We start from the raw sequence: 113185 nt of genomic DNA on the forward strand, positions 1-113185 counted from the left end.
CTCCGCGAGAGCGCAAGCCGGTCCCTGCGTGCCCGGCTTCAACGCGGTTGCTGCGCAACCGTGTTGGGTGTGAGCCGCTGCGCGGCCCACACCCAAGGCTTCCGCTGCGCTCCAGCCTCCAAAGCGCAGCGAAGGGGGCGGTGTCAGAGGGGGCTGTCGATGCCGGTCACTGCGGGCGGACCGAGAGGGGCTTCCCCTTCCGGGACGCCTGCCTCCTTGAGGGTTGCGGACAGGAACTGCACTGCTTCCATCTCGGCCTCATACCTGTCTGCTGCATCAACCTCGATCCGTGCAGAGAACGTACGGTCCTCGTTCACGGTGAGCAGTTGAAGGCCTTCACCCTCACTCACGCTGGTATGCCGGGAGGACAGTCTGCGTTCCAGTACGGCATGCGCGCCGGCCGCCTTGTCCGTGATGAACGTACCGGGGACAGTGATGACGAACGTGCTCACTCCAGCCTCCTCCTGGTGACTCTTCAAAAACCCGTGATCCCTTTCGGCTTCCCCCACTCCTGCCCGCCAATCACGATCACGTGAGAGCCCTGTGGCAAGCAGTGCTTCATTATGAGAAGGAGATCGAGACTGGACCATGCAGTCTTGTACGCTGACGCGGCAAAACGCCCGCCCTCACCACAGAGAGCGAGAAGAGGGCAACTCGCCGGATACTTGCTCCTCGACTCGGAGCCGGCCATGGCGCCGGGCTTGGCCAGCAGAACTTCGAGGAAGTGGTCCAGGACAACCCGCTCGGCGCCCTTCGCACCTGGTGTGGTCCCGTCGACGCAAGGGGGTTGGCGTCCGGCCCCAGGGGTGAGCAGCCGCTGCGTGAATTTTCTGTACGACAGGGACCAGGCGTCTGTCTCTACTGGTCTCTGGCCGTGAAGGTGACCGTCAGCCGGCAGTCCAGCGCCACGGCGATCCGCTCCAGCAGCGCCAGGGTCGGCAGGTCCGTTCCGGACTCGATCCGAGAGATCGCGGCCTGCCCGGTCCCGGCCAGCTCGGCCAGCCGGGGCTGCGATATGCCGCGCTGGCTGCGCCAGGACCGCACCAGTCGCGCCGTGTCGTTCACTGACCGCCACCCTCCCCGTAGCGGCGCAGGACAGCCGTGTCGATCTTCCATCCGGCAACCGTGACCGTGTCTCCGAATACGTAGTGCTGCCGGTTGTCGTACGAGGCTTCGCCGCTGCGACGGGCGGGCGCCCAGTAGTGCACGGCGCTGCCGTCCCGGGGGTCGACGATCAGATAGTGCGGAACGCCCATCGCGGGATAGTCGCGCAGCTTGCCCTCGTAGTCGTTGGCCGGATTGGACCGCGAGACGATCTCGACGAAATCGTCATACTTTTCTGGGCCTTGCCGCGGCCCTGTGCTGCTACGAGCGACTCGTTCGCCTCACCCCATAGGACACGGTCTTGGCAGGCCCTTAGCCGCGGACCGTGACCGACGGAGTGTTGTAGCCCTCCGCGCGCAGCCTCGGACGGCCCAAGGGCAGTGCGGCGGCGGGCCACGACAGAGGGACCGTGCGGGTCTCGCCGGGCAGCAGCCACAGGTAATTGTCGTCGTAGAGCGTCGGCAGGACCCGGGCGCCGTCCTCGTCCAGGAGCGACAGCCGGACCATCGCGGCGGCCACGGAGCCCCGGTTGCGGACCGTGGCGGTGGCCGTACGGCGGTCCCCGGCGCGCGAGACCTTCGTGAGGGACACGGACAGCGCGGCCCGTCCGGCCCGGTCGAGGCCGCGCAGCGCCTCGGGGGTCCGGCACCGCCAGTAGGTGTTGCGGGACAGCGTCCGGCCCCGGTCGTCGCTGAGGGTCAGCCGCAGCAGGTGCAGGTCCGGCAGACCGTCCGTGAAGGCCGCGGTGAACGCCGGTGCCGAGCCCGCCGCCGACACGTCCACGCGTGCCGTGCGGGTGGACGCGATCCGGCGGCCGGAGAGGTCGTACGTCTCCGCGGTGACCGTCGCGCCCTTGAGCGCCTCGCGGCTGTGGTTGACGGCGATGACCTGCCACTTCACCGGGTCGGCCTGGACGTGCAGGGGTTCGCAGGCGGTGCGGCAGCCGAAGTAGGCGCCGTTGACGTCGAAGTCGTAGTCGTAGGTCTGCCAGACCGTGCTGTGCCAGGCCGGGTGGGACATCCACAGCATCAACCCGCTGGCGTTGTCCCAGAGGTTGGCGTTCCACGCCTCGAACATGGCGCGGAAGTTCTCGTAGTTGACGAACTGCGCCTTGCGCGTGAAGTCGTCGAGGTCGCGGGCGGTGCCGAGGCGGGTCTCGATGGCCGCCTTGTAGTGCTGCGGGGCCTGGTTGCCGCGTTCGCTCCAGTCGTGGTGGTACCAGGCGCCACGGATGGGCCACTCGGGGCCGTCGTCGCCGATCATCGCGCGGGTGCTCTCGGCCGTGGAGACGACTGGCATGCCGATCTCGGTGTGGAAGCCGAAGTCCTTGCTGCCGAAGGTGGCGGGGTCGAAGTACCGCTCCGGCTCCACATAGCCGTACGGGCCGCCGCCGTTGACGATGCCGCCCGCGGAGTTGTTCTGGTAGAGGATGCCCGGCGCCTGGCTCCGTACCGCCTCGCGCATGCCGTCGTCGATCGCGGCGGGCGGGTTGCCCTCGTTGGCGCCGCACCACACGGCCACGCTCGGGTGGATGCGGTAGCGCAGCACGGTGTCCCTGGCCAGGGAGTTGTAGGCGTCGTGGTCCGGCGGGTCCATGGCCCAGGCGTTGGGGAAGTCGTTCCACACCAGGATGCCGTGCTCGTCGCAACTGGCGTAGAACTCCTCGCGGTTGCTGCTGGCGACCCAGTTGCGGATCATCGTGAAGTTCATCGCCCGGTGCATCCGGACGGCCGCGTCCATCCGGTCGGCGGGCATGCGGCGCAGCAGTTCGTCCCAGCCCCAGTTGCCGCCGCGCACCAGCACCCGTACGCCGTTGACGCTAATCTTCAGCGGGTCGGGGGCGTTGGAGACGGTCGTGACGTCTCTCCAGGTTTCGCCGTCGTCGGAGACCTGGAGCGTGTACGTCTTCGGGTACGCCTGTTCCCACAGGACCGCGATCCGGTCGAAGCGCCGGGCGGTCCCGAGGTCGACCTGGATCCACTGGTGGTCCTCGTAGGAGGAGGACCAGCGGGTGCCGGGGTTGCCGTCGGTGGCGTGCCCGGCCGGGTGGCCGTCCCCGTCGTCGCTGGAGGCGGTGGCCGGTGCGCGCAGCGCGAGGTCGGTGCCCGGGTGGGCGCTGTCGACGACCGCGAGGGACCACAGGGAGGTGCCCCAGCTGGTGTTGCGGACACCGCAGGCCAGGCGGACGTAACGGGCCGTGCGGGCCTCGAAGTCGGTCACCCGCAGACTGGCGTCGCCGCTGTTGAACGGCAGCGGGACGGCCGTGTTGTCGACGGACGCGGCGTCCGTCCACTCCTCGCCGTCCGCCGACACCTGCACGACGAAGGTCAGCGCGTAGGCCTGCTCCCACACCAGGTCGATCCGGTCGAAGGACTGCGCGGAGCCCAGGTCGACGCGGATCCACTGGTCGTCGGCGAAGGCGGAGGACCAGCGGGTGCGCGGGTCGCCGTCGGTGGCGTTGGCCGGTCCGTGGCCGTCCTCGTCGGAGCTGGAGGCGGTGGCGGGCGCGTGCAGCGCGAGGTCGGTGCCGGGGCGGGCGGTGTCGAGCACGGACAGGGCCCACAGGGAGCTGCCCCAGTCGGTGGCCCGGGTCAGACAGCGCACGCGGACGAACCGGGCCTGCCGGGCGCCCAGTTCGACGGTCTGCGTGTACGCGTCGGAGGACGGCGTGAACTTCAGCGGGGTGTCGTACTCGTAGCCGAACTGCCGTATGCCGAAGCGGGTGGTGCGGCGGTCGCTCTCGGTGCCGCCTGCGCGGACGGTCAAGGTCAGTTCGTGCAGGGCCGGTTCGCCCAGGCCGTTGGGCCACCACAGGTCGGGGCTGTGCACCCGGAGGGCGGCGTACGCGTCCGGTGTGAAGGTGACATCGATGTCGGAGCCCGCCGGGACGGTGACCGTGCGCGAGACGCGGACGTCGCCGAACCGCGCGGTGACGGTGGCCTCGTGGGCGGCGGAGTCGGCGTTGCGCACCGGGACGGTCACGGTCAGCTCGGCCACCGACAGGTCCGGCAGCTTCGGCAGCACGGTGTCCACGCGCGGATCGCCGATCACCAGGTGCCCGGTCGCTCTCAGCCGTACGTGGTTCCAGATGCCCGCCGAGCGGTCACGGACGGCCGGCATCCAGTCCCAGCCCGAAGAGGCCAGATACGTGGGTGAGTTGCGGTTCATCGTGTTGGCGCCCGCGTCCACCCAGGCCTCGCCCGCCGGGCCCTTGTCGCCGGGGCTGCCGGGCACGGGCATGGGGGAGACGCGTACGGCGAGCGCGTTGCCGCCCTTCGTGGCGAGGAGCCCGGTGATGTCGTGGGCGGAGCGGGCGAAGGGGAACGTCACCTCGCCCACTCCGTGTCCGTTGAGCCAGATCTCGGCCCGGTGGTTGACGCCGTCGAACTCCAGCCAGACGTGCCGTCCCTCGCCGGTGCGCAGGCCGCGCGGCAGCTCGAAGTCCCGCTTGTACCACCAGGAGTGGCGGGACAGGGCCTCCGGGATCCGCAGGTTGTTCAGGCCCGCCACGGGGTCGGGCAGTCTGCCCTGCTCGACGAGGGAGCCCAGCACGGTGCCGGGCACGGTCGCGGGGAGCCAGCGGCTGGTGTCCACGCCGGTCCGTGACAGGGCCGGGCCGTCGCCGTCCGCCCGGTCGTCCATGGTCAGCGTCCAGCCCGACTCCAGCGGCACGGTGCCGTCGTCGGCGAGGGCCAGGCGCGGGGTGTCGTGGTGGTGCGTGCCCCAGTCGGTCCAGCCGGTGGCCGCCGGACGGTGACCGGGCGCGGTGCCGTACACCTCGAAGCCGTTGAGGCCCAACGGGTTGGCGTCCGAGCGCTTGTGCGCCGTCATCCGCACCCAGCGGGCCGTGACCGGCTTCGGCAGGGCGATGTCCACCGTGCCGCCGGTGCCGGCCGTGGTCCGGTGGACGCTGCTCCAGCTTCTGCCGTCGCGGGACGTCTCGACGACGAACTCGGTGGCGTAGCTGGACAGCAGCTCCTCGCCGGTGGTGCCCTGGCGCGGGTTGCCGTCGGCCGGCGGGGTGAAGACCGGGTCCCCGGCCGCCGCTTCGAAGGTCAGCCGGATCCGGTCGACGCGGCAGTCCGCCTGGAGGTCGACCGAGATCCACTGCGGGTCGCCCGCCTCGGCGCGCCAGCCGGTGCCGCGGACGCCCCGGACGGGGAGGCCGTCGACCGCGAACTCGGCGGGGGTCGGCGCGTAGGCCTGCGAGGAGACGTGGACCGGGCGGTGGGCGGCGAGTTCACCGAGGGCGGTGGAGGAGCTGGTGCCGGTCGGGCCGGTGGCGCGTTCGACGGCATCTGCCCCATGAGCGAACACCGTGCCGAAGCCGAGTCCGGCCAACAGGGTCGAGCCGGTGGCGACGACGGAACGCCGGGTGGGCGAGGGCGGACACGGCTGATCGGCCATGGTGAATCGTCCAATCACGCAGGTGGGCGGGAATCGCTCGTTCCCGGGGGTGCGCTCGGGACATCCAGGAGGATGCCTTCGATTTGACAACGTTGCCATAGGCTGTGGTGGCGGACACACCTGTGTCAAGACCCGCGACATGGGCAGATGCTGCACACGCGGTTACATGCCACATGCCACATGCGCAGAAGGGCGGCAAGTGTGTGCCGACGCCCCTTCCCGCTTCGACGCTTTTCGCACGGAGTCGGTGAAGCTGAGGGAGCTGCTGGGTGAGCCGTCCTGGCGGGGACGGCGTCGTTGCCGGCGTTCGCGTATGCGGGGACGGAGGACGCCGAGCGTACCAACGGGACCAACGGGGTCAGGCCCCCGTCGCGAACCCGGTGTTGATCGTTCCTGTCGGTTCCAGCAGGAGGATCGCGGTCTCCTCGTCCGCGCGTGGGCAGTGTTCGACTCCGCGGGGTACGACGAACAGCTGGCCGGGCTCCAGGACCACGTCACCGTCGCGGAGCTGGATGGTCAGTCGGCCGCTGATGACCAGGAACACCCTGCCGCACGGGTCTTGTACGTTCTTCGCATGAGGGCCTAACAGGCCCTGCGCGCGCTGGGGGGGGCGTGCGGCTCGGTTGCGGTCGGTTCGCGAGTGTCACAGTGGTGTCCGGATTGTTTCTGTCCGGCCCTCACGCTGCGCATTTAGTGATCGTCGCCGTATTCATCATACTGACGGCGGCAGTTGGCGGAGTTAGGGAGTTGACCCTCATGCAGAACCAGGACGAGGCCTCGTCGGAGGTCAGTGGGGAACGGCTGGTCGCCGGTCGGTACCGGCTGCTGTCCGTACTGGGCGAGGGCGGTATGGGCACAGTGTGGCGGGCCACCGACGAGGTGCTGCACCGTGAGGTCGCGGTGAAGGAGGTCCGTGCCTCCATCGAGCTGCCGGCCGAGCGCAGCAAGCAGATGCACGTGCGGCTGGAGCGGGAGGCGTGGGCGGCGGCGCGGGTCAATGCCCGTGGGGTCGTGACCGTCCATGACGTGGTGACCTTCGACGACCGGCCGTGGATCGTCATGGAACTGGTCCGTGGCCGTTCCCTCGCCGACGTGATCGTTGCCGAGGGCGCCCTGGAGCCGAAGGAGGTCGCGCGCATCGGTGTCGAGGTGCTCGCGGCTCTGCGCGCGGCCCACGGTGTCGGCGTGCTGCACCGTGATGTGAAGCCGGCCAATGTGCTGCTCGGCGACGAGGGCCGGGTCGTGCTGACCGACTTCGGCATAGCCAGCGTGGAGGGGAGCACCGCGCTGACGATGACGGGTGAGGTCGTCGGGTCGCCCGAATACCTGGCTCCTGAGCGGGCATTGGGTCGGACGCCGGGTACCGCTTCCGATCTGTGGTCGCTCGGGGCGATGCTCTACACGGCCGTGCAGGGGCGTTCGCCGTTCCGCCGGACGAGTGCGCTGTCGACGCTGCGTGCCGTCGTGGACGACGAGTTGCCGCCGCCGCACCGGGCCGGTCCGCTGACGGCGGTCGTCGAGGGGCTGATGCGCAAGGACCCCGAGGAGCGGATGGGGGCCGAGGAGGCCATGGGTGAACTCACCCGGGCCGCGCGGGCGTTGGCGGCGACGGACGGGGCGGGGGCCGCTGATGCGGCGGTGACCGGGGCTTCGACGGTGCCCACGACGTCGGTGACGGGCGGTGTCACTGCCGCTGTCACCTCGGCGGTGACGGCTGCCGAGGAGACCGTGGCTGCGACTGCTCCGGCCACGCCGGCCGTCCCAGCCGCCGCGGCTGAGGCGATGGCGGCTCAGGCCCCGGCCACGCCCGCCCCGCTGGGCACGTTCGGGCCTCCGCCGAACAGCACGGCGTTCGGGTCCGGAGCGGCCACGCCCGTCCCGGCGGCCGGCTTCGGGCAGGACGCCGGGCACGCGCCCGTCCCCGCCCGGCGCGGTCGTCGTAGGACGTATCTGGTGTGGGCGGCGGTGGTCGTCCTGGTCCTGTCCGGTGGGGGCATCGCCTACACGGTCATGGACAAGGACGACGACAAGGGCGCCGAGAAGGCCGAAACCACCAGCACCGGCAGCGCGTCCCAACCGGTGTCGGTGGCTGTCACCGGCAACGCCACCACGTTCGACGGGGTCTGTCCGGGCGGGGACGGTGAGGCGCCCTGGTTCACCGCTACGTTCAAGACGGATCAGGCGCCGGTGCAGTTCTCGTACCGGTGGGTGTCGGACAACGGGGCCGTGGTGGACAAGGAGTGGCGGACGCTGGCGTTCCGCGAGGGGGATCCGACCAGCAAGACGGAGACGGTGCGTCTGTCCACGTGGGCGCAGGAGGGGACGCTGAAGAGCGCGATGGCCGTCGAGATCAAGTCGCCGTTCGACACGAAGTCCAACTCCGTCCCGTTTTCCATCACTTGCCGGGCGAACGGCGAGTGACAGGGCCGCATGTCGTTCATAATTGGACCAATTCGTTTCCCTTAAGGAGTTTCCGTGCTGTCGGTCATCGTGGGACGCACCGGTCCATTCACCGGTCAGAGCGTGGTTCTCGGAGAAGCTCCGGTGACGTTCGGGCGTAAGAGTGACAACGACGTCATCATCGTCAGCGTCAGCGCTTCCCGCTTCCACGCCGAGATCGTCGCCGAGAACGGCACGTACGTCCTGCACGACCGTGGCAGCAGGAACGGCACCTTCGTCAACGAACAGCGCGTCGAGCGGCATGAGTTGGCGCCCGGCGACACCATACGCATCGGCGACGAGACGTTCCTGTTCGAGACCCAGGAGGCCGTGGAGACGGTCATGGACCTCTCCCAGATGGACCTGCCGCGCGCCAACGCGGCCGTGGACCCGGGTGTCCTGCGGGTCACGGTGTCCGGTGGCGGCCCGGTCGGTCTCGCCTTCGCGCTGCTGCTGGAGGAGGCGCTGTCCGGGCGGGTCGCGGTCACCGTCTACGACGGCCGGTGGGTGCGCAGCGGTACGTCGGTGGTCTGGAAGGACGCCGCTCAGGGCAACGTCCGCCGGCAGCAGGTCGTCACCGTGCAGAGCCGGCAGTATCTGGCGCTGACGGACGAGATGCAGACGGCGATGTTCGGCGACGGCGGCCAGTTCTCCGAGATGTGGCCGCTGGGCCCCGACTCCGTGGACGGCCGGCCGCCGCGCAACATCCGTATCGCCTACATCGAGGACCAGCTGCTGGAACTGGCCAACCGCAAGTCCGCCATCCGGCTCGTGCCCAAGCGGTTCGATCTGACCGAGCAGGAACACCTCATCGCCCGCGACCATGTGCTGGTCATCAGCGAGGGTGGCCGTTCGCGTACGCGTGAGCACTTCGCCGACCGGTTCGGGATGGCCGACGCCTCCATCTACTCCCTGGACGGCGAGCACATCCAGGACATCGTGCTCGGGCTCAAGGTCAAGTCCCGGTTGTCGGACCCGATGAGCGTGCTGCTGACCGTGGCGCAGAACCGGTTCCTGCTCAACTCGCTGCGCGGCGAGGGCTTCTTGAACATGCGCCTCACCCGTGAGGAGGCCCGCAACGTCATCGGCATCGACCCGGTGCGGCAGGTCTTCGAGGAGTGCATCGCGGCCCGTCCGTGTCTGATGAGCCGGCACGAGGACAACGAGTTCGCCTGCCCGACCCACGGCACGCTCTTCCTCCCGGCGCTGCTGCGCAGTTCCCCGCTGTGGAAGCGCATCCTGGAGGGGCTGCGGCTGTTCGACGTGCCCGAGGAGGACCTCAGCGCGATCACGTCGTTCCGCCTCGACATGGTGCAGCGCCCGCGGTTCACCGCCCAGCTCACCCGCCCGACCGGGGACCGTCCGGGGACGTACGGGTTCCTGCTCGGGGACGCGGCCAACGCCATCCACTTCTGGCCCGGACGCGGCCTCAACAGCGGTCTCGCCTCGGCCGTGTCGCTGGCTCGCTCCCTCAGCCGGGCCTGGCGCGGACGGCCGCTGCGTGACGCGGACTTCATCCGGCACGAGGCGGCGATGTCGATGCTCCAGTACCGGCACAAGAGCCGCGCCTGGAACGCCATGGTCACGACGGACGAGCGGGGTGCGACCCGGGCGATCAAGGACATCATCGACGGCAGCATGGGCGGTACGGCGGCAAAGGGGGCGGGATCGGCCCAGGGGGCCGGGACGGCGGACGCCGACCTGGACATCCTCCTGGACCGTATGGGGGCCATACGTGAGCGGCTGGCGCCCCGCATGCCCGGTCTGCCCGACGACGACACGCTGCGGGCCCACCTCTCCACCCTGGCGCCCGCGACCCTGCGTACGCTCCAGGAGAGCGGCGCCTGGGACACGCTGATCGTCAGCGGCGAGGAAGCCGACATCGACATCTTCTACCAGCAGGACGCCCCGGTCTTCGTCCCGGCCACGCCGCCTCCGCCGCAGCCGCTGCCCGACCCCCGCAACTCCGCCCTTCTGGGCCCGGCCTGACGGCTCGTCGGTTCGCTGGCTCGAACGCCGCCGGTTCCCGCGTCGCAGCACTCGACGCGGGAACCAGGGACGAGGCGAACGAGGGACCGAAGGGACTCTGAGCCGAAGCCGACCCCTCCGGCTGTCGACACACCTGGCACACATACACATCTCAACCTTGACGCGCGGCTGATGGCCGGTCGGCCGGGCATTTGGCTGGGCATGTGGCCGGCCGGGCGGCCGGGCGGTTCCCCGTGTCGGGGTCGGCGGAGGGTCACACCTCTGCCGGCCCCGGCACTGCGGTTTCAGGAGCGCGCCGCCGCGAAGGGGCCGTCGCCGGTGAAGGTCGCTTCGGCGAAGCGGTCGGCGATGCGGGTGTGGGTGGCGGCGTCGGGGTGGAGGTCGTCGGGGAGGGGGTGGGTGAGGGTGTCCTGGTCGCCGTAGAGGGTGCGGCCGTCGAGGTAGTGGAGGTGGGGGTCCTCGGGGGATCGCTGGGTGACCAGGCGGGACAGTTCGGTCCTGATGGTGGTCAGGGTGAGTTTGCCGGTGGCCGCCTCCGCGGGGTCGCCCATGGCGCGGAAGCGGAGTTGTCCCTTGTCGAGGTCGGTGAAGTCGGGGGCGCTCGGGCCCGGGGTGTCCTCGTGGATGGGGCAGAGGATCGGGGAGATCACCAGGAGCGGGGTGGTGGGGTGGCCCTCCCTGATGGTGTCGAGGAAGCCGTGCACGGCCGGGGTGAAGGCGCGCAGGCGCATCACGTCGGTGTTCACCAGGTTGATGCCGATCTTGACGCTGATCAGGTCGGCCGGGGTGTCGCGCAGGGTGCGGGCTGTGAAGGGGTCCAGGAGGGCGCTGCCGGACAGGCCGAGATTGACGAGGTCGACGCCCGCGAGGGCTGCGGCGCGGGCGGGCCAGGTGGCGGTGGGGCCGGCGGCGTCGGAGCCGTGGCTGATGGAGCTGCCGTGGTGGAGCCAGCGTCGGCGGCCCTGGTCGGGGGCGGGTTCCACGGGGGCGTCGGTGCGCAGGGCGACGAGTTCCGTCGTCTCGTTGTGCGGGAGCCAGATCTCGATGGTCTTGGCGTGGGCGGGGAGGCCGGTGAAGCGGACCGTGGTGGGGGTGCCGGGGCGGTGGTCGGTCGTACCCGCCGTCATGTCGATGGTCAGGACGTGGCCGCCGGGGGCGGTGGCGCGGGCGGTGAACCGGCCGTCGACGAGGAGGTCGTAGGGGCCGTCGGGGCGGGGCGGGGCGCCGATGTAGACGCGCTTGGTGGGGAGTGTGTCCAGTTCGACGGTGGTGGCGGTGGTGCGGAAGGCCAGGCGTACGCCGGAGGGCTGGGACTCCGCCATGAGGAGCTGCGGGTCGGCGCACTGGGCGCGGGCCCGCGCGGGGAGGCGGTGCGGGAGCACGCCGTGCGCGGTGGGTTCGAGGTCGAGGGCGCCGTGGAGGAGATCCTCGGTGATGGGGGTGGTCGTCCAGCGGGTGCTCATGGAGGATCCTCGTGACGGATGTTCAGGGGGTTTTCGGGGCGGGCCAGTTGCGCAGGAGGGCGTCGAGGGCGTCCAGGACGCGGGTCCAGGTCTCCTGGGTGTCGGGGGCGCTGTGGCTGAAGCCGCCGCCCATCTCCAGGCTGATGTAGCCGTGGAAGGTGCTGCCCAGGAGGCGGACCGCGTGGGTCTGGTCGGGCTCGGTCAGGTCGTAGCCGCGCAGCACGGCCCGGGTCATCTGGGCGTGCCGGGGGCCCGCGCCGGCGGCTGCCGCCTCGGGGGTGAGGCGGAGCTGGGCGGCGGTGTAGCGGCCGGGGTGTTCGCGGGCGTAGTCGCGGTAGACGTCGGCCAGGGCGGTCAGGGCGTCCTTGCCCGCGCGGCCGGCGAGGGCGGTGGCGCCGCGGTCGGCGAGTTCCTCCAGGGCGAGGAGGGCGATCCTGGTCTTGAGGTCGTGGGAGTTCTTCACGTGCGAGTACAGGCTCGCGACCTTGACGTCGAAGCGGCGGGCGAGTTCGGAGACGGTGACCTGGTCGAAGCCGATCTCGTCGGCGAGGTCGGCGCCGGCCTGGGTGAGGCGTTGTGCGGTCAGTCCTGCGCGGGCCATGGAGGGGCGACCTTCCGGTGCCGGGTGCTGGGCGAGTGACTAATGGGATTATGCGTGTGCCTAATAGGTTTAGGCAAATTCCGTGATGATGTAGGCCGGCTTCGACGTCAGTGTCGGCCCGTTCATGCGCGTCCGCCCTTGAGGTGGTCGATGAGGATGTCCACGGCCGCTTCGAGGTGGGTGCTGTCGCCGGTCGACCTGAGGATCTGTACGCCGCCCTGGATCGCGGCGAGGAAGGCCGCCGCGGCGCGGTCGGCGTCCAGGGACGGGCGAATGAGGCCGTCGGCCTGCATGGCGGTGATGCCCTCGCGGATGAGCCGCTGCCAGCGGGTGAGCAGGGACGCGGCGACGTCGGCCGCTCCCGGCGTGGTGCCGACCTGGTCCATGAGGGTGCCGAGCGGGCAGTGCGCCCCTTGAGCCCGGTAGCGCGCGATCACGGCGTCCCGCCAGCGGGTCCAGGCCGCCCAGGAGGTGAGCGCGCCGATGTGCGGCTGCTGGTCGGCGATGACCCGGTCGGCCTCGAACCGGGCGACGGCGAGCAGGAGTTCCTCCTTGCCGCCGGGGAAGTAGTGGAAGAGCTGGCCTTTGCTGGTGCCGGTGATCGCCCTGATGTCGTCCAGCGTCACGGTTCCCGGGGCGTCGCTGCGCAGGTGTGCCGAGGCTCCCTCGATGATGCGCTGCCGGGTGGCGCGGCCTTTCGCGGTCAATGACATGTGTCCAGGCTAGCGCCGCGCGGGTGCGTATTTTTTGGCCCGGCAGGTTCTGGAAAGTTGCACCTTTATATTCCGTTTTGCGACGTATCAATGGCCTGTTTTCTGGACTTGCTGGTCCAAAAATTGCGTCCTACTGTCGCTTGCGTTCACTCCGAACGACGCGCCGGTCCGCCGGCGTCCCGTCGAACCAGAAGAGGTATGTGTCATGCGCGCAGTGGTGGTGGAGGAGCCGGGCGGCCCGGAGGTGCTGAGGTTGAGGGAGTGGCCTGATCCCGAGCCGGGGCCGGGTGAGCTGGTCGTCGACATCGACTTCTCCGGCGTCAACTTCATGGACACCGGCACACGTGTGGGATTCGGTCTCGCGGGCGGCATGCCCCTCGTGCCCGGGGTCGAGGGCGCCGGGCGGGTCACCGCCGTCGGTGAGGGGGTCGACGGGTTCGCGGTCGGCGACCGGGTGGCCTGGGTCCATGTGTACGGCAGTTACGCCGAGCGGATCGCGGTCCCCGCCGACCGGGTCGTACCGGTTCCGGACGACATCCCGAGCGACATCGCCGCCGCGACGATGATGCAGGGGCTGACCGCGCATCACTTCGTCACGGAGTCGGCGCCGCTGGCCGAGGGCGAGAGCGCGCTCGTGCACTCCGCCGCCGGGGGTGTGGGACGGATGGTCACCCAGTTGCTGAAGCTGCGCGGGGTGCGGGTGATCGGCCTGGTCTCGCGGGAGGAGAAGGTCCCGCTCGCGAAGGCGGCCGGTGCGGACGAGGTGCTGGTCTCCTCCGGTGGGGACTTCGTGGACCGGGTGCGGGACCTGACCGGGGGCGAGGGGGTGCACGCGGTGTTCGACGGCGGTGGCGCCAGCACCTTCTGGGCATCCGCCGAGGTGCTGCGGCGGGTCGGCACGCTGGTCTACTACGGCCCGCTCATCGGTGACATCCCGACCGTGCGGATGTTCGACCTGCCGAAGAGCATCAAGGTCACCTATGCCGTGTTCGCGGACCACATCCACAGCCGGGAACTGCTGCTGCGGCACTCCGCGGACCTGTTCGACAAGATCCGCGAGGGTGCGCTGCACATCGACGTCACCGCGCGTTATCCGCTCGGGGAGGCCGAGCGGGCGCACCGCGACATCGAGTCGCGGCGCACCTCCGGCAAGCTGCTCATCGATCCCCGGCGGTGAGCGTGCGCCCCGCACGGGCTCACCTGTTGCGCGGCGTGCGGCTCAGACACTGCTCTGACACACCTGTGCGCGTTTTGACACACCTGTGCGCGTGCGGAATGAAGGCGAATCAAAAGACAAGGGTGCGTGATCGTGTTCGCCGTTGAACTCCTTCAGCTGGGCATTCTGGGCATCGGAGTCGGCGAGGGGGCGGGCACCACCCGTGCGGTGCCGCTCAGTAGTGGATCGGCCCCTTGTGGCCGCCGCTCGGGAAGACCGGGTCGCCGTTGAGGGCCACGCTGAGGGGGCTGGCCAGGAAGGCGACGACGGCCGCGACCTCGTGCGGCTCGACGATCCTGCCGATCGAGACGGCCGAGGCCATCTGCCGTTCCAGCTCGTCCTGTTCGCGGCCCAGGGCCTCGGCGCGGCGGCCGAGGATGCCGGAGAAGGTCTCTGTCCGGGTGGCGCCCGGGTGCACGGAGACGGCGTTGACCCCGCTCGGCCCCAGTTCGTCGGCCAGGTTCTTCGTCAGGGCGGTCACCGCGGCGTTGCGGATCGAGCCGGTCACCGAGCCGCTCTGCCGGGCCGCCAGCCCGCCGATGCTGATGATCCGGCCCCAGCCGCGTTCCGCCATCTCCGGGGCGAAGGCGCGGGCGCACCGCAGGTAGCCGCGGACCTTGACGTTGATCTCGGCTTCCAGGTCGTCCTCCGGGATGGTCCCCGGGTTGGTGGCGGCGGCGTTGTTGACCAGGATGTCCACGCCGCCGAGGCGTTCCCTGACCGTGCGGGCCATCTCCGTCACCGCGGCGTCGTCCCCGGTGTCGGCGGCGACGCCGATGACGTCGCCGCCGGTCTCCGCGCTGAGCAGCGCCGCCTGTTCCTCGACGGACGAGGCGGTCCGGGACACCAGGGCGACGGACACGCCTTCCGCCGCCAGCGCGCGGCCCACGGCGAGGCCGATGCCCCGGCTGCCGCCGGTGACGACGGCCCGTCGGCCCTTGAGCAGGAGATCCATGACACCCTCACATGTTCGCGGCACACTTGCGGTCAGAAGCGAGCTTACCCGGCGGACGGAGGCCACACGTGTGAGGTGTCCGCCGTGGTCTCCGGACCCCCGGCACATGTCCGCCGATGACCGGTGCTGTACAAAGGATTCCGGCCAATCCGGCCATGAACATGACTCACGTGGGGGAACAGAGCGAATGGCGCGCCGAAGCATCGGGATCACCTACCGGACCCTGGCGTCGATCGCGCGCCCTCTGGTGATGCTGCTCTTCCGGCGGGACTGGTCGGGTGCGCAGCACATTCCCGCCGAGGGCGGGTTCATCGCGGCGGTCAACCACAACTCGTACATCGACCCTGTGGCGTACGGCTGCTTTCAGTACGGCACCGGTCGTCCGCCGCGCTTCTTCGCCAAGGAGGGCCTGTTCAAGGGGGCGTTCGGGCGGCTGATGCGGGCGATGAAGCACGTTCCGGTGGCCCGGGGCGGGGCGGAGGCGCTCCAGGCCCTGGACGCGGCGGCGGAGGCGATACGGGCGGGCGAGGGCGTCGTCTTCTACCCGGAGGGCACCCTCACCCGTGATCCGGACCTGTGGCCGATGACCGGCAGGACGGGGATCGCGCGGGTCGCGCTGGAGACGGGGTGCCCGGTGATACCCGTGGCGCAGTGGGGCGCCAACCTGCTGCTGCCGCCGTACGGGCGGATGGGCCGGATCTTCCCGCGCCGCACGCATCTCGTCCTGGCCGGGCCGCCGGTGGACCTCTCCCGGTTCGAGAGCCGGGAGCCGGGTCCGGAGCTGTGGCGGGAGGTCACGGACGTGATCATGGCGGCGGTGACGGCTCAGTTGGCGGATCTACGGGACCTGCCGGTGCCGGAGAGGGAGGCAGTACCCGGGCCGTGAGGCCTCCGGCGCCGAGTCCCGGGATCGGGCGAGGGGTGTCAGGCGAGAGGTTCGGAGAGTTTCGCGAGCTGGTCGAGCCACAGCTGGTGCAGGCGCTCGGCCCACGCCTTCGACACGGTGTCCAGCGACTTGGGGACACCGGCCCGTACGACGTTCTCGACCACGACCTCCGTGCCGCCCTCGACCTCCGTGAGCAGCCACGCCTGGTAGAGCTGGACGCCGGCGCCGATGCCCAGCCAGCCGATCCGGCGGGGCGGCACGGACTCCCCCACGAAGACCTCGAAGTGGTGCCCGGCCCAGTGCACGTCGAAGGTCTGGGTGAGGCTCATCGCGCTCACCTCCCGGCACTCGGGGACCCACGTCGGCCACTCCGCCACGTCGGTGAGCACCTGGAAGGACCGCTCCGGCGGGCCGGGTACGACCGCCTGCGCCCGGTGGAAGCTGTGGGCGTCGGCGGGCGAGAACCCGGACGGCCAGTGGATGTCCGGGTGGCTCTGCGAGGTGTCGTACATGCGTTCTCTCTCGGGCTGCTGCTCTTCCGGCGGGACGGGGCGGTCCGGTCGGGGGGCGGGGGCACGGCCGTGACCGGGCGTTCCCCCGACCAGTGTGCGGGTGGGCGGGTCCTCGCGTATACGTCATCTGACCGGCGGCCGGCTCAGCCGACCCCCTCCAGGTCGAGGACGGCCAGGGCGTCCCGCAGGGCGGCCCGGGAGCTGATGCCCAGTTTGGGATAGATCTGGTACAGGTGGGTGCCGATCGTGCGGTGCGAGAGGAAGAGGCGTTCGGCGATCTGCTTGTTGGTCAGTCCGGTCGCGGCCAGGGTGGCGATCTCGAGTTCCTGGGCGGTGAGCGCGCCCTTGCGCCGGCCCTCGGCCGCCGCGCTGTGGCCGCTCGCCCGCAGTTCGGCCGCGGCGCGTTCCGCCCAGGGCTTCGCGCCGAGCCGCTCGAACGCCTCGGCCGCCGGGACGAGCTGTTCGCGGGCCTCCTTGGTGGCGCGCCGTCGCCTGAGGCGTTCGCCGTAGAAGAGGCGGACGCGGGCGACGTCGAAGACCCAGTCCTCGGGGTCGACCTGGGCCAGGGCCCGTTCGAACAGGTCGAGGGCGTCGTCGCCGGGTGTCGTCAGGGCCTCGCAGGCCAGGACGAGCATGTGCAGGCGCGGGGAGAGGCGTGCCATCGCGGTCTCCCGCAGGGCCGCCGCGTGGGTGGCGGCCTCGGCGGGGCGTCCTGATCGGACGGCGGCCTCGACCAGGTCCAGGGCGCCGGTCATGGAGTGCGGCCGGTAGGGGGCGAGGGGGGTGAGCGGGTTGATGGCGGTGGCGTGCCGGTAGGCGGTGTCGAAGTCGCCGGTGCCGAGGGCGGCCAGGCTCCTGGCGTGGAAGGCGAGGGCGCGGGCGCCCTGGGCGCCGCGGGGCACGGCCCAGCCGACGATCTCCTCGCACAGCGCGTCGCTGGTGGCCGCGTCGCCGCGGGAGGCGGCCACCAGCGCCTGCACGAACTGGAACTTGCAGGCGAAGAACGGGTAGCCGTAGTCCTCGCACAGGCCGAGCCCTTCGGCGGCCAGGCGTACGGAGTCGTCCCAGCGGCCCTTGTAGAAGTCGTCGAGGCACAGGTGGATGAGGGCGGAGAGGTGCCGGCGGACGGGTGCGGTGCCCGCGCGGCCCTGTTCGACCAGCCGCAGGGACGCCTCCCGTACGTCCGCCAGCCGGTCGGGATAGACCGAGCAGGTGCTGACGCGGACGGTGTGGGTGGCGTCGCCCATGTCGGCGAGGAGGGTGTCGAGGCGGTCCAGCGCGAGGTGTCCGGTGCGGGCGGGGTCGGCGAAGGTGTGCGCGCACACCCACAGCAGGTCGGGCGGTGCGGGGGTCATGCGGTCCAGGGCCCGGAACATCGGTTCCCACTTCCGCGGGTCGCCGCTGTACCAGCACAGGGTGATGAGGGTGAACATGGCTTCGACGAGCGAGTCGTCGCCGGCGTCGTAGCCGTGTCCGCCCGCCTCGATCGCGCCGACGAGGAGCCGGTGGGCGGTGTCGATGTCGCCCTCCTCGTTGATGAGGAGGAGGGCGGAGGCGGCTGCCGCGTGCAGGGACTCCGCGCGGGTGGCGGGGTCGGCGCGACGGGCACCGACCAGGAGGCTGGAGGCGTCGGCCATGCCGCCGCCGGCGTCGGTGCCGATGTAGGCGGCCTCGGCCAGGCGGCGGCTCTCGTCGGCCGGGGACGGACTGAGTCCGGCGGCGCGGGTGAGGGCGGCCATCGCGCCGAGCGCGTCGCCGCGGTCCAGGCGCAGCCGGGCGGCCTGTTCGAGCAGGGCGGCGACGGTTTCGTCCGGTCCGGTGGCCGCCTCACCGAGGTGGTGGGCGCGGCGCTCGGGCTGGCCGGTGAGGACGGCGGCGAGGGCCCGGTGCGCCCGGCGGCGGTCGGCGGCCGATGCCTGGGCTACCACCGCGGAGCCGATCAGGGGGTGCCGGAAGGACAGTTTCCGGGAGGTCGCCGAGATCGCCACGAGCCGGTCGCGCTCGGCGGCTTCCAGGGCCTCGACCGCCGCGCCGCCGCCCGCCGCCGCCTCGACGACGGTCAGGTTGCCGAGCCCTTCGAGGGCGGCGACGAGCAGCACGTCGCGGCCGGTGGCGGGGAGGTCGGCGACGCGGGCGGCGAACAGGGCCTGGAGGCGTTCGCTGAGCGGCAGGACGGAGGGCACCGCGGAGGGCGCGGTGCGCTGCTCGCGGTCGAGGGCGGTGGGCAGTTCGACCAGGGCGAGGGGGTTGCCGTGCGCCTCGGCGGTGATCCGCCGTCGGATCGCGTGGGACATGCCCGGGTGGGCCTCGGCGAGCAGGGCGGCCGAGGACGCCTCGTCCAGGGGCTGGAGGCGGTGCTCGGTGAGGCCGCCGGCGGCGAAGAAGCCGTCGGAGGTGACGCGGGAGGCGGCCAGGAAGCTGATGCGGCTGCCGACGAGCCGCCGGGCGACGAATCCGAGGACCGAGCTGGTGGGCCGGTCCAGCCACGGCAGGTCGTCGACAACGATGAGCAGCGGGGTGTCCTGGGCGATGCGGCGGAGCAGCAGCAGGGCCGCGGTGGAGGTGAGCAGCCGGTTGGGCGGGGGGCCGCCGCCGATGCCGACGGCGACCTTGAGCGCGTCGCGGTGGCCGGGGTCGAGCAGGTCGAAGGTGTCGAAGAGGGGGACGAGGAGCTGGTTGAGGCCGGCGTAGCTGATGTCGGCCTCGAACTCCACGCCGCTGGCCCGCAGGACGCGGGTGCCCTCCGCTCGGGCACGGCTCACCACGGCGTCGAGGATGGCGGTCTTGCCGATGCCGGCCTCGCCGGTCAGGAGCAGGGCGGCGCCGTGGACGGAGGCGCCGAAGTGGGAGCGTACGAACTCCAGGTCCTTGTCCCGCCCGATCAGCCGCGTCGAGGCGGGACGGGAGGGGTGGTCCAGGCCGTTCATCGAGCTGCTGTCTCCAAGTGCCGCGGTGCGGTGCGAGAGGGCTCGCGCCGTGTCGGGGCACCGTGGGGCCCGTGGGGCCGTGTGGCCCGTGGGGGCCGTGTGGCCCGTGGGGGCCGTGGTGCCTGTGGGGGACACCGTGATGCCCGTATGCCGATCCGATCGTCTCAGGATACGACCGGTGCCGGGCAGGTCAGGCAGGGGTACCGGCGCGTTGATGTCCCGGTCCGGAACGGCCCCGCAAGCCTTGCAGGTCCACGTGCGGACGCGTAGGGCTCGGGGCCGTCCTGGACGCCGTACGCGGAGCACACCTGGGACGTGGGCTCGAAGCGGCCGACGCGGATGGAGGTCCGCCCCGTAGTGAGGCCGGTCCGGGGCGCCCTGCCGACGTTGCCGTCGGTGGGTTTCCCCGAACCGCCTCCCGAACCCGCCGTACGCCTCTCAAAAGGCCTTTAGTAGTGGGCCCACCACAGGTTCGTCTGGTTCGCATTGACCCAGGAGCAGTAGTATTTTTCAGCACCCGAAGGGTCAGGAGTACCGTAAGCAGCTCTGTTCTTGCTGTCCTCTGCTGACTGGCACTGGGACCAAGCGCTCAAGTTCAAGCGGACATTCAAGTAATAGGACTTCTGGAAATCGTTCTGAATACTTGCCGCCGAAGCCGAGCCGGCACTTCCTGTCAACAGACCGACGATCGCACCGCTCGCCAGCAGGATTGTCGTGGATGTTCGCTTCAGAGCCTTGATCATGCGTTCAGTAAACCCGCTTTTACGATTTCCCCGCAAGGGGATCGGGCCTCTACGATCTTCAGCACCGCGCGGTTCACGGGCGGGATATTGTTTTGCCACGTCGTGACAAGAACGGTTGCACGCCGGTGTATTGCCCTGCCTTGAGGAAAGGCGCCCATTCGGACAGTTCCCAAGTGAAGTGAACCGGTGATTCGCTTAAATGATATCATCGATTCATGACTGAAGAGGCGGCAGCGTCGGACAGGACAGCGCCCACACTCCGACAGAAGATCGTGCTCGCCGCCGCCGGCCTGCTGGAGGAAGGCGGCCTGGAGGCCGTGTCGACCCGAGCTGTGGCCGCACGGGCGGGAGTGCCGGCGCCATCGATCTTCCGGATCTTCGGGGACAAGGACGGACTGCTCGAAGCGGTGGCGGAGCATGGCTTTCGGCGCTATCTGGAGATCAAGTCGGAACTGTTCACCGGTGACGACCCTGTGCAGGCGCTGCGCGACGCATGGGACCTCCACATCAACTTCGGCCTCGAACACCCGGCCTACTACACGCTCGTCTATGGGCAGGTCCGCCCCGGACACGTGCCGCCGACCGGCCGACGCGCCGCCGACGACCTCCGCCGCATGATCACGAGGGTCGGCGCCGCCGGGCGGCTGCGGATGAGCGTCGAGCGCGCGACCGAGGTCATGCACTCCACCGGGGTGGGGACGATCCTCACGCTGATCGGCCACCCGGAGCAGGACCGCGATCTGCGCAACGCCTGGGAGGCCCGCGAGATGGTGATCAGCGCCCTCACGCTGCCGTCCGCAGATCCGGACGGACAGGGCCTTCTCGCCACGGGCGCGTCCGTGGCGAGCCCCGCCATGGCCCTGCTCACCACTCTCGACGAGAACGGGACCGCGCTGCTCAGTACCGGTGAGCGGATTCTGCTTCGAGAGTGGCTCAACCGGCTGGCGGACGGGGCGGACACGGACGCCTGATCGGAAGCGCCTGATCCGAAGCGCCTGATCCGAAGCGCCTGATCTGGACTGTGGCCCTGCGTGGCCGCCGTACACATCCGGTCCTGCCAAGAGCGTCATCGGTGTCACCGGCTTCTCTGCGGGTGCTCAGTTCCGGGCTTCGGTGTCGAGTCGAGTCGAGTCGAGAGAGGCCGGCGGCCCGCAGCTCGGCAGCGGTTCGCATCGTCGCTGTGGGCGTAGTGGGCCCTCTCGGGCGAGCATGAGCAGCTCCAGCCGTGGCGGCTGCCCAGCCGCCTCGCTCGCGTGGTCCGTAGCGGTCGGATCAGGGGCGGCGTAGCAGGTCGGCGGCTCGCTCGGCGATCGCGTACACGGTCGCGTTGGTGTTGTTGGACGGGATCGACGGGATCACTGAGCCGTCGGCGATCCGCAGGCCCTCCAGCCCGTGCACGCGCAGTTCGGAGTCGACGACCGACACCTCGTCCTCGCCCATGAGGCAGGTTCCGACGGGGTGGCAGTAGGAGCCGAAGTACTTCCGGGCGTGATGTGCGAGCGACTCCTCGTCCAGCGCGGCGAGCCCCGGGCTGATCTCCTCGATCCCCCACGGGGCGAGCGCGCCCGAAGACGCGATCTGACGGGCCGTGTTCATGCCTGACACCACCGCTCGGACGTCCTCCTCGGCTGTGAAGTAGCGAGGGTCGATCACTGGCGGCGCACAGGGGTCCGCCGAGCTGATCCTGAGCGAGCCCCGGCTGGCCGGCCGCATCGGCGAGATGCCGATGGTGAAGCCGTTCTGCACGGGGGCGACGGCGTTGGGCAGAGGGATGTCGATGAAGATGATCTGTATGTCGGGACCGTCGGCGTCCGGTGTGCTGCGCAGCAGACCCAGGATCTCTCCGTGGTTGTTGCGCGGTGTGGGCACTGGTCGCTGGGCCTGGTACACGAGGTTGGCGCGGGGGTGATCGTGCAGGTTGCGGCCTACACCGGGCAGCCGGTGAAAGACGTTCACCTCTGCCTGCCGCAGATCGTCCTCGGATCCGATGCCGGACCGCTGCAGGAGCAGCGCGGATCCGATCGCCCCCGCTGTCAGGACCACTTCGCCGGCCGTCTTCGCGGTGTGGGTCAGGCCATTCACGCCGTACTCCACGCCGACGCAGCGCGTGCCCTCGAAAAGCAGCCGGTGTGCGGTCGCCCCGGTGACCACGACCAGGTTCGGGCGGCTCAGGGCCGGGGCGAGATAGGCGTCGGCCGCGCTCTGCCGGCGTCCGGCGACGATGTTGAGGTCCACGGGGGCGAAGCCTTCCTCCAGCCCGCCGCTGATGTCGACGGCCCGGCGGTGCCCGGTCTGAACGGCACCGTCGAGGCAGGCCAACAGGATCTCGTTGGGTTCGCCGACAGGTCCGACGGTGAGGGGACCGCTGGTGCCCCGGCCGGGTGCGCCGCTTGTGGCGGTCTCGGTGCGCTGGAAATAGGGGAGCAGATCGTCGTAGGTCCAGCCTTTGGCGCCGTGGGCGCTCCAGCTGTCGTAACTGGTGTGGTGGCCACGGGCGAAGACCATCGCGTTGATGGCGGAGGAGCCGCCCAGCCCCTTGCCGCGCGGGAGCGCCACCGGGGCGCCGGAGGCTTGTTGGACGACGGTGGTGTCGCCCCAGCCGGCTTCTGAGGCCGCGAGCGAGGGCCAGGCGGGCGGAGAGGACACCGCCTCCGGCAGCGTGGCCGATCCGGCTTCCAGCAGCAGTACGTGGGTGTTGGGGTCCTCGGTCAGACGAGCGGCGAGTGCACACCCGGCCGAGCCGCCGCCGACGATGACGACGTCAGGTCGCTGAGGAGACATGGGGTGATCCGTTCTGCATGGTTTCGCGTGAATCATTGGTTCACTTCGAAGAGTACCAGTGATTCGAATCAACGATCCGTAAAAACTGATATCGGTGAATCACTGTGGTGGGGGTGACGACTTGACTCATCGATCCGCTGCGCCCGACGCCCGCGAAGGTGGCTACGCGCTCCCCCGACACGTATCTCCAGGGTGTGCTTCTCCGCGGGCGACGAGGGCGCGTCGAAGCTGGTGCGGCCTCGTCATGCCGCAGGGCGCCGACCAGTTCCTCCGGGCGGCTGCCGTCGCGGGCGCGCAGGCGTCGCCGTCCTGCTGCCCGCCGGATCCGAGGCTGTCGCGGATGCGGTGGTCGAGGTGATCCACGGCGCGGAGTTCCGGACCGACGCGCAGAAAGCCGCCGAACAGATCGCGGCGATGCCCTCGCCACGCAAGGTGGCCGACCACCTGGCCGCGCTCGCGGGCTGAGGCATATGAAGCATCCACCAGTGGCCTCGGCATCGAACGCCGAGGCCACTGGTGGTGCCTTGTCGGCCCGTCTCCGGGCCTCGGAGCCGCAGGCGTGTGCCGGCCCGGCCCGTCAGACGCCGTCCGGGTCGGCGATCAGCGCGGCGGTCGCCTGCCGCGCGAGCCACTGCTCGGTCTCGTCCCAGGACCAGCCGAGTTCGGCGACGAACAGGGTCCAGGAGGGCAGGCCGAGCAGGAACCAGAGCATGTCGGTGGCGCGTTCCTGGCTCAGACCGGGACGCAGGGCACCGAGTTCCGCAATGCGTTCGCTGAGCACGCCGAGGGCCTGCCGGTAGGCGGCGGCGACCTGGGTGAGCGTCTCCTCGACGTGCCGCTCCACGGCGGCGGCCGTAATCATGACCTGAACGACGTCGAGATGGCGTTCGTTGTCCAGGCGTACGCCGCGGGTCATGCGCGCCACGGCCTCATGGGCGTCGGGTGCGGTGCGGACGCCGTCCAGGGTCCGTTCGACGACCGGGTCGTCCACGCCGCGGTTCATCAGGACGGTCAGGATCGCCGACTTGCCGCCGGTGCTCGCGTACACGGTGGGTACGGCGATTCCGGCCTCGCGGGCGATGTCGCTGATGGTGACTTTGGCGTACCCGTGCTCGACGAAGAGCCGCAGGGCGGCGTCGAGAATCGCCGCCCGGGTGACCGCGGCGGCTTCCGCGCGACGGTCGTTACGGTACGGGCGCCGGGGGCCGTCGGCCTGTGCGGTCACGCGGTGCCCGCCGCGTGCGGGCGGGTGCGTCCTGTGCTGTCCATCCGTCCATGATGCACTGCCAGGCGATCACGAGCGCCGGGATCCATCCTTTCCCACGCAGGTCAGGGGTGTGACCGCAGTCCCAGGTCGAGGGCGAGGCAGGAGCAGTGCTTCCGCGAGCCCTCGGGGTCGTGGTGGCGGGCCCCGCCGCCTCGGACGGAGTCGACCTCTTCGGTCATGTCCTCCATGTCCTCGGAGCGGATGCGGTCGGGGGCGCGCCGAGGCGTGATTGCTGCCGCCGCGGCGTCGGTGTCGAGTTGCCGGGTCGTGGCCGTTCCTCACTTCGTCGAGCGTGGCGGCGTGCTGTTCGTGCCGTCGGCAGGAGCCGGCACGCATCGTGGTCGACTCGGTGATGCCCGACGGCCTCGGCATGTCCAAGAGCGCGAGCGCCGCACGGGTGAGATCCGCCGAGACCCTCACCGAGTTCATGAGCACCGATCCGGCCGCCCGGAACTTCCTGGCGTCCAAGCGTTCCGTGCTGGGTGTGCCCGTGGTCGAGGGCTCGCCGGCCGCCCCGCTTCTCTTCGAGGCGGCGCTGACGGCCGCCCCTGCCCCGGCCGGCCGACGCGCTGAAGCCCGGCAGCCGGATCCTCGTGGTTACCGGTACCGCTTCGCCGGATCCGCTGCGCCGCGGCGTGGCCGGCTGGAACGCCGCGCGCGTTGGCAGCGACTCCTGGGGCACGGACCGGGTGGCCCAGGCTCCGGGCACACCCCCTAGGGGAGCGGCGGGTTCCGGCCATGCCCGGAGGTCCCGTCCTCGTCGCGGCCCGCAGCTCCAGCGGCTGACCGCCGGAGCTGCGGCCTGCGCACATCACCGTGGATACCCGTGGAAACCCTGTCCGGCTTCGACGCCTGTCCAGCCCTTGTCCAGGTAGCGTTCCTTGATGATCTTGGCGAACTCGCGTTGCTTCACATCACCGTGCGAGGCGATGTGATGAGCGGTCGTCAGGCCGACGATGTCGAGCATTTCGAAGGGCCCGTAAGGGGCACCGGTCCCGATGCGCCACACGTCGTCGACAGCGGCCGGATCGGCTACGTCGTCGGTCAGCAGCTCACCGGCGGCTCGCAGCAGCGGCACGAGGAACGAGTTGAGGACATAGCCCGGCTTCTCCTTCTTGAGCTCGATCGGCACCATGCCGATCGACGTGGCGAACTCGACCACCGACGCGTAGACATCCGGAGCCGTCCGGGGCGTGCCCATCACCTCCGCGATGTTGTGACGCCAGACGAGGTTGGAGAAGTGCAGTGCGAGGAACCGGTCGGGACGGCCGGTGCTGTCCGCGAGGGCGCTGGGCGGGATGGTGGAGGTATTGGTGGCGAACACGGTGTGCGGCGGCGCCGCCTCGCCCAGCACGGAGAAGAGCCGACGCTTCACCCCAAGCCGCTCCGGCGCCGCCTCGATCACCAGATCCGCCGAGGCGACAGCCTGCGCCACGTCGCTGGTGAGCTGAATACGGTGCATGGCGTCGCGGGCTCCGGTGCCGGCGCCCGCGACCTCCTGCTCGTACCGTTCGGTCAGTCTTCCCAAACGCGTGTTGGCCCGGTCGACCGCGTCGTCATCCACGTCGTAGGCGACGACGTCGTAGCCCTTGAAGGCCGTGTGGTAGGCGATCTGCGAGCCCAACACCCCGACCCCGATCACAGCGATCCGTGAGAACTGCGGCACGATGTAGATCCCCTTCTCCGATGGTGGGTGGCTAGCGGAGACGGCTGCCGTGCGCCGTCTCGGGCGGACCGCACAGCCTCAGCGGCTCCGCGATGAGTTCCGCGACCTCCCCATTGGCACAACGGATGGCCTCTCCGTCAGGTTCACGGCACTCCGGCGGCACACCTGGTCGGCCGAGCGGTCCGCAGAGCGGTCGTCTGAAGGTGTGCCATGGACTTCATACCTTTCAGGTTCGCCAGGACCGGTGCGGTCGTGGGGGCAGGACCGGTCGGGCTGGTGACAGGGATCGAGCTGGCGCGCCGGGGCGTCGACGTGCGCCTGGTGGATCGGTCGACGGGCCCGCGCGCGGGTTCACGCGGAAAGGGGGTGCAGTCGGAACTGGCCGGCCTCGCTCAGGACAGCAGCGGCGTGGACGCCCTGCTGCGGACCGCGTCCGGTCCCGAGTGCGGATCCTTCACGCATGTCGTCGGCTGCGACCGGGCTTCCAGCACGGTACGGACCGTGCTGGACATCGGTTTTCCGGGACAGACCGACGAAACGGGTCAGGGGCATACGCGCGGACGGTCCGCCGGACCGGGTCAGGCGGTGGTGACGGCTCCGCGTCGGAAGAGGACCATGGTCGCGACGAGGCCGATCGCGAAGAAGCCCGCCGCCCAGGCGAAGGCAGTGGTGAACCCGTGGACGTTTGCCGCGGCCACGACCGAGGGCAGCTTCGAGTGGTGCGAGACGAGGTAGTCCGTGATGCTCGACAGCACCACGGTGTTCAGCAGAGCCGGGCCGAGTGAACCTCCCACCTGCTGAACCGTGTTGACCATGGCACCGGCCACTCCGGCGTCCTGTCCGGCCACACCGGCCGTGGCCTGGCTCATACCGGTGGCGAAGACACAGCCCATGCCGAGCCCGGTGAGAACGAGTCCGGGCAGGACGTGCGCGACATAGCCGGAATCAGCGGTGAGCCTCGTGAACCACACCGCGCCCACCAGGGAGAGCAGCATGCCCCCGCTCGCCACGGACTTCGGACCGAACCGCGGGATGAGGACGCTTGCGCCGGTCATCGCCGTCAGCATGATGCCCGCGTTCATCGGCAGGTAGGCGAAGCCCGTGCGCACCGGCGAGAAGTGCAGGACCTGCTGGAGGAAATAGGTCATGAAGAGCAGCTCGCCGTAGAGCCCTGCCCCCAGCACGAGGAGGGCCACAAAGGCACCGGCCCGATTGCGGTCGACGACGACGCGGGGCGGCAGCAGAGGGTGCTTCGCCCGCGCCTGCCAGGCGCCGAAGACCGCGAGCAGTACCGCGCTCGCCAGGAGGAAGCTCCAGGACTGTGCCGAGGACCACCCGTGGGTGACGGCGTTGGCGAAACCGTAGACGAGGCAGAACAGGCCGGCACTGGCCAGCACTGTGCCGAACAGGTCGAGATGGGTCCTGCCGCGCGGGCTGCGGCGCAGCAGGACCAGACCGCCCACGAAGGCCACCGCGGCGAAGAGGATGTTGATGTACAGCGTCCAGCGCCAGCTGACCTGCCCGGTCAGAAAGCCTCCGAGGAGCAGCCCCACGGAAGCCCCCGAGCCTGCGACGGCCCCGAAGATGCCGATGGCCTTGCCCCGTTCCGCGGGGTCGGTGAACGTGACGATGAGCAGCGACAGCGCCGCCGGGGCGAGCAGGGCGCTGAAGATCCCCTGCACGACGCGGGCGACGATCAGCACGGCGAAGCTCTGCGCCGACCCTCCGAGCGCAGAGGCGACGGCGAAGCCGACCAGACCGATCAGGAAGGCGTTGCGGCGGCCGAACAGGTCCGTGAGCCGGCCGCCCAGCAGCAGCAGCGAGCCGAACGCCAGTGTGTAGGCGGTGATGACCCACTGCCGGTCGGCGTCGGAGAAGTGCAGGTCCGCCTGAGCGGTGGGGAGAGCGATGTTCACGATGGTGGCGTCGAGAACCACCATCAGCTGGGCCACGCCGATGAAAGCGAGGATCAGCCAGCGGTGCGGTACGAGACCCGCATCCGGCGCCGAGGCCGAAGGAGCGGCCTCAGTGGCAGAAGAAGACATGTGTGTCGTAGTCCCATGGGTGGTGGGTGAGGGCGGGAGAAGTGCCGGTGAGGACCGGCATCTCTTTCATCATAGAGCACCTATATCGAAAGTGTTCATGGGTGAGAGACGGTCGCCGTTCGGCGCGGGATGTTCCTGCGGACACCTTCCTTGTGTGTGCGTCGATTGCGTTTGCAGGACCGGCGCGGCACGGCTCTCAGGCGTGCGGAGCGGACACGGGGGTCGGCAGGTGAGTCGGGGTCACGGCGTGATGCCGTCGAACTGCTCGAAGTACGTGTGCGACTGCCGGACGACCAGCTTCAGGACGTCACCGAGGAAGCACTCGTCTTCGGCCATGTACGGATGGATCAGCCGGTCGCCGACCACGGCGTAGTCGGCGCCGTAGCCGACTGCCGTGTAACGGCGCTTTCCGGCGTGCACCGTCACGGAGGCGATGAGGCGGTTGTCCTCCAGGCACCCGTACGTCTCGAAGGAGTCGCCGGAGCATCGGGCCCCTTGGAGTCTGGCCTCGATCTGCTCGTCGAGGTCGATGTCCGAGCCGCAGTACTCGGGTCCTCTGTCGTAGAAGATGTCCGAGCACGGACCGCACGGGGTGTTCGGCTGTAATACCGCTGTCGTCACATGTGGTTTACAGTCTTGCAGCCGTCCTCACAGGTATCGCCGGTGAAAGCCGCGGTACCGCCCCGAAAGGCCGGCGCGTGTGACGGCGGGCGGCGAGGGGATGTGTCGGTGGTGGAAGGACTTCCGGGGAACACCCGTCGGCTTCCGGCGCTGTCCGCGCCACGGTTCGTCGGCCGGGACGGTGAGCTGGACACCCTCGGGTCGGCGCTCGGAGGGGAACCCGCCGTCGTCCTGATCGAGGGCGAGGCGGGCATCGGCAAGACCCGGCTGCTGCGCGAGTTCCTCGCGTCCCAGGCCCGGCGGGGGCGGCACGCCCTCGTCGGTGCCTGTCTGGAGCTGCGGGTCCCCTACACCCTGGGCGCGGTGGTCGACGCGGTGCGCGAGGGCAGCGACGACATCGCGGAGCTGAAGCTGAGCGGGCTCGCGGGGGCGTTGCGGCCGCTGTTCCCCGAGTGGGCCGACGACCTGCCGGCGGCACCGGAGGCGCTGGAGGACGCCACCGCCGCCCGGCATCGGTTGTTCAGGGCGTTCGTCGAGGTTCTCGACCGTCTGGACGTGGCGATCCTCGCGTTGGAGGACGTCCACTGGGCCGATGAGGCCACGCTTGAGTTCCTGCTGTTCCTGGTGTCGCGCCGGCCGCAACCGGTGAGTGTGGTGCTGACGTATCGGCGGGACGAAGTGCCGTCGGCGTCCCTGCTGTTGCGGCTGTCCTCCCGGTTGTCCCCCGAGGCCCGTCTGGTGCGGCTGACGCCACGGCCGCTCGATGTGGCGGAGACCGCCTCGTTCGTCTCCTCGATGCTGGCCGGCGGGCATGTCTCCCACGAGTTCGCGGCCTTCGTGCACGCGCGCACCGCGGGTGTGCCCCTGGCGGTGGAGGAGTCGGTGCGGCTGATGCACGACCGGGCGGATCTGATCCACCGGGACGGGGGCTGGGCACGCCGTCGGCTGGACCGGATCGAGGTGCCGCCGACCATCCGTGACGCCATGCTGGAGCGCGTCCAGCGGCTCGACCCCGACACCCGCACCGTCCTGTACGCGGCGGCGGTGCTCTCCGGTCCGGCCGACCACGCGACGCTGTTCGCGGTCACCGGTCTGTCCGAGGAACGGTTCGCGGCGTGGTCGGGCGAGGCGGTCGGCAGTGGTCTGCTGCGTGAGGGCAGGTCCGGGCAGTGGTCGTTCCGGCATCCGCTGGCGTGTTACGCCGTGTACGACGTCATCCCGGCCGGGGAGCGGCGTGCCATGCACCTGCGGGCGGGCCGGGCGCTGGAGCGGTGGCCGGTGCCTCCCGTGGCGCAGTTGGCGCGGCACTTCCGGCTGGCCGGCGAGGTCGGGGCCGCGTGCCGGTACACCGAGGAGGCGGCCGATCTGAGCACGCAGTCCGGGGACGTGGCCACCTCGGCGCTGTTGATCCACAGTCTGGTCGCCGGCGTCCCGCTGCCCGCCGCGGTGCTGGTGCGTCTGGTGACGAAGATCCAGTTCCAGGCGCTGTCGGGCTCCGATCCGTACTCGGCGGTCATCGACGCGCTGCGTGCGGCTCTGGTCGGCCAGGCCCTCACGCCGGTGGCGCAGGCGTCGGTCCGTTTCCAGGTGGGCCGGGTCCTGATGGTGGCGGGCGAGATCGAGGCGGGCCGCGGCGAGATCCTCACGGCGCTGCCCCATCTGCCGCCGGAGTCCGTGGAGATGGCGCGCGGCCGGATCCTGCTCGCGTTGCCGCTGGGGAACGCGCGGCCGGTCTCGGAGCATCTGCGGTGGCTTCAGGAGGCGCCGCCGCTCGCGCGGTCGATCGCTGCCCTGGACCGGTTGCACCTGGCCGCGGATCGCGCGTTCGCGCTGCTCACACTGGGCGAGGAGGCCGGGTGGGCGGCGGCGCGCGAGATCCCGGACGATGTCGTCGATCCGCGGGCGGCGTCCATCGTGACGGTGGGCCACGCGAACGTCAGTGAGGAGGCGACGCGGTGGGGGCGGTACGCGGAGGGCAGGGCGCGGCTGGCCAGGGCCCAGGTTCTCGCCGAGCGTCACCAGCTGCTGGACTACCTCGACAGCATCGCCTCCTCGCGGGCCCATCTCGACTGGTTCTCGGGTGCCTGGTCGGGGCTGGCCGAGCGGGCGGCGCGGCTGGTCGACGACGACAGCGGGGTGCGGCTGAAGGACCGGTGCGAGGCGGCGCTGGTGGCGGGGCTGCTGGAGGCCGCCACCGGGGACCGGGAGGTGGCGAGGGAGCGGCTGCGTTTCGCCGGGCGCGACGACCAGCAGCGCATCGAGGCCACCGCCGCGCTGGCTCAACTGTCCCTGGGCGAGGGTGACATCGACGAGGCGGTCCGGCTGACCGACCAGCTGGCCGGGATCGCCATCGGCAGCGGGTTGTGGTCGCGGGCCGTGGAGTTCGCGCCCGCGCGCACGGCTGCCCTGGTGGCCGCCGGGCGGCTGGGGGCCGCCTCGGACGTGGTGGACGCCTTCGCGGGGGCGCTGGGTGACCGGGACGCGCCGGCGCCACAGGCGTCGCTGCTGCTGTGCCGGGCGATCCTGGCGGAGGCCGAGGACCGCCTCGCGGACGCCGCCGCGCTGTTCCGCCGTACGGCGACCGCGTGGGAGGCGCTGCCGCGTCCCTACGACGCCCTGCTCGCCCGGGAGCGCTTCGCGCGCTGTCTGGTCGCGCAGGGGCAGGACGAGGCGGCGCTGCCGGTGCTGTCGGGGGTGGCGGGGGCGTTGGCGGAGCTCGGCGCCCACAACGACGCCGACCGGATCGGCGGTTTCCTCGCCGGACGGGTCGCGGCGGCGCGCGGCCGGGGGCGTCCCGGTTACGGCAACCGGCTCTCGCCGCGCGAGCTGGAGGTGGCGCGGTTGCTGGTCGAAGGGTTGACGAACCGTCAGATCGCGGACGCGCTCGTGGTGTCGGCGCAGACCGTCGCCAGTCAGGTGAAGTCGGCGATGCGCAAACTGGAGGTCACCTCGCGCACGGCACTCGCGGTCAGGGTGGTCGAGTCGGGGCTCGTCGGCGACCCGGACCAGCGCTCCGCGAACGACGAGTGAATTCCACGCACCGTTCGCAGGACGACGAAAAGACGAGGACCGGACGGCGGGATTAAATCCCGCATCTGACCGATCGTGCCGACGGCCGGTGCGATCGCACACTCGTTGCCATGCCGTCCGCCGACTCATCGACACCCGCCCCTGAAGACGACTCGCCCGCATCGGAAGTCCGTCCACAGGACTTACCCGTGTCGACCGAAGAGCCGTCCGATCAGGAGGGCGTCACCGGCATCCGCAGCGGGACGGCCGGCGCCGACGAAGACGCCGAGTACGAACCGCTCTGACGCGGACGCCCGTGGCGCGAGCCACGAACCGCTCTCACCCGACAGCCCATGACGCCGGCCGCCGCGTGCTCCCAGTCCGTTCGGGACGGGGCGCGGCGTACCCGTACGCACGAAACGCCCGCTCGCCGACGGGCCGCCGACCCGCGGCCCGGACCTGTGCTCACGTTCCACGTCATTCGCTCTCAAGGGAGATCCATAGATGAGGTCAAGCGCAAGAAGGGGCGTCGGCAGACGCTGGGGCGCGGTGACCGTCGGTCTGACCGTCTTCGGCATGCTCGTGTCGACGACGGCGGCCGACGCCGCCGAGCCGGTCCAGCAGGCGCCGCGATCCGATGTCGTACAGACGAAGACGGACGCTGCCAAGACGGACGGTGCGACGGCCGCCGACGACGGCCTGGCGCGCGTCGTCGCCGCGGCCGGCGGGTCCGTCCCGGTCACGCTGATCACCGGTGACACCGTGCACATAGGTGTCGACGGCGACGGCAAGCCGGTCATACGTGACACCGACAGCGCGCCGCGGGCCGACGGGCTGCCGGTCGTGTTCCACACCCTCGGCCACCAGGGCAGGGTGTACGTCGTGCCGGACGACGCCCTCGTGCTGGTCGGCCAGGGGCTGCTCGACTGGTCGCTGTTCGACGTGCGGGAGCTGGTCTCGATCGCCGCGGCGGGCAAGAGCGACACCGTGCCGGTGCTCCTCACCTACACCGGCACCGGCGCGGCCGACAAGGCGCGGAAGGTCGCCGGGGCCTCCGGTGGCCGGTCGCTGCCGAGCATCAACGGCCGCTCGCTGAAGATCGCCGACAGCGGGCGGTGGTGGCAGGGGGTGCGGGGCAAGAAGGCGTCCACCCCGGCCACCGCCCGGGCCGCCGGTTCGCTGGCCGGGGTCGAGAAGGTGTGGCTCAACGGCATGTCCCAGATCGACCTGGAGACGTCGGTGCCGCAGGTCGGTGCGCCGGTGGCCTGGAAGCGGGGCTACGACGGCACCGGGGTGAAGGTGGCGGTGCTGGACACCGGTATCGACGCCACCCACCCTGACGTGGCCGCGAGCATCGTGGACGCGGTCGACTTCACCGGCAACCCCAAGGGCGCCAAGGACGGGCACGGACACGGCACCCACGTGGCCTCGACGGTCCTGGGCAGCGGCGCCGCGTCGAACGGGCTGCGCAAGGGCGTGGCGCCCGGCGCCAAGCTGCTGGTGGGCAAGGTCTGCAACGACCAGGGCCAGTGTTCCGACGACGACATCATCGCGGGTATGGACTGGGCCGCGCACTCGGGCGCCAAGGTCGTCAACCTGAGCCTGGGCGGTGACCCCACCGACGGCACCGATCCGCTGAGCCAGGCGCTCAACGGACTCAGCCGCTCCACGGGGACCCTGTTCGTGGTCGCCGCCGGCAACCACAGCTTCGGCACCGCGAAGGTCTCCTCCCCCGGGTCCGCCGACGACGCCCTGACCGTGGCCGCCGTCGACGACAACGACGAGATGGCCACGTTCTCCAACACCGGGCCGCGCTTCGGGGACGGCGCCGCCAAGCCCGACATCTCGGGCCCGGGCGTCGACATCGTCGCGGCCCGCGCCGCGGGCACCTCCATGGGTTCGCCGGTGGACCAGTACTACACCGCGTCCAGCGGCACCTCGATGGCCACACCGCACGTGGCCGGGGCGGCGGCCGTCGTCGCCCAGCAGCACCCGGAGATGGACGGTCAGCAGATCAAGGCGCTGCTGATGGACACCGCCACCGACCTGGGCCACGACATGTACTCCCAGGGCACGGGCCTGGTGAACCTGGCGACCGCGACCAACCCGCAGATCCTGCCGAAGGGCATCCTGAACTTCGGCCGCATGACCTACCCGCAGTCGGCCACCACCAAGAAGTTCGTGTACGTCAACCGCACCGACAAGGCGACCACGTTGCACCTGTCGCTGACGTCCGTCTTCGGCGACGGGAAGGCGGCCAAGGTGGGGCTGTTCACCCTCGGCGCGGACGAGGTGGTGGTCCCCGCCAACGGGACCGCCGAGGTACCGGTGACGCTCGACGGCAGCGTCCTGGGCCCGGACGATCCCCACGGGTACTACAGCGCGCTGCTGAACGCCCGTGACGACTCCGGCGCGATAGAGCTGAACTTCAGGAGCCACGCCTTCCTGGAGGCCCAGAAGTTCCCGCTCACCCTGAAGGTCGTTCCTCCGGCGGGTGCCACGGACGTCCACTACGGCACCACCTCCTTCACACCGGTCGACGACCAGATCCATCTCCACTCGCTCCCGGCCAGCGAGCCCGGCGCGGAGAGCGTGACCGAGCAGCTCTTCCGCGGCACCTACGCGGTGGACGTACCGGTCACCTGGCGGAACGCGGCCGGCGACGTCCAGCAGGCCTCGCCGATCGCACCGGAGGTGAGCCTCACCGAGGCGCGCACCGTGACGCTGGACCTGCGCAAGGCCAAGCCGTTGACCGTGCGGTACCCGGAGTCCACCGAGACCTACGACATGAACGACCAGGTCCAGCGGGTCTCGGCGACCGGGGCGTGGTCGACCGGCAGCTCGATGGACTACGACTACCGGGCCACCGAGCCGAACCGGTGGATCCTGCCCACCGGCAAGGTGACCATGGGCACCCTCACCCACGACTTCTACCACTCGGGGACGACGTCCGTAGTCACCCTGCGCGCCACCGGCGGCGGTGCCTCCTCCGGGCTGTCCGCCCGCTACGTGACCCCGGACACCACGGTGAGCCAGACCCAGGGGTGGCTCGGCGACACCGGTGGCTGGAACACCCGGGAGTCCTCGATCAGGATTCCCCGGCTTCCGGTCAAGGGAGACATGAAGGTGGTGTACGCCGGTTCCGGGTCCGCCGCCGACCTCGCGGGGGTCGACGCCCGGGGCAAGCTCGTCCTCGTCACGCCGGCCGACATCTGCCCGAACACGTGTGACTACACGAAGCTGCGGGACGAGCGGGTGGCTGCCGCCGCCTCCGCAGGCGCCGTGGGCGTGCTGGTCTCCGCTCCGGATCTCACCTCGCTGGGCGGCCCCACGGTGGTGGAAGGATGCTTCGACGGGCTGAAGAGCTGCCCGGCGTTCCAGTCGTACGCCGCGCTGCCGATCGTGAGCGTGCCCTATACCGAGGCCGAGGCCCTGATCGAGCGCATCAAGGCGCACGGTTCGAAGGTCCGGATCAGCCTCGGCGGCACCGCCGTACCGAGGGCGTACGCCGCCACCTATCACGAGTCCGGACAGATCGGACAGAGCACCTACCGGCTCGACAAGGGCGATCTCGACCGGGTCGACCTCTCCTTCCACTCCGCGCGGCCCGCGGAGGTCCACAAGCTGAGCTGGAACCAGCCCATCCAGGGTGTGTCCGCCGCGTCGTACGTGTACCTGCCGAAGCCGTCCACCCAGCGGACGATGACCGTGTTCGTCAAGCGGGAGAAGAACGCCGTCAGCCGGTTCGGCACCTCCTGGGCCGAGACGACGGCGGACCGCGTCATCACGCACAACCGCGTCGAGTCGAACGACCTGGTTCTCACCGGCCGGGACGAGATCCACTGGAACGCAGGGCCGTCCGTGCCCGGAGCCGTCCCGGCGGCGCGCACCAAGTCCGGTTTCGCCGTCCAGGCCGGGCCGTGCGCGGGCTGCCGGCAGGGCGACTCTTTCTATCCCACCCTCTATCTGACGAGCGCCGGCGGCGGTCGCCAGGCCGTGATCGGCGTCGTCGGCGCGGAGACGCTCACCCACCCGTTCAGCGAGCTCCCCGTCTGCGCAGCGGTTCCCTCGCCCACCATGCCGAGCCTCGACTCGACCTGTGACTTCAGGCTGAAGGACGCGTCCGGCGCGGAGATCGAGCGTCACGAGGAACACCTGCCCGACCAGGACGACTACAGCTCCCTCTGATGGCACTCGACACCGACAAGGAGACCGACACATGAACCACTCCCCCGTGCCATCGGCACGACGTCGCAGAGGGGCCCTCATGCTGCTGGCCGCAGCGGCGACACTGATGCTCTCCGGCTGCAAGGGCGGTGATCTCGTCTCCTACGAACTCCCGGCGAAGTCCGCCCGGTACACGTTCGAGACGGAGACCGACGGCGTCAGCACGGTGTGGCGCTACAGCTCCGCCCAGGTCACCAAGGACGACACCTCGACGCTGAGCCCGTGCATCGGTGAGCTGACCGGCGGCAACGAGGCGGCCTGCCGCCCCGAGCCGCTGATCTTCCTGCGCTACGACCTCGGCCTGGCCCTGGACAACACCGTCAGGGCCGGCGAGAACCACCAGGTCACGGTCGTCGGCTACTACCAGGAGCGGCTCACCGACCTGCCCAGGGTGACCTCGCTGAAGGCGGAGACGTCCTTCGACGGGGGCAGGACCTGGCACCAGGTGAGCACGAAGGCGGCCGGCAGGAACACCTTCGTCACGACGATCCGGAACCCGCGGCGGGACCAGGCCGCCCAGGGCGTGGGACTGAGGATCAGCGCGACCGACAGCCAGGGCAACACCGTGCGGCAGACCATCCCCACGGCGTACACGCTGCGCTGACGTCAGCCGACAGGCGCAGTACGACACGCGCGGATCGACAGGCGCAGTACGACAGGGCGGTGCGAGACCCGGTCTCGCACCGCCCTGGTGCGTGCGGAGTCCTGCGGGGGTGTGTGGGCCTCGGCCCTGAGAATGTCCCCGGCCTGCTCCGCGGCGCGGGCGATCAGAACGCGCGGGCGTCAGAACTTCGGGCCGGTTCCCTTCGCCAGCGGGGTGACGTCGACGCGGCCCTTCTGGAGGACCTCACCCAGCTTCCACGCGGCGTTGAGGTGCTTGTAGGAGTCGGGAGGGGTGACCTCCAGACGGGTCGGGTTCTTCTCCGCCTTGGTCGGCTCACCGGCGGCCGGGACGTCCCCCCAGTGCAGCCGGGTGTAGGCGCTCTGTCCCGGCTTGAGCGTGATGAGGGCAGTACGGCCGTGGTCGCGGACCACCCGCGTGGGCACCTCCTTGCCATGGGAGTTGAGGAGCCGCAGCCCCACATATCCCTGGGTCCGGACGGTCTTGTGGGTCTTGTTGGTGAGGATCACCGTCGCGTAGCGCTGCCCCGCGCCCGAGTCCAGCGCGTGCACCCGAACGGTCAGCGAGGACGTGTCCGCCCATCCCGGCCGGGTCGCGGCCTGCGATGTGCCCGCCGTGACACCGATCAGCGCCACCGCGGACAACACCGAGAGGACGGCAGGTGTGACGAGGTGGTGAGTGCGCTTGCCGAAGTTCATGATGTGGCCCCTTACCGATGCCTTGTCTGTCTGCTTCTGACATGTATGAGGTGTTCTGAGGGGGATCGGTTCGCGGGCCTGTCCGATCTTTGCGTCGCGAGATACGTTGTTGACCTGCCGTTGGCCATCTCGTGGCGGCGAGCAGTCATGTGTGGCCTCGTGAAGGGCCTCCGTGCACGTGTCAGCGGAGGAAGCCCTCGTAGTGGCGCTGCTGGAGCCGGCTCTCGATCTGCCGCACGGTCTCCAGTCCGACGCCGACGATGATGAGGATGCTGGTGCCGCCGAACGGGAAGTTGTTCGTCGCCCCGAAGCCGGCCAGCGCGATGGTGGGAACGAGGGCGATCACCCCCAGATACAGGGCGCCCGGCCAGGTGATCCGGGTGAGGACGTACGACAGGTACTGCGCGGTCGGCCGGCCCGCCCGGATGCCGGGGACGAAGCCGCCGTACTGCTTCATGTTGTCCGCGACCTCGTCCGGGTTGAAGGAGATGGAGACGTAGAAGAACGCGAAGAACACGATGAGCACGAAGTAGAGGCTGATGTAGACCGGGTGGTCGCCCTTGACGAGGTTCTGCTCGATCCAGGTCTTCCAGCCGGACGTGCCGCTGGAGAACTGTGCGACCAGGGCCGGGACGTAGAGCAGGGACGACGCGAAGATGACCGGGATGACACCCGCCTGATTCACCTTCAGCGGGATGTACGTGGAGGTGCCGCCGTAGGCGCGACGGCCGACCATCCGCTTCGCGTACTGCACCGGGATACGGCGCTGGGCCTGCTCGACGAAGACCACCAGGCCGACCATGGCCAGGCCGACGGCGATGACGGCGCCGAACTCGATCCAGCCTCCGGCCAGCGTGCCCTGCTTCTTGATGGCCCACAGGGCCGAGGGGAACGTGGCGGCGATCGAGACGAACATCAGGATCGACATGCCGTTGCCGATGCCCCGGTCGGTGATCAGCTCACCGAGCCACATGACGAGTGCCGTACCGGCGGTCATCGTGACGACCATGACGATCGTGGTGAAGACCGAGCGGTCCGGGACGATCGACGACGCCACCGTGCAGCCGGAGAACAACGCGCCGCTGCGGGCGGTGGCCACCAGGCCGGTGCCCTGGAGGATGGCGAGCGCCACGGTCAGGTAGCGGGTGTACTGCGTGATCTTCGCGGTACCGGCCTGCCCCTCCTTCTTGAGGGCTTCCAGACGCGGGATGACCACGGTCAGCAGCTGGAGGATGATACTGGCCGTGATGTAGGGCAGGATGCCGAGCGCGAAGATGGTGATCTGCAACAGCGCGCCGCCACTGAAGAGGTTGACCAGCCCGAACAGGCCCTGGTTGCCGGAGGCCTGCGCGACGCAGTCCTGAACGGCCCGGTAGTCCACGCCCGGGATCGGGACATGCGTGCCGACCCGGTAGAGCACGATCACGCCCAAGGTGAAGAGCAGCTTCTTGCGCAGGTCAGGCGTCCTGAACGCCTGGGTGAACGCGGTGAGCACGAGGTCTCCTGGAAGGCAGCGACATGGCAGCGACGAATGCCGCCCCCGACCGGTGGCGGACACACCTGCATGAACTCCGATACGTCTCCGGCACACCTATCAACAGAAAATACATCAAACGAGCTTTAGGTGTGCGGGGAGAGGTTCCACCCATGGCGGACATGGACACTGTTCACATGTGTCTTGAATCAGGTATCGGATACAGGCACACTTCATCCAATGCTCTAGAGTTGCCACATGCGTATCCTCTTCTCCAGCACTCCGCAGCATGGCCATCTGCTGCCGGGGCTCCCCCTCGCCCGTGCCTTCCGCGACCGCGGTGACGAGGTGGCCGCGATCACCTCGGCCTCCTTCGGGCCACTGTTCGCCGCCGAGGGCATCACCCTGCTTCCCGTCGGCCCCGAGATCCCCGAGCTGCTCATGGAGGCGGCCCGGCTTGCCGGTGTGGACGACCCGACGGTGCCCGACCCCGCCGTGGCCGCCGAACTGTTCGCGGGTGCCCGGATCGACCTCACCGCGGACGCCGCGATCGCCGCGGCGCGCGCGTTCGACCCTGACCTGATCGTCGCCGAAGCCACCGACTACGTGGGCCCGCTCGTCGCCGCGGCACTCGAAGTGCCCTACGCCAAGCTCGCGTTCGGCCCGCTGATACCCGCCCAGTTCACCGACGTCTTCGACGCGGTGGCCGAGCGCCGCCACAAGGAACGCGATCTGACCGTCCCCGGGCCCACCTGGTACCTGGACCCCTGCCCCGAGGCGCTCCAGGGCCCGGACTGGCAGGCGCCGCAGGGCCGTCTGCCGCTGCGGCCCGAGGCCCACCGCGGCCCCCGGACGCCCGACACCACGGTGTCGACGGCCCCCGGCAACGGTCACCGTCCCAAGGTGCTGCTCTCCTTCGGTACGCACTTCGCCGCACCCCACGTGCTGCGTCCGGTCATCGAGGCGCTCGCCGCCAAGACCGACCTGGTGGTGACACTCGGTCTGACCGCCACGGCCGCGGACTACGGCGACGGCTTCGACCAGGTCGAGTTCGTCGGGTTCACCCCGCTGGCCGAACTGCTCGACGGTGTCGACCTGGTGGTCACCCACGGCGGAGCCGGCACCACGCTCGGCACTCTCTCGCGCGGGCTGCCGATGGTCGTCGTACCGCAGGGGGCCGACCAGTTCCTTCAGGCGGGCGCCGTCGCGGGTTCGCGCACCGGTGTCGCCGTCATGCCGCCCGCCGGTCCGGAGGCGGTCGCCGAGGCCGTGATCGAGGTGCTCGACAGCGCGGAGTACCGGGACAACGCGGGCCGGGCCGCCGAGCAGATCGCGGCGATGCCCTCGCCCCGCGAGGTGGCCGACCAGTTGGCCGCCCTTCTGGGCTGACGCACGGCTCCGCCCGGCCTGCCGGGCGGAGCTCCGTCGATGGGAGCGGCCCCGGCGACGGGGCCGTTCTTCGTCCGGTCGGTGGTGCCGCGGGGAGGTCAGTCGTCTGTCGGTTCCGCGACGAGGGCGGCCGTCGCCTGCTCGGTGAGCCAGTGCTCGGTCTCGTCCCAGGACCAGCCGCGCTCCGCGACGAACAGCCGCCAGGACGGCAGCCCGAACAGGAACCACAGGATGTCGGTGGCGCGCTCATGGCTCAGGCCGGGGCGGAGCGCGCCCAGCTGCGCCAGCCGTTCCGTGAGCACGCCCAGCGCCTGGCGGTAGGCGGCGGCGACCTGGCGGAGTTCGTCCTCGACGCTCCGCTCGACGGCGGCGGCCGTGATCATGACCTGGACGATGTCCAGGTGCCGTTCGTTGTCCAGACGGACGCCGTGGGCGAGAGCCGCGATCGCCGCTCTCGCCTCGGTCGCGGTACGGACGGCGTCGGTCGTCCGCTCGACGACCGGGTCGTCCACGCCTCGGTTCATCAGGACAGTCAGGATGGCGGACTTGCCGCCGGTGCTCGCGTACACGGTGGGTACCGCGGCGCCGGCCTCGCGGGCGATGTCGCCGATGGTGACCTTCGCGTACCCGTGCTGGACGAAGAGGCGCAGGGCGGTGTCGAGAATCGTCGCCCGGGTGACCGCGGCGGCTTCCGCGCGACGGTCGTTGCGGTACGGGCGCCGGGAGCCGCCGGCCTGTGCGGTCACGCTCTTCTCGCCGGGCGCCGGCGGACGCGTTCTCTGTTGTCCATCCGTCCATGATGCCCTGGTGGGGAGGGGGACGGACGGCCTGGGCCGCGCTGGGGGCCGGGGTGAGTGGAGGTGTGTCCACTCACCTGTCGGCGGGGGCGGCGGGGGCGGTGTGGTCAGAGGCCCAGGTCGAGGGCGAGGCAGGAGTAGAACTTCCATGAGCCCTCGGGGTCGTACGAGTTGTTCGCCGCACCCGGGGTGGCCTCGGCGCCCTCGGTCATGTCCTCGAGTCGGATGCGCTCGGGGAGGCTGCCGAAGCGCGCGTGCCGCAGGGCCGCTGCCGCGGCGTCGGTGCTGAGCTCCTGGTTCATGGCTGTGCCCCACTTCGTCGATCGTGGTCGGTGTCCGGCTTGTCGCCCGGACGAACACCAGCATGCGCCGAGGCGCGTCACCTGTCAAGAGGGTGACGGGCGTGAGGTGATCCATGCTTCACTGGTAGGGGGGCGTCACACGTGTGCCGTCCCCCGTCAGGCGTCTTCTGGGAGGAGACCATGTCCGTGCCCACCCCGTACCCGTCCGCAGACCCGTCGTCGGGTCACCGGGCCGTCCAGAACCTGATCGCGCGCTACGCCGAGCTGGTGGACGACGGTGACTTCGCCGGGCTGGGCGATCTTCTCGGCGACGCGGTGTTCACCGGCAGCGGTGGGCCGGTGAGGGGACGGGACGCGATCGAGGCGATGTTCCGGGACACGCTGGTCGTCCACGCCGACGGGACTCCGCGCACCCAGCATGTCGTCAGCAATGTCGCCGTCGAGGTCGACGAGGAGGCGGGCACCGCGCTCGCACGCTCGTACGTCACCGTGTTGCAGGCGCTGCCCGACCTGCCCCTCCAGATCATCGCCGCCGGCCGCTACCACGACGGCTTCTCTCGCCGGGACGGCCGGTGGCGCTTCACCAGCAGGCGGGTGCGTATCACCCTGGTCGGCGATGTGAGCCGGCATCTCCGCCAGGCCGCCGCGTCGGGCTGACGCGGCGGGACGAAGAGGTGCGGTCGGGGGGACGGTCACTGTCTCGGCGGCAAGCCTGAAGCCGCTCAGGCCCGCTTGGGTGTCGATCGCCGCGAGGGCGTCCCGGCCCGGGTGATGGCCCAGTGCGTGCGGGCCGCCGCCCTGGGCCATGGCCGCCGGCAAGCAAAGGACGGCGGAGGTGGCGGCGAAGGACCGGCCGATCAGGTGGGCGTTCTCCCCCGGCTCACCGGACGCGTTCGGCTCGGCGACCGGACAGCTTCCGTCCTCCGCGAGGGCCTGCTCCGCGTGCCGGAGCACCGCGCCGCGGTCACCGAGCTCGTGGAGGCGGTCGAAGAAGGTGACGAGGTCGAAGTCGCCGCCGGGGAAGTCCTGCGCGAAGGCCACGTCGAACGTCACGCGGTCGCCCACGCCCCTCCTCCACTGCTGGCTTGCGGGCCTTCTCGACCGAGGGTCGGTGAAAGTCGGAGCCGTGCAAGCGGGACCGCGGAAACGCCTTGGTCACGACCCCCTCCATGGCTGGCAGCCACTCCAGGTCGGCGTCCGGGATGGTACCGGGACCGGTGGCGGCGGCGTTGTCCACCAGGATGTCCATGCCACCGACAGACAGAGGTGGGGGTACCGGACAGTACCCCCACCTCTGTGGTCGTGTGCTCCGGCGATCTCAGAAGGCGGAGCGGATGAGGCCGCCGTCGACGCGGATGGTGGCGCCGCTGATGTACTGGGCGTACTCGCTGCACAGGTACGCCACCGCTCCGGCGATCTCGTCCGGCTCGCCGAAGCGCTCCTGGTCGTTGGGGATGAGCGCGTTGACGGCGTTGGGGCGGATCTCGTCCCAGGTCTCGCCCCAGCCTCGGGCGGGGCCGATGTGGGTGACGAGTTCCTTGGTGGCCTCGACGAGGATGGCGCCGGGCGAGACCACGTTGGAGGTGACGCCGGTGCCCTTCAGGTCGCGGGCCAGGGAGACCGCGAGGTTGTGGCGGGCCGCCAGGGTGGCGTTGTACTGCGGGTGGGTGTTCATCGGCTGGGAGGCGAGACCGCCGCCGATGGTGATCACGCGGCCCCAGCCGCGCTCGCGCATCTGCGGGACCAGGTGCTGGATCATCCGCACACCCGAGACGACGTTGACGTTGTAGGTGTCACGCCACTCGTCGGGGGTGGCCTCCGCCCAGGACAGGTGGCGGTAGAAGCCGGCGTTGTTCACGAGGATGTCCACGGGTCCGTCCGCGGTGGCCGCCCGCGCGACCTCTGCGGCCGTCTCGTCGTCGGCCAGATCGCCCAGCACCGTGCCGGCGCTGCCGCCGGCCTCGCGGATCTCCCGGGCGACCTTCTCGGTGCGCTCCTTGTCCCGGCCGTGGATCACGACCGCGGCGCCCTCGGCCGCCAGCAGCTTCGCGGTGGCCTCGCCGAGTCCGAGACTCGATCCCGTGACGAGCGCGCGCTTTCCGGTGAGATTCAGGTTCATGTCCTACGTCCTTCGATTGGGCTCCCGGCGCTGTGACAGCCGGGGAAGTGTGCCGCTATAGCTAAGTATACACCGGTAGACTTCTTGCGCCGGCGGAGGCGGACACGGGCCGGCGGCGGCACCTGCCCGACGCTTCAGTTCACCGAGCGGATGGTTCCGCCGTCCACACGCAGGGTCGCTCCGCTGATGTAGCCGGCGAGAGGGCTGGCGAGGTAGACCACCGCCGCGGCGATCTCCTCGGGGCGCCCGAACCGGTTGGCGTCGTTGGGCACCCAGCTCTCCGCCGCGGCCCGCTCGATCTCCTCCCAGGTGTCGCCCCAGCCGTGGGCCGGCGCGATCTGCCACAGCAGGTCCCGGACCGCGTCGGTCAGGATCGCCCCGGGCGCCACGGTGTTGGAGGTGACGCCACTCCCCTTCAGCTCGCGCGCCAGGGAGACGGCGAGGTTGTGACGGGCCGCGAGCGAGGCGTTGTAGTGGGGCTGCGCCGACATGGGCTGCACGGCCAGGCCGCCGCCGATCTGGATGACCCGGCCCCAGCCGCTCTCCCGCATGCGCGGAACGAGGCTCTGCACCATCCGCACGCCCGAGACCACGTTGGCCTGGTACGTCTGCGCCCAGATCTCCGGCGTGGCGTCCATCCAGCCGACCTGGTCGTACGCCCCGGCGTTGTTGACCAGGATGTCGACCGTGCCGCCGGAGAGCGCCGCGGCGGCGACGGCCTCCGCCCCCTCCGCCGTGCTCAGATCTCCGACCGCGATGTCCGCCCGGCCGCCCTCGGCGAGGATGCGGTCGGCCGTCTCCCTGGTGCGTGTCCCGTCCCGCCCGTGCACGACGACGCTCACCCCCTCACGGGCGAGTGCCTCGGCGATGGCCCGCCCGAGCCCGGCACTCGAACCGGTGACCAGGGCCCGCTTTCCGTTGAGCTGCATGTCCATGAGCAGGTGTCTTCCTCTTGTCAGGTGTGTACTTCGAGTGTGCGTCGCGGGGGTGGCGCATACCCGGCCGCCGCGGCGCGTGTCGGCAGCCTGGTGTGCCGCGGTGGCGGTCAGGACGCCTTGAGGTTCCGCGCGCCGGAGGGGGTGATGGCGAACAGCACGACGCCCAGGCCGAGCAGCGCGAAGATGATGGTGTGCAGGCCGCTGTCGGTGGCCCGGTCGCCGAAGGACAGGCTGATCAGGCTCGACGAGAGCACGGCACCCAGGTAGGTGAAGGTGCGCATGAGCCCGGCGGCGACGCCCACGGCCTCGGCGGGCGCCTGCTGGTACAGCGCGGCCTGGTTGCCGATCACGCCCAGGCCCGACACGACGCCGAACACCATGGTGACCAGGACCATGGCCCAGATCGGTGTGGTCGAGGTGAACAGCAGCAGGCCGGCCGGACCGACGACGGCCGCGGCGGCGGTGCAGTACAGGGCCGGGCGCACCAGGTTGCGCCGCGCGAAGGGGATCGAGACGAGCGCGGCGAACACGGACATGGGGAGGATCAGCAGGCCCACGCCGATCGCGGACAGGCCCCTGGTCTCCTGGAGCCACTGGGTGAGGCCGTACAGGATGCAGTAGTTGAGCAGGAAGGTGAGGCAGACGCGCAGATAGGTGGCGCTCAGCGCCTTGTTCCCGGCGAGCATCCGCACGTCGACGAACGGGTCGGCCGTCCTGCGCTCCCACAGCGCCAGGGCGACGAGCAGGACCACCAGGAGCCCGCAGAGCGGCCACCGCGGGTGGTGCAGGTCGTTGAGGAAGAACAGCAGGGACGCGATGGTGCCGGCGAACAGGACCATTCCCGGGACGTCCAGCCCGGCAGCGGCCGTGCCCCGCGCGGTCCGCTCGGCACGCGGCGGGTCGCGCGGCACCCAGGCGAGCGTCATCACCACGCCGAGCAGGACCAGGGGCACGTTGATGAAGAACGTGACGCGCCACCCGGCGGCCGCCGCCAGCAGGCCGCCCAGCGGGAGCCCGAGAGCCGAGGTGACCTGGGCGGCGATCGCCAGCGCGCCGAGGGTGCCGCCCGTGCGCGCCGATTCGTGCCCGGCGGCCCACCGCCGCACCATCACCATCGCGGTCGGGTAGCCGGCCGAGGTGCCCACCCCGAGGATGACGCGGGCGGCCACGAGGGTCGGCAGGTTCGTCGCCACGGTGCCGAGCGCTCCGCCGATCCCGACCAGGGTCAGACCCGCCACGAAGACCCGGCGCGGGCCGAGGCGTTCGGCCAGCCGCCCCATGGTGGGCTGCCCGATGGCACTGGCCAGGTAGAGGGTCGACACCAGCCAGATGGTGGACGCCGCTCCGGCGTGGAACGTCTGGCCGATGGCGATGAGTGTCGTCGCGATGATCGAGCTGTTGATCGGGTTCAGCGACGATCCGAGCATGAGGGGGACGGTGAACCGCCAGCCGGGGCTCACGGCCCCACTGTCCTGGTCCGGCTGCTCTGACGTCTCTGAGGCCGCATCACGGGCGGTCGCCGCTTCACGTCGTTCCATGCCGGCAACAGTACAGGCAAACTGAACAGGTTGCCTTAACATGTTGCGCTCGCAGGTGTGAGTGTGCCGACAACACACCTCCGTGAAGACCTTCAGGTAGCCTGTATGGTTCTTCCGTGGAAGCGAAAGAACCCCTGCCGGCGGATCTGGCACTGGAACTCGTACGGTCCATGGACCGGCTGCGTGGCCGTATCCGCTCGGAGACCGGGATGCACACAGGTCCCTGGAGCCGCAGCCAACTGGCCGCCCTGTACCGCGTGGTGTCCGGGCCTCCCGCGACCACGAGCGACCTCGCCGCGGCCGAGTACATGAAGCCGCAGTCGATGTCCCAGACCTTGGCCGCCCTGGAGAAGAACGGTCTGGTCACCCGCAGTCCGGACCCCGCCGACGGCAGGCGCATGCTCGTCTCGGCCACCCAGCGAGGGCGGGAGGAAGCCGAGCGCTGGCTGGCGGCCCGGGAGAACTGGCTCACCGCCGCCATCGAGCACACCCTCACCGCGAAGGAGCAGTCGGCCCTGCCGGCGCTCGCGGCGATCCTGGAGCGCCTGGCCGACTCCGACGCGGTGTCCGCGCCCCGCCGGGGCCGGGGAAGCGGCACGGACACCGCCTGATGACCGCCCGCGCCCGGCGTCCGCGTGTCCCTCACGTGCCGGGCTCGGTGGTGGCCCGCTCGATGTCGTACAGCTCCTCGAAGCCCGCGAGTTCCTGAAGTCCCTCGTAGACGGCGAAGGACTCGGCGGCGGGGCGGGCGCTCGGCCGTCCGGCCCGCTGTGCCTCGTACGCCTCGCGCAGAGCGCTGAAGGCAGCCGCCTGTCCGGTCACCGGATCGATGACCATCGAGTACCCGAACCCGGCCCATTCCCCGGCGCCGTGGAGGTCGAACGAAGTCAGCAGCGCCACGGGACCGGACAGCCGTCGCGGTGCCGCGGCCCGTTGCCCGGCGTTCTCCGGCAGCAGCATGACGGCGTCGGCACCCGCGGCGAAGTAGGCCTCGCAGCGCTCGATCGCCGCGTCGAAACTCTCGTTCCGCACCGCCCCGGTGCGGGCGATGAGCAGCAGGTCAGGGTCGCGACGGGCCGCCACGGCCGCACGGAGCTTTCCGGTCATCTCCGCCACCGGGATCAGGTGCTCCACATGACGGTGGTGGCTGGCCCGCTTGGGTGCCACCTGGTCCTCCAACTCGATGGCGTGGACGCCCGCGGCCTCCAGTTCCCACACCGTGCGGGCCGTGTGCACCGCGTCGCCGAAGCCCACTCCGCCGTCCACCACCAGGGGAAGCGCGGAGCGCCGGCGGATCGCGGCCGCCGTCTGGGCGAGTTCCGTGACCGACAACAACGCCTCGGAGACCGCGAGCGACAGACCGAGACCGCCGCCTCCGAGGTATCCGCCGTCGAAGCCCAGCCGTTCGCACAGGCGTGCCGTGAGCGCGTCCGGGCAGTGCGGGATCATCAGTGGCCCCTCGTGCTCCACCCGCCTTCTGAACGCCGCGCGCCGCAGATGGTCCATGTCTCTCTCACCTTCCTCGCCCGAGTGCGGTCCGCGCTCGCCGATGCCGACGGGTGGGACCTACCAGGCGGAACCGTCATGTCTGCAACTGTAGACTTGTCTCGCAGGTTTGACTACACTGGCCGTCGTGGAAAGCGACATGTGCCATCGAGGCCCTCCTGGGGCGGCGCCGACCGGCCGTCCGCGCAACGCGGCGGCGACCCGTGAGGCGATCCTCGGATCCGCGGTGAACGCGTTCACCCGGCTCGGTTACGACGGCGCCGGCGTGCGGGCGATCGCCGAGGACGCCGGGGTGACCGCGATGATGGTCAACCGCTGCTTCGGGTCCAAGGAGAAGCTGTTCGCCGAGGTGGTGGACGCCTCCTTCGCCCCGCACACCGTGGTGAGCGACCAACTGGCGACTCTGAGCCGCGACATCGCCAAAGCGCTCGTGGAGCGCACGGGGCCCGGGGCGGACGAACTGAGCCCCTTCCTGCTGACGTTGCGGTCCGCGGCGAACGCACGCTCCGCGGAGACGGCCCGTCAGGGCATCGAACGGCATGTGGAGAGTCATCTCGCCGGATTGATGACCGGTGCGCGGACGCGGGAACGTGCCGCGCTAGCCCTCTCGTTGATCCTCGGCGTGTGGCTGATGCGCAGCATCATCGGCAACACGGCCCTGGTCGAAGCGGATCCCGACGACCTCACCCGCCGTCTGGAAGACCTGCTGGCCCGTCTTCTGGACGAGCCTGGCGTGTAGGTGTGTCACCCCCTGTGCAGGCGTTGCGCGCTGAAGCCTTCCAAGAGCGCGCGTACCACCCTTTTCTGCAAGGAGAGAGTCATGACGGAACGAGGACCGCTGGACGGACGTGTGGCGATCGTGACCGGCGCCGGCCGGGGCATCGGCAGGGGCGAGGCGATCGCGCTGGCGGCCGCCGGCGCGAAGGTCGTCGTCAACGACGTCGGTGTACGGGCCGACGGACAGGGTGCCGCCCAGGGGCCCGCCGACGAGGTCGTCGCGTACATCCGCTCGCGGGGCGGCGAGGCGGTGGCCAGCTACGAGTCGGTGGCGGACTGGGAGGGCGCCGCCCGGGTGGTCGCCACCGCGGTCGAGGAGTTCGGCCGGCTCGACATCCTGGTGAACAACGCGGGGATCGTGCGGCAGCACAAGATCGAGGAGGTGACGCAGGAGGATTTCGGGCTGACCGTCGACGTCAACCTCAAGGGAACCTTCGCGATGTGCCGTGCCGCCGTACCGGTCCTGCGGGAGAACGGCGGCGGGCGGATCGTCAACACGTGCTCGAACCAGTGGGCGGCCCCGATCGGCAATCCCGAATACGCCGCCTCCAAGGGCGGAGTCGTCAGCCTGACCTACGAGTTGGCGTGGGAGCTGGACCACGACGGCATCACCGTCAACGCCGTCGCGCCGTTCGCCCTGACCAGGATGACGGAGGACGCCAAGCAGCGGGACGCCGCGCTCGTGGCCGCCGGCGCCATGAGCGAGCGCCGCGCGAAGGCCAAGGAGGCGCGGGCCGATGCCGGTATGGTCGCGCCGATCGTCGTCTACCTGGCCTCGGACGCCGCGGCCGACGTGACGGGCTGTGTGTTCCGGGCCGGCGGCGGGAAGATCGGTCTCTACAGCCACCCCGTCGAGACGCGGACGATCTTCCGCGACGAGGAGAACGGCCCATGGTCGTACGACGAACTCGTCGACCTGCTCCCGCGGACCGTCCTGGCCAACGGCACCAAGGCCCCGCACATGCTGTGACGGCACCCCGGGCGGCGTCCGGATCGACACGTTCGAGCGGCCGGACGGAGTCACCGTCGCGCGTAGGCCGATGGTCTCGCCCGGCTCCGTAGGCGGCGAGGACGCGGGCCGGGGCCATCCGGGACAGGCTGCGGATCGGGATCGTCAGAGCGGCGCTACCAGGACGGTCGCGGCCGGCGTGGCCGGCAGGCCGGCGCCGAGCACCGCGAGCGGGTGTCCGCCCAGCACGCCACCCTGGTCGATCGCCAGGACCGTGACCAGGCCGATCGCCGAGCCGGACAGGCCGCCCGGCAGGGCGAGTCCGATGCCCTCGTGGAGGGTCCCCGGCGGACGGCGACGTCGGCGGCGCGGAGAACGGCTCCGACGGGGCGTCCGGGGTCCGGACGGAGTCCGCCCAGGCCGGGTGCGCCCCTCGTGACGACCGGCCGGCAGGGCATGCCCGGCCCTCACAGCGGCGATGGCCGGCCGTCACTCCCCCGACGGCCGGCCATCGCTCCACCGCCCGCGTCACCCCGGCTTCGGCACCTGTGCGCGCTCAGGCCGTGAAGACGGACCACGACTCCCGGGTGCGGAAGCCGAGCTGCTCGAAGAGCGGCAGGGCCTCGTCGCTGGAGTGCAGGTACGCCGTGTGCGCTCCGGCGGCCGAGGCGTCCCGGAGGATCGCCTCGACGAGCGCCCGTCCGGCCCCGCGCCGCCGGTGGACGGGCAGGACCCCGATGTTGGCGAGCCCGACATGCCGTTCGCCGACGATCGCCAGCCCCGCCCCCACAGGTGTGCCGTCGGTCTCGGCGAGGTAGGTCGTCACAAACGGCTGGCCGAGGACATGGGGGGTGTAGAGGCTGCTGATGATCATCGGCGGTGCGCCGAAGGCCGTACCGAGGACGGTGGCGAAGGTCTCGTGCTCGTCGGCGGCCAGCGGACGTACGGTGACGGATCCCGAGCCGGTCCCCTGCCGCTCCTGAGCGTCCTTCAGCGAGAGCAGCATGAAGGGCTGTTCCGTGCGCGTCGTGAGGCCGTGCCGTGCGGCGAGGCCGGTGATCTCCTGCCCCGCCTCGCCCCGCAGCCGGATGCTCCAGGGCAGTTGCTCGACATACGGCTGGAGCTTCTCGCACAGCAGCGTGATCTCCTGCGCGTCCGGTACGTCGGACACGCTCATGATGCCGTTCAGCACCGGGATCAGGGAGCCGGTGACGGTGAGCAGGGCGTCGGCGGGGCCGCGCTGGTGAAATCCGTTCGGAACGACGTCGGCGAGCCGCTCCGTCGCCGCCTGGAAGGCCTCGGCTGCCGCGCGGACCGCGTCTTGTTCAGTCATACGTGTGAGTATATCCAGGCATTTCCTCCACCGCGCGCGGTGGAACTTCATAGACATGTATCTATTAGAAACGTCAACGTCCGCTTCTTGACGCGTACTTGCGCCCGGGCGGTGAACGGACGCCCTATAGTCGGCGGCACGTCCAGATGTTGCCTCAGGCACCCGTGCCCTCGCTCAGGGGCGCTTCCGGACCCTCATGTCTCCCGGTTCCTAAGGATCCTTGCCTTGCACAAGCGAAAGAGGACCGTCGGCCTCGTCGCGACCGCCGCGAGTGTGCTGGCCGCGAGCGGCCTGCTCGTCTCGCCGGTCACGGCGCAGGCCGACTCCGCGTCCGGTTCGTCGCCCGACGCCTCCACGGCCCGGCAGCAGGCGCTGCTGTCCGCCGCCGCCGCATACGACATCCCGCCCGCCGTCCTGCTGGCCCTGGCCCACCAGGAGTCGGGGTGGGAGTCGCACGGCGCCCAGGCCAGCACGGACGGCGGCTACGGGGTCATGCACCTCACCGACGTCACCCCCGGCATGCTGGCGGGCGGCGCCGCGGGCGCCGCGGGCCGCGCCGATCTCAAAAGCCTCGCCGCGGACCCCGCCCTGCACACCCTGCGGGCAGCCGCCGAACTGACGGGCCTGTCCACGCGACAGCTGCGTGAGGACGACGTGGCGAACATCCGGGGCGGTGCGGCGCTGCTCGCCTCGTACGAGAAGGAACTGGTCGGCGGTACGCCCGCGGACGCCTCCCGCTGGTACGGCGCGGTGGCCCGCTACAGTCAGGCCGAGCAGAAGCAGAGCGCGGCGGGCTTCGCCGACCGCGTCTTCGACACCATCCGCAGCGGCGCCACCGCGAGGACGCGGGACGGCCAGGAGGTCCGGCTGGCCGCCGACCCGTCGGTCACCGCGGTGCCCTCACAGCTCGCCGCGCTGGGACTGAGGACGGCGGCCACCGCCGACACCGAGTGCCCGCCCGCCGTCCGGTGCACCTTCGTCGCCGGCTCCCCCGCCGGCGGTCAGGTCTCCGACCGTCCCGCCAACGGCATCAGGATCGACACCATCGTCATCCACGACCTGGAGACCACCTACGACGCCGGTGTGACGGGTCTGGCCAACCCCGCCAACCCCGCGTCGACGCACTACGTGATGTCCTCGGACGGCGCCGTCACCCAGATGGTGCCCACCAAGAACATCGCCTTCCAGGCGGGCAACTACTCGACCAATCTGCACTCGATCGGCATCGAGCACGAGGGCTTCGCCGTGCAGGGCGCCGCCTGGTACACCGAGGCCCAGTACCAGGCCACGGCCGACCTGGTGCGGTACCTGGCCGCACGGTTCGACATCCCCCTGGACCGGCAGCACGTGATCGGCCATGACAACGTTGCCGGGCCCAACTCGGCGCTCGTCTCCGGCATGCACTGGGACCCGGGCCCCTCCTGGGACTGGCAGCACTTCATGAGCCTGCTGGGCGCCCCGGTCGGCGGACTGCCCGGCGTGCCGCGGGCCGGCGACGTCGTGACGGTCGACCCTTCGTTCGCGCAGAACGAGCAGACCGTCCAGGTGTGCCCGGCCGACGACCCGACCGGGCAGACCACCGCCTGCACCGAGCGGCGGCAGCCCGCGAACTTCGTCCCCCTGCGCACCGCTCCGAGCGAGACGGCACCGCTCTTCGGCGACCAGGCGATCCACGGAACGGCGGCCGGCAGCGACCGGATCAACGACTGGGGCAGCACGGCCCAGTCCGGACAGCAGTTCGTCGTCGCGGACCAGGACGGCGACTGGACCGCGATCTGGTACAGCGGCGCCGAGGTGTGGTTCCACAACCCCGACGGCGTCAACACGAGGATCGGCTACGGGGTGAAGGTCGTCCGCCCGGCCGGCTCGGCCTCGGTCTCCGTGTACGGATCGAGCTACCCGGACAAGGCCGAGTACCCGGCGGGGCTGGGCGCCTCCACCCAGGCTCCCCTGACCATGTACGCCATCCCGGCGGGCCAGGCGTACGTCGCCACCACCGGCCCCGTCGCCACCGACGACTTCTTCCCCTCCAGCGGGGCGGTCGTGATCGGCGGCAAGAAGATGTACACCGTCCAGTTCAACCACCGTGTGGCACTCGTCTACGCCGGTGACGTGACCGCGACCGACGCGGTCCGGCACTGGGAGGACTGAGTACGCCGACGGCCTCCGCGCGCCGGATCCGTCCGGTCCGTGCGGAGGCCGTCGCGCGTCCTGTGCCGTGCGCCCGGCACCGGATCAGGCCTGTGCCAGAGCGGTACGGGCCACCGGTCGGGCGGCGGCCCGGTGCGGCCGGCGGCGTTCGGCCTCGGTCGTCGCGCCCCGGATGCCGTGGACCTCGTGGCGCTCCAGCGCCCACTCCAGGCAGGGTTCGACGACGGCGCGGTACCCGCACACGGCCTTGGCCTCCACGATCTGCGTCAGCGACGGACCCGTGTCGCCGATGGGGAAGAACAACTCGGGCTACGAAGGGGAGTTGAGGGTTCAGCCCGCGGGGCGGCGGAAGGCGCCGTGCCACCAGATCAGGGCGAGTTCGCGGGCGAGGGCGGCGTCTCCGCCGCCGTCGTCGACCGCGATGTGATGAGCGATCGCCTGAGCGCCTCCCCAGACGATGACGCGACTGGCGGCGACCGCGTCGACGTCGGCGGGGGTGGAGCCGTCGGCCTGTTCCGAGCGCAGCGTCGCCAGCACCGTCGCGTCGAACCCCTCCAGGTTCGCGGTGTAGAAGTCGCCCACGGCGGCGTCGTAGGACGCCGCTTCGCGGAGGGCGGTGATCACGCCCTGGTGGGCCCGGTGGATCGTGATGACCTCCTCGAAGAACCGGGCGAAACGGTCGGCCCCGTCCTCCCCCTGGCCCGGCTGCCACTGCCGGGCCAGCTCCAGCAACGACTCCCGCAGCTCGTCGCTGAGCCGTACGAGCACGTCCGACTTGCGAGGGAAGTGGGCGTAGAAGGTGGCCCGGGAGACGCCCGCCTCCTCCAGGAGCCGCTGGACGCTGATCTCGGAGAAGGCCTCGCCGGAGTCGAGCAGCCGCTCCAGGGCGCGGATCACCTGTTCCCGGGTCGCGGCGGAGCGCGCGGCATGGTGGTCCGCCTGCCGTCGGGTCACAGGTCTCATCGAACGCCTTCCGGTCCTTCGTGCGCGAAGCCGCCGCTCCGGAATGTGTCCACGGCCGCCCTATGCCACCGAGTCCCGCGCGATCCGGTCGAGGATATCGGCCAGTTCGCCGGTCATGGACAGCAGCGGGGTGTGGCCGCAGGGCAGGTGGTACGTGGTGCCGGTCCGCTCGGCGAACGGCTTCTGGTACTCCGGGGGCAGGCTGCGGTCGTCGTCGCAGACGACATAGCTGGAGGGAATGCTCGCCCACGCCGCCCGGTTCACCGGCTCGGCGAAGGACAGCGCGCTCTGGGGCAGCAGCCGTGCCAGCGCGGCGTCCCTCTTGTCCTCGGGCACGTCGTTGTAGAGCGTCGTCGCCGGGTCCTCCCTGACCGGGATGACACCTTCCACCGCGGCGAGGTCCGGCTGTTCACCGCCGAAACACGTCATCAGGCTCTCCCCCTCGTCCAGGGCGAAGGCGGCGACGTAGACGAGGTGGGCCGTCTTGGCGGATCCCGCGGCGGCCTGGGTGACCGGGGCTCCGCCGTAGGAGTGTCCGACGACCACCAGCGGTGCTTCGAGGGAGTCGATCTTCTCGCGGATCACCCGGGCGTCGTCGAGCAGTCCGGGAAGCCTTCCCTCGGACCCCTCGGACCCCTCGGGCACGACGCTCGGCAGATCGACGGTGTGGCTGGTCCAGCCGCGCTCGGCGAGGGCGTCCTGGATCTCGCGCCAGCACCACGAGCCATGCCACGCACCGTGTACGAGGAGGAACTCGGGGGTGCGCGTGCGGTCGTTCATCTCGGGAAAGTCCCTTCGTCTGTCCTGCACGGCGTTGTCCTGTACGGCGGTTGTCCCTGTACGGCCGCCGTCCGGTACGGCGACTTGTCTGTGCGAACGTCCGTACACCGGTGCCGTGTCGGCGGTGCGGTCTCGGGCGTCAGTCCGTCAGAGGCGACGCGAGCTCCCACAGGCGGTCGGCGGCGGCGGGGTCGACCGACCACTTCGCCACGCCGGCCATCACCTCGGGGCCGCCGTCGACGACCTCCGCCTCCTGGTTGTCCTCGAAGTACCGTCCGGTCACTCCGTCGACGAACGGGGACGCGGCCAGCAGTACGGCGGTGGCGGCACCCTGGGCCGGGGTCTTGTAGTAGTCCGGCGTCAGGAGGTTGCCGTCCGCGTCCATGGCGCCGAGGGCCCGCAGGGTGGCCGCGTCCATGTGCCGCGTGAGGTTGGTGTGGATCCATCCCGGTGCGCAGGCGTTGGCGGAGATGCCGTACTCGGCCCAGCGGCGGCTGATCCCGACGGCGAGCAGCACGTCGGCGGTCTTCGACCGGGCGTAGGCGAGGAACGGGTCGTAGGGCTGCCGGTCGAACTGCGGGTCGTCGAAGTCGAATCCGGCCCGCAGCTGGGCGCCGGAGCTGAGCAGGACGACACGGGGCCGCTCGGCCGCCTGGAGCGCGGGGCGCAGACCGGCGGCGAGGGCGAAGTGGCCGAGGTGGTTGGTGGCGAGCTGCATCTCCCAGCCCTGTGCGTTGACCTGCCGCGTCGGGAGCATCATCACGCCGGCGTTGGCGACGAGCGCGTCGACCGGTCCCCTCCAGTCGGCGCAGAAGGCACGGACGGAGTCCAGGTCGGAGAGGTCGAGTGCGACGGCCCGCGTACCGGGCAGTTCCTCGACCAAGGGCTGGGCGATGGCGGGGTTGCGGGTGGCGATGGTCACCTGCGCGCCCGCGCCGGCGAGCGCGCGCACCGTCTCGGTACCGAGGCCGGAGGCCCCGCCGGTGACGATCATCCTGCGCCCGCTCAGATCGACCCCGTCGATGACCTCCGCCGCGGTGGCGCGTGTGCCGAACGGAGTGGTTGTCAGCTTCATACCTGTGCCCGTGCCTTCAGAGGGAGAGGTGTTCGTGACCGACGCATGACTCACATGTCGTGTCCGTGCGAGCAACCATACAGCGTGTTCAGATATGAAGTCTGCCATCGTCCTGGAGGGTGAGCGAGGAGACCTTGGGTGCATGTACGTGTTTCCCGCCGGGCTGGGGCGGGCGGCCGGGCGGCGCCGGCTCAGCCGGTGTGCACCGGGGATGTTTCCGTGTCGGTGTGAGTCCGGTGGTCGGACCGGGTCCGCCGGGCTCTGCGGTGGCTCCACACCAGGAGCGCGAGGAGGATCAGTCCGGACAGCATCAGCCCGGTGCCCGCGGCCCAGCCCCCGAACGGCAGCCGGGGACGCAGTCCCCAGACGAGACCCGCCGCGATCAACCCCACGCCGGCCAGGGCGGATACCGCGAGCCGAAGGGGCGAGGCGACGCTGTCCGCGGCGGCACGCAGGGCGCGGTCCCGCACCGGATCGACGTACCGGGCGAAGAAGGGGAACTCGCGGGAGAGGACCAGCAGGCCGGCGAGGACGAGCAGCAGGCCCGGTCCCGGCAGCACGAGCAACGCCACACCTGTCACGAGCAGCGCACCGCCCGCGACCAGCACTAGTGCGCGGCGCGCGGCATTGCTCTTGCGCGGGTGTCCCTCGATGCCTTTGCACATGACGTCCTCGGCGTCACTGCGCGTGTCCCCCTCGGTGTCCTTGCGCATGTCGCCCTCCGTCCCGTCGCGCTGTCGCAGACGTGTGGGTGTCGTCGATCGGATGTGTATGCCATTGTTCGTCGAGACGCATCACCAGTCAAGGAGGTGACTCGGTGTACGGTATGCCCACGTGTCGCCGGTATGGACACATGGCAGGGCGGCCACCGTCACACCTTGAACACCCGAGACGCACTCAGCGAGGAGCGAACATGCCCGAGGACAACCAGAAGCCGCTGACGACGGCGGCCGGCGCGCCGGTCCCCGACAACCAGAACTCCCTCACGTCCGGACCGCGGGGCCCGATGCTGCTGCAGGACGTGTGGTTCCTGGAGAAACTCGCCCACTTCGACCGCGAGGTGATCCCGGAACGCCGGATGCACGCCAAGGGTTCGGGCGCCTTCGGCACCTTCACCGTCACCCACGACATCACGCGGTACACGAGCGCCGGCATCTTCTCCGAGATCGGCAAGCAGACCGAGCTGTTCACCCGGTTCTCCACGGTCGCGGGCGAGCGCGGGGCCGCCGACGCCGAGCGCGACATCCGTGGCTTCGCCCTGAAGTTCTACACGGACGAGGGCAACTGGGACCTGGTCGGGAACAACACCCCGGTGTTCTTCTTCCGCGACCCGCTGAAGTTCCCCGACCTCAACCACGCGGTGAAGCGCGACCCGCGCACCAACCTCCGTGACGCCGAGAACAACTGGGACTTCTGGACCAACCTCCCCGAGGCCCTGCACCAGATCACGATCGTGATGTCCGACCGGGGGATCCCGGCCTCGTACCGGCACATGCACGGCTTCGGCTCGCACACGTACAGCCTGGTCAACGCCGACGGCGAGCGGTTCTGGGTCAAGTTCCACCACCGCACCCGGCAGGGCGTCCGGAACCTCACCGACGCCGAGGCCGAAGCCCTTGTCGGCAAGGACCGCGAGTCCCACCAGCGCGACCTCTACGACGCGATCGAGAACGGCGACTTCCCGAAGTGGAAGCTGTTCATCCAGGTCATGCCGGAGGCCGACGCGGCGAGCTACCGCTTCCACCCCTTCGACCTCACCAAGGTCTGGTCGAAGAAGGACTACCCGCTGATCGAGGTCGGCGAGTGGGAGCTCAACCGCAACCCCGAGAACTACTTCGCCGACGTCGAGCAGGCCGCCTTCAGCCCGGCGAACGTCGTCCCGGGCATCGGCTTCTCCCCCGACCGGATGCTCCAGGGCCGGTTGTTCTCCTACGGCGACGCCCAGCGCTACCGGCTCGGTGTGAACCACCACCAGATCCCCGTCAACGCCCCGAAGAACCCGGTGAACTCCTACCATCGCGACGGCGCCATGCGGGTCGACGGCAACCAGGGCTCCACTCCGGGTATCGAGCCCAACTCCTACGGGCGCTGGCAGGAACAGCCCGCCTACCGTGAGCCCCACTGGGCCGTGGGCGCCGTCGCCGACCGGTTCGACTTCCGCGCGGACGACGACAACTACTTCGAGCAGCCCGGTGACCTGTTCCGTCTCATGAGCCCCGAGCAGCGCCAGACCCTCTTCGAGAACACGGCACGCGCGATCGACGGCGCGTCCCGGCGGACCGTCGAACGGCACATCGCCCACTGCACACAGGCCGACCCGGCTTACGGCGAGGGCGTCCGCAAGGCGATCGAGGCGCTGGCCACCGGAAGCCTCTGACCACGACCGGCGGCGACGGGGTCGGCCCGGGCCGTCTCACCCCCGGTCGCTCCCCCGCCCCGGCGCGCGTGCGTGAACCGTCCGTGCCGGGGTGGAGGGCGACCGCATGATCAGGAGGATGTACGCATGTCGAGTGGTGGCCTGAGTCCGGAGCAGACGCGGCGGGTGGTGGCCGTCGCCCTGGACCTGGCACGTGAGGGCGACACCGAGCAGCTGGTGGAGTTCGTGGCGCACGGGCTCCCGGTGAACGTGAGCGACGAGGCCGGGAACACCCTCCTGATGCTCGCCGCCTATCACGGTCATGCCGGCACCGTGAGCACGCTGGTCGGGCTCGGCGCCGACCCGGACCTGCGCAACTCACGGGACCAGGCCCCTGTGGCGGGTGCCCTGTTCAAGGGCGCGGACGACGTGGTGGCGGTGCTGCGGCGGGCGGGCGCGGACCTGGACGCCGGTACACCGACCGCGCGCGCCGCCGCGACCCTGTTCGGCCGCGCCCACCTGCTGACCGACTGAACGGCCCCGGCACCTCGGCGCCTGGCGGTCAGCCCATCGCGTCGGCTTCCAGGACCGCCGCGGTGAACGCGCCCGGCTGTTCCTGGGGGAGGTTGTGGCCGGCGTTCGGGACGACGTGGTGGGTCCAGGGGCCGGCGAAGTGCGCCGCGTAGCCGCTGCCGTCGGTCGGCGGGATGACCCCGTCGGCCTGGCCGTCCAGGGTGACGGCGGGGACGGTGATCTTCGGCAGGTCCAGCAGCCTGCGCTCCAGCTCCGCGTAACGGGGGTCACCGGGGGCCACGGCGAGGCGGTGGCGGTAGCTGTGGATGACCACGTCGACGTAGTCGGGGTTGCTCCACAGCCGTGCCGCCTCCTCGAACTCGGCCTCGGTGAAACGCCACTCGGGCGAGTTGCGGTGCCAGACGACGCGTGCCAGGTCCTCCCGGTTGCGCTGGAGTCCCTGCCGGCCGCGCTCGGTGCTGAAGTAGAAGAAGTACCAGTAGCCCTCCTCCAGCGCGGGCGCCAGCGGTTCCCGGGCCACGGCGAGGTTCTGGACGAGATAGCCGTTCACGGAGGCCAGGCCCGTGCAGCGCTCCGGCCACAGCGCCGCGGCGACATCACCGGCCCGCCCACCCCAGTCGTATCCGGCGAAGAGGGCCTGGGGGATGCGCAGGGCGTCCATGAAGTCGATCAGGTCCTGCCCTAGCGCCGCCTGTTCGCCGGAGCGGAAGGTGTCCGCGTGCCGGAACCGGGTGGCGCCGTGGCCGCGCAGGTAGGGGATGTAGCAGCGGTAGCCGCGGGCCGCGAGGGCGGGCGCCACCTCGGCGTAGGAGCCGACCGGGCTGAAGGGCCAGCCGTGCAGGAGCAGTACCGGTCTGCCGTGTGCCGGGCCCACGTCGTGATACGCGATGTCGAGCAGGTCGGTACGGGTGTGCCGCAGGGGTCCCAGACCGGGACCGGCCACTCCCGCCGTCACCGTCTTCGCCGTCATGGCCTGGGTCGGTCGCCGTCTGCTGCTCATGTCGCTTCCTGGTGTTCGATCCGGATGTGGGAGACACATGCATACATACCCACTATGCGTCACCGCTCCAGCAGGTTACGAGAATGCTCGCGCGAAGTTTGCCTGTCAAGGAGACGCCCCCACCGTGCGTCGCTCGACGGCATAGGTATCTGCGGCGGCCAAGCACTCCACAAACATGGTTGAACATGCAAGAATCCTCGGTGACCTACGACCGGAACAGTCGAGTCGGTGTCTTCCCAGGTGCCGGCACACACAGGAAAGGGTGGGTTGCATGTTCACCCCCAGGGCGAAACTCCGTACCGCTGTCGCCACCACGGCCATGGCAGCCGCACTGACCGGACTCGGCGCGGGCGCGGCGAACGCCGCCGGCTGGCCCGCGCTGCAGGCGGGCGCGTATCTCTACTCCGGCACCACCGGGACGGGTTCGGTCACCACGGTCGACCTCGGTGACCTCGGCACCTGCCACACACTGCCGACGGCGGCGAAGTCGATCCAGATCGCCGACGGGGCCGCCTCCGTGGAGCTCTACTCCGGGGCCGGCTGCACCGGCGCCACCCCGTGGCGCAGCGGAACGCTGACCCAGACCGACCTGCCGTGGGCGATGCTGAGCTACCGGGTGGTCCCGGCGTCGTAACGGGCTCCGGACGTCCCGTGCCGCCGTGGTCCGACCGGGAGGCGAGTTCTCCCGGCCGGACCACGGCGGACCTGTGTCCGAGGCCGGGGCGCGGTCCGTATCGGCACACCTGGGTGTCACGACGAGCCGAGGACGGCTTGTATCCTGCAAACACATACCTTCGGCACGTATCGACCTCGCCGCGACATGTGTTGTCCTCGGGGAGTGTCGTCCGTGCGAAGATGCCGACGGCCCAGGAAGAGGCACGATGACTCCCACCGCGCAGAGCACCGACACACCGGGGATCGACTTCGGAGTCCTGATCCCCGTGCGGGTCCACTTCGACGAACTGGACCCGATGCGGATGCTGCACAACAGCCGCTACGCGGTTCTGGTCGACCGGGCCTGGAACGACTACTGGAGGGGACAGGGTCTGGGCGGCGACCGGGGCCTGGAGGGAGACGGCTTCCATGTGATCAAGTCGTTCGAGATCACCTTCGACTTCCCGCTGACCGAGCTGGGCGAGCACGCCGTGCACCTGTGGATGGAGCGTGTGGGCGGCAGCTCCGCGACCGCGGGGTACCGGGTGTGCTCCGCCGACGGCGGGACGACGTACGCGCACGGCACCCGCACCGTGGTCAGGCTGGACCCCGCCACCCTGACGCCCACGAAGTGGTCGGAGCGGGTTCACGAGATCGCGCGGATCATCGGACGGCCCCGGGACCAGGGCTGAGTCCGGCCTCTCGGCCGGCTATGTCACCGGGACCGCAGCAGCCCGGTGACGGCGAGGTGCAGGGCACGGCCGAGCATGGCGGGGAAGTCGACCTTCGTGTCGATGAGTCCGGGGTCCCGCTGGGCCTCGGCGACCGCGTCCGAGGGGTGGGCGAACGGCCAGAGCCCGGCTGTGTAGACGACGGCCAGGGAGACCAGCTCGCGGGCCGTGTCCGGGGTCAGTCCGGCGATGTGCCGTCGCAGCAACTCGGCCAGTTCGCGCAGCAGTCGGACATGGGCGAGCTTGAACTCGCGCGCCGCGTCGGCCGAGATGTTGCGTTCCAGCTCGGACCCCAACGCGCTGAACAGGTCGCACAGCAGGGGGCGCCGGGCCAGCGACCGGGCGAGAGTGTCCGTGACCACCGCGGAGGACGCCCTGTCCGCCGAGGACGCGATGTCGGCCGAGGACGCGATGTCGGCCGAGGACGCGATGTCGGCCGAGGAAGCGTCCGTGGCCGCCAGTTCGGCGGACAGCTCCTCGATCCACCGGGCGAGGGACCGGTTGAGCAGTTCGAAGAAGACCGCTTCCCTGGTCTCGAAGTAGCGCACGACGTTGGTCTTCGACAGCCCGACCCGGCGGCTCAGCTCACGCAGGCTGATCTCGCTGACCGGCATCTCGCCCAGGAGCTGTGTCGCGGCGTCGAGGATGGCCTGCTTGCGGATCTCCCGCTGCTCGGCGCTGCGCGCGCGCTGAAAGCCGGTCGCCCGGTCGTCTGTCATCGTCGTTTCCCCAGGGAACTTCCTCGCGGCCCAGGTCCGGTGCCGTCCGCGGCAACCCTAAGCCCCGTCGGTGCCGCCCCCTGGCCGGGACGGCACCGACAGACCCGGACGCCGGGTCCGGTCGCTCGGGTCACACGGACTCGCTCACGTGCCGCCACTCGGCGTCCCCGGCGGCGAGGGTCTCGGCGACGGACCGGCCGACCTGGACGGCGTCCTTGCCGAGCAGCAGACGCAGGGGCGGCTGTTCGGCCTCCACGACGTCGAGGAGGATCCGCGAGATCCGGGCCGGGTCGCCCGGCTGCTTGCCGTCCTGGCTACGGATGCCGGCGATGGCACCGCCCACCACCTGCTCGTACGGCGCGCTGACCGGCGGGGTGGCCATGGAGGAGCCCGCCCAGTCGGTGCGCATGCCGCCCGGCTCGGCGACGGTGACCTTGATACCGAGGGGGGCCACCTCCTTGGCGAGGACCTCGGAGAAGCCGCCCACAGCCCACTTGGCCGTCTGATAGGCGCCGAGACCCGGCACACCCACCCGGCCGCCGACGGAGGAGATCTGGATGATGTGGCCGGAGCCCTGCTCACGCAGGACGGGGAGGGCGGCGCGGGTGACGTTGACGACGCCGAAGAGGTTGGCATCGATCTGGTCGCGGAAAGCCTGGTCGGACATGTCCTCGATGGCGGCCATGTCGGCGTAGCCGGCGTTGTTCACGACGACGTCCAGGCGGCCGAAGGCGTCCACCGCGGCCCGCACGGCCTGTCGGGACGCTTCGGCGTCGGTCACGTCCAGGGTGACCAGCCGGACCCGGTCGCCGTACTGCTCGACGAGGTCCTTGAGGGGTTCGGTGCGCCGCGCAGTGGCGACCAGGTTGTTGCCGGCCGCGAGGACGGCCTCGGCGATGGCGCGGCCCAGTCCGCGGGAGCTTCCGGTGATCAGCCAGGTCCTGCTCATGGTGATGCCTCTGTTTCTGTCCGGGAGGGAGGTATGGAGAAGTGGGGTGTCGAAGAGGGGATGTCGAGAAGGGAGGTGCGGGGGTCGGACGAGGAAGCCGCCGTCGATGTCGGCCGTTTCAGGAGTCGGTCTCGGGTGCGAGGACGTTGAGGGCTCCGTAGCGGCCTCCCCTGACGCGTGCGGGGTCGAAGAGGGCGTCCAGGTGGGCCGTGTCGTCGGCGCTGAGCCGGACCGAGGTGGCCGCGAGGTTCGCGCGGATGTAGGCCGGACGTCGGGAGCCGGGGATCGGGACGATGTCGTGGTGCCTGGCCAGCAGCCAGGCGAGGGCGATCTGGCCGGGCGTGTGACCGGTGCTCGCGGCGAACTCCTCGAGTGCGTCGACCAGTCGGCGGTTGTGCTCGAAGTTGTCGCCCTGGAACCTGGGCAGCGTGGAGCGGAAGTCGTCGAGGCCGAAGTCCGCTCCCCGGCGCAGGGTTCCGGTGAGCATGCCGCGGCCCAGCGGGCTGTAGGGCACCAGGGTGACGCCCAGGCGCCGGCACTCCGGGAGCACCTCGGCTTCGATGCCGCGTTCCCACAACGAGTACTCGCTCTGGAGCGCGGCGACGGGGTGGACCGCGTGGGCCCGCCGCAGGACGTCCGCGGAGACCTCGCTCAGGCCGATCGCACGGACCTTGCCCTCGGCGACGAGTGCGGCCATGGCGCCCACGGTGTCCTCGACGGGGACGTCGGGGTCCAGCCGGTGGTAGTAGTACAGGTCGATCCGGTCCGTGCCGAGCCGCTTCAGGCTGGCCTCGCAGGCGGACTTCACGTACTCGGGGCGGCCGTCGAAGAAGCTGCGGCCGTCCGGGCCGGGGCGCGCGGAGAACTTGGTCGCGACGACCGCGCGGTCCCGGCGGCCCTGGAGCGCCCGGCCCAGCAGTCGCTCGTTGTGGCCGAAGCCCGCGACCGGCCGGCCCGGGGTGGCGCTGCCGGCCCCGTAGTAGTCCGAGGTGTCGAAGAGTTCCACGCCCGTCTCGACGGCCTCGCGGATGGTGGCGACCGAGGTGTCCGGGTCCGCCGTTCCGTAGAACTGCGACATCCCCATGAGCCCCAGCCCGACGGGCCGCACCGAGATTCCGGAGGCGCCCAGCGGCGTACGGGCCGCCCTCTCGGAGGCTGCGTTCATGGCCTGGACCGCCTTCGTCTCGTTCCGTCGGCCCGGCACCCGAATAAGAGGCCGCTGGACCTTTACGTCTTCGACCTTAAGATCCCACTGGCCTCTTGTCGAGCTGTGGAGGTTCACGGTGAGGAGTGTCACCACTGCGGCGATACGTCGTCCGGCCCCCTCCCCCGCCCCCCGACACCCTCGCCACCCGCAACGACCTGGCCTACTGCCTGGGCGAGGCCGGTGACACCGAGAAGGCGATCAGCAACTGCACCGGACTGCTCACCGCACGCACACGTGTCCTCGGCCCAACCACCGACCACGAGGCGGCCGGTTCACGCCATGCGTCCGGCCAGCGTGCCGCACAGGTCGTCCAAGGCGTCCTTCGCATCGCAGGGTGGCAGTTGAGCGAGGATTCCGGCCGCCTTCCTGGCCTGGTCACAGGTGTAGGCGCGGGCTTCGGCAAGGACGGGGTGCCGCCTCAGCAGGGTCAGGGCCTCGTGACGCTGCTCCCTGGTGGTCGGGCCTTCCCCGATCAACACCCGGAGCCGGGCGTCCTGCGGGCCGGTGCCGTCGGCCCACCGTGACTTGAGCATCAGGACGGGCAGGGTGGGCACTCCGTGCAGCAGATCCGTGCCCGCGGTCTTGCCCGACGATCCGCCCTGGATGTCGATGATGTCGTCCGCCAGCTGGAAGACGACACCGATACGCTCACCGAACTCGCTGAAGCGTGCCACCGTCTCCTGGTCGGCGCCGGAGAGCAGGGCGCCGAGCCGTGCAGCCAGAGCGATGAGCGAGCCCGTCTTGTCTCCGATGACGTCCATGTAGTGCGCCACGGGGTCATCGCCCGGGCCCGGGCCGCTCAGTTCCAGTGCCTGGCCCCTGACCAGGCGGCTGATGACTCCCTCCTGGGCACGGATGGCGTGCTCCCCGATGGCTGCGACGAGTTGGGCGGCGCGGCTGAGCAGGAAGTCCCCCGAACGAACGGCGACCAGGTTGCCCCATCGGGCGTTGACGCTGGGCACGTCGCGCCGTACCGGCGCCTGGTCCATGACGTCGTCGTGATGCAGCGTCGCGAGGTGTGTCAGTTCCACCGCTGCCGCCGCTTCGACCACACCGGGTGCGTACGGGTCTCCGAACTGCGCGGCAAGAAGAGTGAGGGCCGGACGCAGGCGCTTCCCGCCCGCCTTGATCAGATGCTCGGCCGCCTCACCGAGCAGGGGTATGTCGCTCTTGGCGGAATCGAGCAGTACGTTCTCGACCGAGGCCAGTTGCCCGGTGATCCGGCGGTGCAGTCGCCGATGGCGGATACGCAGACCGATGCCCCGGGAAGGGGAGGGCGCACCGGCTTCCTTGTCGTTCATCTGTACCTCACAGGTCCGGCCGGCGCGGATGTCCCGCGCCGGCCGGATGGTTGGGACGGCTGGATGGTTGGGGCGGCTGTCAGCCGCGGGTCATGGCGAACACGTGCAGGGCCGGGACATCTGCGGCCAGCACCTTGCTGATGTCGGGCAGCGTGACGCTGACCGGCGTCTTCCCGGACTGCAGGGTCACACCGACATAGTGGATGTAGCCGGGCTGGGCATACTTCTGGTTGTTCTGCCGGTTCTGGTAGGCGGACTTGACGGCGACGTCACCGGACGTGTTGAACCAGTCGGGCCCGTTCAGCGTGAACTGCTGGCTGGTGCCGTCCGAGTAGCGGATGGTGGCGGTGCCACTGGCGGGTCCGTAGGCCGACGCGACGAGGAAGCCCAGGGTGCCTCCCCGGGTGCCGTCGACGGCGATGGTCTGGCCGGAGGCGAGGGCGTTGTCGAGCGCGCCGACGGTGTACGTACCGAGGGTCGACGTGGCTCCGGCGGTGGCGGGCCAGGTGAAGACGAGCCCGTTGCGGCTGACCTTGCCGCCCGGACTCGCGCCCGCGGCGGCCAGGGCCTCGGCGGAGAAGCTGCTGCCCCAGCCGTCCACGTCGCCGTACTGGGTGGCGGTGTCGTGGGTGACGGCGACGTTGTTGAAGGCGTCCGTCAGGCTCTGTGCGATGTTGCCCAGCCCCATGGCGTAGACGTGCAGGGCCGGGGTGTCCGGTGTGGGCTGCTCGCTGATCTGAGGCAGTTTGACGCTGACCGGGGTCCTGCCGGACTGCAGTTTCACCCCCGCGTAGTGGACCGTGCCGGGCAGCTGCCGTGACCCGTTGTCCGCCGTGTTCTGGTAGGCGGTGGTGACGGCCGCTTCACTGGTCGTATCAGTCCAGTTGGGGCTGCCGAGGTCGAAGGTCTGGACGGTGCCGTCGTCGTAGTAGACCTTGCCCTGGCCGCTCGCCGCGCCGGCCGTGGCGGACACCAGGAAGCCCAGGGTGTCTCCGCTGCCGGTGACGGCGATGGTCTGGCCGTTGGCGACGGTGTTGTCCGCCTTGCCGGTGCCTGCGGTGGCGGGCCATGTCAGGGCGACACCGCCGTGGGCGATGCTGGAACCGGGCGTCACTCCGGCTGCCTGCAGGGCCTGCGCGGAGTAGCTGTTGCCGGCGCCGTCGACACTGCCGGCGGCGGAGGCCCCGTCCTGGGTGACGGACACGTTGTTGAAGGTGGCCGCCAGCGAGGTGGCCGCCGGGGCGGGCGTTTCAGGCTGCGCCGGGGGAACCGTACCGTCCAGGTAGGCGATCGCCTGGTTCACGGTGAGGCCCACTGTCTCCTGGGCGACGAAGCGCTGCCGTTCCCTCGTGACCAGCTTCGCGAATGTCGGTATGCCCTGCGCCTCGGCTGCGATCACGGTCTGGTCGGCGAGGGCGTTGGCCGAGTCGATCTGTTCCTGGGTGATGACGACCGTGTCCCCCTCCCCTGTTCCGATCGAGTCCAGAACGGGGTGCCAGACCTGCACGGTCTTTGTGAACTGGTCGAGGAGATCCCCTTCGATGGCGAGGTTCTTCTCGAACGTGTCCCGGTTCTCCAGGTAGAGGTTGCTGTAGTAGCTGATCGCCGGCGACGAGGTGATCGTGGAGACGTTGTACGTGTGGATGAGGGAGCCGATCACCTCGTTCAGACCAGCGCCTCCCGGGGCGAGTGCCCCGGCGTTCGCGCTGATCGTGTCCACGGTCAAGCAGTTGGTGGTGGCACCGCCGGAGCAGCCCGGAGGCCGGGGGTCCCTGGTGTCCGTGTCGATGCCCACCTCACGGAATGCGGCGTGGACGGAGGCCGTACGGGGGTGGTAGAGACCGTAGAGGTCCGCCGACGCCTCGACCATGACCTGCGCGGCCTGCGCGAAGCGGGTCCCGGTGGTCATGTAGACGGTGACGGCCCGCCAGAGGACGTCTTCGGCGTAGTCGGTGCCGATCTTGTTGGCCATGTTCCACAAGGCCTTGTTGATGATGCCGCTGTTGGTGTGGACCCCGCCGTAGTCCCCGCACTTCAGCACGTACTGGCTCATCGAGTTGGGCTGGCCGTGATCCTCCGGATGGATCATGTCCCGGAAGGGCCCGGAAACGTCCAACTCCGAACCGACGAGCCAGTCCGGCTCGCGGGCATTGCGGGACCTCTCGGCCATCTCACCGAAGAAGTCGGAGATGCTCTCGTTCAGCGCCCCCGTCTGGAAGCTGTACGGGAGTGCTGCTGTGGCCTCGGTGATGCCGTGCATCATCTCGTGCCCGGTGACGTCCTGCGAGAGCATGCCGTCGCCGTACTCCATCTTGTGGGCGTTGAGGTCCCACTGTGCGTTGACCCACTTCTGGCCCACGTGGACCTCCGCCACCAGGGGCATTCCGGCGCCGTCGATGCTGTCGCGGCCGTACCTGTCCCTGAAGTGGGTGTACACGACGCCGGTCTGGGAGTAGGCGCGGTCCGCGTCGCGGTCACCGGTCTCGGGACCGCCCTCGACGCGCACGGTCTTCCCGTTGTTGCTCGTGTGCTGCGCGTCGATGATCGTCCGGTTCAGGGCGGTCTCCGACCGGGGCTCGGTCCCGACGATGCCCTTGGAGCCGAGCGCGTCGACGAAGATCCGCTCGGCGGTGCCCGACCTGCTGGACAGGTCGACCTGCCAGGCCAGAACGGCCTTGGCGTCCACTCCCGGCTGCGCCGTGCCCGCGTACACCACCAGTTCCGGGGCGCGGGCGGGCTTCTCCGCGTCGGGTACGGCGTCGCCGGCCTTCTTCACCGCCGCCGCACGGCTGAGCTTCGGAGTCGTGGACGCCGGGGCGACGAGGTCCGGCCGCAGCGCGTTCGAAACAGCCGTGACCTCCTTGCCGGCCTTGTCGACATGCACGCCGATCTCGGCTCCGTAGACCGGCACACCGCCCAGTTCCTGGTTGTACCAGAAGTGCCGCGCCCCAGTCGGGTCGGGCACCTGAAGGCGCTCGTCCGCCTTCTTCGGCGTCAGGATGCCGTCGGTGCCCGTGACTCCGAAGACCTTTGCGTGGTCGTCCAGCCAGCCCGCAACGCCCTTCGCGGGCAACGTGCTGCGCAGTCCGGCCAGGTTGGCCGGGACGCCCGTCCGTGGGTCGTCCACCGACCTGAGCTTGGTGCCCGGTTCGTCCTTGAGGGACTTCAGCGCGTCGTTGACACCAGGACGGTGCCACTTCCCCTGGTGGCCGCCTGCCTCGTCCTGCGGGCGGGCCACAGCGGCACCCGCGGACATCAGTGAAGCGACGGTGACCACTGCGGCGCCCACCGCGACGGCCCGCTCCGTGTGCCGGCGGGCCCGCACGGCCTGCTGGCGGGGCCGCGCCGCTCCGGCGGGCAGGAATCTCACCACCGCGCCCCCGATCAGCAGCGCCCAGCTCGCCGAGGCGAGGACCGTCAGCCTCGCGGACGCGGACAGCGCCATCACGGCATGCGTGTCACGCGTCGCGATCTGCGCGGCACTTGCCAGGACGGCGAAGGCACCCGAAGCGGCCACCAGCAACGGCCACTTCGGAAGGGCCAGGCGCCTCGCACCGGCGGCCACGACCCACCCGACGACCGCGGCTCCGACCACCGGACCGGCCGCGATCAGTACCAGCTCGGACCGCTGCTCCACGACCCACTGCGCCGTGATGTGACCGTTGAACGGCGACATGTGCCATTGCACCGGCACCCCAGTGCCCGCGACGAGCCCTCCCACCGTCCCGGAGAGGTCGGGATCGAGATACTTCGCGACGAGGACATCGAAATACGTGTTGCTATGTGCGGCAACCACACGCAGAGCGCCCTGCACGGCCGCAAGGGCCGACACCAGGCCCGCCAGCGCGGCAGCCAGGGCCAGGCAGGCCATGTACCAGCCTCTTCGCAAGAAGAGCATGAATGTGTTCTCCCATGAACGTATCCACGAGGAAGCTCGGTCACCGTGCAGCCGGCTTCATCCGGTCGCCCCTCTTCTGGGGTTCGATGGAGACACGTATAAGGCCGCGATAAAGTTCACATGATCAACACACGGTACACAGCCAGGCAATGCCCTCAATGACTGCGCACACAACGCCAGTTGGGATACTCCAACAGGTACGGCCACGTCCTCGGCTTCCCCCCGCAGGTGCCCGTAGGTGTGCGTCGGTCGTCGTGGCCACCGCCCTGCTCACCGTGTCGGTTCCGCTCACCGCCACGACGACGGCCGCGCCGACGCCCACGTCACGGAGTCCGGCGACGACCTCCACGTGTACCCCACCGAGGCCCTGCCGTACGTGGCTCAAGGCACCCTGGACCGAAGGTTGTTCGACGTCAGCGGCCTCGTCGCCGCAGGTACGACGACGCGCACCGCGACCGGCTGCCGCTGATCGTCTCCTACCGTTCCGGAAGCACGGCGGCGCGCGGCACCCCGCCCATCGGCGCCACCCGTACCCGTGACCTCAGCAGCCTGCGCGGCGCCGCCCTCGCCCAGGACCGCGACCGGGCCGCCGACTTCTGGGACGCCGTCACCGACGCGACCACCGCCCGTACGGCCGGGGCGGCCCCGTCGTTCGGCGCCGGCTGGACGGGACTGGTGACGGCGACGGCGCGCACTGGCGCCGGCAGGCCGACGCGGACGGCGGCGTGGACCTCCCGGTGCTGGGGACGCGTCTCACCGTCGTCCCGGCCTGACCGCCCGGGCCCGCCCGGCGTCACAGGTGTGAGGGGGAAGGTTCTTTCCCCGGCAGAAACCTGTCTCTCCCACATCGGGGCGAGAGGGCGGATGGTGAATGTGTGCCCGGCGGACAACCGGACTGGGCAACCTCAGCACCGCCCTTCTTCTCGAGGAGAGTTCTCATGGCCAGGACCCGTGTCAGCTTCGACAGCGCCGGTATCGAGATCGCCGCGCACCTCTACACCCCCGACACCGCCACCGCCGACGGCGGCCCGCGGGCGGCGCTGGTGGTCGGGCACCCGGGCACCGGGGTGAAGGAGCAGACCTCCGGCACCTACGCCCAGCTGATGGCCGAGCGCGGGTTCGTCACCCTCGCCTTCGACGCCGCCTACCAAGGCGAGTCCGGCGGCCTGCCGCGCGGTCTGGAGGACCCCGCCCAGCGCATCGAGGACTTCAAGGCCGCCGTCTCCTACCTCACCACCCGCGACGAGGTCGACCCCGAGCGCATCGGCCTGCTGGGCATCTGCGCCTCCGGCGGCTACTCGCTGGCCGCGACCGGCGGCGACCACCGTGTCAGGGCGGTGGCGACCGTGTGCACCGCAGAGCCCGCCCGCCAGTTCCGCTACGGCGCCGACGGCTCCCAGGACCCGGCCGTCTTCCAGACCCTGCTGGACGCCGCCGCCCAGGCCCGTACGGTCGCCGCCCGCGGTGAGGACCCGGGCGTGATGACCATGTTCCCCGACACCGCCGAGCAGGCCGGGGCCCTGGGCGGCGAGCACGGGGTGGAGGGCTGGGAGTACTACTGCGGGGCCCGCGGCCATCACGAGCGGTCCGCGAAGTTCCTCGCCTGGGAGAGCGTCGACAAGACGGCCTCCAGCGACGTCTTCCGCGCCGTGCCCCTGATCGGTCCGCGCCCGATCCTCCAGATCATCGGCGAGCGCGCCGTGACCGCGTGGATGGCCGTCGAGGCCCACCAGGCCGCCACCGGGCCCAAGGAGCTCCACCGCATCCCGGGTGCCAGCCACGTCGACCTCTACGACAAGCGCGAGTACATCGACCCCGCCGTCGACAAGCTCGCCGACTACTTCACCGCCCACCTCACCAAGTGACCGACCGCGCGTCGCCACCGTCCGCGCACATGTGCGGGGTGACATGACGAAGGGGCCGACAGCTCACATGCTGTCGGCCCCTCGTGGTGTGTGCCCGGCGGTACCGGGAGCGGGTCACTTGGCCTGCAGGGGTCCCGCGAAGGACTTGCGCAGGGAGCCGGGGGCGGCCAGGGGGAGGAGCGAGGCGAGCATCTTGCCCTTGAGGGTGCTCGGCTCCCGGGTCAGTTCGACGTCGACGCGGGTGCCGTCGCCCTCGGGGGTCATCTTGAAGACCCAGCCGCCGCCGGCGCCGAAGAGCTTGGAGTCGAGCGTGGTGATGGTGACCGTGTCACCGGCGGGCTCCCACTGGTAGCGCGCCCGCTCCCAGGCCGCGGCGGTGCCTTCGGTGACCTCGGCCCAGGTGTCGCCGAGGTCGTGGACCTCGAAGTGGTCGGCGTCGATGGTGGGCCAGGACTGGGCGCGGGAGGGACCGAAGTCGGTCAGCACCCCCAGGACGTCCTTGGGGGCGAGCTGGGAGACGAGGTGGAAGCGAACGACTGCCATGGGATGTCCTCACCGGAAGTAACTGTTCTGAGCGGTGACGGAAGATTCGCACCTCTTCACGTCACCTGTCAAGGCGGTTATTCTGAAGAGGTGTCCAGCCATCTGCCAGGAGGTCCGCGTGAGACATGTGTTTCCGTGCGGGTCACCCGCGCTCGACTTCGTGGGGACCCTGGAGGCGCGACACACGCCGCTGCCGATCGAACGGATCGCCACCACCGGACTGCTGGACGCGTGGTTCGTCGAGTCCGGACTGCTGGACCGGGCGCCCGGATCCGCCGAGGCGGACCTGCGGGCCGCGGTGGGACTGAGGGAAGCGATCTACGCCCTGGTCAGGGCATGTCTCACCAGCCGGGACCTGCCCGCCGGGGCGGTGACCGCCGTGAACCGGCAGGCCGCCGGGGAGCCCGTCACACTGGCCCTGGGCCCCGACGGCCCCAGCCGTTGCGGCACCGCCCGCCACGCCCTCACCGACCTCGCCCGCGAGGCCGTCGAACTCGTCTCCGGAAGCGAGGCGGAACTGCTGCGCGAGTGCGGGCATCCCGACTGCACCCAGATCTACCTCGACCGCTCCCGGGGCCGCCGCCGGGAATGGTGCGCGATGCGGACCTGCGGGAACCGGGTCAAAGCGGCGGCCCTGCGGGCCCGGCGCCGCAGGTGACGGCCGACCGTCGGTCCCTGCCCTCGGCACGGAATGAAAGAAATGCGTTATTCATCACGATAGTTCAGGGACCGAAGGGACCGTTTGCAGGTTATCCGGCCCGGACAAGGCATGGGTTCAGTTCAGCGCCCTCAGCGCCCCGCTGACCGCCGACTCCAGGAACGCCCGGTCGGCACGCGCCCGCCCCATGACCCGGATGCCCTGGATGAACGTGGTCAGGAAACGGGCGAGCTCCACCGGACTGTGCTCGCCCCCCAGTTCGCCCCGCGCCCTGGCCCGCCGCAACGCCTGCGCCAGCACCGACTCCACGGCGTCCATCGTTCTGCGCACCTGTTCCACCGTGCCGGCGTGGGATGCGCGTTCCGTGGTCGCGCCGACCAGCAGACAGCCGCACTCCGGGTCCGCCGCGTCGGCCGTGACCATGGTGATCAACAGGCCTCGCAGCGCCGTGCGGATGTCGGAACCGGCCCGGACGTCCCGGTCGAGAGCCGCGACCAGACCGTCGCAGTAGTGCTCCAGGGCGCGGGCGTAGAGACCGTCCTTCGAGCCGAACGCCGCGTACAGGCTGCCGCTGCCGATCCCCAGCAGTGCCGTCAGCCGTGGCACCGGCGTGGCGTGGTACCCCTGCCTCTGGAACAGGCTCATGGCCCGTTCCACCGCCACATCGGTGTCGAACGCACGAGGGCGTGCCACTGCGGGATCCTTTCGTCGGCGAGCCCACGGACTGGTACTCGTCAGCGAGGTCTCCACGCGCGGGCGAGTGTGTCGACTCTGCCAGCTCGAGGACGGGAAGGCTTCAGTCGATCGACTGTCGGAAACTCCTTCCGGCCGGGTTACGTATCGAAACGAGCAGAGACATGTGCGACGGGGTGATGTGCGGTTAGCCTCGACGGCATTGACGGCAATCAGTCCGAGGACCCACATGCAGGTGCACCTGAATCCCCCACTGGAGCCCGGAAACGCGCCCCGGCACGCCACTGCCATCGTCGCGACCGCGGCGGACATCAGCGGTGCCGAGCTGGACTACAGCCCGGAGAGCGTCGTGCTGGTGGAGGACATCGTCGACGGCTTCCGAGCCGAAGGTGTGACCGGCGAGGACATGGCCGAATCACTCGTCGCATTCGGCTGCTACCTGGGAGAAGTCCTGATCCGGCACGTCGGCGGCGTCTGGCGGCCCGCACCGACCGCGCACCCGGCGACCGTACCCGTGGTCGTGGAGCTGCCCGACGCACGGGAGTACCACCCGATCGACTGGGTCTTCCGACGTCTCGCGTTCGGTGCCGACGTCAGTCTCCGCGATCTGTGCGCGGCGGCGGGCACGGAGCACGGCTCCGCGGAGGGACACCCGCGCGGATGAGTGTGTACGCGAACACATGGCACATCTGCGTGCTGCGCGCACCCGGGCACCGGACACACCTGCCGGCTGCCGGGGACGTACGCATGGGCCGGTCCGCCGTGGCCCGCTACGCCGCGAGCGGTTCTGAGGGCTGCTCTTCCTGGCCGAGGTCGAGGCCGAGGTCGAGGCCGAGTCGGGGCGCGTGCCGCTGACCGCGGCGGGTGGAGTGGAGGTGGCCGGAGTGGACCAGGTGGCGGTTCAGACCGTCTGACGGTCGCTCAGTACGTCGGCCAGCTGCGCCCGCGCCGTGACGCCGAGGCGGGGGAAGATGCGGTAGAGGTAGGCGCCGATGGTGCGCGGCGAGAGGTCGAGAAGTTCGCCGATCTCGCGGTTGGACAGGCCGCGGCCGGCGAGTTCGGCGACCCGCAGTTCCTGGCCGGTGAGCAGTTCGCGGGCCGCGGCCGGCCGGGGCCCGGCGCCGCTGTCGGCCCGTTCACCGGACGCCCGCAGCTCCGCGGTGATCCGTGCCTCGCGCGCCTGGGCGCCCATCATGCCGAAGGTGGCCGCCGCCTGCCGCAGGGTGGCCCGGGAGTCGGCGGACTGCCGCAGCCGCCGCAGCCGTCGTCCGTGGGCCAGCCGCAGGGGTGCCTCCAGGAAGGGCCGGCCGGACAGGTCCTCGGCGAAGGCCCGCTCGAACAGTGCCTCGGCGTCCTGGTCGTCCGCCAGGACGGCCCGCGCCACCGTGATGCGGAGGGCGGTGTTCGGGGCGCACTCCGCGCCCAGCTCCGCCTCCAGCCGGTCCAGGACCGCGCGCGCCTGTGCCGAGGCGTTCACGGCGTGGGCCGCCTCCGCGAAGGTCACCAGCGCGAACAGGGCCGCCGGGCTCCTCCGGGGGCCGGACAGCAGGGTCGACAGCGCCGTGTGGGCCCCCGCGAAGTCGCCGCCCTCCGCGAGCGCGCAGGCTCTGCCGACCGCGAGGACCTCGTCGATCGAGCGGACCGCGCGCCGGGCGGCCTCGAGTCCGGGGCCGCGGGCCGGAGCCACCGGGCCGCCGGTGCGCAGACCTCGTACGAGGGTCTCCAGCAGACGGGCCGCGGCCGTGTGGTGGTCCTGGCCGTGGTCCGCGGCGAGCTCCGCGCACCGTCGCAGCGCATGGGTGCTCTGCCCCCAGTCGCCGACGGCCAGGTGTGCCAGGCCCTGCCGCAGCAGCACCCGGGGCAGCTGGTCGGGCACGTCGTGGAAGCGGTGGCGGCGCTCCGCCCGCCGGTACAGGTCCAGCGCCCGCAGCGGGTCGCCGGCGAGCAGGGCCGCCTCACCGAGGCGTTCGAGGTCGCGTACGGGCAGGTCGGCGAGGCGCCGGACGGCGCGGACGCCCGCGAGGACCGTCGCGGCCCGGCGGACGGGACCGACCGTGGCCATGGCCTGGAGAAGCCTGGGGTCCTCGCTCCGGTCCGGTATCGCGTCGAGGAAGGCGAGCAGCGCCTCGGCGCGGGTGTCGTCGCCCGCGATGGCGGGTGCCGTGATCCGGGCCAGCTCCAAGGCGTTCTCCTGCTCGGCCGCGCCGTCGGGGACGGGCCAGGCGGCGGGCTCGGCCGGCGAAGGCGTGCCGCCGGTCCGCGCGAGGGCCTCGGCGCACAGGGCGCCCAGCGGGCCCAGGGGGCGGTGCGAGGCCAGGTGAGCCATCGTCCGGGTCATGCGTTCCAGTCCGAGGACGTGGGCGAGCTGGGCGGCCCGCAGCGCGCAGCGGCCCTGGTCCGCCGGGGTGGGATGCAGCTCGGCCGCCCGGCGCAGCAGCCGTACGGCCATGGCCGGTTCGCGCTGTTCCAGCGCCTGGCCGTGGACCGCTTCCAGCCGGTCGGCGAGGTCCGGGTCGTGGCCCTCGACCGCCTGCGACAGATGCCAGAGCATCCGCACCGAACCACGGGGCAGTACGGCGGCCAGGGCGGCGTGCGCGGTACGGGCGCGGCGCGGGTCGATGTCGTGGACGACCGCCCCCGGCGTCGTGGGGTGGCCGAAGACCAGCCGCAGGCCGTCGAACGCCACCAGGCCCTCGTGCTCGGCCGGCTCCAGCGTCGCGAAGCCCAGCTCGGTGCCCGCGATCCGCGACGCGGCCGACAGCAGCAGCGGCAGGTCTCCCGCCGGGTGCAGCGCCGCCACCAGCAGCAGGTCCCGGGTGCCTGCGGGCAGCAGGGCGGCGCCCGGTGCCATGGCGGCGGCCAGCCGGTCGGACGAGGCGGGCACGCAGGGCGGTGAGTCCTCGGGGCGGGCGGGGAGTTCGAGCAGTGCCAGGGGGTTGCCGGCCGCGGTCGTCAGCACGTCGCGGACGGCCTGGGCGTCCAGTCCGGGTCGCCGTGCCGCCAGCAGCCGGGCGGACCGGGCGTAGCTCAGCGGGCCGAGGGAGAGGTGGGGCAGGCCGGCCAGCGGGGCCAGGCGTGCCCGGTGCGGGCGTGCGGTCATCAGCAGCCCGATCGGGTGGCCCTCGGTCCGCCGGGCGACGAAGGACAGCACCTCCCTGCTGGGTTCGTCGAGCGCGTCCCAGTCGTCCACGGCCACCAGCAGGGGCTGTCCGGCGCTGACCGACTCCAGTACCTCCAGGACGGCGTACGCCAGCCGCGACCGCCCGCCCGGGGCGGGGGCGCCGTCCACCAGCGGCTCCAGGGCGTCGAGGCGGCCGTCGGCGTTCAGGGAGCGTGCCGAGGTGCCGAGCGCCGGCCGGACGAGCCGGCGCAGGCCCGACAGGTCGGAGGGGTTGCCGCCGCGGATGCCCGCGCAGCGCAGGACGCGTGTCCCGGCGGCCGTCGCGGTCTGCACGGTGGCCTCCAGCAGCGCCGACTTGCCCGAGCCGGGGTGCCCGGACACCAGGCGGGTCGCGCCGTGGGCGGTCGCCTCGCGCAGGAAGTCCCGCAGTCCGGCCAGTTCGGCGTCGCGGCCGAGGAGGGACGTGCCGTCCGGCAGGGTCCCGGACGGTGTCCCGGGGCAGGTCTCGGACGGTGTCCCGGTCAGGGTTCCGGGGGCGAGGAGCGGGACCGCAAGGTCGCCCGGCTCCGCGGCCGTGAGCGTGAGCGTGAGCGTGAGCGGGGAGAGCCTGGTCTGCGCGTTCATCGATGACCCCTGTTCCGCGGCGAGCGTTCCCGCCGGGACCAGGGCGCGCTCTCTTGCCTCCTGCCATCCCAGTGGAAGGGGGCCTGCGGAACCAGGCAGTTCGCATGCAGCTTGCGGGTGCCGGGCCTCCCGGAGCGGTGCCGGACCAGCCCGGGCTCGACCTAGCGGTGTCGGACCGGAGCGTGCTCCCCGGAACGGCGTCAGACCGGCGCGGATCCTCCGTGGCCGTCCAGGACGGCGTCCGCGTGGGCCCGCATGCGTGCCGCGCGCGGGCTGCGGATCGCGGTCAGCAGGTCGGCGGCCCGCAGCCAGCTCGCCCGGGCCGCCGCCTGATCGCCCCGCTCCTGCTGTGCCGTCGCCAGGTGGTCGAGGACCTCGGCCTGGTTGTAGCCGTCGAAGGCCTCTCCGTAGATCCGCAGGGATTCCTGGTAGTCGGCCGACGCGCCGTCGAGGTCCCCGAGCCGCTGCCGGGCGAAGCCCATGGTGTCCCAGGCGGCGGCCTCGATACGGAGGTTGCCGTCCCGGCGCAGCAGGGGGATCGCCTCCTGGCACAGGGCGACCGTCTCCTCGTAGCGGCCGAGCAGGGCGAGGTACCAGCCGACCGCGTTCATCTCACGGGCGGTGGAGCGGTCGTCGCCCAGGGAGCGGTAGAGCTCCAGGGCTCGGCCGGCGTGGTGCAGGGCCTCGTCGTGGAGTTTCTGACGGCCGCGCACCCAGCCGATGCTGCGTTCGGCGATGGCCTGCTCCGCCGGTTCGAGCCGGGGCAGTTGCGCGAGCAGCAGCTCGACGTGCCGGTCCGCCTCGTCGTTCTGTCCCGTCTCCGCCAGCGCGCGGGCGACATGCGCCGCGTTCCGCGCGATGGCCACCGGCTCCTCCAGCAGCAGAGCGGCGTCCAGGGCGATGCGCTTGGTCTCGATCTCGTCGCTCCAGCGGCCCATGACGGAGAAGTAGCTCACCCAGTGCTCGGTGAAGGTCATGCGGATACGCAGCAGCCGCGGGTCGTCCATGGAGCGCAGCGCCGCCGCGACCGTCGGCTCCTCCTGCCGGAACCAGTCCAGCGCCTCCTCACGGGTGCCGATGGTGACGCGCACGACGCCGTCGGCCGGGGGGTCGACGACGTCGGACGAGGTGCGTCCCAGCAGGCCGTTGGCGTCGTAGGCGTTGTGCCGCAGGTAGTCCAGCAGCCGCATCCGGGCGCCGAACCCGTCGTCCTGCTCCTGTTCGACGAGTTCGGCACCGTAGGCCCGGATCAGGTCGTGCAGTACGTGGCGGCCCTCCGCGTCGCGCGACAGCAGGTTCGCCGAGGTCAGCCGGCGCAGATGGCGCCGGGCCTCCGGCACGCCGACGCCCCTGAGCGAGGCGGCGGCCGCCGCCGACACCGACGGGCCCGGGTGCAGCGCCAGATGCCGGAAGAAGGCGGCCGTCTCCGGCGGCAGGGCCCGGTACGACCACGAGAACACGGCCCGGACGTCGTCGCGCCGGGCGCCGACCGACAGGGCGTCCAGCAGCGGACCGGACTCACGCAGCTCCCGCACGGCCACCCGCAGGGCCAGCTGGGGCGTCGCGCTCAACTGGGCGGCGACGATCGCGACCGCCAGCGGCAGCAGTCCGCACAGCTCCACCAGCTGGGCCGCGGCCTCGGGCTCCGCCCGGCAGCGTTCCTCGCCGATCCGTGCGGCGAGCGCGGCCAGTGCCTCGGCCCGTGTCCACACGTCCAGCCCGACCAGTCGGGCACCCTCCACCACGCTCAGTCCGGCGAGCCGGCTGCGCGAGGTGATGACGGTCAGACATCCGGTCGCGGCCGGCAGCAACGGCCTGACCTGCTCCTCGTCACGTGCGTTGTCGAGTACGACGATCAGCCGCCGGGACGCGACGCGCTCCCGGAAGAGCGTGCCGCGCTCCTCGGTGCCGCGGGGTATGTCACCGTCGGGCACGCCGAGGGCGGTGAGGAACCCGCCGAGGGCCTCCGCGGGGTCCAGTGGGTGTCCGGTGTCCTCGAACCCGCGCAGGTTCACATACAGCTGGCCGTCCGGGAAACGGTCCGCCACCTGGTGGGCCCAGTGCACGGCCAGGGTCGTCTTGCCCACTCCGGCCATGCCGCCGATCGCGGAGACGACGACATGTCCGCCGCGCTCGGCGACCTGTGCGGTGAGCGCGGTCACCGTCGCCAGTGTTTCCTCACGCCCGCGGAACACCGCGAGGTCGGGCGGCAGCTGACGCGGGACCCGCCTGGCGGTCGCCGCGGTACGCCGCACCGACGCCTCGACGAACCGCCGCCGCTGGTCCTCGGCCAGTTCCAGGACGTCCATCAGCTCGCTCAGCGTCGCCTGCCGCGGCAGGCTGTGGCCCCGCTCCATGTCGCTGATCGCCCGGACGCTCACTCCGGAGGCCTCGGCGAGTCCCTCCAACGTCAGCAGCGAACGCTGCCGTGCCTCCCGCAGCAGTCGGCCGAACTCCGTGCCGTCCACACCCGCCCCCACACATACGTTCTGGAACGGCCATTAAAGCAAGGGGACGGCCGGGACCGGAATCACATCGGAGGGGCCGGGGAACCGCGGCGCACACCCCGCATCGTCGGCAGCAGGGAGACAGGTTTGTGCCTGGGAAAGAATCTGCCCCCTCACACCTGCCCCACGGTCCGCTCGGCCGCGTGACACTGGACAGCATGAAACCGACACCCGCCTCCCATCTGGGCATGTTTCTCCGGGCCCGTCGGGCGCAACTGACACCGCAGGAGTGCGGGCTGCCCGGGACCGACTCGGCCCGCCGGGTCGCGGGGCTGCGCCGCGAGGAGGTCGCACGGCTGGCAGCGATCAGCGTGGACTACTACACCCGCCTCGAACAGGGCCGCGTCCGCGCCTCCGCCCCCGTGCTCGCCACCCTGGCCCGCGCCCTGCGCCTCGACGACGACCAGAAGCGCTATCTGTACGACCTCGCCGGCCGCGGTGACGCACGGCCGCGGCGCCGTCGGCCCGCCGAGCGGGTACGGCCGGCCATGCGCCGACTGCTGGACCAGCTCACCGAGGCCCCGGCGCTCGTCCTCGGCAGGCGCCTGGACGTCCTGGCCTGGAACCCGGCGGCAGCGGCGCTCTACACCGACTTCGCGTCCCTCGCGCCCGGCCGCCGCAACTTCGTGCACCTGCTGTTCACGAACCCGGTGGTCCGGGAGCTGCATCAGGACTGGGAGCACGACGCGCGGGACGCCGTCGCGGCCCTGCGCATGGAGGCCGCTGCCGACCCCGACGACCCGGAACTCGCCCGTCTCGTGGGCGAACTGTCCCTCAAGGACACCGATTTCTGCGTCTGGTGGGCCGAGCACCGCGTCACCAGCGCCACCTACGGCACCAAGCGCTACCGTCACGCGCTGGTCGGCGACCTCACCCTCGACTGCGACACCTGGGCCGGCCCCGACGGCTCCGGGCAGCGGCTGACGGTCCTGACCGCCGAGACGGGCAGCCCCTCCCACGACGCCCTGCGCATCCTCACCTCCTGGACCGCGCAGGAACAGGACGACGAACACACACAGGACATGAGCCGATGACCGCCTGGACCCCCGAGGACCTCACGCTGCTCGCCGAGACCTACTCCCTCGTCCTGACCGCCGGGAGCGGCGCTCAGGACGGGGTGGAGATCGGCATGGCGGTCGCGGACGGCGAGTTGTACGTCCGTGCCCACCGCGGTGTCCGGTCCCGCTGGTACCGGGCGGCGCGGGAACACGGCCACGGCCGGATCCAGGTCGGCGGCGTGAGCCGCGACGTCCTCCTCACGACCGGTGACCTCGAACTGCCCGCCGGGCTCGACGCGGCCTTCCGCGCCAAGTACGGAGCGGTGTCCGACGCCCTCGTGGCACGGCCGGAGGCCCGGGCCGCGACGATCCGGATCGAACCGGTGCCGGCCCGGGCCCGCTGAGCGGTCGGCGCGCTCTCAGAGAGCCCGGCCGAAGAGCTCCAGCAGCTCCGCCCAGTGCCGCTCGGCCGCCTCGGGGTTGTAGGCGGCGGTGTCGGACTGGGTGTAGCCGTGGTGGGCGCCCGCGTAGACCTCGCAGCGGTGCTTGACGCCCGCGTCGGTGAGGGCCTGTTCCAGACGGTGGACCTGCTCCTCGGGCATCGAGTCGTCCTCGTCGGCGTGCGCGAAGTAGAGCTCGGCGGTGATCCGGTCGGCGAGCAGGTGCGGGCTGTCGGGCGCCTCGCTCGCCAGCCAGCCGCCGTGGAAGCCCGCCGCGGCGGCGACCCGGCCGGGGTGGGTGCCGGCCGTGCAGAGGGCGAGCCGGGCTCCCATGCAGTAGCCCGTGATCCCCACCGGCCCGTCCGTGGCCAGCGGGGAGTTCTCGAACCACGCCAGACAGGCCCCGGCGTCGCGCTCCGCCAGTTCGGGGGTGAGCGACTCCATCAGCGGGACGACCTTCGCCACGATGTCCGGGCGGGCCGCCATGTCGATGAACTCGGGCAGCTCCACGACCGGGATGCGCCCGTGCCGGTAGAAGACGTTCGGGACGAGCACCGTGTAACCGGCCGCCGCCAATCGGTCGGCCATCGCCTTCAGATGCGGGCGCACCCCGAAGGCGTCCTGGTACATGAGCACACCCGGGTGCGCTCGTCCGTCGTCCGGGTGGACCAGGTAGGCGTCGGCGGTGCCGTCTGCGGTGGGGATGTCGACGAGTGTTCCGGTCACGGCGTTCATGGCGTGGGAGTGCCTCTCTGCTGGGGGAAGGGACAGCACACCTGCACACCTGCACGCATGTGCACATCTGCGCGTATGCGCACACGCAGACATAGGTGATCAGCCGCCCGCACATCACGAACGCCGTGAATCACCCGCTGATTCCCGCCGCGGCGAGAAATACATGTGAACTCTCACCAGGTGCCGAACACGGCGCCCGGATGCGTGTCCTGGAAGTCCCCGGGTCGGGGCCGGACGCCCGCCGCCAGACAGGCGAGTTCGACGCCCGGGGGCAGGAACTCGCCGTCCTCCTCGACCTCCCGGTACACGCCCAGGCCGATCCGCCGCATGAGCGGCACGAACGCGGCGGGTTCCGTGCCCTCGGGCGCCGGGGCTCCACGTCCGAGCAGTTCCTCGTCGTCCTCTCCGTAGCGCGCGAGGAGCTTGCCGTCCCGGTACCAGGCGAGGGAGTCCCAGCCGTCGAAGTCCCGGTAGTGGACGATCGCGCTGCCGCCCCGCGACAGCTTCCCGGCACGTTGGACGCCTTCGATCCCGCAGGGTTCGACGACCAGGACCCGGTCGCCGACCCGCGCCGCGAGCGCGCACTTGAGCGGCTCCGACCCGGCGTGCGAGGCGTCCAGCAGGTCCGGGTAGGTCATGGGCCGGATCGTCCGGGGACCGGCACCGAGACGTCGCAGGGCCTCTTCCGGGTCAGGGTGTTCGACCAGCGTGAGTGTGCAGGGACCGGTCAGGTCCAGCAGGTCGTACCAGTCCCGGGGCAGACCGCTGCCGGCGGGCCGTGACGGCTTGGCGGCCTCCTTGGCCAGCCGACGGGCCTCCGCCCGCTGCAGCCCGGCGAGCCGGGCCTCCTCCGCGGCGGTCCGGGTCTCGTGGAAGTCCTCGCCGTTCTCGTCCAGGAGGACCATGTCGCCCTGGTCGCGCACCACGACCGCGGAGATCCGGACCGCCATCGGGTCCAGGCGGTACCGGCCGGTCCAGCGCAGCAGCACCATGGAGTTGGTGCCCGAGCGCAGCACCCCGTCGGTGCCCAGGGTGAGGGCACCGGGTGCGTGCGCGTGCCGCGACCACACCCCGCGGTCCCTGCCGGCCTCGGGGGCGGCGAGCGAGGTGTCGCCGGCCGGGCCGTGGGTGAGCCGGTAGCGGCCGTTCGGGGAGAACAGCGGCTCGGTGAGGGCCTGTCCGGGCAGCAGCCGATCGCCGGCGGCGGGCCGGTGGGCGGCCAGATCGGCCTCGGTCAGCGGATCCCTGCTCCAGCGGAGGCCGCCGTCCGGGTCCGTCAGGACGAGCCGCCCCTGGTCGGTCAACGAGGCGGCCACCACGCGCTGGTCGACGTCGCCGGAGACCCAGACCGGCACTCCCGGCCAGGCTTCGAGCACCAGCCGCCCGTCCGGGAAGAGACCGAGCCGCCCGGGTGCCGTGCCCGGGGAGCCGACGCCCCACACGTCGCGGCCCGCGGCGCGGTCGCGCAGCACCAGCGTGCCGTCGGCGCGGTGCTCCAAGGCGTAGGAGCCGTCGGGCGAGACGAGGGAGCCGAGCCGTAGCGACTCCCCCGTCCTCAGCACGGACGCATCGGCGGTGCTCATCGTGACCTCCTGCACATCGACACTGCACACCTGTACGGACAACGGACACGGGCCGGGAGGGGTTCACACCTGCGCGATGGTCCGGCGAGGCACCTGTCTCGATGTCGACGGCGCCGCGAACACCTCTGATACATATGATCTCTGACGGCATGCCAGACCACATGCCGCGGGGCCGGTCCAGCCGGCTTCTGCCTCACACTCCGAGGACGAGACTGACGTGAACGACTTCCACCCTGGCCGCAGACGCCTGCTGAAGATGTTCGGGCTGAGCGCCACCGCGACCACGGCAGCCCTCCTCCAGGCCGACCCGGTGCTCGCGGCGACCCTCGGGTACGACGAGAGGACCGGTGTCTCCCCCGCCACGTACACGGCTCCCGGGGGACTGGCGAAGAGCACCGCCGCCAAGCAGAGCGCGCTCGACTGGATCACGGCGAACGAGGCCGCGATCACCAAGCTGAGCGACGAGGTGTGGCAACACGCCGAGCTGTCGCTGCGCGAGTGGAAGTCCTCCCTCGCACACGCCAGGTTGCTCAAGGACAACGGCTTCACGATCGAGTGGGCCCCGGCCGGCTTCCCGACCGCCTTCGTCGCCACCTACGGCACCGAGGGCCCGGTCATCGGCTTCAACGCGGAGTACGACGCGCTGCCGGGCCTGTCCCAGAAGAAGGGCGTGGGCAGCCACGACCCGCTGGTCTACCACTACGACGCCTACGGCCCCACGTACGGCGCCGGCCACGGCGACGCCCACAACGCCCTCGGCGCGGGCGGCACCGCGGCCGCCATCGCGGTGGCGGGGGCCATCAAGGCGAACGGTCTGAAGGCCACGGTCAAGCTGTTCGGCAGTGCGGGCGAGGAGCAGCTCGTCGGCAAGGCGTACGCGGTCAAGGAGGGGGTCTACGACGGCCTCGACGCGTTCCTGGACTGGCACCCGTTCAACATCACGGTGCCGTTCTGGAACACCACCAGCGCGCTGATATCGGCGACCTTCACCTTCCTCGGCGCCTCCGGTCACGGCGGCACCCCGCTCGGCAACAAGAGCGGTCTGGACGGCGCCCTGCTGATGGCGACGATGTCGGAGTACCTGCGGGAGAAGAACGTCGCCCCGTCCGGGCGCTTCCACTACGCCATCATCAACGGCGGCGGCGCCCCGAACGTGACCCCGGACATGTGCTCCATCTGGTTCTTCGTCCGCGAGGGCAGCCCGGCGCGGGCGAAGGTGCTCTACGACAAGATCGTGGAGTGCGGCAAGGCCGCCGCGCAGGCCAGCCAGACCCGCCTGGTGCACAAGTTCCACGCCGGTACCTGGAACCTGCTGGCCAACAAGGCGGGCGCGGAGCTGCTCAACGACAACATGCAGCAGATCGGCGCGCCGAAGTTCACCGAGGCCGACCACACGCTGGCGAAGGCGGTGCAGAAGTCGCTGGGCAAGCCCGAGGTGGGCATGCCGACCGATCTGACGCCGCTGGCTCCCCCGGCCGCGGCCTACACGGGCGGTCTGGCGACCGACACCGCCGACATCAGCTGGCAGGCGCCCACCGCGGTGCTGCTGTCCGCGGCGTACCCGCCGGGCATCCCGAACCACAACTGGGGTGCCACGGCGACGGCGGCCACCCACATCGGCCATCAGGCGCTGCTGTCGGCCGCGCGCTATCTGGCGGCGGGCGCGATCGACCTGATCGAGCAGCCTGAGCTGCTGGACGCGATGAAGCAGGAGTTCAAGGACCGTACCGAGGGCGTCGAGTGGGCCTCGATGATCCCGGACGGCAACCAGCCGCCGCTGTACGAGCCGCCGGCCGAGTTCCTGAAGGCGACCGGGCAGAGCTGGCCGCCGAAGGGGGTCACCTGGCCGGTGCCGCCGATCGTGTCCACCGAGCAGCTGGGCACCACGGGCCCCGCCCTGCCGCCCGTGACCTGAGCGGGGCCGCCGCCCGCCCGCTCCCTCGACGCCCCCGTCCCTGGTCCTGCCGTCCTCGACCACGGGCGGGGGCTCGCCATGTGCACCGGGCGGCTCCTTCCGCAGCGACGCGGCGTCGCCCATCACGATGACCGGGTGCAGTGCCCGGTGCGGTCGGACAATTGACTTACGTCACGTCTCCCGGGGCCCGTCGGGGGCATCCCGGCAGCGTGTCGGGGCGGGTCCCGCGCCCGTGAGAGCCGCGCACCGGCGTCGCCTCTCCGTCAACCACCCCGTCCGGCCTCTGTCCTGCGACCGTCAACTGACCGATGTGCGGACGCGGTTCCCGGCGAAGAGTGGTGAGCGCAGACTTCGTCCCACGGAGGGGAACTCCTGTCGTGCATCGTGATCAGTCACCCCTGCGGGCGCGTTCGGCGCCCGAGTTCGTTCCTTCGCTTTTCCTCGATCTCGACCAGATGCTGGACGAGTTCACCCGGCTGCCCATGCGGGCGAAGTTCAGCTTCGACCCGGACATGCCGGCGGTGATCACGGTCGAGTTCCTGGCGGAGCGCGGTCCGAGCCTCATCTGGCACATCGGCCGTGGGCTGCTCCAGCTGGGCCTGTCGGCCATGAGCGGTTCCGGCGACGTACGGATGTGGCCGACGCTGCCCGAGGAGCAGCCCTCGTCCTGGCTGCTCCTGGAGTCGCAGGAGGTGGAGGCGCTCTTCCGAGTGCCCACCGCGTCGCTGGGCGAGTGGCTGGACGCGACGTATCGCATCACCCCGTCCACCGCCGAGATGGACGGCCTGGACTGGGACGGCTTTCTGGCGGAGCTGCTGGACGGTCCCGAGGCGCCCGCCGCGTGACGGCCCCAAGGCGCCCGTGGTCCGACGTGACCGGGCGCCTCCAAGTGATGTGACCGGGCCCTGCCGCATGCCGTGGGCGGGGTCCTGCGATGACTTGATTCCCTCGGCGTCACCTGTCAGAGTGGTGACGAACAGAGTGGCCGTCATCGGTCCGGCGTGTTCGGCCGACGTCACACGTATGCCGCCCGGGCACCCGACGACCACGCCTGTGCGGCAGGCCGCCGATGCGCGGCGGACGAGGAGGAACGACGTGAGGTCCAGCAACCCGATCTTTTCCCGCTGGGGAGCCGCCCGTGCCACGGGCCGGGCCGACGCCCCCGCACGGCAGCCGATGGGTGTTCCGGTCGGCGGCCGGCCCGACGACTACCTCACCAACCCCTACGCCCCCGGCGCGGACCCGTCCGCACGGACCGACGGGAACGCCGTCACGGTGGACGACCGGACCGACGGGAACGCCGTCACGATGGACGACGTCGTCGTCCGCACCGCCATGACGCTGGGCACCACGGTCCTGACCGCCGTACTGTCCTGGCTGCTGCTGCCGGTCGACGAGGCGAACCTCGGCATGTCGTACGGCCTGGCCGTCGGCGCGGCTCTCGTCGCCTTCGTCCTGTCACTGGTCCAGTCGTTCCGGCGGACGCCGTCCCCGGCGCTGATCCTCGGCTACGCGGCGTTCGAGGGGGTGTTCCTCGGCGTGCTCTCCAGCACGGTCTCGACGTACATCTCGCCCGGCGTGGTGGTCCAGGCGGTGCTCGGCACCTTCGCGGTCGCCGCGGGCGTGCTCGTCGCGTACCGGCTGCGCTGGATCCGGGTCGACCGGCGGTTCGCCGGATTCGTGGGAGCCGCCGCGACCGGCTTCCTGCTCCTGCTGGTCGCCGACTCCCTCTTCTCCCTGTTCGGCGCGGGCGACGGCCTCGGCTTCCACAGCGGCGGCCTCGGCATCGCCTTCGGTGTCGTCGGCATCCTGCTCGGCGCCGCCTTCCTCGCCCTGGACTTCCGGCAGGTCGAGGACGCCGTCACCTACGGTGCCCCGCGCGAGGAGGCGTGGCTCGCCGCCTTCGGTCTCACCATGACGCTGGTGTGGATCTATCTGGAGGTGCTGCGCGTGCTGTCCCTCTTCAACAGCGACAACTGACGTCCCGGGACACTCCGGCAGCCGAAGGGGCACGCGCACCGCGCGTGCCCCTTCGGCGTGCCCGTGCGCGGGGCGCATGCCGTGAACCCGGCCGGGGCGGTGCTCGTTGCCATGACGACGGCCCGACCTCCAGAACGGGAGAGCACCGCATGAGCAGCGACGAGCAATGCCCGCACCAGACCGGCCCGGTGGTCATCGATCCCGCCTTCAAGGCCGACGCCCCCGCCCGGTACGCCCGGTTGCGGGCCCTCGGGCCCATCCACCCGGCCGAGTTCCACCTCGGCCTGAAGGGCTGGGTGGTCGTCGGCCACGATCTGGCCCGGGAGGCGCTGACGCATCCCGCCCTGCTCAAGGACGCCACTCCCGCCGCCGAGGCCCTGGCCGCCGCCGGCTACGTCCTGCACAAGCCGTCGGTCGGGCTCGGCGCCCAGATGATGGAGGCCGACCCGCCCGAGCACACCCGGCTGCGGCGGCTGGCCGCGGCGGCCTTCACCCCACGCCGTACGGCCGAACTGGCGCCGCGCGTCGAGCAGATCGCCCATGACCTGATCGACGCGCTGGCGCCCGCGGGTGTGACGGACCTCGTCGAGGCGTACAACGCGCCCCTGCCGGCCACGGTCATCGCGGAACTCCTCGGCATCCCCGAGGAACACCATCGGGACTTCCGCCGCTGGTCGGGCCAGGTGCTCCGGGTGGCCTCGCCCGAACACCGCACGGCGCTGGCCGGGTTGCACGGGCTGCTGGCCGGCCTCCTGGCGGACAAACGGCGCTCTCCCCAGGACGACCTGCTGTCCGCCCTGGTCGGCGTACGGGACGAGCGGGACGGCCGGCTGACCGAGGAGGAACTCGTCGGTACGGCCCTGATGCTGGTCGTCGCCGGTCACGAGAGCACGGTGAACCTGCTGGGGAACGCCGTACTGTCCCTGCTGCGACGCCCCGACCAGCTGCGGCTGTTGCGCGAGCGGCCCGAGCTGATGCCGGGGGCCGTGGAGGAGTTCCTGCGCCACGACACCTCCGTGGAGCGCTCCACCAACCGCTACGCGGCCGAGGACATCGAGTTGGGCGGCGTGCCGATCCCCCGGGGCGGCATGGTCGTCGTCGCGCTGGGCGCGGCGGGCCGTGACGCCCCGCAGGCCGAGGAGGGCGACCCGGCCGTGCTCGACGTGACCCGGCCGGGCGCCCGGCACCTGGCCTTCGGCCACGGCATCCACTACTGCCTGGGCGCCCCGCTGGCCCGCCTGGAGGCGGTCATCGCCCTGCGGACCCTGCTCGCCCGCGTCCCCGAGCTCGAACTGGACGTCCCGCCGGACTCGTTGGAGTGGATCGGCTCCGGCATCATCCGCGGCGTGCTGTCCCTCCCGGTGCGCTACCGCGTCGCCTGACCGCCCGCGCACCGCACCTCCAGCCCTCTACGACAGACGTCCCGGCCCGCGCCGTGCGGGCGCGGGCCGGGACGTTCCGGAAGGGAGGGGTACGGCCGTCAGGCGGTACGGGTGCGCAGCTGCCGGGACTTCCAGCCCAGCAGCAGGGCCTGGAGGATGAACCACACCCCGCCGCCCGTGGCGTACACCGACAGCACCTCCAGCGTGGGGTTGTCGCCCGCGGCCTGGATGTTGTAGGTGATGCCGACGAGGAAGGACAGGCCTCCCGAGATCAGGGTCGGCCACTGCTTGCCCAGCTCGGGACCGCGCCGCCGCCATCCGACGATGACCTGGGCGCCGCCGGAGACGAGGGCCCATACGCCGAACACGTGGAACGCCGCCTCCAGGCTGCCGGCCCCGGCGAGGCAGAGGGCGATGGCGGCGAGCGTGCTGAGTGCCCCGTTGAACGCGGTGACCTGTCGCTCGGAGCCGTCCGGGGTGGCGCGGTAGTCGATGAACGAGGAGACCGCGTCGATCAGCGGGTAGACGACCAGCAGCGCGATGGCCGCCGCGCCGAGGTCCTGGTGGTCCCCTTGGACACCGGCGAACGCCAGGGCCCACGCCACGGCGAGGATGCCGCGGATCAGGTACAGCTTCAGCAGGGAGGAGCGCTCTTCCGCGCCGGCCTGGCCGGTCGGGGTCGAGGCCGAGGTCACTGTCGGGGTGCTCATGTCGGTTCGGCCTTTCTCAGGTCAGTGGTGGACGCCGACCCGGTCAGTGCCGGGAGGGGGAGACGCAGCGGAAGCTGGAGGCGAGGGACGGGTCGCCGTGGCCCTTGTAACGGGAGACCGCGGGGTAGGCGCACAGGTCGCGCTCGACGCTCTCGCCGCTCGCGTTGATCAGCGTGGCGGGCAGGGTGCCGGGCGCCTTGCCGTGCTCGACCCAGTTGGTCAGCGCGGCGAGGCCGTCGGCCGAGCCGTCCTGGCCGTTGAGACCGCAGTGGCTGGTGTTCGGGGCGAGGAAGAGACGGTAGAAGTCGTCGGTCTTCTTGCTGCCGAGCTTCCGCTGGACCTGCTCGCGGTAGTCCACGGTGCCCTGGGCGGGGATGAACTCGTCGGCCTGGCCCTGCCAGGAGATCAGCTTGCCGCCGGACTTGCGGAAGTCCGACAGGTCCGGGTCGTCGGTGCCGATGACCTTGTCGTACTCGGCCTGGGACTGCTTGAACAGCTGGGTGAAGTCGCTGTAGGTGATCTTCGTGAGGTCGAAGGACGGGTCCTTCTTCAGGAAGAGCTGGACCCAGAGGGCGGGAACCGGGAAGGGCGTGCCCTGGCCGTCCTTGGAGCCGGCCAGACCGTTCAGGTCGGCGCCGACCGGGACACCGGCCCACAGCTTCTTGCCCGAGGTGGTGCGCGGGCCGTCCCAGATCTTGCGGACCACGGCCGCGTCGGCCGCCGTGATGGTCAGCTCCCGGCCCTCGCAGACGACCTTGGTGCCGATGAGCCGGCGCGGGTCGAAGTCGCAGCGGGACGCGTCGTTGACCAGGCCGTCCTTGACGCCGTCGAGCTTGTCGCAGGCCTTGACGGCGGCGGCGGTGAAGGCGTTCAGCTCACAGTTGGTCGGGTAGGTCTTCTCGTTGTTCATGACCACCTGCGGCCACAGGGTGGCGACCTCGAACTCGTCCCAGTTGATGGCGGGCGCGTCCGCGAGGATGCCGTCGTAGTCGTCGGGGTACCGCTGGGCCTCCATGTAGCCTTCGCGACCGCCGGTGGAGCAGCCGGTGAAGTAGGAGAAGGCGGGGCGCTTGCCGTAGACGCCGTCCACGACGGCCTTGCCGACGACCGCGGCTTCGTGCTGGGAGCGGGAGGCGAAGTTCTTCAGCAGCGCGGAGTTGACCTGGTTGCCGCTGTCGAGCACCCAGCTGGTGTCCAGGACGTCACCGATGCCGGCGTCCGTGGTGGTGGCCGCGTAGCCGCTCTTGACCGCGGTGCCGAGGCCGACGCCGTTGTCGCCGGCGCCGTAGGCGCTGCCGCCGATGGCCTGGAAACGGCCGTTCCACTTCTCCAGGGGCAGCCAGGTCTGCACCTTGGCGTGGTCGCCGTCGCCCGGGTGGGTGAGGGTGACCGTGACCTGGCAGAAGGCCGGGACGCCGGAGACGTCGCCGCCGAGGAGGCCGGTGCCGTGAATGGTGCCGCCCTCCTGGCGGACCGCCGTCACGGACTCCAGCGCGGTGCCGGCGGGGGCCTTGACGGCCGGCGCGGTACAGGCCGGAGGCGTGCTGGCGGTGGTGGTCTGCGCCTCCGCCGAGGCGGTCGGCAGGTACACCGCCGCAGCCAGCGGCACACCGGCCGCGAGGGCAGTCAGAACTTTCTTCATTGCTTTCCCATCCAAGAGGTTAGGTGTGCGCCTGGCTGCGACACGTGTGCACGTCACATGAGAAGGACGGCGGGGTGGGCGAGCGGGCTCGCCGAAGACTGAGCCAGACTTTATCACCGGTTAAGGCGGTGACGGAAGGGGGGTCGGACACATTCCTGTGTGCGGGACGGCCGCACGCTGTGGAACCTGCTCCCACCCTGGCCGCGCACCGCCCCCCTCACATCAGTCAGTTGACGGTCAGCCTGCGGCCCGGGGGATGTCCATCTCCAGCCATACGGTCTTGCCCCGGCCGCTGGGAGAGGTGTTCCAGGTGTGCGCCAGCGCGTCGACGAGATACAGCCCACGACCGTGCTCGGCACGGGCGCTGCCCTCGTCGGTGAGCGAGTAGGCGGTGGGGACGGGCGGATCGCTGTCCGAGTCCCGTACCTCCAGCCGCACCCGGTCACCGGAGACCCGCAACCGCAGGTCCACGTCGCTGCCCGCGTGGATGAGCGCGTTCGTCACGAGCTCCGAGGCGATGAGCACGAGGTCGTCCGACAGGTCCGCCAGATCCCAGTCGCACAGACACGTGTGCACGAAGCCGCGGGCCTCCCGGACGCCGCGCAGATCGCGGCGGTGGATGTGCAGCCGGGCGACACGCGGTGTTCTGCCGCCGTCCGCTCCCTCGTAGCGGGCCAGCAGCAGCGCGGCGTCGTCCCGCCCGCCGGGGGTGTCCCGCAGCAGACCGTCCGCCAGGTGTTCCAGGTCGGTGTCGGCGGGCGGGCCGAAGCCGTCCAGCCGCGCCCGGACATCGTCGCGGTCCGGTTCGTGCAGCCCGTCGGAGTAGAGGACGAGGACCGCCCCGGGCGCGACGGTGTACTCCCGGGAACCGTAGCGGTCGCGCACATGCAGTCCGAGCGGCACGTTGGGCGGTGCCCACAGACGGCGGACGGTGCCGTCGGGCAGTTGGGCGAGCGGCGCCGGGTGCCCGGCCAGCGCCACCTCGGCCGCCCCGGTCTCGGTGTCGAGGGCCACCACGCAACACGTGGCGAGGAGTTCGGTGCCGAGCCGGGACAGCAGCCGGTCGGTGCGCTCCAGCAGGGCGGCCGGACCGTGCCCCTCGGTGGCGTAGGCGACCACCGCCGTCCGCAGCTGGCCCATGACGGCGGCGCTCTCCAGCGTGTGCCCCTCGACGTCGCCGAGGACGAGGGCCACCCGGCCGTCCGGCATCGGGATCAGGTCGTACCAGTCGCCGCCCGCCCCGCCCGCGGTCCCGGCAGGCCGGTAGCGGGTGGTGGTGGTCAGCCGGGGGGCCTCCGCGAGGGCGGCGGGCAGCAGTCGCTTCTGCATGACCTCCGCGAGAGCCTGCCGGCCCGCGCTGAGTTCGATGCGCTGGACGGTCGCACCGAGGCGTCCGGCCATCATCGTCAGCACGGCCCGCTCCTCGGGCGGAAAGCCGCGCGGCCCGTCGAACGACAGACAGCACAGCCCCAGGACCGGGCCGGCCTTCGCCATCGGCACGTCCTCGACGTGCCGGCTGCCGACGAGCGGCAGGTGGGCGGCGGCGTCGCCCGGACCGGGCCCACCCGAGTCGAACAGGGCCCGGCCGCGCAGGGCCCGGACGGCGAACGTGTCGGTGTGCAGAGCGGCGCCGTGCAGCTCACGCACCAGCAGCGAGGAGTCGCCGCTGTGGCCCAGCACCCACAGCCGGCCCTCGGCCGTGGAGGCCAGCACCAGCGCCCGCGCGCCGAGCGGTGTCATGACGCAGAGCTCGGCCGCCCCCACGACATGCTCCATGGTGGTCGCCCGGTTCAGCATGTCGGTCAGCCGCTGGAGGGCGTACAGCTCGGACATCCCGGCGGAGCCGGGGACACCCGGTACGCCCCGCACGACCGGGTCGGCCTCCTCCGCGGGTGGTTCGGTGCCGAGGACCGGGACCAGAACGGGCAGGTCCCCGGGCGCGACGCTCACGCCTCGGTCCTGGAGATCGGCCAGCAGACCGGCGAGCCGGTCGCCGATCCGGGCGAGGCGCCGGCTGTCCGCGTCGCCGTATCCGGCGCGGTTCTCGGTGCGCAGCACGGTCAGGGAGCCGAAGCGGCTCCCCCGGGCCGCCAAGGGGACGGAGGCGGCGGCGTAGGGGTAGGCGAGGGCACCGGGCTCGGAGGCGTCGAGCGGGTCCGGGTCGACGAGGAAGGCCACCTCGCCGGTGGCCAGGGCGCGCGCGGAGGCGTAAGAGGAGTCCAAAGCCATCCGGCCGGGGAGGGTGAGGACGGACGGAGGGCTGCCGCCGATCATGGCGGCGCGCAGTTCGCTCCCGTCGGGCGTGAGCAGGTAGACGGCCGCGGCCACCGCGCGCAGGCGGTGGGCGGTCTGGTGGACGGCACGGTGCAGGACCGCCGTCACCTCGTCCGCAGGGACGACGGCCCGCTCACGCCCTGGACCGTCGATCCGGGACGTCTCGGCGTCCGGCGCGCTGCGGTCGTCCATGAGCCCTTCCGGCCAACCGTGTCCCCGATGAAAGGACATTTCAGCCCTTGTCCACCCTGTCGGACACGCTACCGGGGCGCTCCTCCCCCAGCCACCGCGAGTGGTACCGCCGCGCCCAGGCACGGCTGACGTATCCGGTGCGCATCCCGAGCCGCGCCTCGGGGTCCTCGTGGGCCTTGCGCATGTGGCCGAGGACGACGAAGGTGATCGCCCAGGCCAGGAGGTCGTGGACGAAGATCGCGCTGGTGCGGGAGATGAGGGGCAGCAGGCCCGTGAACCACATCAGCAGGCCGGTGGACATCATCACGAGCACGGCGCCGGCGATCCAGCCCGCGTAGAGCTTCTGGCCCGCGTTGAACTTGCCCGCCGGGCGCGCCTCGGGCGACATCCGGCGTCTGCGTACGGCGCGCAGCCACTGCCGGTCGTACACCGCGAAGCGGTTGATCCGGCGCAGGTCCGCGCGGAAGGCGGGCGACAGGAGCCCCAGCAGGAAGGGCAGGGGCAGCATGATGCCGGACCACTCGTGGAGCGTGACCATCAGATGCCGCCGTCCGACGAGCAGGGCCAGCGGGCCCAGGTACAGACAGGCGGCGGTGACCAGGCACACCAGCATCAGACATCCGGTGGCCCGGTGGACCCAGCGCTCGGCGGTGGTGAACCGCCGCACCCGGTCCGAGGGGTCAGGCGGCGTCGCTGTACCGCTCGGCGTCGTCGAGCCAGCCGTCGACCGCATAACCTCGCTCCTCCCAGTAGCCGGGGACGACCTTGTCGGTGACCGAGATACCGGACAGCCACTTGGCCGACTTGTAGAAGTACATCGGGGCCACGTACAGCCGGACGGGTCCGCCGTGTGCGTGGGTGATGGGTTTGTCCTGCATGTTCAGCGCCACCAGGACGTCGGAGCGGCGGGCCTGTTCCAGGGTGAGGCTCTCGCTGTAGGCGCCGTCGAAGCAGGTGAAGCGGATCGCCGCGCCCGGGGAGCGCACCCCCGCGTCGTCGAGCAGGTCGGCCAGCCTGACCCCGTCGAACGGTGTCTTCTCCACGCGCCAGCCGTCGGTGCACACGACGTCGTGGACGACCCGGGTCTGCGGCATCGCGCGCAGCTGGTCGAGGGTGTAGGTCCGAGGCCGTTCCACCAGCCCGCCGACCCGCAGCGCGTAGTTCGTGGCGTCCTTGTGCGGCACCGAGCCGACGACGCTGTAGTACCGGAAGCCGCCCGGATCGGGCAGCAGCCCGGTCAGACCGGTGGGGTCGGCCTCGGATGCCTTGGCGAGGAACCCTTCCCAGCCACGCTGGAGATAGGGCGCGGCGGCGAGCCCGGCGGCTCCCGCGCCGAGCATGCCCAGCATCGCCCGTCGTCCCACCGGTGCACCCTCGGCCCTCGGCTTCGGCCTTTCCGCCATGGTGTGCGCTCCTTCCGACACATGTGAACGTGCCGAACCACTCCAGCATCGTCACCTGTTTAACTGGTGACGATGCTGACATGGCGGTCTCGGCGCTGTCAACCGGAGGCGTTCACGCACACGTATGAGGCGGACCCGGCACACCACCGACCGGATCCGGACGGCGGCTGTTAGTCTGTGAGGGACGTTGACCGTGTATCGAGGAGTCGCAGACGTGGCGGGTGAAGACGACATCTCCGGATGAGATCCGGATCTGACGGCCATCGGCCGACGCTCGGGAGAGCCGTCGGGGTGGTCTGTCTCGTCGTACCCCTTTTCCCACGTCTGCCCAGGGCAGAAGTCTGTTCTCTGCCCGTACACCGCCCGAGGTCATCTCCATGTCCGACGCCTCCGTCGTCTGCTCGAACCTGTCGTTCTCCTGGCCCGACGACACCCCGGTCTTCCACGACCTGTCGTTCACCATGCCCACCGGCCGCACCGGCCTGGTCGCCCCCAACGGCTCCGGCAAGAGCACCCTGCTCAAGCTGATCGCCGGTGAACTGAAGCCCGCCACCGGCTCGGTGTCCGTCAGCGGCACCCTCGGCTACCTCCCGCAGTCCCTCCCCCTGACCGGCGGTCTCACGGTCGCCGAGGTGCTGGGAGTCGCCGCGATCATCCGCGCCATCGACGCCGTGGAGTCCGGCGACGTCGACGAGGAACACTTCACGACCATCGCCGACGACTGGGACATCGAGGAACGCACCCGCGCCCAGCTCGACCGCCTGGGCCTCGCCGACCTCACCCTCGACCGCGGCCTGAGCACGCTCAGCGGCGGCCAGGTGGTCTCCCTCGGCCTCGCCGCCCAACTGCTCAAGCGCCCCGACGTGCTGCTGCTCGACGAACCCACCAACAACCTCGACCTCCAGGCCCGGCACCAGCTCTACGACGTGCTCGGCGACTTCTCCGGTTGTCTGCTGCTGGTCAGCCACGACCGGGCACTGCTGGACCGCATGGAGCGCATCGCCGAACTCGGCAGCGACGAACTCCGCCTGTACGGAGGCGACTTCACCGAGTACGAGGAGGCCGTGCGCGCCGAGCAGGAGGTCGCCGAGAAGAACGTCCGCAACGCCGAGCAGGAACTCAAGCGCGAGAAGCGGGAGATGCAGCAGGCCCGCGAACGCGCCGAGCGCCGGGCGAGCAACGCCGCCAAGAACCTCAAGAACGCCGGTCTGCCCAAGATCTTCGCGGGCAACATGAAGCGCGGCGCCCAAGAAGCCGCGGGCAAGTCCGGCACGATGCACGCCTCCCGGGTCGGCGAGGCCAAGGCCCGCCTCGACGAGGCCGGACGCGCCCTGCGCGACGAGCAGCGCCTCACTCTGGAGCTGCCCGACACCCAGGTGCCCGCCGGACGCAACCTCTTCCTCGGCGAGGGCATGCAGGTCCGCCTCGGGAACCGCGACGTGTTCGCCGCGGGCGGCGTCGACCTGACCGTCCGAGGACCCGAGCGCATCGCGCTGATCGGCCCCAACGGCGCCGGAAAGACCACCCTGATGCGTCTGGTCACGGGTGAACTCGCCCCGGACAGCGGGGAGATCAGGCGCAACGACGGCAGGATCGCCTACCTCTCGCAGCGCCTGGACCTGCTGGACCTGGACCGCACGGTGGCGGAGAACTTCGCCGCGTTCGCACCCGAGCGGCCCGAGGCGGAGCGGATGAACCTGCTCGCCCGCTTCCTCTTCCGGGGCGCGCGGGCCCATCTGCCGGTCGGGGTGCTCTCCGGCGGCGAGCGGCTGCGCGCCACCCTGGCCTGTGTGCTGTGCGCCGAACCGGCCCCGCACCTGCTGCTGCTCGACGAGCCCACCAACAACCTCGACCTGGTCAGCGCGGGCCAGCTGGAGAGCGCGCTCAACTCCTACCAGGGCGCGTTCATGGTGGTCAGCCATGACGAGCGGTTCCTCGCCGAGATCGGTGTGAACCGCTGGCTGCGGCTGGCCGACGGAACGCTCACGGAGACGGGGGCGCCGGAGGTGTGAGCCGCCGGCGTGTGCAGTGGCCCGCGTCCGAGGCCTTGTGCCCGGCGGGCCGTACACCGATCACATTGGACGGTTCCGCATGCCCCAGCCCGCTCTCCTCGCCCATGACCTCGTCCGCAGTCTGGGCGGCCGTCGCGTCCTCGACGGCGTCTCCCTGACCGCCTCCCCCGGCCGGCGCATCGGCCTGATCGGGGAGAACGGCGTCGGCAAGTCCACCCTGCTGCGCGTGCTCGCCGGTGTGGACGAACCCGACGCGGGAAGCGTCACCCGCCCCGCCGACCTGGGATTCCTCCACCAGGAGATGCCGTACGACGCCGCCTCCACCCTCGCCGACGTGCTCGCCGGGGCACTGCGCGAGGCCCGCGAGGACCTCGCCGAACTGGACCGGCTCGGTGAACGGCTGGCCCTCGTCCCCGAGGACGACCCCGGCCACCAAGAACTCCTCGACGCCTACGGCAGACGTCTGGAGCAGGCCCAGGACCGGGAGTCCTGGGACGCCGACCGCCGCGCCGCCCTGGTCCTGGACGGCCTGGGCCTCGGCGGGTTCGGGCACGACAGGACGCTCGGCTCGCTGTCCGGCGGACAGCGCGGGCGGCTCGCGCTGGCCGCGCTGCTGGTCCGGAGGCCGTCGGCGCTGCTCCTCGACGAGCCCACCAACCACCTGGACGACGGCGCCGCCGCCTTCCTGGAGGAGCAGCTCCGCGCCCTGCCCGGGACCGTGGTCGCCGCCGGCCACGACCGGGCGTTCCTCGACGCCGTCTGCACCGACCTGATCGACCTCGACCCGGCGGTGGACGGCCCGGTCCGCTACGGCGGCGACTACAGCGCCTACCTGGCGCACAAACGCGCCGAACGGGAGCGCTGGGAGCGCCGCTACGCCGAGGAGCAGGAAGAGCTTGCGGGCCTGCGGGAGTCGGCGGGGGTGACCGCGCACCGGGTCGCGCCGGACCGGGGCCGCACCGACAACGAGAAGATGGGCTACGGCCACCGGGCCGGCCGGGTGCAGAGCCAGATCTCGCGCCGGGTGCGCAACGCCACCCGGCGGCTGGAGGAGCTGGAGCGCGCGCAGGTCGCCGAGCCGCCCCGGCCGCTGCGGTTCGCGGGCGGGGAACTCGCCGCGCGGACCGAGGAGGGCCCGGAGCCGCTGGTGTCCTTGCGGGACGTACGGGTGCCGGACCGTCTCGCGCTGGCCGGCCTGGAGGTGGCGCCGACCGACCGGCTGCTGGTCATGGGCGGCAACGGGGCGGGCAAGTCGACACTGCTCGCCGTGCTCGCGGGGCGGCTCACCGCCGAGGGCGAGGTGCGTCGGCGGCGCGGGCTGACGGTGGGGCTGCTCACCCAGGACACCGTGTTCGAGCGGCCCGGGCGCACGGTCCGGGACACCTACGAGCTGGCGCTGGGAGCGGCGCGGGCCGAGAGGACGCCGCTGGGCTCGCTCGGCCTGATGCACGACGGCGACCTCGGCAAACCGGTCGGGGAACTGTCCGTGGGCCAGCGCCGGCGTCTGGCGCTGGCGCTGCTGGTCGCCCGTCCGCCCCAGCTGCTGCTGCTCGACGAGCCCACCAACCACCTCTCCCCCGCCCTGTGCGACGAGCTGGAGGCGGCGCTGGGTCCCGGTCCGGGCGCGATCGTGGTGGCGAGTCACGACCGCTGGCTGCGTCGGCGATGGCAGGGGCGTGAGCTGGTGCTGGAGGCGGACGGCTGCCGACGGGAGGCCGTGCACCTGCGCTGACGCCGAGGGCGACCCCGCACCACCGCCGCCGACCGCGGCCCCACACCACCAGCAGCGACCGTGCCGACGCCGGCGTCCACGGATCAGCCTTGCCTTCGACAGGAGTCACCTGTCAAAATGGTGATGTGAATCTTAACCATGTCTTCGTATGCGGTCACCCGGCCCTGGACTTCGCGGCCACGCTCCGGGCCCGGCGCTCGACCCGGTTCGAGATGTTCGTGACGCCGGATCGGCTGAACGCCTGGTACCTCGAGTCCGGCCTGGTGGACACGATCACTCCTGGCGACGAGGACGACGTCCGGGACGCGACGGCCGTCCGGGAGGCTCTCTACCGGCTGATCACCGACCGTCGGCTCGGGGAGGACTTCGACCCGCAGGCGCTCGCCGCGGTGAACGCCGCCGCGCGCAGGACCCCCGTGACGCCGCAGCTCACCCCAGCCGGACGACTCACCGAGGCGACCCCCGAGCAGGCCCTCGCGACGGTCGCCCGGCAGGCCGTCGAACTGCTCAGCGGTGAGGACGTGCCCCTGCTGAAGGAGTGCGGCAACCCCGAGTGCACCCGCGTCTACATCGACCGTTCGCGCGGCATGCGGCGCCAGTGGTGCGGCATGGAGTCCTGCGGCAACAAGATCAAGGCCGCCGCGTACCGCGCCCGCAAGAAGACGGTGCCCGCCGGGGCCGCGCACTGATCGCTGACCGGCCTACTCGGCGGCGAGTTCCCTGAGGGTCTTGCGGAACTTGTTCAGCAGCAGCCCACGGCTCCATCGCACGCGCTGCGGGAAGCCGGCGTGCACACGTTCCCGGCCGGGGACAGGCTCCGGGTGCTCCAGCAGGCCGAAGACCAGGTGTGTCCCGGTACGCGGGAGGGCACCGGCCACCGCCTTGCGCAGTCCCGGGACGTCCTCGTCCGGGGACTTGGCGAAGAGTTCTTCCAACAGCGTTCCCTCGGCGGCGAGTTGCCGGGTCAGACCGTCCAGGATCTGATGGGAGGCGACCGTGCCCTCCCGCATCGCGTGACCCCAGCCCACCGATCCGCCGACCGCGCGTTCCTCGGTCATCCGCGCGACGACGTCGGCCAGCTGGACGAGCTGCTCGTCCAGGGTGTCGTCATCGTCGGTGAGCCGGTCGAGACGACGGACGGCGAGCGGAAACCGCTCGCGCAGCAGGGGCCAGAGCAGTTCGTCGCCGCTCCGGTGGTGTCGGCGCACGGAATCGACCAGCCATTGCGCGGTCGTGACCAGCACTTTCGTGTCCACGGCCGCACCGCCCGCGAGCCGGGTGAAGGACCCGGCGACGAGCTGGGCACCCCGGTTCACGACTGTATGGACGGCGAGGAACTCCTCGAAGAGGAGGGCGCCCTCCCCGGCCGGCAGCTGCGAGACAGACATCCGTGGCCTCTGCTCATTTCTCATGTGGTTCACGCACACGCCATCGCGAAAAGCGGCACCTCAGTGGCGTCGCTCACAGTGTATAGGTATGTGCCTCCCATGGAGAACATGTGTCTTCTTGTCGACATGCGCCCGCCGGAGGCCGGCGCAGCCTGACGGCATGAGTACGGCCCGCTCTCTCCGCCCCCGCCGGGGAGCAGGGAGAGCGGGCCGTACCGGCACGGGCGCCCGGTGCAGCGACCCGAGCCTGGTGCCCCGGAGGATCCGTCTCCGGAGACCGTTCGCCCCGGGGACGGAACGCCGTCGGGGGTGCGGTGCTGGTGCGCACCGGCGGTCCCGAGGGGGGACTCGGACCGCCGGTGCGGGGACAGGCAACGGAGCCGGGTGTGGGCCGGTTTCCGGAGATCCCGTCAAGGCTCCGTCCTCCGCGTGTCCGAGTGCAGAGCCTTCCGAATGGGGAACGTGCCGACGGGCCGAAAGGTTCACACCTTTTGCATCGGCCGAGCCTTTCAGGTGTCTCAGAGATACATGGCCCGGTGACTGCGGTAGGCGAAGGTGTCGCCCGAGCTGAGGATGGTCACGATCTCCTCGCAGAAGCGCCGGTACTCGGCCTCCTGCTGCTCGGGCAAGGTGACGGAGCCGACCGACCGGTGGGGCACGACATCCCGCAGGACGCCCGACCGGTGGGGCACGATGTCCCGCAAGACGCCCAGCAAGCTCTGCGGCGGCGGCAGCAACAGCACCTCCATGACGCGGCGCAGGACCTCGGCGAGCCCCTCTTCCCGGTCCTGCGGTGCGAGGTACGTCCGACCCACCACGGCACCGCGGTCCCGGTCGGTGCCGGAGAACAGATCGAGGCAGGCCGTCAGGTGGCCGAGGTCGGCCGCCGTCAGCTCAAGGGGGTAGAGGCTCGTCAGCTGACGGCCGCGGGCGCTGTAGAGGGCGTACTGGGCCCGGTCGGGCGGTACGGGGTCGGTGGCGTTGTCCCCGGTGTTCCAGCGGGACCACAGCGGCAGTTTCAGCAGAACCTGCACCCAGCTGTCGTAGGCGTCCGAGATGACCCGCTCGTCGTCGGAGTCGGCGCCCGCGCAGTGGAGTCGGTAGAGGTGTCGAAGGAGCGGCTCTTCCAGGCTCTGGAACTGTGCGAAGAACACCGGATCGTCAGGCACCAGGACGTACAAGGCACTCCTCCTCTCACCAGTGTCGGGGCCCGTGGGACGCGAGCCGGGCCGGTCCGGCCGCGCGGCCGGTGGAAACCGTCATGAGAGTGAACGGAACGGGCCACCACGGGGTTCACATGTGGTCGGAGACACCTTTGTCATCCGGGACCGTCGGACCGGCGGCATGTGACCACCTCATGATCTACCGTCGCGGGCCCACCCTTGTCCACGTAACCGCCTTGACAGGTGACGAGCACACATGAGACGGTCGTCACCGGTCAAGGCGGTTACTGTTCCCGGGAGGTGCACATGCCCAGTCAGTCCTGCCAGGGTGACGTTCCGGCCATCCGGAGGGGTGCATCGGCGCACCTGGTCCGTCATTCGACGCAGACGGATCACGGAGTCGGGGGAAGTGCCAAGTCATCAGACCGATCCGCCGATGGATGCCGCCGACGACGCTGGGAACGGCACCCGAAACCGTCGCCCGTCGTCCCGGCGACGGCTCACGAGGCAAGCCGCCCCCTGCCGAGCACCCGCAAGCCCCAGCCGGCCACCGGCCCCCGGCCGGACACCCACACCACGACGGCACTCCTGCGGCAGGCCCGCCCACACGCCGTGACCCCCGCGTCTCTCCGTGAGGTCCATGACATGTATCTCCGTACCGAGCCCTTGCCGGACAACCGCGTCCGTCGATTCCGGCCCCCCGCCGCGGTAGCAGAAACATGTCGCGAGACATGGCTACACTTCGCGGTCTTGGCAGCAAGCTCCCCGGGAGGAGACGGCCCGGTCCCCCCGCCGACGCGGTGACGACCGACCGGACGGGCGACCAGCAGCACCAGAAGAGAAACAGCGAGGCCAGCCGCGAGATGGACGCGACAGTGCGCTACTCAGTCCTCGGCACCGTACAGGCGAAGCGCGGGGACACGGAGATCGACCTGGGGCCCCCGAAGCGACTGGCACTGCTCGCCCTGCTGCTCCTGCGGGCACCCGGCCCCCTCACACTGAGCGAGGCGGTCGACATCCTCTGGGACGACGAGCCGCCGACCAGCGCCGTCAACGTGGTGCACCGGCACATCGGCGCCCTGCGCAGAACACTCGAACCCCAGCTGCGCAGCCGTACCAACGCCACGCACCTGGTCCGCGCCGCCGACGGCTACCGCCTGCTGGCCGACACCTCGACCTCGGACCTCCTGCGCTTTCGCGATCTGCGCGCCCAGGCGCAGCTCGCGGTGAGGGCCGGCACCCCGGCGCAGGCGGCGGAGGACTACGTCGAGGCCCTCCGGCTGTGGCGTGGTCCCGCCGTCGCCGCCGGCACCACGGTGGCCCGACACCCGGTGTTCACCTCGGTCGGCCACGAGTTCGTCGCCACAGTGAAGGAGGCGGCCGACGCCGTCCTGACCGCGGCGCCCACGCTGACGGAGGAGGTACTGACGGTTCTGCGGCGGGCGGTGCAGAGCCACCCTTTCGACGAGGCGCTGCACTCCCGGGTGATCGCCGCACTCGCCGCCACCGGCCGCCAGGCCGAGGCACTTCAGCAGTTCGAGAGGATTCGTGGCGCACTCGCCGAAGAGCTGGGTGTCGAACCGGGCCCCGAACTGCGCGCCGCCCAGCAGCACTTGCTCCAACGCGCGGTCTCCCGCGGTCAAGCGGGCGCCGCCGCCGGGCTCCTGGAGGCCGGCCGACCGGCCCAACTGCCCGCGGACTGCGTCTCGTTCGCCGGCCGCCAAGAGGCGCTGAGCCAGTGCCTGAAACTGCTGCCGCTCCAAGGAGAGTGCCGGCAGCCCACGACGACCGCGGCCATCTGCGGCATGGCGGGAGTCGGCAAGACGACGCTGGCCGTGCACTGGGGTCACCTGGTCGCCGAACACTTCCCCGACGGACAGATCCACGTCGACCTCCAGGGCCACCACTCGTCCCTGCCCCCGCTCGACCCGGCCGCGGCGATCGCCGAGGTGCTCGGCGCCCTGGGTGTGGAGACCGACCGTTCGCACTCGAGTGCCGCCGCGCTCGCCGCCGCCTACCGCAGCGCTCTGGGCGGACGCCGGCTGCTGCTCGTCCTGGACGACGCGGAGGACTGCGAGCAGGTACGTCCGCTGCTGCCCGCCGCACCGGGGTGCCTGGCGATCATCACCAGCAGGCGGCGGCTGGAGGGCCTGGCCGTCACGGACAACGCCCGGATCATCACGCTGGACCCGATGACCCGCGAAGAAGGTCTCGAACTCCTCGACCGGCGACTGGGCACCGACCGGATCCGGGCCGAGCACGCCGCCGCCGTGGAGATCGTGGAGCTGTGCGGCGGACTCCCGCTCGCGCTGGCCGTGGCCGCCACCCAGGCACTGGTGCAGCCGCGCTTTCCGCTGGCCTCACTCGCGGCCAGGCTCCAGAACGCCGACGACTGTCTCGATGTCCTGTCCGGCCGTGACACCCGCACCAACACCCGCAGTTCGTTCCACCGTTCCTACGAATCGCTGGGCAGCAGCGCCGCACGGCTGTTCCGGCTGCTCAGCCTGCACCCCTCGCGGGACATCACCCTGCCGGCCGCGGCCAGCCTGGCCGGCACCGGCCTGCGCAGGACCCGCCAGGACATGGCCGAGCTGATGGACCACCACCTGCTCGTCGAGCTGACCGCCGGCCGCTACACATGCCATGAACTGCTGCGGGCCTGCGCGAGGGAACTGAGCTCGCTGCTGGACGCCCCGACAGTACGCTCCGAAGGACTGTCCCGGATGTTCGAGCACTACCTGTACAGCGCCGACGCGGCCACGGAGCTGCTCGCGCCGCACCGCACCACCGTGGTCCTTCCACCGCCGCGGCCGGGTGTCCGGCCGCAGTCCTTCAGCGGACCGGCGGAGGCCGCGGAGTGGATCGTCGCCGAGCAGTATCTGCTGCCGGAGCTCGTACGCTCCCTCAGCCACTCCCCCCGCGGCGAGACGTTCCGCCGCCGGCTGACCTCGGCACTGGAGATGTGCCTCGACTCCACGGGCCCCTGATCCGGCTGAAGTGAGCAGACCAGCGCGCCGAGCGGCGGTGCCGTGCTCCCGGCGGCGCGGCGCAGCTCGACCGGCCGAACGGCACGGAGAGGCGCCTCTGGTGGCACGCATGGTCAGTGCCATCGGCACGGATGGTCACACTCCGCCGAGCAGCCGGCCGCATCATCTGGTCATGACCAGCACCAACACCGCCACCTTCGGTGGGCGCCTGCTCATCGGCGCCACCGGCTCAGCCGCGGTGGCCACTCTTCCGGCGTACGTCAACGCGTTGCGCGCCACCTTCACGGGCACTGTCACCGTCCTGATGACCCATACCGCCGCGACCTTCCTGCCGCCCCACACAACGCGCCTGTTCGCCGACCGAGTGGTCACCGGCGCCGCACCCGACGACTGGGCGCAGGAGAACCACGCGACCCTCGCGGCCGAGCATGACCTGATGGCCGTTCTGCCGGCCACGGCCAACACGCTCTCCGCCGTGGCTTCGGGTGCCGTGCCGAACATGCTGACCGCGACGATCAGTGCTGCGGAGTTCCCTGTGGTGTTCTTTCCCGTGATGACGGGCGAGATGTGGGGCAAGCCCGCTGTCCGCCGTAACGTGGAACAGCTCCGGCAGGACGGCTATCACGTCGTCGATCCCCAGCAGGGCCGGCGCTACGACGTCGGCCTCAGGGAGTTCGTCAAGGCTCCCATGCCGCCTGCTCCGGCCCAGTTCGTCGAGTTGATGCGGGAGTTCATGCCGCAGGGCAGGCCCGCGGCGGCCTGATGGCTAGCTGTCCCGGCATCGGGACCGGTACATGCCGGGCGTCATGCCCGTCACCGCTTTGAAGGCCCGGTGCAGTTGTGCTTCGCCACCGAACCCGCAGGCCCGCGCCACAGCGGAGAGGACGTACTCGGGATGTGCCGACATCAGCCGTTGGGCGTGTGACACACGCAGCCTGCGGATCATCCCGGTGAGTGATTCACCGTCGTCGGCCAGGGCTCTGTACATCGTGCGTCGCGAAACCCGGCATGCCGCGGCCACGGTGGCGGCATGGAGATCGGGGTCGGTGACGTTCTGGCGGACGAAGCGATGGACGCGTTCCCGCGTCAACGCCGTCGACGCCGGTGGGAGCTCGACGTCCGTGGCCCAGGCAAGGGCCGACTCCAGCAGGTCGACGGCGTGCGGCAGCAACACCGTCGCAGCTCTGGCATCGGTGCGGTGCAGACGGTCGAGGTTGATCAAGAAGTCCGCGATGATTCCGCCGGGTCCTGAGGCGTCCAACTCCACGGCTGTCGCACCGCTCAGCGAGCGGTGCGACAGCCGTTCTCTGGGTATTTTCACGACCAGTTGAGAGAAGTCGTCCGCGAAGTCCAACGCGTAGGGGCGGGAACTGTCGACGAAGGCCATGGAGCCGGGGCCGAGCACCGCGACCTGCTGGTCCTGCTCCAGCCTGGCCCGGCCGCGCAACTGGACGTTGGCGAGGAGGACGTCTCGGTCGTCCCGTGCGATCAGGCGGCGTGTTCGTGCCACCTTCTGGGGGCCCGCGGTCAGTGAGGCGAAGGCGACATCGTGCAGGACCGACGTGTCGATGTGCCCCTCGAAGGCCGCGTCGGGCCTGGGTCGCACCGCGACTCCCACGAATGTGTCGCAGACGACGTCAGCCCAGTAGCTGAAGGCATCGCAGGCCTCGACCTCCGTGCTGGACCACCTCATGTTCACACGTTCACTCACCTGTCCATGATGCCGCCCGCGGTCGTACGGGCGCCGTGCACCGCGCTCGGGTGGGCGACCGGCTCCTCGCGCAGCAACCAGCGGGGGAAGGGTTGACCCAGCCTCACCGCTCGGGTGACGTCCGCGTCACAGCACTAGGCGGCCTCAGGCCGTACGACGCTGCGCAGCTTGCGCAGGGCGTTGTGCTGGCGGCTCTTGACGGTGCCGGCGGGTACGCCGAGGATGCCTGCGGTCTCGTGGATGCTGCGATCGCACAGATAGATGTGGACCAGTACGGCACGGTGCTCGGGAGACAGCCTGCGCAGCAACGGCCGGACCACGAGGGCGTCGTGCACGCCCTCGGTGCCGTCGGCGCCCGAGACGGGGTCGGTGTAGGTGACTCCGACGACCTCTCTGCGCGCGTGGGGCTTGCGCACCCAGTCGATGACCAGGTGTCGGGTCACGGTGAAGAGCCAGCCACGGATCGACCCGTCCATACCGAGCAGACGGTCGCTGTTGCGCCAGGCCCGGATGATGGTCTCCTGGACGATGTCCTCGGCGAGTCCGTGGTCACCCAGCATCTTCTCGGCGTACGAGACAAGGCTGTCCCGGTGTTCCCTCATGATGACGCCGAGCAGATCGGACCGGGACCCAGCCGTGAGGGGCGTAGCCATAGTGTTCTGAACCATCCTGGTTCTCTTCGTGCGGCGACCGGAGGCCGGATGTAACCCCCGTATTCGCACTGTAGGCAGCGGCGGGTGCCAGAAGAATGCTGCATTTGTGTCGTCCGAGTGTCGCGGCCGGGACCGCCGGACACATATGTCGCGGAGTCAACCGGTCAGCGCTGCGACTCCCCGTTTCACCAGGGGTTTTGCTGTCCAGATCGCGTTTTACCCTTTCCTGACAGGATCCAAACAAGTACAGGATGTGAGTCCTTTGTCACGTGTGCGGGGACCGCGTCGAGCCGCCTTGACCCGACGCTGAATCGCGTTGCCGAAGAAACATGTGTGAGCGGCGGCGACTCAAGGCAATTGAGGGGACAGTGCGACCACTCGGTGACCCCCTGGAACATGTGCGGCATCGTTCGCCCGGCACACGGTCCCGGTGGGTGCCGGGAGAGGACGGGAGCCCGCGTCGCCCTCAGGACGGCGCGGGCTCCCGTACGCGGCTCACACGCTGCGTTCGTAGGAGGCCCACGCGATGTGCGACTCGTGCAGGGTCACGGCCACCTCACGGATTCCCCGGGCGCCCTCCCCCAGCGTCCCCGCATGGATCGCCTCGACCAGACGGTCGGCCACCACCTTGGCCAGGAACTCCGTGGAGGTGTTGATCCCGTCGAACCGGTCCACGTCGTCGAGGTTGCGGTAGTTGAACTCGCCCAGCACCTTGCCGAGTTCCGTGGTCGCCAGGCCGATGTCGACGACGATGTTGTCGTCGTCCAGCTCGGGGCGCCGGAACGTGGCGTCCACGAGGAACGTCGCCCCGTGCAGCCGCTGGGCGGGGCCGAAGACCTCGCCGCGGAAACTGTGGGCGACCATCAGATGGTCCCGGACGGTGATGCTGAACAAGGGTCCTCCAGGTGCGTGCATACGGTGCGACGGCTGCGGCACCGGAGCATACCCGGGGGCACGTATGACGTCGGCCGTGCTCCGCCGGGGCTCGCGGGCCGGTGCCCGATGTTCCCCGGGTACGGGTCGGAGTGGGTCTTTTGGGGCGGCATGTGAACCAAATGTGCGGGCCGCTCGTGTCCTTGATGTGCCGGGAGGGACCGGCCCGGGTCGCCTCCCGGCACAACTTTCCTCTTCCCCTTCCGGTCCCGTGCGGCAAGGATGTCGGAGCGGTGGGGCGGGCTCGAAAAGGGGCGGTTCGTGCGGGCCGGACGTGCCCGGTCACCCGCGGGTCGTCCCGACCGTGACTCGGTCCGCCCGGCCGTTTCCGGTTCAAGCCGCCCGGGGCCGGCTTCACCGGCAGAGGAGGACGATGAACACGCCACCGGGAAGCCGTCTGGAGAGGGCCCTGGCTGACTTCGCCGAGCAGTACGGAGCTCTCATCCGGGCCCGGGAACAGATGAGGGCGCTGTCGGTCACGACGTGTTCCAAGGACGGTGTCGTGGAGGTCACGGTGGGCTCCGACGGCCGTGCGGTGGGGGTCCGCTTCATCGACCGGCGGTTCCGCGAGATGGCGTCCGCGCAGCTCGGTGACAGCGTCCTGGAGGCGCTGACGACGGCACGCGCCGAGGTCACGGCCCGCGTCGCCGCCGTCATGGCAGCCGCCGCGTTCCCCCTGCCCCCGTCGGCGCGGTCCCTGCCCTGGGACGACCGGAGCGCGGCGGACGCGGCCCTGGACTCTCCGTCGTGGTGCTGGCGTCGGCTGGTGCGGGAGGCGCGCGCGCTGACGTCCGGCCCCGGCCCGGTGCGTGAGTCCGGCGTGGTGAAGACCGGCGGCGCGGTGGGTGCGTGGGACGCCGGGGCGGGGGTGGTGGAGACGTCGAGGTCGCGGGCCCAGGGACCGCTGTGGGGTCGCGGCCGCTTCGGAACGCGGTCCGGCTCCGCGCACGCTTCTGTGCCGGCGGAGCTGCGCGAGGCCGTCCTGGCGCTGCGCAACTCCGTGTGCGCCGCGGTGAGCGACCCCTGCGGTCCCCCTGTGTGCGGATGCGCGGGGGCGCTGGAGCGGCCGGGGAGAGGCGCCGGGGCAACCGCGGAGTCCGCCTGACAACTGTCACACGTGTGTTGGGTTGCCCGGCATCCGAAGGCCCCGTCCACTCTCGTACGCTCTCAGGTAGGTTTGTCGGCAGAACCCTCGTCCTCGGCCCAGGTGTGAGCCTTCGTCGGCGTGACGGAGTGTGCTCGAAGTCCCACCACAACGAGAGGATGTCAACGACCGTGCCGAGGCTTCTGCAGGAGAGCGACGTCGTCCGCGTCGAGAGCAATGTCTTCACGGTGTCCGGCAGCAACACCAACTGGATCATCGTCAGGGACGGTGACAGCTGCACGCTCGTCGACACGGGCTATCCGGGCGACCGTGACGCGCTGCTGGCCTCGCTGTCAGTGGTCGGGCTCAACCCGCGCTCCGTGGCCGCTGTCCTGGTCACGCACGCGCACAACGACCATATCGGCACGGCCGAGCACCTGCGTGCCCTGTACGACGTGCCGGTCCTCATGCACGAGGAGGAGGTGCCGCACGCCCGTCGTGACTTCCTCGACCAGGTGTCCGTCGGACAGGTGCTGGCTCAGGCATGGCGGCCGGGTGTGCTCCCCTGGGCCGTCCACGCGCTGCGGGCCGGCGGGACCACCCATGTGCCCGTCTGCGAGCCCGCGGCGTTCCCTGTGTCGGACGCCCTGGACCTGCCCGGATCGCCGGTACCCGTGCACACGCCGGGGCACACCAAGGGCCACAGCGCCTACTACCTGCCCGGCAGCGGGATCCTGATCAGCGGTGACGCCCTGGTGACGGCGCATCCCACCTCGCGGTTCAGCGGACCGCAGCTGCTGCCGGACATGTTCCACACCGACCGGGCGCGGGCTCTCGACTCCCTGTCCGTGATCGAGGAGTTGGACGCGGGCATCGTCCTGCCCGGCCACGGCCCCGTTCACCACGGGTCGGTCAAGGAGGCCGTGCTGACCGCCCGTGAGCACGCCGCCCGCTGAACGTCCCCGCCCCTGGGCTCGGCCATATCTCACACCGCTCTGGCCGAGGGATCATGCGGAGCGGTTCGACGAGATACTTACCGGGCAGTATGTTCGGAGGGCACCTCGTGAGAGTGACGTCCGCAGGCCTCGGGAGGTCCAAGAAAAGCTGGTGCTTGCCGTATGCGCAGGCACATCAGCGCTTATCGTGAAGAGTGAACATGCCGGACGAACCGTCTGGCGTTGACACTTATCCGCACGGCGCCCCCGGCATGGGTACCATGCGCAGAAACATCCATATCGAGGGAGTGAACGGTTGTGACCAGCCAGTCAGCCGCCACGCTCCGGTCGCGGTACGTAGAGCAGGCCGCGTCGGACTTGGAGGAGAACCGTCGGCGACAGCAAGAGCTGGCCGAGAAGATCACGGTGCTGAAGCAGGAGGAGGCCCTCCTCGCGGACATCCTCAACCTCGCCGAGCGGTACGAGGGTTTCGCGGACGCCTCCCGGCTGCCCGAGCAGTTGCAGGACGAGCCGGTCGTCACGAAGGCGAAGCGGACGCCCGCCAAGGCCACTTCGCGGCGCCCGGCACCGGCCAAGGCACCTGCGGTGAGCAGCTCGGCGGCGGCCGGCGCGAAGGGGAAGTCGCGCCAGCCCCTGCTCGGTGACCTGCTCGCGCAGTTGCTCGCCAAGTACGACGAGCCGCGTCTGGCGAAGGAACTGCGGGACGAGCTGCTGAAGAAGCACCCGGACCGCAACCCCACACCTCAGGTGGTGCGCAACACCCTTGAGTCGCTGGTCGCGAAAGGTCTCATCCAGCGGCACAAGCAGCAGCGCTCCGTCATGTACACCCTGGTGGACCGGAGCGCGGCGGCCGGCTGACACCCGTCTCCCGTCCCGCGAGGTGCGGTCCGGCCTGTCAGCGGTCCGGGCTGTCAGCGGTACGCACCGCACGCGACACCGTGCGGCACGCGGGACGGGGAAGGTGTCCGGGAGCGGTGTCCCGGAGCTCCTCCTTCACGAGGCCGCGCCCGTCGGCTACAGGACCACGTCCGCCAGCCGCGCCACCTCGTCGAGGTCGTCGACGGTCGGGATGAGGATGAGTTCGTCGACGCCGAGTTCCTCGTAAGCCTTGACCGTCGTGCGTACGGCGTCCGCTCCCCCGCTCACCTCGGCGGCCCTCGCCCGTGCTCCCTCGGGCCCGGCCGGCAGGTAGTAGTCATGGACGTTGGCCCGGCCACGCTCCTCGTCCCCCAGGGCGTAGTACGCGAGAGCAACGAGGTGGGGCGCGCCCGCGCGACCGGCCTCCTGCCAGGCCGCGCGGGCGCGGTCGAAGAGCGGGGCGATGAGCCCGGGTGCCGCCGACGGGCCGATGTATCCCTGGCCCGCCCTGGCGACGCGGTCGAACGACACCTGCGCCATGCCGCCGAAGAGCAGCGGTACCTCACGGGTGCCCTCAGGCACGGCCGGGTTGTCGCAGCCGGGCGGGATCTCGCCGCGCCAGACACTGCGGTAGGTCTCGATGTCCTGGTCCAGTCGCTTTCCGGTGCCGCGCGGGCCGAGGCCGTCCACCACGAAGTCGTCGGCACGGCCGCCCAGTCCGAGACCGAGCGTGAGCCGGCCGCCGGAGACCGCGTCGATCCCCGCGACCTCCTTGGCCAGCAGGACCGGCGGCCACACGGGGGCCAGCAGCAGCGTGCTGATGAGGCCGATCCGCTGTGTGGCGCCCGCCGCCGCGGCGAGGGCGACGGTGTCCATGACGCCGGGGTAGGCGATACGCCCGAGCGAGCCGAGTGAACTGAACCCGGCCTCCTCCGCGTTCCTGGCCCAGGCCGGGACGACATCGGGTCGGACGTCGCGGATCTGGTTGGGAAGCCCTATGCCGATCTTCACTGCGCGCATCTCCTCATCACAGGGCCGCCTCGTGCGTGTCTCCCGCCCGGGCTCCCCTCCGTTCCTGCTTCCTCCACGGATGCCCGGGGCGAAAAGGTTCACCCCGGCGCGGCGGAAGGGCATGCGAGAGGCACGACCGGTACCTCCCACATGTGTCCGCGTGGATGGGCTCCCCGGAGAGCTCAGTAGCCCCGCCACACGTTGTCGAACGCCGCGTCCTCGATGCCCTGCCGCAGTCGTACGGCCTCCAGCTGTGTCACCGCGTCGCCGACGGCGGCCAGCACGGTGGTGACCGCGTCCTCCAGAGGGCTGTCGGGGATGTCCGAGGGGGCGTCACCGACACCCGCCGCCACGAGCAGGGCGGTGAGGACGGGTTCCCCGGACGTCCTGCGTTCCTCCGCCGCGCGCCTGGCGGGCGAATCGGCCGGTGAACCGGTCTGCGTGGCCGCCGAGAACGGCAGATGAAGGCCGTGTCCCGTCCGGTGGGTGAGGAGCCCGGCCCGCTTCAGGTCGTCGGCGTAGGCGGCGGCGAGCTCGCTGCCGCGGCGCCACAGCCAGGCGTCGACCGTCTCGTACGGCTCCTGCGGGGAGAGCGCGGCAGCCGCCTGGTCCAGCAGGGCGTCACCGGTCTCCACCGGAGGGCCGGGCACCAGGCGGTCGCCGTCCAGGGTCAGTGCGCCGTGGTCCAGGAGGTCGACCGCCTCCGCGCCGGCGAGCGCGAGGGACAGGTCGCCCTGCTCCACGGAATGGCCGGCCGGCAGACCCAGGGCGATGAGCGTGAGGTCGCGTGCGGTGGTCATGAGTCCCTCCTCGTCTCCAGCAGGCGCAGCCACACCTCGCTGATGGTCGGGAACGCGGGTACGGCGTGCCAGAGGCGGTCGATGGGCACCTCGCCGGTGATGACGACGGTGGCCGAGTACAGCAGTTCGCTGACGCCGGGGCCGGCGAAGGTGGCGCCCACGACGACCTGGCGGTCCGGGTCGACGAGGATCCGGGCCCTGCCCTTGTAGTCGGTGCGGTACAGATGCGCGCCGCCGACATGGCCGAGTTCGTAGTCGACGACCTCGACGGTGCGGCCGGTGCGCTCGGCCTCCTGGACGGTCAGTCCCACGGCGGCGACCTCGGGGTCGGTGAAGACCACACCGGGGACGGCTTCGAGGTCGGCCGTGCTGCTGTGCGGGGCCCAACGCCCGGTGTCCAGCCGCTCGCCGCGGGCCCGGGCGCCGATCACGGCCCCGGCGAGACGGGCCTGGTACTTGCCCTGATGGGTGTACAGGGCCCGGCGGTTGACGTCGCCGACGGCGTACAGCCAGTTCCCGGGCACCTCGGTGACGGTCAGGCTGTCATCGGTGGCGATCCAGTCGCCCGGCTTCAGCCCCACGGTGTCGAGCCCGATGTCGGCCGAGCGCGGGGCGCGGCCGGTGGCGAACAGGATCTCGTCGGCGGTGATCTCTCCGCCGTCCGACAGCCTGACCAGGACCTCGTCGCCCACTCGCCGCGCGCCGACGACGGAGACCCCGAAGCGGACGTCCGCGCCGGCCTCGCGCAGTCGCTCGGTGACCAACTCGCCCGCGAAGGGCTCCATCCGCGGCAGCAGCCCGTTCTCCCGGGCGAGCAGGGTGACCCGGCTGCCCAGGCCCTGCCAGGCGGTGGCCATCTCGACGCCCACGACTCCGGCGCCGACGATCACGAGGCGTTCCGGTGCCCGCTGGGCGCTGGTGGCCTCGCGGCTGGTCCAGGGCCGCAGATCCTCGATGCCGGGCAGCGGGGGCAGGGCCGCGCGGGTGCCGGTGCAGACGGCGACGGCGTGCCGGGCGCGCAGACGGACCGTCTCGCCCTGCACGGTCTCCACGGTCACCTCCCGCTCCCCCGCCAGGCGTCCGTGGCCACGCAGCAGGTCGATGCCGGCCGACTCGATCCACTCGACCTGGCCGTCGTCCTTCCAGTCGGAGGCGACGCGGTTGCGGTGCGCCAGGACGGCCTCGGTGTCGAGGGGGTTCTTGACGGCGGGGTCGATGCCAGGGACGTGCAGGGCGTCGGCGCGCGTCAGCACGGGGCGCAGCAGGGCCTTGCTGGGGTCACAGGCCCAGTACGAGCACTCGCCGCCCGCCAGTTCGCTCTCGATGATGACGGTGCTCAGGCCCGCGGCGGTGGTGCGGTCCGCGACGTTCTCGCCGACCGGGCCTGCGCCGATCACTATGACGTCGTAGGTGCGAATGTTCTCGGTCGTCATGTGTCTGGTGTCCTTCGGTGGACGTTGCTGGTCGGACGAGTGCCGATCGGGCGGATGTTGGGGTCAGGCGGATGCCGGTCGGGCGGCTGTCGTAGGTCGGGGCGGGCCTGGTCTCAGCGGCCGGGGGCGCGCTCGGTGACCTCCTGGAGGAACCACTCGTTGCCGTCGAGGTCCTTGAAGGCGGCGAAGGTGCCGTAGCTGGCCCGCTCGGGATGCGGCCCGGGCACCCGGTGGGTGTCACCGGCGTGGTGGAAGGCTCCGGTCTCGTCGCGGAACGGACCGTCGACCTCGACACCGTGGGAGGTCAGCTCCTCCTTGGCCTTGACGATGTCGGTGACGGTCAGCTGAAGGCCGTGCAGCGTGCCCGCCTCCTGCCGGGTGAGGCCCTCCCCGAAGATGATCGAGCACTCCGAACCGGGCGGGGTGACCTGCACGATCCGGTAGCCGTCGTGGATCGGGAAGTCGGCGTCGAGGCGCCAGCCGAGCTGCTCCACGTAGAAGCCCTTGGCGCGGTCCACGTCGCCGACGGGCAGGATGACGACTTCGAGCTTCATGTCCATGGCTGGGATCTCGCCTTCGGTGAGGTGTGTGATGTGTCATGTGTCATGTGTGGCTCGTGGTGGTCGTTCATGACTTCAGGTCTGCTCGGGCTTCAGGTCTGCTCGGGTGTGCATGCAGTCTCGATCGAGGCGGACATGTGCGGCATCAGTCACCTGACGGTGTGATGTGTCGGCCGTACTCAACGGCGGTGACCGATTCGTGACCGTGGCGACGGACACCTGACGGCCTTGGGATACGTGTGAATGTCGGGGCGCTCTGCCCCTCGACCGATCACGGAAGGACAGATCTTGAGAAGACTCTTTCCCAC

Annotated in this window: 94 protein-coding genes and 1 pseudogene; 38 read left to right on the plus strand and 57 right to left on the minus strand. The window is 71.0% G+C overall.

The window, feature by feature from the left end; genetic code table 11:
• Positions 1-143 precede the first annotated feature (143 nt).
• The 5 genes from ACIPSE_RS38765 to ACIPSE_RS38785 all read right to left on the minus strand — a co-directional run bounded on the left by ACIPSE_RS38765 (position 144) and on the right by ACIPSE_RS38785 (position 6055).
• Positions 144-452, minus strand: a complete 309-nt coding sequence (locus ACIPSE_RS38765; RefSeq protein WP_401672577.1) for a hypothetical protein — start codon at positions 450-452, stop codon at positions 144-146.
• 406 nt (positions 453-858) lie between these two features.
• Positions 859-1065, minus strand: a complete 207-nt coding sequence (locus tag ACIPSE_RS38770; protein WP_401672580.1) for a helix-turn-helix domain-containing protein — start codon at positions 1063-1065, stop codon at positions 859-861.
• Positions 1062-1316: a hypothetical protein gene (locus tag ACIPSE_RS38775; RefSeq protein ID WP_401673021.1), complete on the minus strand. Its 255-nt coding sequence runs from the start codon at positions 1314-1316 to the stop codon at positions 1062-1064. Before ACIPSE_RS38775 ends, ACIPSE_RS38770 begins: the two co-directional genes overlap by 4 nt.
• Before the next feature lie 100 nt (positions 1317-1416).
• The gene (locus tag ACIPSE_RS38780; protein ID WP_401672582.1) at positions 1417-5511 is read right to left on the minus strand and encodes a discoidin domain-containing protein; all 4095 of its coding nucleotides are present in this window, start codon (positions 5509-5511) and stop codon (positions 1417-1419) included.
• 358 nt (positions 5512-5869) lie between these two features.
• A complete protein-coding gene (locus ACIPSE_RS38785; protein WP_401672585.1) occupies positions 5870-6055 on the minus strand; it encodes a cupin domain-containing protein in 186 nt (61 codons plus the stop codon).
• A gap of 212 nt (positions 6056-6267) precedes the next feature.
• On the opposite strand from ACIPSE_RS38785, the gene ACIPSE_RS38790 reads away from it, so the two are divergent.
• Both ACIPSE_RS38790 and ACIPSE_RS38795 read left to right on the plus strand, forming a co-directional pair.
• On the plus strand, positions 6268-7932 hold the full coding sequence (locus ACIPSE_RS38790; RefSeq protein ID WP_401673023.1) for a serine/threonine-protein kinase: 1665 nt from the start codon (positions 6268-6270) through the stop codon (positions 7930-7932).
• A 54-nt stretch (positions 7933-7986) separates the two neighbouring features.
• Positions 7987-9939 carry an FHA domain-containing protein gene (locus tag ACIPSE_RS38795; protein WP_401672587.1) on the plus strand — a complete coding sequence of 651 codons (1953 nt, stop codon included), beginning with the start codon at positions 7987-7989 and terminating at the stop codon, positions 9937-9939.
• A 284-nt stretch (positions 9940-10223) separates the two neighbouring features.
• Here ACIPSE_RS38795 and ACIPSE_RS38800 read toward each other — a convergent pair whose 3' ends face one another.
• The 3 genes from ACIPSE_RS38800 to ACIPSE_RS38810 form a co-directional block, all read right to left on the minus strand.
• Complete coding sequence (locus tag ACIPSE_RS38800; protein ID WP_401672589.1) at positions 10224-11402, minus strand: GDSL-type esterase/lipase family protein; 1179 nt, start codon at positions 11400-11402, stop codon at positions 10224-10226.
• Between the two features lie 22 nt (positions 11403-11424).
• Positions 11425-12003 carry a TetR/AcrR family transcriptional regulator gene (locus ACIPSE_RS38805; RefSeq protein ID WP_401672592.1) on the minus strand — a complete coding sequence of 193 codons (579 nt, stop codon included), beginning with the start codon at positions 12001-12003 and terminating at the stop codon, positions 11425-11427.
• Positions 12004-12125: 122 nt separating this feature from the next.
• Positions 12126-12716, minus strand: coding sequence for a TetR/AcrR family transcriptional regulator (locus ACIPSE_RS38810; protein ID WP_401672594.1), 591 nt, complete (start codon positions 12714-12716; stop codon positions 12126-12128).
• Positions 12717-12921: 205 nt separating this feature from the next.
• Here ACIPSE_RS38810 and ACIPSE_RS38815 point away from each other — a divergent pair, with 205 nt between their 5' ends.
• The gene (locus ACIPSE_RS38815) at positions 12922-13893 is read left to right on the plus strand and encodes a quinone oxidoreductase family protein (RefSeq protein WP_401672596.1); all 972 of its coding nucleotides are present in this window, start codon (positions 12922-12924) and stop codon (positions 13891-13893) included.
• A gap of 214 nt (positions 13894-14107) precedes the next feature.
• Here the strand turns inward: ACIPSE_RS38815 and ACIPSE_RS38820 are convergent, their stop codons facing one another.
• Entirely contained in the window at positions 14108-14887 is a 780-nt protein-coding gene (locus tag ACIPSE_RS38820) for an SDR family NAD(P)-dependent oxidoreductase (protein ID WP_401672598.1), read from the minus strand.
• Positions 14888-15074: 187 nt separating this feature from the next.
• Between ACIPSE_RS38820 and ACIPSE_RS38825 the strand changes: the two genes are divergently transcribed.
• A complete protein-coding gene (locus tag ACIPSE_RS38825) occupies positions 15075-15773 on the plus strand; it encodes a lysophospholipid acyltransferase family protein (protein ID WP_401672601.1) in 699 nt (232 codons plus the stop codon).
• Between the two features lie 38 nt (positions 15774-15811).
• On the opposite strand, the gene ACIPSE_RS38830 is transcribed toward ACIPSE_RS38825, so the two are convergent.
• The 3 genes from ACIPSE_RS38830 to ACIPSE_RS38840 form a co-directional block, all read right to left on the minus strand.
• Positions 15812-16285 (minus strand): SRPBCC family protein, encoded by a 474-nt coding sequence (locus ACIPSE_RS38830; protein WP_401672603.1) that lies wholly within the window; start codon positions 16283-16285, stop codon positions 15812-15814.
• Positions 16286-16428: 143 nt separating this feature from the next.
• Positions 16429-19212 (minus strand): AAA family ATPase, encoded by a 2784-nt coding sequence (locus ACIPSE_RS38835; protein ID WP_401672605.1) that lies wholly within the window; start codon positions 19210-19212, stop codon positions 16429-16431.
• Positions 19213-19661: 449 nt separating this feature from the next.
• On the minus strand, positions 19662-19955 hold the full coding sequence (locus tag ACIPSE_RS38840) for a hypothetical protein (protein ID WP_401672607.1): 294 nt from the start codon (positions 19953-19955) through the stop codon (positions 19662-19664).
• 215 nt (positions 19956-20170) lie between these two features.
• Between ACIPSE_RS38840 and ACIPSE_RS38845 the strand changes: the two genes are divergently transcribed.
• Positions 20171-20926 carry a TetR/AcrR family transcriptional regulator gene (locus ACIPSE_RS38845; protein WP_401672610.1) on the plus strand — a complete coding sequence of 252 codons (756 nt, stop codon included), beginning with the start codon at positions 20171-20173 and terminating at the stop codon, positions 20924-20926.
• A gap of 301 nt (positions 20927-21227) precedes the next feature.
• Here ACIPSE_RS38845 and ACIPSE_RS38850 read toward each other — a convergent pair whose 3' ends face one another.
• Positions 21228-22736, minus strand: coding sequence for a GMC family oxidoreductase (locus tag ACIPSE_RS38850; RefSeq protein WP_401672613.1), 1509 nt, complete (start codon positions 22734-22736; stop codon positions 21228-21230).
• A gap of 577 nt (positions 22737-23313) precedes the next feature.
• On the minus strand, positions 23314-23961 hold the full coding sequence (locus ACIPSE_RS38855; protein WP_401672615.1) for a TetR/AcrR family transcriptional regulator: 648 nt from the start codon (positions 23959-23961) through the stop codon (positions 23314-23316).
• A gap of 379 nt (positions 23962-24340) precedes the next feature.
• On the opposite strand from ACIPSE_RS38855, the gene ACIPSE_RS38860 reads away from it, so the two are divergent.
• Positions 24341-24721, plus strand: coding sequence for a hypothetical protein (locus ACIPSE_RS38860; RefSeq protein WP_401672618.1), 381 nt, complete (start codon positions 24341-24343; stop codon positions 24719-24721).
• Positions 24722-24814: 93 nt separating this feature from the next.
• Here the strand turns inward: ACIPSE_RS38860 and ACIPSE_RS38865 are convergent, their stop codons facing one another.
• Entirely contained in the window at positions 24815-25669 is an 855-nt protein-coding gene (locus ACIPSE_RS38865) for a 3-hydroxyacyl-CoA dehydrogenase (protein WP_401672621.1), read from the minus strand.
• A 210-nt stretch (positions 25670-25879) separates the two neighbouring features.
• Between ACIPSE_RS38865 and ACIPSE_RS38870 the strand changes: the two are divergent.
• A pseudogene (locus ACIPSE_RS38870) lies at positions 25880-26032 on the plus strand (FAD-dependent monooxygenase); the annotation flags it as partial.
• Positions 26033-26247: 215 nt separating this feature from the next.
• On the opposite strand, the gene ACIPSE_RS38875 reads toward ACIPSE_RS38870, so the two are convergent.
• Both ACIPSE_RS38875 and ACIPSE_RS38880 read right to left on the minus strand, forming a co-directional pair.
• Positions 26248-27714, minus strand: a complete 1467-nt coding sequence (locus ACIPSE_RS38875; RefSeq protein ID WP_401672624.1) for an MFS transporter — start codon at positions 27712-27714, stop codon at positions 26248-26250.
• A gap of 240 nt (positions 27715-27954) precedes the next feature.
• Positions 27955-28335, minus strand: a complete 381-nt coding sequence (locus ACIPSE_RS38880) for a hypothetical protein (RefSeq protein WP_401672627.1) — start codon at positions 28333-28335, stop codon at positions 27955-27957.
• Between the two features lie 108 nt (positions 28336-28443).
• On the opposite strand from ACIPSE_RS38880, the gene ACIPSE_RS38885 reads away from it, so the two are divergent.
• The 3 genes from ACIPSE_RS38885 to ACIPSE_RS38895 all read left to right on the plus strand — a co-directional run bounded on the left by ACIPSE_RS38885 (position 28444) and on the right by ACIPSE_RS38895 (position 36175).
• Positions 28444-31365: an ATP-binding protein gene (locus ACIPSE_RS38885; RefSeq protein WP_401672629.1), complete on the plus strand. Its 2922-nt coding sequence runs from the start codon at positions 28444-28446 to the stop codon at positions 31363-31365.
• A 483-nt stretch (positions 31366-31848) separates the two neighbouring features.
• On the plus strand, positions 31849-35532 hold the full coding sequence (locus ACIPSE_RS38890) for a S8 family peptidase (RefSeq protein ID WP_401672632.1): 3684 nt from the start codon (positions 31849-31851) through the stop codon (positions 35530-35532).
• Positions 35533-35611: 79 nt separating this feature from the next.
• The gene (locus ACIPSE_RS38895; protein ID WP_401672635.1) at positions 35612-36175 is read left to right on the plus strand and encodes a hypothetical protein; all 564 of its coding nucleotides are present in this window, start codon (positions 35612-35614) and stop codon (positions 36173-36175) included.
• A gap of 179 nt (positions 36176-36354) precedes the next feature.
• Here ACIPSE_RS38895 and ACIPSE_RS38900 read toward each other — a convergent pair whose 3' ends face one another.
• Positions 36355-36891: a DUF4232 domain-containing protein gene (locus ACIPSE_RS38900; protein ID WP_401672638.1), complete on the minus strand. Its 537-nt coding sequence runs from the start codon at positions 36889-36891 to the stop codon at positions 36355-36357.
• 181 nt (positions 36892-37072) lie between these two features.
• Positions 37073-38386: a preprotein translocase subunit SecY gene (gene secY, locus ACIPSE_RS38905; protein WP_401672641.1), complete on the minus strand. Its 1314-nt coding sequence runs from the start codon at positions 38384-38386 to the stop codon at positions 37073-37075.
• A gap of 237 nt (positions 38387-38623) precedes the next feature.
• On the opposite strand from secY, the gene ACIPSE_RS38910 reads away from it, so the two are divergent.
• Positions 38624-39754 (plus strand): glycosyltransferase, encoded by a 1131-nt coding sequence (locus ACIPSE_RS38910; RefSeq protein WP_401672643.1) that lies wholly within the window; start codon positions 38624-38626, stop codon positions 39752-39754.
• 98 nt (positions 39755-39852) lie between these two features.
• Here ACIPSE_RS38910 and ACIPSE_RS38915 read toward each other — a convergent pair whose 3' ends face one another.
• On the minus strand, positions 39853-40500 hold the full coding sequence (locus ACIPSE_RS38915; RefSeq protein WP_401672645.1) for a TetR/AcrR family transcriptional regulator: 648 nt from the start codon (positions 40498-40500) through the stop codon (positions 39853-39855).
• 158 nt (positions 40501-40658) lie between these two features.
• A complete protein-coding gene (locus tag ACIPSE_RS38920) occupies positions 40659-40853 on the minus strand; it encodes a hypothetical protein (RefSeq protein WP_401672648.1) in 195 nt (64 codons plus the stop codon).
• A 180-nt stretch (positions 40854-41033) separates the two neighbouring features.
• Here ACIPSE_RS38920 and ACIPSE_RS38925 point away from each other — a divergent pair, with 180 nt between their 5' ends.
• Positions 41034-41510 carry a nuclear transport factor 2 family protein gene (locus ACIPSE_RS38925; protein WP_401672650.1) on the plus strand — a complete coding sequence of 159 codons (477 nt, stop codon included), beginning with the start codon at positions 41034-41036 and terminating at the stop codon, positions 41508-41510.
• Between the two features lie 661 nt (positions 41511-42171).
• Here the strand turns inward: ACIPSE_RS38925 and ACIPSE_RS38930 are convergent.
• From ACIPSE_RS38930 to ACIPSE_RS38940, 3 genes are all read right to left on the minus strand, one after another.
• Positions 42172-42972, minus strand: coding sequence for an SDR family NAD(P)-dependent oxidoreductase (locus ACIPSE_RS38930; RefSeq protein WP_401672652.1), 801 nt, complete (start codon positions 42970-42972; stop codon positions 42172-42174).
• A 134-nt stretch (positions 42973-43106) separates the two neighbouring features.
• Entirely contained in the window at positions 43107-43907 is an 801-nt protein-coding gene (locus ACIPSE_RS38935) for an SDR family NAD(P)-dependent oxidoreductase (RefSeq protein WP_401672654.1), read from the minus strand.
• Positions 43908-44017: 110 nt separating this feature from the next.
• Positions 44018-45370: an MFS transporter gene (locus ACIPSE_RS38940; protein ID WP_401672656.1), complete on the minus strand. Its 1353-nt coding sequence runs from the start codon at positions 45368-45370 to the stop codon at positions 44018-44020.
• A 194-nt stretch (positions 45371-45564) separates the two neighbouring features.
• Between ACIPSE_RS38940 and ACIPSE_RS38945 the strand changes: the two genes are divergently transcribed.
• The gene (locus ACIPSE_RS38945; RefSeq protein ID WP_401672659.1) at positions 45565-46059 is read left to right on the plus strand and encodes a MarR family winged helix-turn-helix transcriptional regulator; all 495 of its coding nucleotides are present in this window, start codon (positions 45565-45567) and stop codon (positions 46057-46059) included.
• 31 nt (positions 46060-46090) lie between these two features.
• On the opposite strand, the gene ACIPSE_RS38950 is transcribed toward ACIPSE_RS38945, so the two are convergent.
• Positions 46091-46954: an oxaloacetate decarboxylase gene (locus tag ACIPSE_RS38950; protein ID WP_401672661.1), complete on the minus strand. Its 864-nt coding sequence runs from the start codon at positions 46952-46954 to the stop codon at positions 46091-46093.
• Positions 46955-47081: 127 nt separating this feature from the next.
• Between ACIPSE_RS38950 and ACIPSE_RS38955 the strand changes: the two genes are divergently transcribed.
• Together ACIPSE_RS38955 and ACIPSE_RS38960 are read left to right on the plus strand one after the other, a co-directional pair.
• On the plus strand, positions 47082-47693 hold the full coding sequence (locus ACIPSE_RS38955; RefSeq protein WP_401672663.1) for a TetR family transcriptional regulator: 612 nt from the start codon (positions 47082-47084) through the stop codon (positions 47691-47693).
• Between the two features lie 81 nt (positions 47694-47774).
• Positions 47775-48701 carry an SDR family NAD(P)-dependent oxidoreductase gene (locus ACIPSE_RS38960; protein ID WP_401672665.1) on the plus strand — a complete coding sequence of 309 codons (927 nt, stop codon included), beginning with the start codon at positions 47775-47777 and terminating at the stop codon, positions 48699-48701.
• A 535-nt stretch (positions 48702-49236) separates the two neighbouring features.
• On the opposite strand, the gene ACIPSE_RS38965 is transcribed toward ACIPSE_RS38960, so the two are convergent.
• Entirely contained in the window at positions 49237-50013 is a 777-nt protein-coding gene (locus ACIPSE_RS38965; RefSeq protein WP_401672669.1) for a GNAT family N-acetyltransferase, read from the minus strand.
• A gap of 225 nt (positions 50014-50238) precedes the next feature.
• On the opposite strand from ACIPSE_RS38965, the gene ACIPSE_RS38970 reads away from it, so the two are divergent.
• The gene (locus tag ACIPSE_RS38970; protein WP_401672672.1) at positions 50239-52164 is read left to right on the plus strand and encodes an N-acetylmuramoyl-L-alanine amidase; all 1926 of its coding nucleotides are present in this window, start codon (positions 50239-50241) and stop codon (positions 52162-52164) included.
• Between the two features lie 84 nt (positions 52165-52248).
• Here ACIPSE_RS38970 and ACIPSE_RS38975 read toward each other — a convergent pair whose 3' ends face one another.
• The 5 genes from ACIPSE_RS38975 to ACIPSE_RS38995 form a co-directional block, all read right to left on the minus strand.
• The gene (locus ACIPSE_RS38975) at positions 52249-52467 is read right to left on the minus strand and encodes a WhiB family transcriptional regulator (protein WP_401672675.1); all 219 of its coding nucleotides are present in this window, start codon (positions 52465-52467) and stop codon (positions 52249-52251) included.
• 27 nt (positions 52468-52494) lie between these two features.
• Positions 52495-53127 (minus strand): TetR/AcrR family transcriptional regulator, encoded by a 633-nt coding sequence (locus ACIPSE_RS38980; RefSeq protein ID WP_401672678.1) that lies wholly within the window; start codon positions 53125-53127, stop codon positions 52495-52497.
• Between the two features lie 60 nt (positions 53128-53187).
• Positions 53188-53907, minus strand: a complete 720-nt coding sequence (locus tag ACIPSE_RS38985; RefSeq protein WP_401672680.1) for an alpha/beta hydrolase — start codon at positions 53905-53907, stop codon at positions 53188-53190.
• A 139-nt stretch (positions 53908-54046) separates the two neighbouring features.
• Entirely contained in the window at positions 54047-54982 is a 936-nt protein-coding gene (locus tag ACIPSE_RS38990) for an SDR family NAD(P)-dependent oxidoreductase (RefSeq protein ID WP_401672682.1), read from the minus strand.
• A 191-nt stretch (positions 54983-55173) separates the two neighbouring features.
• Positions 55174-55695 (minus strand): PGPGW domain-containing protein, encoded by a 522-nt coding sequence (locus ACIPSE_RS38995; RefSeq protein ID WP_401672684.1) that lies wholly within the window; start codon positions 55693-55695, stop codon positions 55174-55176.
• Between the two features lie 200 nt (positions 55696-55895).
• Here ACIPSE_RS38995 and ACIPSE_RS39000 point away from each other — a divergent pair, with 200 nt between their 5' ends.
• Together ACIPSE_RS39000 and ACIPSE_RS39005 are read left to right on the plus strand one after the other, a co-directional pair.
• Complete coding sequence (locus ACIPSE_RS39000; RefSeq protein ID WP_401672686.1) at positions 55896-57359, plus strand: catalase; 1464 nt, start codon at positions 55896-55898, stop codon at positions 57357-57359.
• 126 nt (positions 57360-57485) lie between these two features.
• Positions 57486-57872 (plus strand): ankyrin repeat domain-containing protein, encoded by a 387-nt coding sequence (locus ACIPSE_RS39005; RefSeq protein ID WP_401672689.1) that lies wholly within the window; start codon positions 57486-57488, stop codon positions 57870-57872.
• A gap of 28 nt (positions 57873-57900) precedes the next feature.
• Here the strand turns inward: ACIPSE_RS39005 and ACIPSE_RS39010 are convergent, their stop codons facing one another.
• Positions 57901-58872: an alpha/beta fold hydrolase gene (locus ACIPSE_RS39010; protein ID WP_401672691.1), complete on the minus strand. Its 972-nt coding sequence runs from the start codon at positions 58870-58872 to the stop codon at positions 57901-57903.
• 271 nt (positions 58873-59143) lie between these two features.
• Here ACIPSE_RS39010 and ACIPSE_RS39015 point away from each other — a divergent pair, with 271 nt between their 5' ends.
• Both ACIPSE_RS39015 and ACIPSE_RS39020 read left to right on the plus strand, forming a co-directional pair.
• Positions 59144-59506: a hypothetical protein gene (locus ACIPSE_RS39015; protein WP_401672694.1), complete on the plus strand. Its 363-nt coding sequence runs from the start codon at positions 59144-59146 to the stop codon at positions 59504-59506.
• A gap of 247 nt (positions 59507-59753) precedes the next feature.
• Positions 59754-60218: an acyl-CoA thioesterase gene (locus ACIPSE_RS39020; protein WP_401672697.1), complete on the plus strand. Its 465-nt coding sequence runs from the start codon at positions 59754-59756 to the stop codon at positions 60216-60218.
• Positions 60219-60241: 23 nt separating this feature from the next.
• Here the strand turns inward: ACIPSE_RS39020 and ACIPSE_RS39025 are convergent, their stop codons facing one another.
• The 5 genes from ACIPSE_RS39025 to ACIPSE_RS39045 all read right to left on the minus strand — a co-directional run bounded on the left by ACIPSE_RS39025 (position 60242) and on the right by ACIPSE_RS39045 (position 68331).
• A complete protein-coding gene (locus tag ACIPSE_RS39025) occupies positions 60242-60976 on the minus strand; it encodes a TetR/AcrR family transcriptional regulator (RefSeq protein WP_401672700.1) in 735 nt (244 codons plus the stop codon).
• Between the two features lie 130 nt (positions 60977-61106).
• Complete coding sequence (locus ACIPSE_RS39030) at positions 61107-61925, minus strand: oxidoreductase (RefSeq protein ID WP_401672702.1); 819 nt, start codon at positions 61923-61925, stop codon at positions 61107-61109.
• 118 nt (positions 61926-62043) lie between these two features.
• Positions 62044-63090, minus strand: coding sequence for an aldo/keto reductase (locus tag ACIPSE_RS39035; RefSeq protein ID WP_401672705.1), 1047 nt, complete (start codon positions 63088-63090; stop codon positions 62044-62046).
• A 314-nt stretch (positions 63091-63404) separates the two neighbouring features.
• Positions 63405-64433 (minus strand): polyprenyl synthetase family protein, encoded by a 1029-nt coding sequence (locus ACIPSE_RS39040; protein WP_401672709.1) that lies wholly within the window; start codon positions 64431-64433, stop codon positions 63405-63407.
• Positions 64434-64512: 79 nt separating this feature from the next.
• Positions 64513-68331 carry a M4 family metallopeptidase gene (locus ACIPSE_RS39045; protein ID WP_401672712.1) on the minus strand — a complete coding sequence of 1273 codons (3819 nt, stop codon included), beginning with the start codon at positions 68329-68331 and terminating at the stop codon, positions 64513-64515.
• A gap of 238 nt (positions 68332-68569) precedes the next feature.
• On the opposite strand from ACIPSE_RS39045, the gene ACIPSE_RS39050 reads away from it, so the two are divergent.
• Both ACIPSE_RS39050 and ACIPSE_RS39055 read left to right on the plus strand, forming a co-directional pair.
• A complete protein-coding gene (locus tag ACIPSE_RS39050) occupies positions 68570-68800 on the plus strand; it encodes a hypothetical protein (protein ID WP_401672714.1) in 231 nt (76 codons plus the stop codon).
• Between the two features lie 469 nt (positions 68801-69269).
• Positions 69270-70196 (plus strand): alpha/beta hydrolase, encoded by a 927-nt coding sequence (locus ACIPSE_RS39055; protein WP_401672716.1) that lies wholly within the window; start codon positions 69270-69272, stop codon positions 70194-70196.
• A 114-nt stretch (positions 70197-70310) separates the two neighbouring features.
• Here ACIPSE_RS39055 and ACIPSE_RS39060 read toward each other — a convergent pair whose 3' ends face one another.
• The gene (locus ACIPSE_RS39060) at positions 70311-70739 is read right to left on the minus strand and encodes a hypothetical protein (protein WP_401672718.1); all 429 of its coding nucleotides are present in this window, start codon (positions 70737-70739) and stop codon (positions 70311-70313) included.
• A gap of 118 nt (positions 70740-70857) precedes the next feature.
• Here ACIPSE_RS39060 and ACIPSE_RS39065 point away from each other — a divergent pair, with 118 nt between their 5' ends.
• Positions 70858-71397, plus strand: a complete 540-nt coding sequence (locus ACIPSE_RS39065) for a CGNR zinc finger domain-containing protein (protein WP_401672721.1) — start codon at positions 70858-70860, stop codon at positions 71395-71397.
• Between the two features lie 117 nt (positions 71398-71514).
• Here the strand turns inward: ACIPSE_RS39065 and ACIPSE_RS39070 are convergent, their stop codons facing one another.
• Complete coding sequence (locus ACIPSE_RS39070) at positions 71515-72090, minus strand: TetR/AcrR family transcriptional regulator (RefSeq protein ID WP_401672724.1); 576 nt, start codon at positions 72088-72090, stop codon at positions 71515-71517.
• A gap of 229 nt (positions 72091-72319) precedes the next feature.
• Here ACIPSE_RS39070 and ACIPSE_RS39075 point away from each other — a divergent pair, with 229 nt between their 5' ends.
• A complete protein-coding gene (locus ACIPSE_RS39075) occupies positions 72320-72754 on the plus strand; it encodes a hypothetical protein (protein WP_401672726.1) in 435 nt (144 codons plus the stop codon).
• Between the two features lie 237 nt (positions 72755-72991).
• Here ACIPSE_RS39075 and ACIPSE_RS39080 read toward each other — a convergent pair whose 3' ends face one another.
• Entirely contained in the window at positions 72992-75835 is a 2844-nt protein-coding gene (locus tag ACIPSE_RS39080) for an AAA family ATPase (protein ID WP_401672728.1), read from the minus strand.
• Between the two features lie 200 nt (positions 75836-76035).
• Entirely contained in the window at positions 76036-78303 is a 2268-nt protein-coding gene (locus ACIPSE_RS39085; RefSeq protein ID WP_401672731.1) for an ATP-binding protein, read from the minus strand.
• A 197-nt stretch (positions 78304-78500) separates the two neighbouring features.
• On the opposite strand from ACIPSE_RS39085, the gene ACIPSE_RS39090 reads away from it, so the two are divergent.
• Entirely contained in the window at positions 78501-79376 is an 876-nt protein-coding gene (locus ACIPSE_RS39090) for a helix-turn-helix domain-containing protein (protein WP_401672733.1), read from the plus strand.
• Entirely contained in the window at positions 79373-79744 is a 372-nt protein-coding gene (locus tag ACIPSE_RS39095; protein WP_401672736.1) for a DUF2255 family protein, read from the plus strand. The genes ACIPSE_RS39090 and ACIPSE_RS39095 overlap by 4 nt, the downstream gene beginning before the upstream one ends.
• A gap of 15 nt (positions 79745-79759) precedes the next feature.
• Here the strand turns inward: ACIPSE_RS39095 and ACIPSE_RS39100 are convergent, their stop codons facing one another.
• Both ACIPSE_RS39100 and ACIPSE_RS39105 read right to left on the minus strand, forming a co-directional pair.
• Positions 79760-80515: a dienelactone hydrolase family protein gene (locus ACIPSE_RS39100; protein WP_401672739.1), complete on the minus strand. Its 756-nt coding sequence runs from the start codon at positions 80513-80515 to the stop codon at positions 79760-79762.
• Positions 80516-80688: 173 nt separating this feature from the next.
• Positions 80689-82098 (minus strand): DUF6461 domain-containing protein, encoded by a 1410-nt coding sequence (locus tag ACIPSE_RS39105; RefSeq protein WP_401672742.1) that lies wholly within the window; start codon positions 82096-82098, stop codon positions 80689-80691.
• Between the two features lie 217 nt (positions 82099-82315).
• Between ACIPSE_RS39105 and ACIPSE_RS39110 the strand changes: the two genes are divergently transcribed.
• From ACIPSE_RS39110 to ACIPSE_RS39125, 4 genes are all read left to right on the plus strand, one after another.
• On the plus strand, positions 82316-84013 hold the full coding sequence (locus tag ACIPSE_RS39110; RefSeq protein WP_401672744.1) for a peptidase dimerization domain-containing protein: 1698 nt from the start codon (positions 82316-82318) through the stop codon (positions 84011-84013).
• 377 nt (positions 84014-84390) lie between these two features.
• Positions 84391-84858, plus strand: coding sequence for an SsgA family sporulation/cell division regulator (locus ACIPSE_RS39115; RefSeq protein WP_401672746.1), 468 nt, complete (start codon positions 84391-84393; stop codon positions 84856-84858).
• 250 nt (positions 84859-85108) lie between these two features.
• A complete protein-coding gene (locus ACIPSE_RS39120) occupies positions 85109-85993 on the plus strand; it encodes a Bax inhibitor-1/YccA family protein (RefSeq protein ID WP_401672749.1) in 885 nt (294 codons plus the stop codon).
• 149 nt (positions 85994-86142) lie between these two features.
• Positions 86143-87375, plus strand: a complete 1233-nt coding sequence (locus tag ACIPSE_RS39125; protein ID WP_401672751.1) for a cytochrome P450 — start codon at positions 86143-86145, stop codon at positions 87373-87375.
• A gap of 98 nt (positions 87376-87473) precedes the next feature.
• On the opposite strand, the gene ACIPSE_RS39130 is transcribed toward ACIPSE_RS39125, so the two are convergent.
• From ACIPSE_RS39130 to ACIPSE_RS39150, 5 genes are all read right to left on the minus strand, one after another.
• Complete coding sequence (locus ACIPSE_RS39130; protein WP_401672753.1) at positions 87474-88085, minus strand: DUF308 domain-containing protein; 612 nt, start codon at positions 88083-88085, stop codon at positions 87474-87476.
• Positions 88086-88128: 43 nt separating this feature from the next.
• Positions 88129-89727 (minus strand): tannase/feruloyl esterase family alpha/beta hydrolase, encoded by a 1599-nt coding sequence (locus ACIPSE_RS39135; protein WP_401672756.1) that lies wholly within the window; start codon positions 89725-89727, stop codon positions 88129-88131.
• 237 nt (positions 89728-89964) lie between these two features.
• Positions 89965-92193 (minus strand): SpoIIE family protein phosphatase, encoded by a 2229-nt coding sequence (locus ACIPSE_RS39140; RefSeq protein WP_401672759.1) that lies wholly within the window; start codon positions 92191-92193, stop codon positions 89965-89967.
• Between the two features lie 40 nt (positions 92194-92233).
• On the minus strand, positions 92234-92926 hold the full coding sequence (locus ACIPSE_RS39145; protein ID WP_401672761.1) for a cytochrome b/b6 domain-containing protein: 693 nt from the start codon (positions 92924-92926) through the stop codon (positions 92234-92236).
• Entirely contained in the window at positions 92874-93596 is a 723-nt protein-coding gene (locus ACIPSE_RS39150; RefSeq protein ID WP_401672765.1) for a molybdopterin-dependent oxidoreductase, read from the minus strand. Before ACIPSE_RS39150 ends, ACIPSE_RS39145 begins: the two co-directional genes overlap by 53 nt.
• A 377-nt stretch (positions 93597-93973) precedes the next feature.
• On the opposite strand from ACIPSE_RS39150, the gene abc-f reads away from it, so the two are divergent.
• The 3 genes from abc-f to ACIPSE_RS39165 all read left to right on the plus strand — a co-directional run bounded on the left by abc-f (position 93974) and on the right by ACIPSE_RS39165 (position 98029).
• Positions 93974-95608, plus strand: a complete 1635-nt coding sequence (abc-f, locus tag ACIPSE_RS39155; RefSeq protein WP_401672767.1) for a ribosomal protection-like ABC-F family protein — start codon at positions 93974-93976, stop codon at positions 95606-95608.
• Positions 95609-95687: 79 nt separating this feature from the next.
• A complete protein-coding gene (locus tag ACIPSE_RS39160; RefSeq protein WP_401672770.1) occupies positions 95688-97340 on the plus strand; it encodes an ABC-F family ATP-binding cassette domain-containing protein in 1653 nt (550 codons plus the stop codon).
• Positions 97341-97465: 125 nt separating this feature from the next.
• A complete protein-coding gene (locus tag ACIPSE_RS39165; RefSeq protein ID WP_401672773.1) occupies positions 97466-98029 on the plus strand; it encodes a CGNR zinc finger domain-containing protein in 564 nt (187 codons plus the stop codon).
• A 12-nt stretch (positions 98030-98041) separates the two neighbouring features.
• Here ACIPSE_RS39165 and ACIPSE_RS39170 read toward each other — a convergent pair whose 3' ends face one another.
• Both ACIPSE_RS39170 and ACIPSE_RS39175 read right to left on the minus strand, forming a co-directional pair.
• Complete coding sequence (locus tag ACIPSE_RS39170; RefSeq protein ID WP_401672775.1) at positions 98042-98728, minus strand: hemerythrin domain-containing protein; 687 nt, start codon at positions 98726-98728, stop codon at positions 98042-98044.
• A gap of 518 nt (positions 98729-99246) precedes the next feature.
• Positions 99247-99909, minus strand: a complete 663-nt coding sequence (locus ACIPSE_RS39175; protein ID WP_401672777.1) for a hypothetical protein — start codon at positions 99907-99909, stop codon at positions 99247-99249.
• Between the two features lie 782 nt (positions 99910-100691).
• Between ACIPSE_RS39175 and ACIPSE_RS39180 the strand changes: the two genes are divergently transcribed.
• Both ACIPSE_RS39180 and ACIPSE_RS39185 read left to right on the plus strand, forming a co-directional pair.
• Positions 100692-102878, plus strand: coding sequence for a BTAD domain-containing putative transcriptional regulator (locus tag ACIPSE_RS39180; RefSeq protein ID WP_401672780.1), 2187 nt, complete (start codon positions 100692-100694; stop codon positions 102876-102878).
• A 172-nt stretch (positions 102879-103050) separates the two neighbouring features.
• Positions 103051-103641, plus strand: coding sequence for a flavoprotein (locus ACIPSE_RS39185; protein WP_401672782.1), 591 nt, complete (start codon positions 103051-103053; stop codon positions 103639-103641).
• A gap of 3 nt (positions 103642-103644) precedes the next feature.
• On the opposite strand, the gene ACIPSE_RS39190 is transcribed toward ACIPSE_RS39185, so the two are convergent.
• From ACIPSE_RS39190 to ACIPSE_RS39200, 3 genes are all read right to left on the minus strand, one after another.
• Positions 103645-104571, minus strand: coding sequence for a helix-turn-helix domain-containing protein (locus ACIPSE_RS39190; protein ID WP_401672785.1), 927 nt, complete (start codon positions 104569-104571; stop codon positions 103645-103647).
• 152 nt (positions 104572-104723) lie between these two features.
• Positions 104724-105242, minus strand: a complete 519-nt coding sequence (locus ACIPSE_RS39195) for a sigma-70 family RNA polymerase sigma factor (protein ID WP_401672788.1) — start codon at positions 105240-105242, stop codon at positions 104724-104726.
• Positions 105243-105737: 495 nt separating this feature from the next.
• A complete protein-coding gene (locus tag ACIPSE_RS39200) occupies positions 105738-106136 on the minus strand; it encodes a 6-pyruvoyl trahydropterin synthase family protein (protein WP_401672791.1) in 399 nt (132 codons plus the stop codon).
• Between the two features lie 412 nt (positions 106137-106548).
• On the opposite strand from ACIPSE_RS39200, the gene ACIPSE_RS39205 reads away from it, so the two are divergent.
• The 3 genes from ACIPSE_RS39205 to ACIPSE_RS39215 all read left to right on the plus strand — a co-directional run bounded on the left by ACIPSE_RS39205 (position 106549) and on the right by ACIPSE_RS39215 (position 109073).
• Positions 106549-107280, plus strand: coding sequence for a YbaB/EbfC family nucleoid-associated protein (locus ACIPSE_RS39205; RefSeq protein WP_401672793.1), 732 nt, complete (start codon positions 106549-106551; stop codon positions 107278-107280).
• A gap of 170 nt (positions 107281-107450) precedes the next feature.
• A complete protein-coding gene (locus ACIPSE_RS39210) occupies positions 107451-108215 on the plus strand; it encodes an MBL fold metallo-hydrolase (RefSeq protein ID WP_401672796.1) in 765 nt (254 codons plus the stop codon).
• Between the two features lie 297 nt (positions 108216-108512).
• Positions 108513-109073, plus strand: coding sequence for a hypothetical protein (locus ACIPSE_RS39215; RefSeq protein WP_401672798.1), 561 nt, complete (start codon positions 108513-108515; stop codon positions 109071-109073).
• A gap of 156 nt (positions 109074-109229) precedes the next feature.
• Here ACIPSE_RS39215 and ACIPSE_RS39220 read toward each other — a convergent pair whose 3' ends face one another.
• From ACIPSE_RS39220 to ACIPSE_RS39235, 4 genes are all read right to left on the minus strand, one after another.
• Positions 109230-110093 carry an LLM class flavin-dependent oxidoreductase gene (locus tag ACIPSE_RS39220; RefSeq protein ID WP_401672801.1) on the minus strand — a complete coding sequence of 288 codons (864 nt, stop codon included), beginning with the start codon at positions 110091-110093 and terminating at the stop codon, positions 109230-109232.
• Between the two features lie 173 nt (positions 110094-110266).
• A complete protein-coding gene (locus tag ACIPSE_RS39225) occupies positions 110267-110884 on the minus strand; it encodes a GPP34 family phosphoprotein (RefSeq protein WP_401672803.1) in 618 nt (205 codons plus the stop codon).
• Positions 110881-112317, minus strand: coding sequence for a dihydrolipoyl dehydrogenase family protein (locus ACIPSE_RS39230; protein ID WP_401672805.1), 1437 nt, complete (start codon positions 112315-112317; stop codon positions 110881-110883). The genes ACIPSE_RS39225 and ACIPSE_RS39230 overlap by 4 nt, the downstream gene beginning before the upstream one ends.
• A 113-nt stretch (positions 112318-112430) precedes the next feature.
• On the minus strand, positions 112431-112877 hold the full coding sequence (locus tag ACIPSE_RS39235) for a VOC family protein (RefSeq protein WP_401672807.1): 447 nt from the start codon (positions 112875-112877) through the stop codon (positions 112431-112433).
• Between the last annotated feature and the right edge of the window lie 308 nt (positions 112878-113185).

The sequence above is a fragment of the Streptomyces sp. NPDC090106 genome, from assembly GCF_044747265.1.
Lineage (GTDB): Bacteria > Actinomycetota > Actinomycetes > Streptomycetales > Streptomycetaceae > Streptomyces.

What these genes read in the sequence shown, in the direction of transcription:
- ACIPSE_RS38780 (WP_401672582.1), bottom strand. Translation starts at nt 5,511, where the DNA reads ATGGCCGATCAGCCGTGTCCGCCCTCGCCCACCCGGCGTTCCGTCGTC.
- ACIPSE_RS38790 (WP_401673023.1), top strand. Translation starts at nt 6,268, where the DNA reads ATGCAGAACCAGGACGAGGCCTCGTCGGAGGTCAGTGGGGAACGGCTG.
- ACIPSE_RS38800 (WP_401672589.1), bottom strand. Translation starts at nt 11,402, where the DNA reads ATGAGCACCCGCTGGACGACCACCCCCATCACCGAGGATCTCCTCCAC.
- ACIPSE_RS38805 (WP_401672592.1), bottom strand. Translation starts at nt 12,003, where the DNA reads ATGGCCCGCGCAGGACTGACCGCACAACGCCTCACCCAGGCCGGCGCC.
- ACIPSE_RS38810 (WP_401672594.1), bottom strand. Translation starts at nt 12,716, where the DNA reads ATGTCATTGACCGCGAAAGGCCGCGCCACCCGGCAGCGCATCATCGAG.
- ACIPSE_RS38815 (WP_401672596.1), top strand. Translation starts at nt 12,922, where the DNA reads ATGCGCGCAGTGGTGGTGGAGGAGCCGGGCGGCCCGGAGGTGCTGAGG.
- ACIPSE_RS38820 (WP_401672598.1), bottom strand. Translation starts at nt 14,887, where the DNA reads ATGGATCTCCTGCTCAAGGGCCGACGGGCCGTCGTCACCGGCGGCAGC.
- ACIPSE_RS38825 (WP_401672601.1), top strand. Translation starts at nt 15,075, where the DNA reads ATGGCGCGCCGAAGCATCGGGATCACCTACCGGACCCTGGCGTCGATC.
- ACIPSE_RS38830 (WP_401672603.1), bottom strand. Translation starts at nt 16,285, where the DNA reads ATGTACGACACCTCGCAGAGCCACCCGGACATCCACTGGCCGTCCGGG.
- ACIPSE_RS38835 (WP_401672605.1), bottom strand. Translation starts at nt 19,212, where the DNA reads ATGAACGGCCTGGACCACCCCTCCCGTCCCGCCTCGACGCGGCTGATC.
- ACIPSE_RS38840 (WP_401672607.1), bottom strand. Translation starts at nt 19,955, where the DNA reads ATGATCAAGGCTCTGAAGCGAACATCCACGACAATCCTGCTGGCGAGC.
- ACIPSE_RS38845 (WP_401672610.1), top strand. Translation starts at nt 20,171, where the DNA reads ATGACTGAAGAGGCGGCAGCGTCGGACAGGACAGCGCCCACACTCCGA.
- ACIPSE_RS38850 (WP_401672613.1), bottom strand. Translation starts at nt 22,736, where the DNA reads ATGTCTCCTCAGCGACCTGACGTCGTCATCGTCGGCGGCGGCTCGGCC.
- ACIPSE_RS38875 (WP_401672624.1), bottom strand. Translation starts at nt 27,714, where the DNA reads ATGTCTTCTTCTGCCACTGAGGCCGCTCCTTCGGCCTCGGCGCCGGAT.
- ACIPSE_RS38890 (WP_401672632.1), top strand. Translation starts at nt 31,849, where the DNA reads ATGAGGTCAAGCGCAAGAAGGGGCGTCGGCAGACGCTGGGGCGCGGTG.
- ACIPSE_RS38895 (WP_401672635.1), top strand. Translation starts at nt 35,612, where the DNA reads ATGCTGCTGGCCGCAGCGGCGACACTGATGCTCTCCGGCTGCAAGGGC.
- ACIPSE_RS38900 (WP_401672638.1), bottom strand. Translation starts at nt 36,891, where the DNA reads ATGAACTTCGGCAAGCGCACTCACCACCTCGTCACACCTGCCGTCCTC.
- ACIPSE_RS38910 (WP_401672643.1), top strand. Translation starts at nt 38,624, where the DNA reads ATGCGTATCCTCTTCTCCAGCACTCCGCAGCATGGCCATCTGCTGCCG.
- ACIPSE_RS38920 (WP_401672648.1), bottom strand. Translation starts at nt 40,853, where the DNA reads ATGAACCAGGAGCTCAGCACCGACGCCGCGGCAGCGGCCCTGCGGCAC.
- ACIPSE_RS38925 (WP_401672650.1), top strand. Translation starts at nt 41,034, where the DNA reads ATGTCCGTGCCCACCCCGTACCCGTCCGCAGACCCGTCGTCGGGTCAC.
- ACIPSE_RS38930 (WP_401672652.1), bottom strand. Translation starts at nt 42,972, where the DNA reads ATGAACCTGAATCTCACCGGAAAGCGCGCGCTCGTCACGGGATCGAGT.
- ACIPSE_RS38935 (WP_401672654.1), bottom strand. Translation starts at nt 43,907, where the DNA reads ATGGACATGCAGCTCAACGGAAAGCGGGCCCTGGTCACCGGTTCGAGT.
- ACIPSE_RS38950 (WP_401672661.1), bottom strand. Translation starts at nt 46,954, where the DNA reads ATGGACCATCTGCGGCGCGCGGCGTTCAGAAGGCGGGTGGAGCACGAG.
- ACIPSE_RS38960 (WP_401672665.1), top strand. Translation starts at nt 47,775, where the DNA reads ATGACGGAACGAGGACCGCTGGACGGACGTGTGGCGATCGTGACCGGC.
- ACIPSE_RS38965 (WP_401672669.1), bottom strand. Translation starts at nt 50,013, where the DNA reads ATGACTGAACAAGACGCGGTCCGCGCGGCAGCCGAGGCCTTCCAGGCG.
- ACIPSE_RS38980 (WP_401672678.1), bottom strand. Translation starts at nt 53,127, where the DNA reads ATGAGACCTGTGACCCGACGGCAGGCGGACCACCATGCCGCGCGCTCC.
- ACIPSE_RS38985 (WP_401672680.1), bottom strand. Translation starts at nt 53,907, where the DNA reads ATGAACGACCGCACGCGCACCCCCGAGTTCCTCCTCGTACACGGTGCG.
- ACIPSE_RS38990 (WP_401672682.1), bottom strand. Translation starts at nt 54,982, where the DNA reads ATGAAGCTGACAACCACTCCGTTCGGCACACGCGCCACCGCGGCGGAG.
- ACIPSE_RS38995 (WP_401672684.1), bottom strand. Translation starts at nt 55,695, where the DNA reads ATGCGCAAGGACACCGAGGGGGACACGCGCAGTGACGCCGAGGACGTC.
- ACIPSE_RS39000 (WP_401672686.1), top strand. Translation starts at nt 55,896, where the DNA reads ATGCCCGAGGACAACCAGAAGCCGCTGACGACGGCGGCCGGCGCGCCG.
- ACIPSE_RS39005 (WP_401672689.1), top strand. Translation starts at nt 57,486, where the DNA reads ATGTCGAGTGGTGGCCTGAGTCCGGAGCAGACGCGGCGGGTGGTGGCC.
- ACIPSE_RS39010 (WP_401672691.1), bottom strand. Translation starts at nt 58,872, where the DNA reads ATGAGCAGCAGACGGCGACCGACCCAGGCCATGACGGCGAAGACGGTG.
- ACIPSE_RS39015 (WP_401672694.1), top strand. Translation starts at nt 59,144, where the DNA reads ATGTTCACCCCCAGGGCGAAACTCCGTACCGCTGTCGCCACCACGGCC.
- ACIPSE_RS39020 (WP_401672697.1), top strand. Translation starts at nt 59,754, where the DNA reads ATGACTCCCACCGCGCAGAGCACCGACACACCGGGGATCGACTTCGGA.
- ACIPSE_RS39025 (WP_401672700.1), bottom strand. Translation starts at nt 60,976, where the DNA reads ATGACAGACGACCGGGCGACCGGCTTTCAGCGCGCGCGCAGCGCCGAG.
- ACIPSE_RS39030 (WP_401672702.1), bottom strand. Translation starts at nt 61,925, where the DNA reads ATGAGCAGGACCTGGCTGATCACCGGAAGCTCCCGCGGACTGGGCCGC.
- ACIPSE_RS39035 (WP_401672705.1), bottom strand. Translation starts at nt 63,090, where the DNA reads ATGAACGCAGCCTCCGAGAGGGCGGCCCGTACGCCGCTGGGCGCCTCC.
- ACIPSE_RS39040 (WP_401672709.1), bottom strand. Translation starts at nt 64,433, where the DNA reads ATGAACGACAAGGAAGCCGGTGCGCCCTCCCCTTCCCGGGGCATCGGT.
- ACIPSE_RS39045 (WP_401672712.1), bottom strand. Translation starts at nt 68,331, where the DNA reads ATGCTCTTCTTGCGAAGAGGCTGGTACATGGCCTGCCTGGCCCTGGCT.
- ACIPSE_RS39055 (WP_401672716.1), top strand. Translation starts at nt 69,270, where the DNA reads ATGGCCAGGACCCGTGTCAGCTTCGACAGCGCCGGTATCGAGATCGCC.
- ACIPSE_RS39060 (WP_401672718.1), bottom strand. Translation starts at nt 70,739, where the DNA reads ATGGCAGTCGTTCGCTTCCACCTCGTCTCCCAGCTCGCCCCCAAGGAC.
- ACIPSE_RS39075 (WP_401672726.1), top strand. Translation starts at nt 72,320, where the DNA reads ATGCAGGTGCACCTGAATCCCCCACTGGAGCCCGGAAACGCGCCCCGG.
- ACIPSE_RS39080 (WP_401672728.1), bottom strand. Translation starts at nt 75,835, where the DNA reads ATGAACGCGCAGACCAGGCTCTCCCCGCTCACGCTCACGCTCACGCTC.
- ACIPSE_RS39090 (WP_401672733.1), top strand. Translation starts at nt 78,501, where the DNA reads ATGAAACCGACACCCGCCTCCCATCTGGGCATGTTTCTCCGGGCCCGT.
- ACIPSE_RS39095 (WP_401672736.1), top strand. Translation starts at nt 79,373, where the DNA reads ATGACCGCCTGGACCCCCGAGGACCTCACGCTGCTCGCCGAGACCTAC.
- ACIPSE_RS39100 (WP_401672739.1), bottom strand. Translation starts at nt 80,515, where the DNA reads ATGAACGCCGTGACCGGAACACTCGTCGACATCCCCACCGCAGACGGC.
- ACIPSE_RS39105 (WP_401672742.1), bottom strand. Translation starts at nt 82,098, where the DNA reads ATGAGCACCGCCGATGCGTCCGTGCTGAGGACGGGGGAGTCGCTACGG.
- ACIPSE_RS39125 (WP_401672751.1), top strand. Translation starts at nt 86,143, where the DNA reads ATGAGCAGCGACGAGCAATGCCCGCACCAGACCGGCCCGGTGGTCATC.
- ACIPSE_RS39130 (WP_401672753.1), bottom strand. Translation starts at nt 88,085, where the DNA reads ATGAGCACCCCGACAGTGACCTCGGCCTCGACCCCGACCGGCCAGGCC.
- ACIPSE_RS39135 (WP_401672756.1), bottom strand. Translation starts at nt 89,727, where the DNA reads ATGAAGAAAGTTCTGACTGCCCTCGCGGCCGGTGTGCCGCTGGCTGCG.
- ACIPSE_RS39140 (WP_401672759.1), bottom strand. Translation starts at nt 92,193, where the DNA reads ATGGACGACCGCAGCGCGCCGGACGCCGAGACGTCCCGGATCGACGGT.
- ACIPSE_RS39145 (WP_401672761.1), bottom strand. Translation starts at nt 92,926, where the DNA reads ATGCGGTCGACGGCTGGCTCGACGACGCCGAGCGGTACAGCGACGCCG.
- ACIPSE_RS39150 (WP_401672765.1), bottom strand. Translation starts at nt 93,596, where the DNA reads ATGGCGGAAAGGCCGAAGCCGAGGGCCGAGGGTGCACCGGTGGGACGA.
- abc-f (WP_401672767.1), top strand. Translation starts at nt 93,974, where the DNA reads ATGTCCGACGCCTCCGTCGTCTGCTCGAACCTGTCGTTCTCCTGGCCC.
- ACIPSE_RS39160 (WP_401672770.1), top strand. Translation starts at nt 95,688, where the DNA reads ATGCCCCAGCCCGCTCTCCTCGCCCATGACCTCGTCCGCAGTCTGGGC.
- ACIPSE_RS39170 (WP_401672775.1), bottom strand. Translation starts at nt 98,728, where the DNA reads ATGTCTGTCTCGCAGCTGCCGGCCGGGGAGGGCGCCCTCCTCTTCGAG.
- ACIPSE_RS39185 (WP_401672782.1), top strand. Translation starts at nt 103,051, where the DNA reads ATGACCAGCACCAACACCGCCACCTTCGGTGGGCGCCTGCTCATCGGC.
- ACIPSE_RS39190 (WP_401672785.1), bottom strand. Translation starts at nt 104,571, where the DNA reads ATGAGGTGGTCCAGCACGGAGGTCGAGGCCTGCGATGCCTTCAGCTAC.
- ACIPSE_RS39195 (WP_401672788.1), bottom strand. Translation starts at nt 105,242, where the DNA reads ATGGCTACGCCCCTCACGGCTGGGTCCCGGTCCGATCTGCTCGGCGTC.
- ACIPSE_RS39205 (WP_401672793.1), top strand. Translation starts at nt 106,549, where the DNA reads ATGAACACGCCACCGGGAAGCCGTCTGGAGAGGGCCCTGGCTGACTTC.
- ACIPSE_RS39220 (WP_401672801.1), bottom strand. Translation starts at nt 110,093, where the DNA reads ATGCGCGCAGTGAAGATCGGCATAGGGCTTCCCAACCAGATCCGCGAC.
- ACIPSE_RS39225 (WP_401672803.1), bottom strand. Translation starts at nt 110,884, where the DNA reads ATGACCACCGCACGCGACCTCACGCTCATCGCCCTGGGTCTGCCGGCC.
- ACIPSE_RS39230 (WP_401672805.1), bottom strand. Translation starts at nt 112,317, where the DNA reads ATGACGACCGAGAACATTCGCACCTACGACGTCATAGTGATCGGCGCA.
- ACIPSE_RS39235 (WP_401672807.1), bottom strand. Translation starts at nt 112,877, where the DNA reads ATGGACATGAAGCTCGAAGTCGTCATCCTGCCCGTCGGCGACGTGGAC.